Origin of the sequence: Xanthobacter sp. AM11 (assembly GCF_047444035.1) — a bacterium.
Classification (GTDB): domain Bacteria; phylum Pseudomonadota; class Alphaproteobacteria; order Rhizobiales; family Xanthobacteraceae; genus Xanthobacter.
On sequence record NZ_JBLAOA010000001.1, the window covers coordinates 945,763 to 1,057,935 of the forward strand.

Sequence of the window (112,173 nt, forward strand, 5' to 3'; positions counted from 1 at the left end):
GGTATAGGGCGCGGGCGGCGGGGGTGCCGGGGGGGTGACCGGCTGGGCGAGCGCCGGGCCGGCCAGAAGCGCAAGGCCGGCGGCGGAGACGAGGGCAAGGCGGCGGAACGGGGACATGACGGAAATCTCCCTTCTGCGATACTGCCATTCCGGCAGGTCCGATGAAGGACGGGGCCCTTGCGGGACAGGTCCTCGGCGGGACTGGCCTTTTGCGGGGCAGACCTTTTGCGCGGCAGCGACGCCGCTTCGGGCGCGACGCCGCGCGAATCGAAACTACCACCACGGCGCGGGCGGCGTCGCGGGGTATCGGTAAGCCGGCATCATTTTCAAAGATGCCGCAGCACCCGGGCCGGCGCCTCGCTCAGCGCCCGCAAGGTGCCCAGAAGGCCGAAGCCGAGGGTCACCACCAGCGCCCCGCCCACCGCGCCCAGCGCCGCCAGCGGGGAGAAGCTGAAGGGAACCTCCATCACCTGCGTCACCACCGCAAAGGCGGCAAGGGTGCCCGCCCCCACCGCCACCACGGCGGTGGCCAGGCCGAGGCCGGCATATTCCAGCCCATAAGCAAAAGCGAGGCGGCCGCGGGTGGCCCCCAGCGTCTTCAGGATCACCGCGTCATAGATGCGGCCCTCCCGCCCGGCGGCCAGCGCCCCCGCCAGCACCAGCACCGAGGTGACGAGGGTGACGAGGCTGGCCGCGCGGATGCCGAGGGAAAGGTTGTCCAGCATCCGCCGCGCATCCTCCAGCGTCTCCTTCACCCGCACCGTGGTGACGGCGGGAAAGCGTGCCGCCGCCGCCTTCAGCAGCGCCACCTCCCGTTCCAGGCTGCCACCATCGGGAAAGGTAAGGGTGGACAGCACCGTGTGCGGGGCGCCGGCGAAGGTGGCGGGGGAGAACACCATGACGAAATTGATGCCCAGGCGCTCCCATTTCACCTCGCGCAGATTGGCGATGCGCGCGGTGATGGAGCGGCCCAGCACGTTCACCGTCACCGTGTCTCCCAGCTTCAGGCCGAGGCCGGCGGCCAGCTCCGCATCGAAGGAGACGAGGGGCTCGGCATCGTCCGGCGTCCACCAGCGGCCCGCCACCAGCCGCGAGCCCTCGGGCACGGCATCGGCGGTGGAGATGCCGCGGTCGCTCTGCAGCACCCAGGCGGCATCGGCGCGGGGCTTTGCGCTCTCCGCCGGGGCGCCGTTGAGGGCGGTGATGCGCCCGCGCAGCATGGGCACCGATTTCACCACGGCGCCCGGCGCCTCGGCGGCAAGGAAGGCGTCGAACTGCGCCGCCTCGCCGCTGGGCACGTCCACGAAGAAGAAGCTGGGCGCGCTCTCCCGCATGGGGCCGGCCAGCTCGCGGTTCAGGCTGGTGTCGATGAGGGCGATGCCCACCATCAGCGACAGGCCGAGCCCCAAGGAGAGCACCACCGAAGGGGTGAGGGCCCCGGGCCGGTGGATGTTGCCGAGGGCCAGGCGCACCATGGCGTCACGCGGCCGGGGCGCCCGCCGCGCCAGGGCCATGAGGCCGAGGGCGACGGCGCGCAGCAGCACGAACACCGCCGCCGCCGCGGCCAGGAAGATGCCGGCGGCCCGCAGGTCGTCGGAGGTGGCGAGCGCCAGCCCGGCGAGCCCGGCGCCGGTGGCGCCTGCAACCATCCAGGCGGCCGGGCCGGCCCGGGCCGGCGCCTCGCCGATGCCGTCGCGGAACAGATGGGACACCCGCGCCGCCTGCGCCCGGGCCAGGGGCAGCACAGTGAACAGCCCCGCCACCAGCACCCCGTAGAGGGCGGCCCGCGCCAGCGCCGCGAGGTCGATGGCCGGCTCCAGCGGAAACGGCACCAGCGCGCCGATGGCCGCCGTGGCCGCGAACGGCAGCGCCGCCCCCAGGGCGAGGCCGAGGGCGATCCCCGCCAGCGCCATGAGGCCGATCTCCAGCCCGTAGACGCGGAAGATGTCGGCCCGGGTGGCGCCCACCGCCTTCAGGGTGGCGATCACCTCCTGCTTGGCGGCAAGATGGCTCGACACCGCATTGGCCACCCCCACCCCGCCCACCAGAAGGGCGGTGAGGGCCACCAGGGTGAGGAACTGGCTGATGCGGGTGACGTTGCGGGCCAGCTGGGGGGTGGCGCCATCGCGGGTGCGCACCTCGAACCCCTCGGCGCCGAACCGCTCGCGCACCCCGGCCATGAAGGCGGCAAGCCCCGCGGGGGATGCATCGTCCAGCCGCACGCGATAGCTCCAGCGCACCAGGCTCCCGGGCTGGATGAGGCCGGTGGCCTGAAGCGCCGCCTGCGAGATGAGCAGGCGCGCGCCCAGGCCGATGCCGGAGGAAAGCTTGTCCGGCTCGCCGTCCAGCCGGGCGCGGACCTGGAATTGGGTGTCGCCCAGCAGCAGGCGGTCGCCCACCTTCAGCCCCAGCCGGCCCAGCAGCACCGGGTCCGCCGCCGCGCCGAACACGCCGTCCACGGCGCCGAGCACGCCGGCGAGCGGCGCGGGGGGCGAAAGGGTCACCTCCCCCACCAGGGGATAGGGCCCGTCCACCGCCTTCACTTCGGCCAGCGCCACATCCCCGCCCGGGGTGCGGGCCATGGCGCGCAGCAGCGCCACGGTGGAGAGCGTGCCGCCCGCGGCAAGGGACTGGAACTCCTGCGCCGTCGCTTGCCGCTGCACCACCGCGAAGGCGGCATCCCCGCCGAGGATGGCGCGGCCCTCCCGCTCCAGCCCCCGGGTGAGGGCACCGGCGAACGAGCCGATGCCGGCAATGGCCATCACCCCCAAAGCCAGGCAGGCGAGGAACACGCCGAAGCCGCGCCGCGCGCCGCGCAGCTCGCGCAAGGCGAAGGCGAGGCTGCGCGGCAGCAGGCGTACCGGCAGCGGACGGGGATCGGCCCCGCGCAGGAGGGAACCGCTCATGCCTGCGCCGCCACGCGGTCGCCGGCGGCGTCGCGCTCCACCCGGCCGGACCGCAGGTGCAGCACCCGGCCGCAGCGCAGGGCGAGGCCGGCATCGTGGGTCACCAGCACCAGCGTGGCGCCGCGGGCGCGGTGGGCGGCGAACAGCAGGTCCATGATCTGCCGGCCGGTGGCCTCGTCCAGGTTTCCGGTGGGCTCGTCCGCCACCAGGATGGGCGGCCGGGGGGCCAGCGCCCGTGCCACCGCCACGCGCTGCTGCTCGCCGCCGGACAATTGCCCGGGATAATGGGCGGCACGGCCGGCAAGGCCCACCAGCTCCAGCTCCTCCGCCGCACGGGCGAAGGCATCCCCCTGGCCGGCCAGCTCCAGCGGCACCGCCACATTCTCCAGCGCTGTCATGGTGGGGATGAGGTGGAAGGACTGGAACACGATGCCGATGTGCCGGCCGCGGAACCGCGCCAGCGCATCTTCGGACAGGCCGCCGAGGGCGGTACCCGCCACCTCCACCTGCCCCTTGTCCACCCGCTCCAGACCGGCCATCACCATCAGCAGGGTGGACTTGCCCGAGCCGGATGGCCCCACCAGCCCCACCGTCTCCCCCGCCCCGATCTCGACAGAGATGTCCTTCAGGACATGGACGCGGGCCGCTCCGCTGCCGAGCGACAGGTCCACGTGTGAAAGCCGGATGGTGCGAACCGCAGAGGAAAGATCGTCCATGCCTGAATATGCCGCGCGCGTTGGGAGGACCGGAGGAAGCCGGAGGTATCGCTCATGGGAAACGGCATTTAAGGCGCTGGCAGGGCTGATGGCGCTTCTGGCCGGCTTCACGTTCGCGTCAGCGGCGTCCGCGCGCGCCGTGCGGATCGTGGCCTTCGGCGACAGCCTCACCGCCGGCTACGGCATCCCCGCCGCCGCCGCCTTCCCGGCCCAGCTGGAAGCGGCGCTCAAGGCGCGGGGCCTCGACGTGGTGGTGGTGAATGCCGGCGTCTCCGGCGAGACCGCGCCCCAGGGCCTCGCCCGGCTCGACTGGTCGGTGCCGCCGGGCACCGATGCGGTCATCGTGGAGCTGGGCGCGAACGACATGCTGCGCGGCCTCGATCCGGCCACCACGCGCAAGGCCCTTTCCAGCATCGTGGCGCGGCTGAAGGCGCGCGGGGTGGGGGTGCTGCTGGCCGGCATGCGCGCCGCCCCCAATCTCGGCCGGGCCTTCCAGGAGCAATACGACGCCATCTTCCCGGAGCTGGCGGCGGCGGAAGGGGTGCTGCTCTATCCCTTCTTCCTGGAGGGCGTCGCCGCCGACCGGAGCCTCAACCAGCCGGACGGGCTGCACCCCACCGCCGCCGGGGTGAAGCGCATCGTGGAAGGCATCCTGCCCAAGGCCGAGGAGCTGGTGGCGCGGGCGAAGGCGGCGCAGGGGCGCGAGTGACAGATTAATAATTAGGCATCATATGCCGAGGCTGCGCGGCACTTGACCATTCCATAGCCACCATTCTAAATTCCGCCGCTTTTACGCGGGCAAGCGCCCGGACTTTGTTGGTAGCGTTGCGTTTGTGTCTTTCATCACGTCAGCAGTGAGAATGAAAAATGGTTCGGGAATTTGAATATCAGGGAGAGACGTTCCGCGTCACCGCCCACGGCATCCACGGCCACGAAGAGATCTTCATCGTCCATATCGAGGAAGACGGCGTGGAAGGCGCGGAAATCTCCATCGACCGCATGACGGAAGAGAACGACACCAGCGCCCCCATCGAGGACATCCTGGTGATGCTTTGCGACAAGCTGATTCCGCAGAGCGAGATCAAGGTTCAAAATCCTGCCGCCCCGTTCGCCTGGCGCGCCGGCAACGTGGTGTTCGAGGTGCATGACGGGCTGCAGAACCGCGATCACGACTGATCCCGCCGCCCCGTTCCAGGACCAGAAGACCCAAACGGCCGCCCCTTGAGGCGGCCGTTTCACATGAAACATGGTTAGCGAAAGGTTGACGCTGCGGCGCCAACCCGCACCGGGACGCTGCGGCGCCCGGCCTATTTCCGGCCGGCCGGCACCGCCGCCGGAGCGGGGGGCGCGGGGGGCACGGCCTTGGCCGGCGCCTCCACCACCACCTTGCGCGGCGGCAGCAGCTGCAGGGTCTGCACCGCCTGGGCGGCGAAGCCGTTCAGCAGCGCGTTCTGCTCCGCCACCGAGGTGGCCGGCAGCGCCGCCACCACCCGGCAATAAGCAGCGATGAGCGCGTTGGCCACATCCGCCGGCCGCGCCTTCGGGTTCTGCTGGTAGAGCGTGGTGGCGAGGGTGGCGATGTCGGCCCCGGCCAGGGGCGGCTTCGGCGCGCCCAGAAGCTTCGCCCCGGCCGCAGCCAAGTCCGCCGGCACCGCCTTGCCGTCGTCCGCCGGGCAGGCGAGCTTCGCCGCAAGGCTCGCGGGCTCCTTCAGCACCAGCCCGGGACCCACCGGCAGCGCCCAGGCGATGGGCTGGGAATCCACCGGGCCGGACACCGTGCGGCGGGACACATCCATGGCCGCCTGCAGGGTGAAGCGCCGCAGTTCGGCATATTTCTGCCAGTCGGGCGCATCGCTCCTGGCCACCACCGGGCAGTAGGCGGCGGTCAGGGCATCCACCACCGTGCCCGGGCCGGCATTGCCGGAGGCGGCATTGTAGGCGTCCACCATCATGGGAATGGAGCGCTGGCCGCCGGCCATCATGGCCGAGAGCGCCGCCACCGCCTTCGGGTCCGGCCCATCGGCGCCCGGCGCGCCGCCCACATCGGGGCAGGTGAAGGCGGAGGCCGCCTGGGTGCCATAGTCCGGCACATGGGCGGTGGCGCGCCATGCGGCCACCATGGCCGCCGTCACGTTCGGCGCGGCCGCATTGCCCCAGGAGGTGCGCACGTAATTGGCGATGTCCGCCACCTGCCGGTCATCGAGCCGGCCGGCGAAGGAGGGCATGGCGCCATAGGTGCCGCCCGGCGGCAGGCCGCCGAGAATGGCCATGACCACATTGTAGGGCTCGGCCGCCACCACGGCGGGGTTGCCGGCCAGGGACGGGATGGCGTCGCCGCGTCCCGCGCCCTTGTCCATGTGGCAGGCGGCGCAATTGTCCACATAGAGCGCGGCGGCGCGGGCATGGACGTCCGCGGCCAAAGGCGAGGCCGCCTGCGGGGCCGGCTTGTCCTTCGGCGGGGGCGCGTCGAACAGATAGGTGACGATGGCGGCGCGGTCCTGCTCGGTGAGGAAGCCGAGGGAATCATGCACCACCTCGGCCATGGGGCCGAACACCGAGGTCTTGCCGGTGGCCGAGCCGCTCTTGAGGAAGGCGGCGAGACTGTCCGGCGTCCAGCCGTTCTTCTTCAGCGCGGCGGAGGCGATGTCGGGGGCCCAGAAGCCATCCACCTCGGCGCCGAGGAAATGCGCCTTCCCGCGGGTGGCGCCCATGATGTTGCGCGGCGTGTGGCAGTCCGAGCAATGGCCCAGCGCCTCCACCAGATAGGCCCCGCGGTTCCATTGCGCACTCTTGCCCGCGGTGGGGGTGAAGCGTGCCTCGGTGAAGAACAGCTCGCGCCACGCCAGCATGCCGAGGCGCACATTGAAGGGAAAGGCCAGCTGGTTGGCCGGCGGGGTGTTGGGAATGGGCGGAATGCGCCGCACATAGGCCCACAGGGCCTTCATGTCGTCGTCGGAAATGCCGGTGTAGGCGTCGAACGGCATGGCCGGGTAGAGATAGGCGCCGTCGGCGCGGATGCCGTTGCGCACCGCATCCACGAACTGCGCATAGGTCCAAAGGCCGATGCCGGTGGAGCGGTCGGAGGTGATGTTCGGCGAGAAGATGGCGCCGAAGGGGGTGTTGAGGCCGAGCCCGCCGGCAAAGGGCCGGGCCTTGTCGCCGGTGTGGCAGGGCATGCAGTCGGCAGCCTTGGCGAGATATTCGCCCCGCGCCACCAGCGCCGCGTCGTCCGCCGGCTGGGCGAGGGCGGGGCCCCCGGCGCAAAGGAAGGTGGCTGCCGCCAGCGCGGCGATCCTGCGGGAAAGTCCCTTGACCCTGACCATTCTGCCCCCCGGTCGCGTGTTGTTCTGATGCGCTACCTTATACATCTTACAAAAGCGCGACGATCCTCCCGCCCGGTCTTTCCCGGATGGCCCGGCGCGCGGGTGGGGCGAGTTGCCGGCGGGGGCCGGCTTTGCCAAAAAGGGCCGCAGGAGCGCGCGCGGCGGGGGGAGAGACGGCTTCACCCGTGCGGCTGGCTCCCGAGGGAAACCATGACCGCGCCCCAGATGCCCGCCGCCCTGCGCCATGTCCCGGTGGCCGACCTGTCCGCCGCCGATGCCGGCGCGGAGCATGCCGCCCTCGGCGCCGAGATCGCCGCGCATGACGCCGCTTATTACCGCGAGGATGCCCCGCTGGTCTCCGACGCGGAATACGACGCCCTGCGCCAGCGCTACGAGGCCATAGAGGCGCGCTTTCCCGAGCTGAAAAGCGAGGACAGCCTGTCGCAGAAGGTGGGGGCGGCGCCGTCCGAGAAGTTCGGCAAGGTGGTGCATGGCGTGCCCATGCTGTCCCTCGCCAACGCCTTTGCCGATGCGGAGGTGGAGGAGTTCGTGGCGCGGGTGAAGCGCTTCCTCAATCTGGCCGCCGAGGACGAGGTGGCCTTCACCAGCGAGCCCAAGATCGACGGACTGTCCTGCTCGCTGCGCTATGTGGACGGCCGCCTGACCGTGGCGGCGACGCGGGGCGACGGATCGCAGGGGGAGGATGTGACCGCCAATGTGCGCACCATCGCCGATATTCCCCATCAGCTCGCCGGCAGGGGCGTGCCGGACATCATCGACGTGCGCGGCGAGGTCTATATGGCCAAGGCCGATTTCGAGGCGCTGAACGCGCGCCAGGAGGCGGCGCAGGAGAAGGTGTTCGCCAATCCGCGCAATGCGGCGGCCGGCTCCCTGCGCCAGCTGGACCCTTCCATCACCGCCGCGCGGCCGCTGAAATTCTTCGCTTATGCCTGGGGCGAGGCCTCCTCCCATCCGGCCGAGACCCAGCTCGGCATGGTGGAGGCCTTCGCCGGCTGGGGCTTTGCCACCAATCCTTTGATGATCCGCGCCGCCAGCGCCGCCGAACTCCTCGCCCATTACCGCAAGATCGAGGCGCAGCGCGCCACCCTGCCCTATGACATCGACGGCGTGGTCTACAAGGTGGACCGCCTGGACCTGCAACGCCGCCTCGGCTTCGTCTCCCGCTCGCCGCGCTGGGCCATCGCCCACAAGTTCCCCGCCGAGCAGGCCACCACCGTGCTGGAGGATATCGAGATCCAGGTGGGCCGCACCGGCGCCCTCACCCCGGTGGCCCGGCTGCTGCCGGTCACCGTGGGCGGGGTGGTGGTGTCCTCCGCCACCCTGCACAATGAGGACGAGATCGCCCGCAAGGACGTGCGCATCGGCGACACGGTGGTGGTGCAGCGCGCCGGCGACGTGATCCCGCAGGTGGTGCGGGTGATCCTGGAGAAGCGGCCGGACGCCGCCGCGCCCTATGACTTTCCCCATCTGTGCCCCGCCTGCGGCTCCCATGCGGTGCGCGAAGCGGATATCAAGACCGGCAAGGTGGACGCGGTGCGCCGCTGCACCGGCGGCCTCATCTGCCCCGCCCAGATGGTGGAGCGCCTGCGCCATTTCGTTTCCCGCAACGCCTTCGACATCGAGGGGCTGGGGGAAAAGCAGGTGCGCGCCTTCTACGACTGGGGGCTCATCGCCTCCCCGGCCGACATCTTCACCCTGGAAGAACGCAACGCCCGCTCGCTGCAGCGGCTGGAGAACCGCGACGGCTGGGGCAAGACCTCCGCCGCCAACCTGTTCGCCGCCATCGCCGGGCGGCGCACGGTGGCGGTGGACCGCTTCGTCTTCGCCCTCGGCATCCGCCATGTGGGCGAGACCAACGCCAAGCGCCTGATGCGCCATTACGGCACGGTGGAGGCGCTGGAGGCGGGGGCGATGGCCGCCGTGATCCCCGGGGAGGACCACCCCAAGGGCAATGAGGCGTGGCAGGAGATGCTGGCCATCGACGGCATCGGCGACGTGGTGGCGGAAGCGGTCATCGAATTCTTCCACGAGCCGCGCAACCGCGAGGTGGTGGCCGCCCTGCTCGCGCAGGTGCGCCCCGCGCCCATGGAGCAGGTGGCCGCCGAGAGCCCGGTGGCGGGCCAGACCATCGTCTTCACCGGATCGCTGGAGAAGATGACCCGCGACGAGGCGAAAGCCATGGCCGAGCGGCTGGGGGCGAAGGTTGCCGGCTCGGTGTCGGCCAAGACCGGCCTGGTGGTGGCCGGCCCGGGCGCCGGCTCCAAGCTGGAGAAGGCGCAGGCGCTGGGGGTGAAGGTGATCACCGAGGACGAATGGTTCGAGCTGGTGGGGTGAGCGTCCCCGCCCCTTGACGTGCCGGCCGCGAGCGCCCATTGCTGCCGGGACCAGCCGGCCGGGCGGCCGCGGCATTTCGGTGTCGAGGAAAGTCCGGGCTCCACGGAGACACGGTGCCGGATAACGTCCGGCGGGGGCGACCCCAGGGAAAGTGCCACAGAAATCAAACCACCCGTGCATGCACGGGCCAGGGTGAAACGGTGGGGTAAGAGCCCACCGCGCGACCGGCAACGGAAGCGGCACGGCAAACCCCACCGGGAGCAAAGTCGAATAGGGACGACACGGGAAACCACCCCGTCTTCGGGGCGTCGTCCGGGTTGACTGCTAGAGGCGCCGGGCAACCGGCGTCCCAGAGGAATGGTCGCCACGCGGGCGCAAGCCCGCCGTACAGAACCCGGCTTACAGGCCGGCTGGTGCTTTCATCGTGAAGGATGACGACGGTCCCCGGCCGCGCTCATCGGCGCACGAGATAGCCGACAATGCTGTCGGCCGCGGCCGACAGCACGGACATGGCCCATTTCTTCTCCTCCGCCGTGGCGGCCGCAGACCCGACCAGGGTGTGGAAGCACAGCCCGGCGATGAGGATCACGAAGCCCACGGCCACAAGGAACAGCACCACGTCCTTGAACAGCCGGACGCGGCGCTCGCCTGCCGTCTCCTCTTTCTCCACCTTCACCGAAAACGTGTGGTTCGGTGGCGGGGAATTGAGGTCGATGGCACTCACAGGCCGATGATCTCGGTCTGCAGCTTTTCGGTCTTCGGCTCCACGAGGCCCAGCTTGAGCCCGCGCAGCTTGCCGTCCCGCGCGGCAAGATAGAGTTGCAGCGCCTTGCGCAGGATCTCGCTCTTGTTGGTTTCACTCTCGGCGGCGGCCTTGTCGATCTCGCGATTGAGGTCGTCGGAGAGGACGAGGTTGAGACGCACGCTCATGGCATCCTCCTTGATGCGCAGTTCATGCGCATAATATGCGCATCATCCGCTCATCGCGCCAGCCCGACCCGCCCTCTCACTTAAGGATAGAGAACGCGCGGCGGCTCCAGGCGGACGAAGCGGGCGCGGAACCAGTCCTCAAGCATCGCCTTCTCGAAGGAAAAGCGGTCGGACCCGCGCCCGGAGGGGTTCATCAGATAATTGATGTCGGTGACCGTCTCGGTGGCGGCGACGACCACCTTGCCCTTCTGGCACAGGGTGTAGCGCAGCTTGAAACGGGGCGGGGTGATGTCCCGCAGGATGCGCACGTCGCCCCAGCCGGAGCGGCGCCAGGGCTCGTATTCGCCGGCAAGCTCCATGTCGAGGACCTCCAGGCGCAGGTCCTGGCCCGGCTTGAGGTCGCGCGCGCCCAGGCGGGCGAAGAAGGCGGTGAAATCGGCGACGATGCCGGCGCGCACGGCGGGGCTGCGGAAATCCGTGTCGCTGTAATGCTCGGGATCGACGAAGCGCAGCTGGATGCCTGCCGCCGCCGGGCCGGCGAAAAGCATGGCCAGCACCAGCACGAGGGGAGGCAGCGGGACGGCGGCGCCCGGCCGGCGCAGGACGCCGGCATCACACGTCCACGCTCGCGCGCAGCGCATTCTCCTGGATGAACTCGCGCCGCGGCTCCACCGTGTCGCCCATGAGGCGGTTGAAGAGGTCGTCGGCGGCGTCCACCTCCTTCACCCGCACCTGCAGCAGGGAGCGGGCGTTGCGGTCCAGGGTGGTTTCCCACAATTGTTCCGGGTTCATCTCGCCGAGGCCTTTGTAGCGCTGCAGCGAGAGGCCCTTGCGGCCGGCGTCGGTGACGGCGTCGAACAGGTCCACCGCGCCGAACAGCTCCTGCTCGTCACTCTTGCGCTTCAGCGTGGCGGCGGTGGCGAACACGCCGTCGAGGTCGCGCGCCAGCGCATCCAGGCGGCGCGCCTCGGGGGCGGCGACGAAGGCGTGGTCGATCCGCGCCACCTCGGCAACGCCGCGCACGGTGCGCGAGAAAGTGTAGCCGGCCTCGTCATGCAGCCCCACCCAGCCGCGCTCGGTCTCGTCCGCCAGGGCATCGAGGCGCCGGGCGGTCTCGGCGGCGGCGGCAACGGCGGCGGCCGCGTTCTGCAGCGCTGGTGCGGCGAAGGCGCCGGCCAGGGCCGCCTGCTCGACCACGGCGCGGTTGTAGCGCGGATGCAGCGCGCCCAGCGCCGCCCGCAGCTGGCGCGAAACCTCCACCACATGGGCAAGGTCGGCGCCGGTGCGCACCTCGCCGGAGGTCAGCGTGAGGGCGGCCTCGTCGAGCCCGGCGGTGATGAGGTAATCCTCCAGCGCCTTCTCGTCCTTCAGGTAGGTCTCGGACTTGCCGCGCGTCACCTTGTAGAGCGGCGGCTGGGCGATGAAGAGGTGGCCGGCATCCACCAGCTCCGGCATCTGGCGGAAGAAGAAGGTGAGCAGCAGGGTGCGGATATGGGCGCCGTCCACGTCGGCGTCCGTCATGATGATGATCTTGTGGTAGCGCAGCTTGCCGAGGTCGAAATCGTCGCGGCCGATGCCGGTTCCCAGCGCGGTGATGAGGGTACCGATCTGCTCGGACGACAGCATCTTGTCGAAGCGGGCGCGCTCCACGTTCAGGATCTTGCCGCGCAGCGGCAGCACCGCCTGGAAGGCGCGGTCGCGGCCCTGCTTGGCGGAGCCGCCGGCCGAGTCACCCTCGACGATGAAGATTTCCGACTTGGCCGGGTCCTTCTCCTGGCAGTCGGCGAGCTTGCCGGGCAGGGAGGCCACATCCAGCGGGCTCTTGCGGCGGGTGAGGTCGCGGGCCTTGCGGGCGGCCTCGCGGGCGGCGGCGGCTTCCACCACCTTGCCGATCACCGCCCGGGCCTCGGCCGGGTTTTCCTCGAACCAGGTGGACAGCGCCTCGCCCACCAGGTTCTCCACCACCGGGCGGACCTCTGAGGACACCAGCTTGTCCTTGGTCTGGGAGGAGAATTTCGGGTCCGGCACCTTCACCGAGAGCACGCAGGTGAGCCCCTCGCGGCAATCCTCGCCGGTGGGGTCCACCTTCTCCTTCTTGGCGATGCCGGAGGCATTGGCATAGGCCAGCACCTGCCGCGTCAGCGCGGCGGCAAAGCCGGTGAAGTGGGTGCCGCGGTCCCGCTGCGGAATGTTGTTGGTGAAGCACAGGACATTTTCGTGGTAGCCGTCGTTCCAGGCGAGGGCGGCCTCCACGCTGATGCCGTCCTTCTCGGCGCGGATCACCACGGGCTTCTGCAGCAAGGCGCTCTTGGAGCGGTCGAGATATTTCACGAATGCCTCGACGCCGCCTTCATAGTGCAGCTCCTCGCGCTTCACCTCCGGGGTGCGCGCGTCGGTGAGCACGATGAGCACGCCGGAATTCAGGAAGGCCAGCTCGCGCAGCCGGTGCTCCAGCGTGGCATAGTCGAATGCGATGTGGGTGAAGGTCTCGGGGCTGGGGGTGAAGGTCACCTTGGTGCCGCGCTTGCCGGCCGGAGCGGGGCCCACCACCTTGAGGGGGGCTTCCGCGTCGCCGTGGCGGAAGCGCATGAAATGTTCCTTGCCGTCGCGCCAGACGGTGAGGTCGAGGGTGGTGGACAAAGCGTTCACCACCGAGACGCCGACCCCGTGCAGGCCGCCGGAGACCTTGTAGGAATTCTGGTTGAACTTACCGCCCGCATGCAGCTGGGTCATGATGACCTCGGCGGCGGAAACCCCCTCCTCCGTATGGATGTCGGTGGGGATGCCGCGGCCGTCGTCGGTCACCGTCACCGAGCCGTCGGCGTTGAGGGTTACGGTCACCTCCTTGGCCCAGCCCGCCAGGGCCTCGTCGATGGCATTGTCCACCACCTCATAGACCATGTGGTGGAGGCCCGAGCCGTCGTCCGTGTCGCCGATATACATTCCGGGGCGCTTGCGGACGGCATCGAGGCCCTTCAGCACCTGGATGGATTGGGCGCCGTAATCGTCGGGGGACGCGGCGGGCACGGGTTCGGCCATGGTTTTTCTCGAATCGTTGGACGTCTTAACGCAAATCTAGCGCAAAGCGGCGGTTATTTGGTGGCGGCGGCGCGCGGTGGTGCCGCGTGGTCCACACGGTAGCGGGCGAAGCCATCGGCGCGCAGGCGGCAGGCCGGGCACTGGCCGCAGCCATAGCCCCAGTCATGGCGCAGGCCGCGCTCGCCCAGGTAGCAGGTGTGGGTCTCCTCCACGATGAGATCCACCAGCGCCGGCCCGCCGAGCTGTTCCGCCAGGCGCCAGGTCTGCGCCTTGTCGATCCACATCAGCGGCGTGTGGAGGACGAAGCGCCGTTCCATGCCGAGGTTCAGCGCCACCTGCATGGCCTTGATGGTGTCGTCCCGGCAGTCGGGATAGCCGGAGAAGTCCGTCTCGCACATGCCGCCGACAATATGCCTCAGGCCCCGCCGGTAGGCCAGCGCCGCGGCGAAGGTGAGGAACACCAGATTTCGCCCGGGCACGAAGGTGTTGGGCAGGCCGTCCGCCGCCATCTCCACCGCCACCTCGCGGGTGAGGGCGGTGTCGGAGATCTGGCCCAGCACCGGCATCTGCAGCAGGTGGTCGTCGCCGAGCCGCGCGGCCCAGGCCGGATCGAGGCGGGCGAAGGCCTCCCGCAGCACCGGGCGCCGGTCCAGCTCCACCGCGTGGCGCTGGCCGTAATGGAAGCCCAGCGTCTCCACCCGGCCGAAGCGTTCCAGGGCATAAGCGAGGCAGGTGGCGGAATCCTGTCCGCCGGAGAACAGCACGAGCGCGCCCGCGCCGGCCATGGCGTCGGCCTCAGCCATGGCGGGAGCGCCCTCCGGCAAAGCGTGCGCCAGCCTTCATTCGCCGGGGGCCTTGGCCTCGATGGCGATGGCGTGCAGCCCCTTGGCGATCTCGCCTTCCAGCAGCGCATTGACGATGCGGTGGCGCTCGATGCGGCTCTTGCCGGCAAAGCCGGGGGCGATCACCCGCACCCGCAGATGGGTCACGCCGCCGTCGGCGCGGTGGTCGGCGCCCTTGTGGGCGTGGTGGGCGCCCATGTGGCCGGCATGCTTGTGGCTCTCGTCCTCCAGTTCGAGGGCGAGGGGCGCAAGGCCGGCCTCCAGGGTGTGGCGGATGCTGGAAAGGGAGGTCTGGGACATGATGAAACCGAAGCCTGAAATGGAATGGAACCGGAATGCGGCGCAAACGATGGCGCCCGCGTTGCCGGCGCATTATATGTGGGATGTCGCCGCACGCCTATCCTCGCGGCGGCAGCGGGGCTTGGCTCAGCCGATGCCCGATCGCCTTTCCGGGCCACCTCGTTTCTTGCCGCGCCGCAGTACGGCGCTCATAATCGTTGCGCCATGAAACTCGACTCCCCCTTCTTCGACCGCATCCGGGTGAAGCCCGGCGACGACCGGCAGCGCCGCCGGACGGCGCTGAACGGCTGCCAATGGCCCGGCTGCACGGCGGAAGGCACCCACAAGGCGCCCAAGGGGCGGCACCAGGAAGGCCAGTACTGGCAGTATTGCCTCGACCATGTGAAGGCCTACAACCAGTCCTACAATTATTTTGCAGGCATGAGCGACGATGCCGTCTACGCCTATCAGAAGGACGCGCTGACCGGCCATCGCCCCACCTGGCGCATGGGCACCAAGAGCGACCAGCCGGACGAGCGGCGCCAGGCCTTCGCCGAGACGGCGCGCGACCAGGGGATGCGGGACCCCTTCGGCTTCACCGCCGAGATGGGCGGCAGCTTCCGCGCCGACCGGCCGGAGCCGGACGGGCGCATCGTGCGCACCCTTGAGCGCCGGGCGCTGGAGGTGATGGGGCTCGAAATGTCCGCCGGCGCGGCCGAGATCAAGGCGCGCTACAAGGAGCTGGTGAAGCTGCACCACCCGGATGCGAACGGGGGGGACCGCTCCTCCGAGGACCGGTTGCGCAGCGTCATCCAGGCCTACAACAATCTGAAGCAGGCGGGTTTCTGCTGACCCGTCCGCAGGACGGTCGCATTCCAGCGGCTGCGGATGCCCCATGCGGGGGCCGCACCGGATCGCAGACAGGAGAGGGCGCGCGCGGCGTGCCGACGGAGGACAGATGAGCGTCACGGAGACCATTGCCCCGACCCCGGACATGAAGGTGTCGGTTCGCCAGACGTTCGGCATCGACATCGACATGGAGGTCCCGGCCTTCTCCGAGAGCGACCCGCACGTGCCCGAGCTGGACCCGGACTATCTGTTCGACCGGCCCACCACCCTGGCTATCCTTGCCGGCTTCGCCCGCAATCGCCGGGTGATGGTTACCGGATACCATGGAACCGGCAAGTCCACCCATATCGAGCAGGTGGCGGCGCGCCTCAACTGGCCGTGCGTGCGCATCAATCTCGACAGCCACATCTCCCGCATCGACCTCATCGGCAAGGATGCGATCGTGGTGAAGGACGGGCTGCAGGTGACCGAATTCCGCGACGGCATCCTGCCCTGGGCCTACCAGAACAACGTCGCCCTCGTGTTCGACGAATATGACGCCGGCCGGCCGGACGTGATGTTCGTGATCCAGCGCGTGCTGGAATCCTCCGGCCGCCTCACCCTTCTGGACCAGAGCCGGGTGATCCGCCCCCACCCCGCCTTCCGGCTGTTCGCCACCGCCAACACCATCGGCCTCGGCGACACCACCGGCCTTTATCACGGCACCCAGCAGATCAACCAGGCGCAGATGGACCGCTGGTCCATCGTCACCGCCCTCAACTATCTGGCCCACGACAAGGAAGTGGAGATCGTGCTGGCCAAGGCCAAGCACTTCCAGACCCCCGAGGGGCGCGACACGGTGAACCGCATGGTGCGCCTCGCCGATCTCACCCGCCAGGCCTTCATCAACGGCGACCTCTCCACCGTCATGAGCCCGCGCACGGTCATCACCTGGGCGGAGAATGCGGACATCTTCCGCGACATCGCCTTCGCCCTGCGGGTCACCTTCCTCAACAAGTGCGACGAGCTGGAACGGCCGCTGGTGGCCGAGTTCTACCAGCGCTGCTTCGGCCAGGAACTGACCGAGAGCACGGTGAACGTCGCCCTCTCGTGAGGCCGGGGCGGCCCCGGCCGCCCTGCCCCCGCCACGAGCCGCCGTCACCGCGAGCCGCCGCACGGTGAGACGCTGAACCCCGCGAGACGCTGACGAGACGCTGACATGGCCCCCACCAACCGCACCCCCGGAAAGACGCCGAAGGAGGCGCCGGCCGAGCCCTTCAAGCGTGCCGTGGCCGGCTGCTTCAAGGCCATTGCCGGCGTCGCCGACATGGAGGTGACCTTCGCCTCCGAGCGTCCCGCCCTCGCCCCCGACCGGGTGCGGCTGCCCGAGCCGCCGCGCCGCTTCACCCTGCAGGATGCCGCCATCGTGCGCGGCCACGCGGATTCGCTGGCCCTGCGCCGCGCCTGCCACGACCCCGCCGTGCACCGCAGGATGCTGCCCCAGGGCGAGACCGCGCGGGCGGTGTTCGAGGCGGTGGAGCAGGCGCGGGTGGAGGCCATCGGCGGCATGCGCATGCCCGGCACGCGGCGCAATCTCGCCGCCATGCTGCAGGACCGCTACCACCGCGGCAATTTCGCCGACATCACCGAGCGCTCCGACGCCCCCATCGCGGACGCCATCGCCCTCATGGTGCGCGAGCGCCTCACCGGCGACGCCCCGCCCGCGGACGCGCGCAAGATCGTGGACCTGTGGCGCTCCTATATCGAGGAGCGCGCGTCCGGCGACCTCGCCCGCCTCGCCGACAGCCTGGAGAACCAGAAGCGGTTCGGAGAGATCGCCCGCGACCTGCTCGCCTCCCTCGACATGGGCGAGGAAAGCGGCCTCGACAGCGAGAACGAGCCGGAGGATTCCGACAGCGAGGGCGGCGCCGAGGAGCAGGGCGGCGAGACCGGCGAAACCAAGGAGGACGAGAGCCAGGACGGCGCCACCGACGTGGAGGCGGAACTGTCCGAGGAGGACATGCCCGACAGCGCCGCGGACAGCCAGTCCGGCCCGCCCGCCGAGGTTCCCGACGGCACCGAGCTGGGCGACAGTGAGGAACCGGCCGAGCCGTGGCAGCCTCGCCCGCCGGTGACCCACGACAATCGCGGGCCGGAATATCACGCCTTCACCCTCAAGTTCGACGAGGAGGTGGCGGCCGAGGACCTCTGCGACCCCGAGGAGCTGACGCGCCTGCGCTCCTATCTCGACAAGCAGCTGGCCCATCTGCAGGGGGTGGTGGCGCGCCTCGCCAACCGGCTGCAGCGCCGGCTGATGGCGCAGCAGAACCGGGCCTGGGAATTCGACCTGGAGGAAGGCGTCCTCGACCCCGCCCGCCTTGCCCGCGTCATCATGGACCCCACCGCCGCCCTGTCCTTCAAGCGCGAGCGCGACACCGACTTCCGCGACACGGTGGTGACGCTGCTCATCGACAATTCCGGCTCCATGCGCGGCCGGCCCATCACGGTGGCAGCCACCTGCGCCGACATCCTCGCCCGCACGCTGGAGCGCTGCGGCGTCAAGGTGGAGGTGCTGGGCTTCACCACCAAGGCGTGGAAGGGCGGCCAGTCCCGCGAGGCATGGCTGGCCGCCGGCAAGCCGGCCGGCCCCGGCCGCCTCAACGATTTGCGCCACATCATCTACAAGTCGGCCGATGCGCCGTGGCGCCGCGCCCGGCGCAATCTCGGCCTGATGATGCGCGAGGGGCTCTTGAAGGAGAATATCGACGGCGAGGCGCTGGACTGGGCGCACAAGCGCCTGCTCGGCCGCACCGAAGCCCGCCGCATCCTGATGATGATCTCCGACGGCGCGCCGGTGGACGATTCCACCTTGTCGGTGAACGCCGGCAATTATCTGGAACGGCACCTGCGGCACATCATCTCCGAAATCGAGACCCGCTCGCCGGTGGAGCTGATCGCCATCGGCATCGGCCATGACGTGACCCGCTATTACCGCCGCGCCGTCACCATCGTGGACGCCGAGGAACTGGGCGGGGTGATGACGGAGAAGCTCGCCGAGCTGTTCGAGGAAAAGGCCCGCGGGCCGGCGGGCGGTGCTCCGGCCAAGGGCGGGGCAGGGGCGCGGGGCCGGCTCCATTGAGCTGGGCGTCGATCCTTCGCCTGCGGGTGGTGCGGGCCGGGCTGGGCCTCGCCTTCGCCGGCGTCGCCATAGTGGGCCTCGCCGCCGCGCTCCTCGCCAAGCCCCTGGCCCTGCCGCAGGCGCCGGAGGCCATCGCCGTTGCGGCGGCGCCCATCGCCACCTTCCGGCTGCGCGGCGAGGAGACCCGCTTCGGCGCCCTCGCCTTCCGCGGCGGGCTGGTGCTCACCTCCCCCTTCCCCGGCTTCGGCGGCATCTCCGGCTTCGCCCTTTCCGCCGACCAGCGCTTCCTGGCGGTCACCGATGCCGGGCTGCTGCTGTCCGGCCGCCTCGACCTCGACGGTGACCGCCCCACCGGCCTTTCGGACGTGCGGGCGGCGGCGCTGCTGGACACCGCGGGCCGCATCCAGGCCCGGCGCGGCCGCGACGATGCGGAGGCCGTCGCCCTCGCGCCGGACGCCACCTATGTGGCGCTGGAAGACGTGAACGAGATCTGGCGCTACCCCCGCGATCCCCTCGGCAAGACGGGAACGCAGGTGCCGGCCCCCGCCGTGCGCGACCTGCGCAACAATCTCGGCCTCGAAAGCCTCGCCTTCGTGCCCGCCGGCCCGCTGAAGGGGGCGCTCATCGGCATCGGCGAGGAGGGCGCGAGCAAGGAGGCCGACCTGCCGGGCTTCATCATCGGCGGGCGCTCGCCCGGCACCTTCACCATTGCCAGGAGCACGGTGTTCAACGCCACCGACCTCGCCATCGCCCCCTCCGGCCACATGTATCTGCTGGAGCGGCATTATGCCCCCATGAGCGGGGTGCGCCTGCAGATCCGCCGCTTCGCCCTCGCCGAGGTGAAGCCGGGCGCCCGCCTTGCGGGCGAGGTGCTGGGCACGTTCGACATGGCCTATGAGATCGACAATATGGAAGCCATCGCCGTGACCACCAATGCGGCGGGCGAAACCCTCCTCACCCTCGTCTCCGACGACAATTTCAACCCGCTCCAGCGCACCATCCTCCTGCGCTTCGCGGTGGTGGGGGAGTGAAGGCGAGCTTATCCACATTATTTTCTTTTTGTTTCTCTTTTGTTCAACATACAAATGCCGCAAATCGGGGCACATTAGCTACCCATAAACTAGGAGGCTATCCATGACTTATGATGCCCCTTGGTGGGATAAATAGAAAATGCTAACAAAGCCCCCCAGAATAAGCTGGGGGGCTTTTTTATGGAACCTACTGCCTTCAACCGAATTGGGGAGGTTTTTGGCCTTTCCGATATCACGGAAGTTGGAGAAGGGTACGCAATTTTATTAACTTCTATATTTGTAATTATTGGATGGCATATAAATAATTTAATATCAACAAGTACAGAAATGAATAAAAACACATACGCACTTGGCGAAATTACTTCTGGAACGAGCTTAAAGGAAAAGCTTGGCGTACTATCGAATTACATTAATAACAGATCCGCAATTCCACTCAGAAAAGACATGGACGAGACGACACGGAAGGCGGTTTCTGATGTACTTAACCATTTGGAATATGTGGCATCAGCGGTGAATGTTGGATATTTATCGGAGAGATACTTATTTGTTACAAGCGGATCAATGGTGTGTCTGATTTATATTGTATCTTTACGCTACATATTGGAGATGAGGTCCCTGAGAAAGGTCAAGACTTTCTATAGAAATTTTGAGATGCTTTATATTAGATACTTCTTCAACAGCAAAAGCTTATTTATCAAAATTCCAGAATTGATAATTGGTAAGAAGCTTTTTTTGGCGTCATATTTTGAGTTTAGGATACATTATATTTTTATAAGATTGATGCTTGACCTACCTCACAAGTATACTGACAATGATCAATACGTTCTCAAGCGAATATATTTCTATTATAAATGGGGAATGAGAGGATTCATAGTTTATATTATTATTTTATATTATCTCGCCTATTTCAGCTAGTATTGCAACCTTGCGGCCAGTCACAGTCCGCAAATTGTAATTATGAACTGCTAAAGTGATTTGCCATCTTCTCACCGCCGCCCCTTGCCGCACAACCGCCCCCGTGCCCATATGCGGCGCCGGCCGCAGGGGGCCGGAACACGGGGTGCGCAATGATCCAGATCGGCCCGAACCTGTTCGTTCTCGTCCTGCTCCTGCTTGCAGTGGCCATGGTCTTCGCCGGGGTGAAGACGGTGCCGCAGGGCTACCAGTTCACCGTGGAACGGTTCCGCCGCTACACCACGACCTTGCAGCCGGGCCTCAACCTCATCGTCCCGTTCATCGACCGCATCGGCCACAAGGTGAACGTGATGGAGCAGGTGCTGGACGTGCCCACCCAGGAGGTGATCACCAAGGACAACGCCACCGTCTCGGTGGACTGCGTCGCCTTCTTCCAGGTGTTCGACGCAGCCCGCGCCTCCTATGAGGTGGCCCGCCTCGACATGGCCATCCTCGCCCTCACCATGACCAACATCCGCACCGTCATGGGCGCCATGGACCTCGACCAGCTCCTGTCCCACCGCGACGAGATCAACGAGCGCCTGCTGCGGGTGGTGGATGCGGCGGCCTCCCCCTGGGGCATCAAGATCACCCGCATCGAGATCAAGGACATCGTGCCGCCCCAGGACCTGGTGCGGGCCATGGGGCGCCAGATGAAGGCCGAGCGCGAGAAGCGGGCCATCATCCTGGAGGCCGAGGGTCAGCGCCAGTCGGAGATCCTCAAGGCGGAAGGCCAGAAGCAGGGCCAGATCCTGCAGGCCGAAGGCCGCCGGGAAGCCGCCTTCCGCGATGCCGAAGCCCGCGAGCGCCTCGCCGAGGCCGATGCGAAGGCCACCCAGATGCTGTCCGCCGCCGTGGCCACCGGCGATCCCGCGGCACTCAATTATTATATCGCCGAGAAATATGTGAAGGCGTTCGAGACCATGGGCGCGGCGCCCAACCAGAAGGTGGTGCTGATGCCCTATGAGGGCACGGCGCTGCTCTCCTCGCTGGCCGGCATCGGCGAGATTGCCCGCAGCGCCTTCGGCGGCCCGGGTGCCGCCCCGCCCCCTCCCGCCGTCCGCCGCCCCACCGGCCCGGCCGCCATGCCGCCGCGGGAAGGCTGAGGCCATGCCGCTCCTGACTGATCTCGGCCCCTGGGCCTGGTTCGTCCTCGGCGGCCTGCTGCTGGTGGCGGAGATCGCCGCGCCCGGCGCCTTCCTGCTGTGGCTCGGCATCGCCGCCCTCGCCACCGGCGCCCTGGCCTATGGCGTCGATCTGTCGTGGCAGACGGAAGTGCTGGCCTTCGCCGCCTTGGCGGTGGCCGCGGTGCTGGTGGGCCGCAGGGTCAGCCCGGCGCCGGGCCGTGCCTCCGACCGCCCGTTTCTGAACCGCCGCGCGGAGGGCTTCGTCGGCCGCATCTTCACCCTGGATGCCCCCATCCAGGATGGTGTGGGCCGGGTGCGCATCGACGACACGGTATGGCGGATCGAGGGGCCGGACCTGGCCGCCGGACACGATGTGCGGGTGGTGGCCAGCGATGGCGCCACCCTCAAGGTGGCGCCGGCCGAGGCGCCTTCCGCCTGACCGGGGCCGGATGGCCCCGCGACGGGCTGGAGCCTTCCAGCAGCGCACCCCTCAGATCACCCCCCACCGCAGCGGCCGGTCCACGGTGCACGGCCCGGGGCGGCCGAACAGGTAGCCCTGGGCCTCGGTGTAGCCGCTGGCGATCACGGCGGAAAACTGCTCCTCGGTCTCCACCCCTTCCGCGGTCACATGCATGCTGAAGGCGCGGCACAATTCGTTGAGCGCCCGCAGCACCGGCGGATTGTCGCGCGAGAGGGAATGGATGAAGCTGCGATCCACCTTCACCTTGTCGAACGGGAAGCGGCGCAGATAATCCAGCGATGAGAAGCCGGTACCGAAATCGTCCATGACGATGCGCACCCCCCGCGCCTTCAGGGCGTGCAGGATGGAAATCACCGCGGAGGTGTCGCGCAGCAGGGTGGTTTCCGTGATTTCCAGCTCCAGCCGGTGCGGCGGCAGGCCGGTGCGCGCCAGGGTGCGGCCGATGACCTGGACGAGATCGGTGCGCCGGCTGGAGAATTGCATTGCGGACAGGTTCACCGCGATCCGCCCCTCCCCGTTCCAGCTCGCCGCCTCGCTGCAGGCGCGATGGAGCACCTGCTCGCTGATGGGCTCGATGACGCCGATCTCCTCGGCCAGGGGAATGAAGCGGTCCGGCGAGACCAGCCCATGCTCCGGGTGGCGCCAGCGCAGCAGCGCCTCATAGCCCAGCACCTCCCGCGTCGGCACGCTCACCACCGGCTGGTAGAACACCTCGAACTCGCCGGCGGTGGTGGCCCGGCGCAGCTCCACCTCCAGGTTGCGGCGGCGCAGCATGGCCGATTTCATCTCCGGCTCGAACAGCCGGTAGTGCCCGCGCCCTTCGTCCTTGCTGCGGTAGAGGGCAAGGTCGGCGCACTTGAACAGGTCGTCGGGGTCGCTGCAGTCCGCGCGCAGCATGGCGATGCCGATGGTGACGCCGACCACCACGTCCTGCCGGTCCACCTCCAGCGGCCGGTCCATGGCGGCGATGAGGCGCTGGGCCAGCGCCTCGGCATCCGCCGGCTGCTCGCCACCGGCCTGGAGGATGCCGAACTCGTCTCCCCCCACCCGGGCGATGACGTCGTCCGGTCCCAATGCGCCCTTGAGGCGACGCCCCACCCGCTGCAGCAGCCGGTCGCCGGCGGGGTGGCCCAGGGTGTCGTTGATGGTCTTGAAATGGTCGAGGTCGAGCAGCAGCAGCGCATGGGCCGGCCCGCTGCCCACCTGCAGCGCCGCCTGCTCCATGCGCTCGCGGAACAGGATGCGGTTCGGCAGGTCGGTCAGGGGATCGTGCAGCGCCAGATGGGCGAGCTGGGCGGCGGTGCGGCGCTGCTCGGTCACGTCCTCATGGGTGGCCACCCAGCCCCCGCCGGGCAGGTTCTGGTGCTTGATGACGAAGGTGCGGCCATCGGTGGTGTCCACGGTGGTCTCGCTGCGGCTGCTGCCGTCGGCGACGCGGACCCGCCAGTCCAGATAGTCCTCGGTGGACATCTCGGGGGAGACGCCGGCCGCCTCGCGCAGCGCCAGAATCTCCGCCAGGGTCATGCCGGGGCGGATGGCGTCGGGCGCGATACCGTAGAGCAGGGCATAACGGTCGTTGGAAACCACCAGCCGGCGGTCGCTGTCGAAGCAGCACAGCCCCTGCGGCATGGCGTGGATGGCCGCGGAGAAGCGCATCTGCTCCAGCGCGCGCTCGCCATTCAGCCGCTCCTGCTCCTCCGCCAGGGAGAGCCGGGCCTGAGCCAGCCGCTCCGCCTCCCGGGCGCGGCGCAGGGAATCCAGGCTCTGCACATAGCGCGCGGCCAGCGCCGCCAGCGCCAGCACCGCCGCCACCAGCAGCGCCGCGCCGCCGACGAACAGGCGCGCCTGGAAGCGCCACGTCGCGAGCGCGCGGTTCACATCGATGGTGACGGCCACATAGGCGGGCACCGATTGCAGCGGCCGCGCCGCGATCAGGCGGTCCACATCGTCCAGCCGGCCGAGCATGCGCACATAATCCTGGTTGGCCTGCGCCGTGAGGGAGTCGCGCGGCAGCACCCTGCCGATGGCGTCGGGCAGGTGGGGATAGCGCGTCAACACCACCCGCTCCCGGGTGATGAGGGCCACGGTCCCGGTCACGTCGAAGGCGAAGAGCGGATAGCTGCGCTCCAGGGCGTCCACGTCCACGAGGGTGACCACCGCGCCCAGGAGGGCGCCCTGCGCATTGCGCGCCGGCTGCACCAGGCCGAACTGCCAGCGGCCGTCGGCCTCATCCTGCCAGGGACGGGTGAACACCGGCTCGCTTCCGGCAAGGGCGAGCATGGAGTCCCGCAGGAGGCCGCCTTCGGGCAGGCGGGATGCGATGTCAGGCCCGGCGGCGGCCAGGATCTTGCCGTCGCGGTCGATGACAAGGATGCCGTTGGCCATCGCCAAGGCGGTGACGGCGCCGGCGAGATATTCGCCCTTCAGCGCCATGGCCCGGGCGTCGAAGGCCTCCGTCGTGGCGGCGTCGATCTCGCGGATCACCGCCGCCTGCAGGGTCTTGATGGGGGCGAAGATGCTGTCGGTGAAGCGGGCCAGCAGATTGGCCACCTGCCCGAGGTCCCGGCCGGTGCTGGCCAGCGCGTGGTCGTGCAGGCGACCGATGGCGAGGGCGGCAAAGGCGATGATGGCGAGACTGATGGCCACGGCGCCGACGAGCAGCCATTGCCGAACCCGCCCCATCTCGGACGACGGCGCTTCCTTCGATGTGGGCAAAGCGACGCCGCCCTCCGAAACAAGCACGTCTTCGGACATGTCGCCCCCAACCACATCCCGATCACAACAGCTTAACCTATGCCGTACGGTGAAGCGACGGCACAGTTCAAGCTTGGAGGTGCAATCCTGCCGCCGGCCATTGCAGGCGGCGGATCAGAGCCCCTTGAGAAGCCGCTCCAGATAATCGAGCTCCAGCTGGGGCCGGTCCGGCTGCTCCAGCCGCCGGCGCAGCTCTTCGAGCACGCGGCGGGCGCGCTGGGCGTCCACCTCGTCTGGAACCTTCACGGTGAAATCGTCGCCATAATCCTGGCTGCGCAGGGGGCGGCCGAGAGGATCGGTGCGCTGGGCGCTCTCCTCCCCGGGGCCCCCGGGGCCGGAGCCGTCGGAATTGCCGCGCTGCGCTTCGGCAAGGGACTGGGCGCCCTGGCGCATGGATTGCAGCGCCCGGCCTTCCGCGTCGAGAGCGCCCTGGCCGTCGCCGCGGCCCAGCGCCTCCTCGGCGTCGCGCATGGCCTGCTCAGCCCGCCCAAGGGCGTCGCCGGCGCGGCCCATGGCCTCGCCTTCCCCGCCTTCGCCCGGCTCGCCCTGCCCCTGACCTTGTCCTTGTCCCTGTCCTTGCCCGGGCTGGCCCTGCTGCATCCGGCGCATCTCGTCGAGCATACGGCCGAGGCGGCGGCGCAGCTCCTGCTGGCCCTGCTGCAGCTCACCGAAGCCGTTCTCGCCGGGCTGCTGTCCCTGGCCCTGCTGACCCTGCTGGCCCTGACCCTGCTGGCCCTGGCGGCCCTGGCGATAGGTGCGGTCGCGCAGGCGCTGCTGCTCCTGGATCATCTTTCCCAGCTCGCCCTGCTGCTGGCCCTGCTGGCGCCCGGCCTGCCGACCGCCGGGCCGCATGTTCTCCATCATGGCCTGAAGCTCGTCGAGCAGCTGGCGCGCGGCGTCGCGGTTGCCGGAGCGGGCGAGGTTCTCGATGCGGTCGAGCATCCGCTGCAGGTCCTGCGGGCGCACGATGCGGTCGGCCCGGTCGAGGGGGCGCGCATCGGTGCCGCTGTCGCGCCGCGCCTGCTCGGCCAGCTGGCGCATCATCTTCTCCATGGCGGCGCGCAGGTCCTGGGTGAGGCGCTTGATCTCCTCGTCGCTGGCACCGCGTTCCAGCGCCTCGCGCAGCGCCTCCTGGGCGGCGCGCAGCTCCCGCTCCGCCTCGCTGAGGGTGCCGTCCTCGATCAGGACCGCCACCTCCCATAGATAGTCCACCAGCGCCCGCAGGTCGTCGTCGGTGCGCGCGTTGCGGGCGCGGGCGAGGGCGGTGCGCAGCCCGAGATATTCCCCGGCGGAGGGGGAGAAACGGTCCGGCACGGCGCTCAGCGCATCCAGCACCAGGATCACGCGCTGCCGGCTGGCGCTGTCGAGGGCGAGGCGCCGGCGCTCGTCGATGAGCGCCCGGGCCAGGGGCTTGGTGAAGGCGCGGGCCGGCAGCCGCACGGTCTTGGTTTCGCTGGCGGCGGTGTTGCCGGCCTCGTCGCGGGCCTTGAGGGTGACGGCCACCCGCGCCCCGGCCCACGGATGGGTCACCAGGTCCTTGCTGGTCTGGGCCGCCCCCGTGCGCCCGCCCGGCGGCAGGGTGAGCTTGAAGTCGGGCGGCGGCACCAGGGGCTGCGCCGCCTTGGGCGCGGCGGCGCCGGGCCGCGGGAACAGAGGCGGCTCCGCCGGCACGGCGGCGAAGCTGGCCTCGGCTTCCTTCACCCCGTAATCATCCTCCATCCGGTAGGCGAGCACGAAGGCGTTGCGCAGCCCGGTCTGGGGCTCCTTGGCGAAGGCGATGCTGGGCTTCTGGTCCGGCAGCGCCTTGAAATGCCACATCAGCCGCCGCTGGTCGGGTCCGAGGAAGGACACGTCCGCATCCTCGCGGATCACATAGCGCCGCTCGCCGCCGGCGGGGGCCTCGCCTTCTGGCGCCTGCTCGGCAATGCCGCCCTCCAGCTTCAGGGCGGCGGCATCGAGCCCCGCCCCGCGCACCACCAGCACGCTGCCGGCGGGCACCTGCAACGCCGCCGCATTGAGGGAGGAAGGGTCGTCGGAGCGCAGCCCCGGCAGCACCACGGGTGGGCGCCCGGTATAGGCCGGCGGGTCCACCCAGGCGTCGAGCCGGTAGGGCACTGGAGGCGTCAGGGCGCGCCAGTCGAAGGCGGCGCGCACCCGGGCCAGATGCTCGCCCGGCGCCATGAAGAAGGCGGCGAACAGCGCCAGAAGCGCCAGCGCGCGCCAGGCGCGGGGATCGATCCGGGCGAGGCCGGGCTCGGGAGCGCCGGCCTTCAGGCCGCGGGCGCCGCCGAGGGCACGGACGAGATGGGCCCGCCACAGGGCCGCGCCGACGGGATCATCCGGGCGGGTGGCGAGGGTGTCGGACACCGCCGTGGCCGGCCGGTGCGCCTGCGCGCTGCGCCGGTCGAGCCGCGCCACCGCCGCCTCGCGGCTGGGCCAGCGCAGGGCCATGAGCGGCCGCGCCGCCAGCGCGAACAGCACGGCGAACACCGCCACGCCGGCCATGCGCGCAAAAACGGGCACCGCCAGCCAGAAGCCGGCGAAGGAAATGGCGAGAAAAGCGGCAGCCACCACCCCGGCGCGCACCAGGCCCGGCCAGGCCTGTTCCCAGAACAGGACCATGCGGGCGCGGCGGACCGCACGGGAAAGAAGAAGGCGCGCATCGTCTTCCGGCGGGCGCGGCGGCTTCCTGTCGTGAGATGCGCTCACACCGTCTCCCTCTCTCCTCGCCCGCAGGCAGCGGCACGCGCCGGACCTTCAGAGTAACACGCAGCAAGGAGCGGGCCAGACCCCATCCGCCCGATCGCTTCACATCAAGGTCAGGCCCTGCCTCAGCCCCGCCGCCCCGGGAGCGATGCGGGCTCCGGCAGGCCGCCGAATGCATCGGCCGCGCGGCCCACCGCCTCCGGCGAAAGCCCGAGGGAGGAAAGCGTCTCGCACATATGCGGCGGCAAAGGGGCGCTCACGTCCACCGGCGGCCCGCTCCGGGCCAGGGGCACCACGATGCGGCGGGAATGCAGGTGCAGCTTCGGCCCGCCCGGCAGGCGGGAGGCGCCGCCATAGATGGTGTCGCCGAGGATGGGATGGCCCAGATGGGCCAGGTGGGCGCGCAGCTGGTGGGTGCGCCCGGTGAGCGGCGACAGGGCCAGCACCGCCAGGCTGCCGCTGCGGGCGATCACCCGGTAGTCGGTGACCGCCTCCTGCGCGCCCGGGGTGCCCTTGGGCACCGCCTGCATCCACCAGCCGCGATGGGGCGAGCGCTTGGCCAGAGGCTGGTCGATGCGCCCTTCGTCCGCCGCCGGCGCCCCCAAAGCAAGCGCCACATAGGTCTTGCCCACGCCGCCGCCGGCAAACAGCTTTCCCAGCAACGCCAAAGCCTTGGCATGCCGGCCCAGCACCAGGCAGCCGGAGGTGTCCTTGTCCAGCCGGTGGGCCAGCTCCGGCGCCCGGGGCAGGCCGAAGCGCAAGGCGTCGAGATGGTCCGCCAGCGTCTCCCCACCCTTGGGACCGGCATGGACCGGCAGGCCGAAGGGCTTGTCGATGATCAGCATCATGCCGTCGCGGTGGAGAATGGGGAGCACCGGCGCCGCGGGCGCGGCGCTTGCGGGGAGCGTGCCGGGCCCCGGCATCAGGTGCTGCGTCATCCTGCTTCCTCCCTCCGCCCCTGGCGCGCCCGTCGCCGATCCGGCGCGCTGCACGCGCTGTCGTGGAACTTTAATCTGTGGCGTCGTACTCCCATCTTCACCCGAGACCAATGCGCAGAGGCGGATGCAATGGCCCACACCCGAAAGACCGAGCAGCGCCTGCTCACCGAATCCGAGATGGAGTTCGTCGCGAAGGCCCGTCATCCCGCCCTGGGGATGCTGGAGGACGCGGACCTTGCCGCCCTCGTCGCCCATCTGCGCGAGCGGCGCGACCGGGCCCAGACCATCGCCAACAACCAGCGCCGGGCCCTGCGCGGCAAGGGCGGGCGGGGCGAGGTGACGTTCGAGAAGGCCGATTCCGGCAATCGCCAGAAGGCCGCCGTGCTCACCGACGCCCTCACCCGCGCCCGCCGCGAGCTGACCCGCCGCAAGGCCGAGGCGGCCCGCGAGGCGCTGATGGCCAATGCCCATCGCGCTTTGGAGCTGAAGCGCGATTCCAAGCGGGCGACCCGCCCGGAAAACCTGCCGCGGGGCAATGACGGCATGCGCGCCAAGGCCCGCACGCGCCTCGACCGCATCGGCTCGGCGGCGGGCGAGGCCGGCCGCGTCACCAAATTCGTGGCGGTGGCGCAGGCGAAGAAGGATTCGCGCTGATCCGGCCGGCGGTGGGGTGGCGCACGCGCCGCCCCGCGGGCCTCAGTCGGCCAGCTCCAGCCTGAGATCCAAGGTGGAGCGCCGGCCCAGATCGTCGAAATGGGTTTCCAGGAACGCCTCCGCCGCCACCCGGCCGAGGTCGCGCAGGTGCTGGAGAAAGGTCCACTCCGCATTCATCTTGGAGGTGGCGTCCAGCGCCGTGAGCTGGTCCGCCCCGCCGATGCGATGCAGCCGCACCCGTCGGAAGCTGGAGCCGCCAAGGGTCCAGCGGGTCAGAAGCCCCTGGTCGATGAGCTTGGCCGCATGGTCGATGGCGCGCAGCTGCGCCAGGAGCGAGGCGTTGAAGGTGATCTCGTTGATGCGGTTCTGGATCTCGGAGGCGGTGCGCGGCGTGGTCTCGCGGATCACCGGGTTGATCTGCACCAGGATGATGTCGTCCGCTTCCGCCTTCTCATAGAGCGGAAACAAGGGCGGATTGCCCATATAGCCGCCATCCCAATAGGGCACCCCGTCGATCTCCACCGCCTGGAACAGGAACGGCAGGCAGGCGGAGGCCATCACCGCGTCGGCGCTCATCTCCTCATGGCCGAAGATGCGGGCGCGCCCGGTGTGCACATTGGTGGCAGAGATGAAGATCTTCACCTGCGACCGGCGCAGCTCCTCGAAATCCACGTGCGCTTCCAGAATCTCGCGCAGGGGATTGATGTTGAGCGGGTTGAAGTCGTAGGGCGAGAAGAAGCGCGAGGCCACCTCGAAGGCGAGATAGGCCGGGTTGCGCGCCAGCGACCAATTGCCCATCACCCGGTCGAAGGCGGTGCGCTGGAGGGGCGACATGCGCCCGTCCCGCGACACGTCCTTCCAGAACTGGGTGAGGGCGAGGCGCGCCTCCTCCGGGTCGCCCTTGGCGAGGCCGGAGGCCAGCACCACCGCGTTCATGGCGCCGGCGCTGGTGCCCGAGATGCCCGAGATGACCAGGCGGTCGTCCTGCAGCAGGCGGTCGAGCACACCCCAGGTGAAGGCGCCATGGGCGCCTCCCCCCTGCAGCGCAAGGCTGACCGGCTTCAGGCCTTCGCGCCGGGTCACGGCGCGCGCCTCGGGCCCGGCTGCCTCACTCGGCCACCCATCCGCCGTCGATCTGCTGCATGGAGCCGGTGATGGAGCGGGCGTTGTCGGACGCCAGGAACACCGCCAGAGCGGCCACTTCCTCCACCGTCACGAATTCCTTCGTGGGCTGGGCGGCGAGCAGCACGTTCTTCTTCACCTCTTCCTCGGTCATGCCGCGGGCCTTGGCGGTGTCCGGGATCTGCTTCTCCACCAGCGGGGTCCACACATAGCCGGGGCAGATGGCGTTCACGGTGATGCCGAAGGTGGCGGTCTCCAGCGCCGCGGTCTTGGTGAGGCCGGCGATGCCGTGCTTGGCCGAGACGTAGGCCGACTTGAAGGGCGAGGCCACCAGCGCATGGGCCGAGGCGGTGTTGATGATGCGGCCCCACTTCTTCGCCTTCATGCCGGGGATGGCCGCGCGCATGGCGAAGAAGGCCGCCGACAGGTTGATGGCGATGATCATGTTCCAGGTATCGACCGGGAACTCCTCGATGGGCGCCACATGCTGGATGCCGGCGTTGTTGACGAGGATGTCGCAGGCGCCCAGCTCGGTCTCGGCGAGCTTCACCATGCCCTCGATCTCGTCCGCCTTCAGCATGTTGGCGGCCGAATACAGGCACTTCACGCCGAAGTCGCTCTCGATGGCGGCGCGCTCCTTCTCGATGGCGGCGGCGTCCCCGAGGCCGTTGATCACGATGTTGGCACCTTCCTTGGCGAAGCCGCGGGCATAGGCAAGCCCGATTCCGCTGGTGGACCCGGTGACGACGGCGACCTTCCCCTTGAGCATGGCTGTTCCTCGACAAGGTGCGGGGTTTCCCGGCACAGGGCCGGAGATGACGGTTTAGCGGAGCGGTGTGACGGTGCTGTCACGCGTGCAGGGGCGAACCCTGCGTCGGCCACATTGCAACGCCCCAGGCAACGAAGCAACGCGGCCATGGGGCGAACCCCGCACCCGCGCGGATGGCAGGACGCATCCTTCTGTATTAAATAGGGGACGTGAGCACGCCCGAGCCCAGCCTTCTCGACCATGATCACGGCCAATGCGTGGCCGGGGCCATGGCGCGCGTGGAGCAATGCTGCGCCAGGAAGGGCCTGCGGCTGACCCCCCTGCGGCGCAGCGTGATGCGGGCGCTGGCCGAGAGCCACGTTCCCCTCGGCGCCTACGAGATCGTCGAGCGCCTCGCCGCGGCCGGGGAGCCGACGCCGCCCATGTCGGTCTACCGGGTGCTCGACTTCCTGGTGGCCGAGGGCCTCGCCCACCGCATCGAGAGCCGCAACGCCTTCCTCGCCTGCGCCCATCCCCACGAGGGGGACGAGGTGGTGGTTTTCCTCATCTGCGACCGGTGCGGGCTGACGCGGGAAGTGTCCTCCCATGCGGTGGGGCGCGACCTGGCGTGGGCGGCGCGGGCGGTGGGGTTCGAGCCGCGCCAGCGGGTGCTGGAGGTGGCCGGCACCTGCGGCCCGTGCCGGGAGGCCGAGCGGGGCCCGGAGCCCGCGCCCGCCCCGGCGGACGATTGACGCTCGCCCCGCGCCGGCCTACTCGAAGCCCGCGCGCACCTGAAATCTGATGGCGCCTGCCAAGGACGGACCCCAGATGACCACGCCCCTGCCCCAGCCCGTGGTACCCGCCGAACTGACCCAGGCCGGCCCCACCACGCGGCGCCCCACCGTGGGTGTCATGGTGGGCCGGGTGAGGGTGGGCGGCGGCGCGCCGGTGGTGGTCCAATCCATGACCAACACCGACACCGCGGACATCGCCGGCACGGTGCGCCAGGTGGCGGCGCTGGCGCGCGCCGGCTCAGAGATCGTGCGCATCACGGTGGACCGCGACGAGGCCGCCGCCGCCGTGCCGCACATCAAGGAGAAGCTGCTGGCGCAGGGCATCGACGCCCCGCTGGTAGGCGATTTCCATTATATCGGCCACAAGCTGCTGGCCGACCATCCGGCCTGCGCGCAGGCGTTGGACAAATACCGCATCAATCCCGGCAACGTGGGCTTCGGCGACAAGAAGGACCGGCAGTTCGCCGCCATCGTCGAAACCGCCATCCGCCACGACAAGCCGGTGCGCATCGGCGCCAACTGGGGCTCGCTGGACGGCGAGCTGCTCACCCGCCTGATGGACGAGAACGCCCTGCTGCCGAACCCGGCCGAGGCGCGGGTGGTGACGCGCGAGGCGCTGGTCCGCTCCGCCCTGCTCTCCGCCGCTCTGGCAGAGGAGATCGGCCTTGGGCGCGACCGCATCATCCTCTCGGCCAAGGTTTCGGCGGTGCAGGACCTCGTTGCGGTCTATTCCGAGCTGTCCCGCCGCGCCGATTACGCCCTGCATCTCGGCCTCACCGAGGCGGGCATGGGCTCCAAGGGCATCGTCGCCTCCACCGCCGCCATGGGGGTGGTGCTGCAGCAGGGCATCGGCGACACCATCCGCGTGTCGCTGACGCCCGAGCCCAACGGCGACCGCACCCGCGAGGTGCAGGTGGCGCAGGAGATCCTGCAGACCATGGGGCTCAGAACCTTCGTTCCGCTGGTGGCCGCCTGCCCCGGCTGCGGTCGCACCACCTCCACCGTGTTCCAGGAGCTGGCGCAGAGCGTGCAGGACATGATCCGCACCCGCATGCCGGTGTGGAAGGCGCAGTATCCCGGCGTCGAGACCCTCAACGTGGCGGTCATGGGCTGCATCGTGAACGGGCCGGGAGAGAGCAAGCATGCCGACATCGGCATCTCCCTGCCCGGCACCGGCGAAACCCCGTCCGCGCCCGTCTTCATCGACGGCAAGAAGGTGGCGACCCTGCGCGGCGCCAATATCCAGGACGAATTCCGCCAGATGGTGGAGGCCTATGTGGCCCGCCGCTTCGGCGTCGGCGCCCCGGCCGGCGATGCCGCCTCCCCCGCCAGCGCCGCCGAATAGCCGGCAAGGGATCTGCGACTTTACGCAACGTTACGAAAATTTCATCTGCCCCGCCCTTCCGGCGCCGTTCTCGCCTGCTCATATCCAGCCCGTCTAACCACCGGAGACGGAAATGACCCCCGAGGAACGTGCCCTGATCGACGGCTTGTTCGACCGCATGCGCGGTGTGGCGAGCCAGCCGCGCGACGCTGAAGCGGAGGCGTTGATCGCGCGCCGCGTCGCCGAGGCACCCTTTGCGACCTATGCCCTTGCCCAGAGCGTGATCGTGCAGGAGCACGCGCTCCAGCAGGCCTACGCCCGGGTCCAGGAGCTGGAATACCAGCTGCAGGATGCCGAGGCGCGCGCGGCGGACGCCCAGTCCCGCCAGGGTGGCGGCGGCTTCCTGGGTGGCCTCTTCGGCGGCTCGCGCCCCTCCGTGCCCTCGGCCGGAGCGCGGACGGCCGGTGCTCCCATGGGCGTGCCGCAGGGTTACGCTCAGCCCGGTTATGCCCAGCAGGGCTATGCCCAGCCCGGCGCGCCCCAGCAGGGCGGTTACCCCCAGCAGGGTGGCCCCTGGGGCCAGCAGCCGATGCAGCAGCGCGGCGGGTTCGGCGGCGGCGGCTTCCTGCAGGGCGCCCTTGCCACTGCGGCTGGCGTGGCCGGCGGCGCGCTGCTCTATGACGGCATCAAGAACATGATGGCCGGCGGCGACGGCGCCATCGCCCAGCAGGCGGCGGCGGATATCGGCAAGCCCGCGGGCGATGCCGGCTCCACTGGCGATCTCGGCAGCGACGCGCAGGCGGCGCTGGGCGGGAACGAGGCCCAGCCGGACAATTTCTGGAACGCCGACACCCAAGGCGAGACCCAGGAAGCCAGCTATGACGACGGCGGCGACTGGGGCGGCGGCGACGACAGCTCCTGGGCCTGATGCCATCGGCACCGGCCGGCGGCGCACCCGCGCCGCGGATGCCGGCTTCATGAATGCGAACGGCGGCGCCCTGCGCCGCCGTTCTTTTGCCTGCCCGGTCCCGGCCGCAACGCCTTCTCCAGCGTGAAAGGCGAGGGCGATTCACCGATCAAATTAATTCAATTTGACCGGATCGCGCTCTAGCCTCCGGCGGCAATCCCCATCGAGGAGCCGGCCGGACCCGCCATGACCCCCTTTGGACGCCGGGTGCGCGACCTGCGCGCCGCCCGCGGCGTGACCCTCAGCGAGATGGCGCGCGCCATCGGCGTCACCCCCACCTATCTCTCGGCGCTGGAGACAGGCAAGCGGGGCAAGCCCACCTGGGCGCTGGTGCAGCGGGTGATCGCCTATTTCAACGTGATCTGGGACGAGGCGGAAGATCTCCAGCGCCTCGCCGAAGTCTCGCGGCCGCGGGTGGTGGTGGATACCGCCGGCCTCAGCCCGCAGGCCACCGAGCTGGCCAACCTGCTGGCCCGGGAAATCGGCCACCTGCCCCCGGAGGCGGTGGCCGAACTGCTGGGGCGCCTCAAGATCCTGCGCAAGCGCGCCTGATCCCGGCGGCTCCGCGCCGGACCGGACCGGCTGGCACGAAGGCCCGTGAGCTCGGCTCACGGGCCTTCCGCGGGTCGCAAACGTCAGGGCTTCAGGCAGACCGCCACGATCTGCTTCACCGGATGCAGACACTCCACCTCGGTCTTGTCGGCGCGGGCCGAGATGACGGCGATGTGCTGCAGGCCCCGGTCCTGGTTCACGCAATAGCCGCCGATCAGGCTCTCGCCGGCTTCGCAGCTCGCAAGGCAGCCGGCCGCCGGGCAGGCGGCGGCGCGCACGGTGATGTTGGCGGAACCCGGCGCGCCGGCCACGCCCTGCGCCCCCTGCGGACCGGCCGGACCCACGGGACCCTGCGCACCGGTGGGGCCGGCGGGACCTGCCGGTCCAGCCACGCCGGCGGCACCGGCAGCCCCCTGCGGACCGGCCACGCCGGCCGGGCCCTGCGGACCCGCGGGGCCGGGCGCCCCCTCGAAACATGCGGCGAGAGACAGGGCCAGAATCAGCCCGATCACAACCTTGACGACTCGCATCCCGATACCCCCAGTAAAGAATGGCGCGGCATGGTGGAGTGTGCCGCAACGGGATGCAAGCGGGCCAGCCGGGCAATAGATGCGCCGGCTCATCATCTCCCGGAAAAGGCCCCGGGCGGGGCCCGCAGAGCCTGGCCCAGGCGCTCAGCCCCGCGCCTTCACCAGCGCCCGCGTGGTCTCCTGGAGCCGGAAGGCGAGGTCGCGCAGCACCGCGCGGGCGAGGGACGGCGTGCGGTCCAGAAGGGCGAGGAACAGGTCGGTCTCCATGCGCAGCACGCTCATGGGTTCGCCCGCCCGCACCGTGGCGCTGCGCGGCTCGCCGGTGAGCACCCCCATTTCCCCCACCACCGTATCGCGGCCCAGCCGCGCCACCTCGTGCGCCGCCCCGCCGGCCGTCACCTCGATGATGGCCACCCCCTCCAGCACCACATAGGCGGCGTCCGGCGCCTCCCCCTGCTGGAACAGGATGTCCCCCGCGGCCACGTCCAGCCGCGCGGCGGAAAAGGCCAGCAGGCGCAGCTGGCTGGGCTCCAGTTCGCGGAACATGGGAATGCGGGCCAGGGTGCGGGCCTCGTCGTCGATGCTCATGACATGTCGCTTTCGGAACTGGCGGGGTGGGCCTGCGCCACGTCGATGCGCTCGACCTGCCCATGGGCCATGACCACCACCTGGGAAAAGAGGTGCAGGGGCTCGCCCGCATCCAGCACCACGAGGCTGGTGCGCCCGGCGCGCTGGGCCAGCACCTGCTCCAGCAGCCGGCTCTGCTCGGCGGGGGAGAGCGGCACCAGCGCATCGTCGATGATGAGCACGCTGGGGTCGGCCACCAGGCACCGCGCGAGGGTGAGCTTGCCCCGCTCGGCGGCGGACAGGGGCAATCCCCCCTCACCCACCGCCACATCGAGGCACAGCCCTTCCACCGCGCCGATGAGCCCGTCCAGCACCAGGCAGTCGCGCACCAGCTCGTCCACCACCGCCGCCGCCCCCGCCCGATCGGCGGCGATGCGGCCGAACAGCAGGTTCTCGCGCACCGACAAGGCCGCGCAATAGGCCGCCGGTTGGTAGCGGGCGAGGGGAATTGCGGCAATCTCCTTCAGATGCGCCAGCTGCGCCCGGCCGTGCAGCGCCCGTTCCTGCCACGCCGCATCGATGAGGCCGAAGCGGTGGCGCGGCTCGCAATAGCGCCCGGCGATGCGCAGGAGCAGGGCGCGGTCCTCGCCCTCCGCCGCCGCCGCCGTCCCGCTTTCATGGGTGGCGAGGCGGCTCGCCTGCGCCACCTCCTCGGCCCGCAGCAGGCCCTTGGTGTCGATGCCCGCCAGTTCCTCCGGCCCGCCGGCAAGGTCGGCCAGCAGGCGCAGCACGCCATGGCCGAAAGCGGGCAGGTCGTCGGCCAGGCCCGCCTTGCGCAGCAGCGGCGCCAGCGCCGGCTCGCCCAGCAGCGAGGCGGAGCCGCGCCGGTCATGGAGCGGGGTGGCGAACAGGATGTTCTCGGCCAGCGTCATCCAGCGGTTGAAGCTAGCGAAGCGGAACGGCTCCATCAGCACCCGGCCGGTGTCCGCCTCCCGCCGCGCCACCGCGTCGGTGACCGCGGCGCGCAGGGTGACGAGGCGCTCCGCCAGCGCCGGCGCCTGTTCCGGGTCGAGCCGGCGCTCCAGGCCGAGCCGCACCACCAGGTCACCGAGCCCGGCCTGCCCCAGCGCCGCCAGCACCCGCCGGTCGAGGGCGGCAGCATCGGCCAGGCCGTAGGCGGCAAGGTCGATGGCCTGCGACGGATCGCGCCCGGGCCGCCGCCGCAGGGCGCACACCAGGTTTTCCCGCAACGACCCGGTGAGCACGATGGGATCGCCCCCGGCATAGGCCACATGCCGGCCGAGCAGCGCTTCCGAAGCGCTGGCCAGATCGTGCCCGCCCATGCGCACCGAGCCGCTGTAGAGGGAGATGGCGCGCCCGCACACCCGGGCCACCGCGTGCTTGCCGCCGGCATCGGGGCCGGTGAGGGCGGTGGCGGTGCCGGCCTTCACCTCGAAGCTCACCTCCTCCAGCAGCACGCTGCCGGCGGGGTCCACCACGCCGAGGTCGGCGATCTTCACGCTGGCGTCGAACGCCGGCTGCGGCCCCTCCTGGTCGGCCTGGGAGCCGGCGGGCCACACCTCCCGCGTTTCCAGGTAATAGCGGGCGAAATCATAGCGCACCTGGGCGATCACCCGCTTCTCGTCCCAGTCGATCAGCTCCTTCAGCGGCTCGGGGATCTGGCCATAGGCCGCCACCACCGCCACCAGCTGGCCGATGTTGATGGCCCCCGACAGGGCCAGCCAGCCGCCGACGAAATAGAACACCAGGGTGGGCACGTCCGACATGAGCAGGTTCAGCACCCGGTCGGTGGCGTTCTGGCGCTTCATGTCCAGGTTCGCCTCGGAGACGGCGCCGAGGCGCTCGTCCACCTCCGCGCGCTCCCACGGGCTGGTGGCGAAGCCGTGCACCAGCGGCAGGCGCTCGATGCCGGACATCACCCGCTTGCCCAGCGCCACCGCCTCGCGCTGCAGCACCTTCAGCTTGCCCGCATTGTCCCGCCGCTGCACGCCCAGCAGCCCGTAGTTCAGCACCAGGATGCCCACGGCGCAGGAGCCGAGCAAGGCGTTCTGGGTGAAGATGAGCAGCACCGCCGAACCGATGAGGCCGGCCGATTTCAGCGGCTGCGCGAAGGCCATGCCGGCGAAGGGGGAGATGGGCCCCACCTCGAAGCGCAGCATGTTGCCCACTTCCAGCGCCTTGCTCTTCATCGGCGCTTCCGGCCGCAGGCGCTGGATCACGTCGAACAGCTCGCGGCGCAGGCCGACGATGATGCGCTCGCCCAGCCGCGCCTTGGCCATGTCGATGAGCCGGCCAATGTGCTGCTGGATGAGCTGGAGCGCGAACAGCACCGCCGCAAGGCCCGCCAGCAGGCCGAAGCCGGTCACCTCGAAGCCGGGAAACGACACCAGCACGGCGCCACCGAGGACCTCGGGCAGCGCCAGATCCACATCCAGCAGCCGGGGCACGGTGCCGCCGATGGCGTCGGTCACGCCGTTGACGATGAGGCGCGGCAGCTCCAGCGAGGCATAATTGAAGGGCAGCAGCAGCAGCACCAGCGCGAACAGGCGGATGTGGCTCATGGGCGAGGCCCGCCACAGGTAGCCCAGAACCGTGCGCGGCAGCGCATCGCCCGGTGCCGGCGCGCCCGGCGGCGGTCGCTCGGGTCCGGTGGGCAAAGGCGTGGGTCGTTCGCCGCTCATCGGTTCCTTCTTGCGTGTCCCGTCGTGGCTTGGCAAGAGTGCCCGGCGCCTCAGGTGCCGCCGGGCGCGGCCGGTGCCAGCGCCGCGCGGCAGCGCTCCCCGTAAAGGGCATAGAAGCGGTGCAGCCGGGCCGGCGCCGCCTCGGCCAGCCCCTCGGCGAAGGGGGCGGCGACGGCGAATTCCCCCGCCCCGTAGGCGGCCATCAGCGCCGCATGGCGCCGCGCCAGCACCTCGAAGCCGGACGAGGCGGCAAAGGCGGCATCGCCGGCCAGCAGATAGAGCTGGCTCGCCCGCGACTTGCCCTTCAGCATCAGAAGGTCGGCCTCCAGGAAGGCGAGGCCCGGCGCCGCCGCCCGCGTCACCTCCGAGACAAGGATGTCCACGCGCATGCCCTTGGTGGCCCCCTCGATGCGCGAGGCGAGGTTCACATCGTCGCCGAGGCAGGAATATTCGAGCCGCTGGTCGGACCCCAGGTTGCCCACGCAGCACGGCCCGGTGGCAAGGCCGATGCCGCAGCGCACGGGGGCGAAGGGCCGGCCCGCCGCCTGCGCCTCGCGCGCCCACACCTCGTTCAGGCCATCCAGCCGCCGCGACATGGCCAAAGCGCACAAGGCGGCGTTGCGGGCGTGGTGGGGGTCGTCCACCGGCGCGTTCCAGAAGGCCATGATGGCGTCGCCGATATATTTGTCGATGGTGCCGCCATGGGCCAGCACCACCTCGGTCATGGGGGTGAGGTAGGAATTCATGAAGCGGGTGAGGGCCTGCGCATCCATGGTTTCCGACAGCGAGGTGAAATCGCGCAGGTCGCAGAACAGGATGGTGATCTCCCGCGTCTCCCCGCCGAGGACCAGGCGCTCGGGATGGGCGGCGAGGCGGTCCACCACCTGGGGCGAGACGAAGCGGCCGAACACCGAGCGCACCCATTTCTTCTGCCGCTGCTCGTCGCGATACAGGGCGAGGACGCCGAGGATATAGACCCCCAGCACCGCCGCCCCCGGCCCCATGGGGTCCAGCAGCAGGTCCGCCCGGGTGAAGGCCAGCCACGCCCCCGCCCCCAGCATCGACAGCGCCGCCACGCCGGCAAGCCCCGCCGCCACCGCCGAAACCCGCGGCAGCACCAGGGCCAGCACCAGGCCGAGCAGCGCCGCCAGCACCATTTCCGCCCCGCGCGCCCAGTCCGGCCGCACCAGGTTCGCCCCGCTGGCCACATGCTCGATGAGCTGGGCCTGCACCTCCACGCCGGCCACCGCGGCATCGAGTGGCGTGGCGCGGGTGTCCTTCAGCCCGGCCGCGCTGGTGCCCACCAGCACGATGCGGCCGTCCACCTCCGCGGCCGGGACGGCGCCCTCCAGCACCGCTGCAGCGGAGAGGAAGCGGCGCGGATCGGTGGGGGTGAAGCGCACCCGCACTTCCCCCTGGGCATCGGTGGGCACGTCGAGGGCGCCGATCTTGATCGCGGTGATGCCGGATCGGGTGCCGAAGCCCTCGTCGCCGCTGGCGTTGGAGGCCCGCACCACATAGGTGCTCGCCCCCTGCGCCACCCGCAGCGCCTCGGCGCCGAGGCCGGGTACGAGGCGGCCGTCGAGGGCCAGCAGCAGCGGCACCCGGCGCACCACCTGGTCGCGATCCGGCAGCCAGTTGAGCGCGCCGATGCCCCTGGCCGCCTGCGCCAGCAGCGGCAACGGCGCCACCGCGCCGGAGAAGTGCGGGACGAAGCCGAGGGGATCGTCGCCGGCGCTGGCGAGGCCCCATTTGGCGGGATAGGCGGCCCCCGGCCGCTCCACGGTGAGCACCGCCCCCAGCACTGAGGGCGCGGCGGCGAGGGCGCGGGCGAGCTTTTCGTCATTGCCCTCGCGCCCGGCCAGCGCCGCCGCCACCGGCCCGCGCACATCCTCCGGCAGCAGGCCGGCCACCGCGGCGGGATCGAGCCGGTCGGGCTCGGCGAACACCATGTCGAAGGCGATGGCGGCCGCGCCCATGCCGGCGAGCCGCTCCACCAGCGCCGCCACGGTGGCGCGGGGCCACGGCCATTGGCCGAGACGGGCCAGGGAGGCCTCGTCCACATCCACGATGCGCACCGGCAGTTCGGGATCGTAGGGGCGCGGCGCGGCGCGCTGGTAGAGATCGAACAGGCCGTTGCGCAGGTCGGCCAGCGGCGCGGGATCGGCACCCATCAGGAGGAGGCCGGCGGCGAGCGGGCCGCCCACGGCGAGCCAGTAGAGGCGGGACCACATGCGGGACTTGGGCCTTCATGCCGGTGAACCGCGCGAGCCTAGCCCGGGCCGCCGCCGGGAGAAAGCCGGCCGGCCCACCTGCCGGGGGCGGCAACGGCGCCACCCCCGGCATCGGCGGGGCGGGGCGGGAATTGAGCGCGTCCTCCGGTCAAATGGACCCCGGACGCCCATGCCAATCCGTTGACGACCCATGCTCACCCATGTTAGCCCATTGTTACCCATGAACAGGATGGACGGCTTTCGCCGTCGGGCGGACGGCCTCCATCAGCCAGCCGCCGCAGGAAGGGGCACCCGGGCGCCATGGACCGCTTCGTGTCCACCTACACGATGCGCCTCGACGCCAAGGGCCGGGTTTCCATCCCCGCGCCCTACCGCACGGTGCTGGCCAAGGACGGCGCGGAGGGCCTCTATTGCCACCCGAGCCTTGCCGAACCCGCGCTGGATGCGGGCGGAAACCGGCTCATCGGCGAGATCGACGCCCTGATCGAGCGCTACCCGCCCTATTCCGAAGCGCGCGAGGAGCTGGCCGCCGCCCTCTACGGCACCAGCGAAACCCTGCGCATCGACCCGGAAGGCCGGGTGGTGCTGACCGAAAGCCTGAAGGCCCACGCCGCGATCACCGACCAGGTGTCGTTCGTGGGGCTGGGGCACAAATTCCGCATCTGGGAACCGGAGCGGCTGAAGGCGCATCTCGCGGAGGCCACCCAAAAGGTGCGCGAGCTGCGCCGGGCCATCGGCTCCCGAGCGCAGAACCCGGGGAGCGTCACACCATGACGACGGGCCACGGCGACGGCCCCGCCGACGCCGCTGGCGGACCGGCCCGTCATCTGCCCGTGATGCTCGCCGAGGTTCTCGCGCATCTCGCGCCGAAGGAGGCCGGCCGTTACGTGGACGGCACCTTCGGCGCGGGAGGCTACACGCGGGCCATCCTCGCCGCCGCCGACTGCCGCGTGCTGGCCATCGACCGCGACCCCACCGCCATCGCCGCCGGCCAGGCCCTTGTCGCGCAAAGCGCGGGCCGCCTGGTGCTGGTGCACGATCGCTTCTCCCGCCTGGACGAGGACGCCGCAGATCACGGCTTCGCCCCCCTCGACGGGGTGGTGCTGGACATCGGCGTCTCCTCCATGCAACTGGACGAGGCCGAGCGCGGCTTCTCCTTCCGCCGCGACGGGCCGCTGGACATGCGCATGGGCGACACCGGGCGCTCGGCGGCGGACCTCGTGGCCGAGCTGGATGAGACCACCCTCGCCCATGTCATCTGGTCGCTGGGGGAGGAACGCCAGTCGCGCGCCATCGCCAAGGCCATCGTCAAGGCCCGCGCCGAGGCGCCCATCACCCGCACCACACAGCTGGCCGAGATCGTCGCCCGGGTGGTGTGGGCCAAGCCCGGCGAGATCCACCCCGCCACCCGCACCTTCCAGGCCCTGCGCATCGCCGTGAACGAGGAGCTGGACGAGCTGGTGCGGGCGCTGGCCGCCGCCGAGCGGGCGCTGGCCCCGGGCGGGCGCCTGGTGGTGGTCACCTTCCATTCCCTTGAGGACAGGATCGTTAAGACTTTTCTGTCAAACCGGGCAAAGGCACCGTCCGCCTCGCGCCACCTGCCGCAAGCGGAAGGGCCGGAGCCCTCCTTCCGCCTGCTGGCGAAGGGTGTGGTGGAAGCCGGCCCCGAGGAAGTGGCAGGAAATCCGCGTGCAAGGTCCGCGAAACTTCGCGCGGCCGAGCGCACGGAGGCCCCGGCGCATCCGGGCGGTGACCTGATGGGGCTGCTTCCCGCCCCACCACCGCAACGCCACGGGCGGAGACGCTAGGACAGATGTTTCGTGTCGCCAACGTCGTGATGATCGTCGCGCTGCTGGTGACCGCAGCGGTGGTCTACCAGCTCAAATATGCCTCGACGGCCGAAGCCGAGCGCCTCGCCTCTTTGCGTGTCCAGATCCGCAAGGAGCGCGACGCCATCTCCCTGATGAAGGCGGAATGGGCGCGGCGCACCTCGCCCATCTACATCCAGGGCCTGGTGGAACGGCACCTGGACATGAAGCGGCTGGACGTGGAATCCATCTCCAGCCTCGACGACCTGCCGGAGAAGCCGGCGGGCTCCACCGACGGCATCGGCGACATTCTCGAAGCCCTGGTGGACGCGCCGCTCGTCACCGCCTCCACCGGCTCCGCCAGCACCAGATCCACCGGCGGCGGCGCCGCGCCTGCCGGCACGGGCGGGGCAAGCGTGCCCGCCACCTCGGCGCTGCGGCCCGCAAACCCGCCGCCCAAGCCGGCTGCCGCCCCGTCCCGTCCGCCCGCGCCGCGACCCGCCCCGGTGGCGCAGCAGGCCCCCGCCGAGCCGCCGCCCCCGGCCCCGGCATCCCCGCCCGCCCCGGAAAATCCGCTGGAACGCCTGCTGCCGCCCGGCTTCATGTCCGGCTGGCGCTGACGAGGTCGCCATGGTCGATTTCACCGCCCTCACCGCCCGCCTGTCCCGCATCGCGAGCGCCGCCGCGGCCGCCGCCGGCCCGGCCGTGAAGCGCGCCGACGACGCCTGCGCCGTGCTGCTCGACACCCTGTCCCGCCAGGCCGGCGCCGGCGGGCGCGCCGCCCTGCGCGGCCTGCGCCGCGGCGCCATCGCCAGCTGGGCGGTGCTGTGGCCGCTCTCCCTGCGCCTCGCCCATCTCGCCTACCGGGGCGGCCGCCACATGGTGCGGGGCCTGTTCGGCATCGGCCGCGGCGATGCGGAAACCGTCGCCCGCGGCCGCATCAAGCTGGTGATGGTGGCCTTCTGCGCGGTGTTCGCGGCCATCGCGGTGCAGCTTGCCCACCTTGCCGTCACCGCCGAGCCCGGCGCCAGCCGCGGCCGCGGCTCCGATGCGGTGGCCTCGGCCCGGCCCGACGTGATCGACCGCAACGGCGACATCGTCGCCATCGACGTGAAGTCCCCCTCCCTGTTCGCCGAGCCGCGCCGCCTCATCGACCCCGACGAGGCGCTGGAAGGCCTGCTCAAGGTGCTGCCCGACCTGGACGTGGAGGAAACCCGCAAGCGCCTGAATTCCGGCAAGGGCTTCGCCTGGCTGAAGCGGGAGATCACCCCGGCGCAGATGCGCGCCATCCACCGCCTCGGCCTGCCCGGCATCGGCTTCCTGAAGGAAAACCGCCGCATCTATCCCGATGGCCCCATCCTCTCCCACGTCATCGGCGGGGTGAATGTGGACAACCAGGGCATTTCCGGGCTGGAGAAATATATCGACGGCCGCGGCCTCGCCGAGCTGCACATGGCCGGCTTCGCCACCGACCTCCAGCAGGAGCCGGTGCAGCTCTCCATGGACATGCGGGTACAGCACGCGGTCCGCGACGAGCTGCTGAAGGCGAAGAACAAGTTTTCCGCCCTGCACGCCATGGCCGTGGTGACCGACGTCAATACCGGCGAGATCGTCTCCATGGTCTCGCTGCCGGACTTCGACCCCAACGCCCCGGGCAATCCGAAGGATGACGCCTATCTCAACCGCCTCACCACCGGCGTGTTCGAGATGGGCTCCACCTTCAAGGCCCTGTCGTTCGCCATGGCGCTCGATTCCGGCAGGATCGGCCTCAATTCGTCGTTCGACGCGCGCGGCGCCATGCATTTCGGCCGCTTCAAGATTTCCGACTACCACGCCGAAAACCGCGTGCTCAGCGTGCCGGAGATCTTCCTCGTCTCCTCCAACGTGGGCACGGCGAAGATGGTGCTCTCCCTCGGGGTGGAGGCGCACAAGGCGTTCCTGAAGAAGATGGGCCAGCTCGACCGGCTGCGCACCGAGCTGCCGGAAAGCGCCGAGCCCATCGTCCCGCGCCGCTGGGGCGAGCTGAACTCGGCCACCATCGCCTTCGGCCACGGCCTTTCGGTGGCGCCGCTGCAGGCGGTGATGGCGGTGAATTCCATGGTGAACGGCGGCTATCTCATCCCGCCCACCTTCCTCAAGCGCTCCGAGGCGGAGGCCCAGAAGGTGGCGGTGCGGGTGCTGAAGCCCGAGACCTCGGACAAGATGCGCTACCTCATGCGCCTGAATGCCGAGAAGGGCACCGCCGGCAAGGCCGAGGTTCCCGGCTACCTGGTGGGCGGCAAGACCGGCACCGCCGAGAAGGTGGTGAACGGGCGCTATGCCAAGAACAAGCTGCTCACCTCCTTCACTGCCGTGTTCCCCATGGATCGCCCGCGCTACCTGGTGCTGGTGATGCTGGACGAGCCCAAGGCCACCGCGGAAACCTACGGCTTCGCCACCTCGGGCTGGAACGCCGCGCCCACAGCGGGCAAGATCGTGGAGCGCGTCGCGCCCCTGCTGAACATCGCGCCGCGGCAGAACCTGCCCAATGCGGAACAGCTCCTGCGCGGGTCGCAGAAGGTCGCCGAGCGGCATTGAGGTGGCGCCGGCAGCCCCGGCCGGCGTTTCCCTTTACGGCAAGGTGACAACCCAGGGGCGCAAATGCCAGAAGGGGCGCAATGACCCACCTTACGCTCGGACAGCTGCTGGACGGCCACGCCCGCATCCTCTCCGCCTCCGGCGCGGCGCGGCCGGTGGGCGGCATCACCGCCGACAGCCGCAAGGTCAAGCCGGGCGACCTGTTCGTCGCCGTTCCCGGCACAAGGGACGACGGCGCGCGCTTCGTGCGCGACGCCCTCGCCCGGGGGGCGCAATCGGTGCTGATGGAGCCCACCGCCGGCCTGCACGAGGCCCCGCGGGACATCACCTTCGCCTTCTCCCTGGACGTGCGGCTCTCCCTCGCCATCGCGGCGTCGCGCTTCTATCCCCGCCAGCCGAAAACCATCGCCGCCGTCACCGGCACCGCGGGCAAGACCTCGGTGGCCTATTTCCTGCGGCAGATCTGGGCGCATCTGGGCCACCGCGCCGCCTATCTCGGCACCATCGGCCTGGTGGCGCCCGACGGCGCCACCTATGGCAGCCTGACCACGCCGGACCCGGTGGAGCTGCATGCCACCCTCGACCGGCTGGCGGGCAGCGGCGTCACCCACATGGCGCTGGAAGCCTCATCCCACGGGCTCGACCAGAAGCGCCTGGACGGCGTGCGCCTCACCGCCGGGGGCTTCACCAATCTCGGCCGCGACCATCTCGACTACCACCCGAGCATGGACGCCTATTTCAAGGCCAAGCTGCGCCTGTTCACCCAGGTGATGCCGGTCTCCGGCACCGCCGTGGGCGTCCTGTCCGCGCCCTATGCCGCCACCGCCCTCGCCTGGGCCCGCACCCGCGGCCTTACCACCGTGTCCATCGGCGCGGACCCCTTCGACGCCCCAACCATCGAGATCCTCGCCGTCACCGGCGCGCCGGGCGGGCAGAGGGTGCGGCTCGATGCGGCCACCGGCGCCGGGCTTGAAGTGACCGTGCCCCTGGTGGGGCGCTTCCAGCTGGACAATGCGCTGCTGGCGGCGGGCCTCGCCATCGCCTGCGGGGCGCCCCGACGCGAGGCGATCGAGGCCATGGGCATCCTGAAGGGCGTGCCCGGGCGCCTCGAACGCATCGGCGAGGACCCCGGCCGCCTGGTGTTCGTGGACTACGCCCACAAGCCGGAGGCGCTGGCCACCGTGCTCGACACCCTGCGGGCCGCCGTGCCCGGCCGGCTGCTGGTGGTGTTCGGCTGCGGCGGCGACCGCGACCGCGGCAAGCGCCCGCTGATGGGCGCCATCGCCGCCAACAAGGCGGACCTGGTGATCGTCACCGACGACAACCCCCGCAGCGAGGACCCTGCGACAATTCGCGCAGAGATCCTGGCCGGGGCGCATGGTGCGCAGGAGATCGGCGAGCGGGCGGACGCCATCCGCGCGGCCATCGCCCTGCTTCAGCCCGGGGATGCGCTGGTGATTGCCGGCAAGGGTCACGAAACCGGCCAAATCATCGGCGACCGGACATATCCGTTTTCGGACGCGGGGGAGGTCCTCGCGGCCCTCAGGGAGCTGTCGGCATGAGCATGAGCGGTCGCCTCCTCCACACCCTCGCTGAAATGGAACAGGCCATGGGCGCCGGCGTGCGCGGCGCGCCCGGCGCCGTCACCGGCGTGTCCATCGACAGCCGCACCCTCCAGCCTGGCGACGCCTTCTTCGCCATCACCGGCGAGAACAGCGACGGCCACGCGCATGTGGGCAAGGCGCTGGACGCCGGCGCGGCGGTGGCCGTGGTGGCGCGGGAGAAGGCGGACGCCTTCCCGCCCGATGCCCCGCTGCTGCTGGTGGACGACGTGCTCGGCGCCCTCGCCGACCTCGGCCGCGCCGCCCGCGCCCGCTCCACCGCGGGCATCGTGGCCGTCACCGGATCGGTGGGCAAGACCACCACCAAGGAGGCCCTGCGCATGGCGCTGGGCGCCGACGGGGAGACCCACGCCTCCGCCGCCTCCTACAACAATCACTGGGGCGTGCCCCTCTCCCTCGCCCGCTTCCCGCGGGAGGCGCGCTACGGCGTGTTCGAGATCGGCATGAACCATCCCGGCGAGATCACGCCGCTGGTGCGGATGGTGCGCCCGCAGGTGGCCATCATCACCACCGTGGAGCCGGTGCACATCGCCCAGTTCTCCGGCATCGCGGAGATCGCCGACGCCAAGGCGGAAATCTTCGACGGGCTGGAGCCGGGCGGCACGGCGGTGCTGAACCTGGACAATCCCATGTTCGGCCGGCTGAAGGCGGCCGCCGAGGCCCGCGGCGTGGCGCGCATCGTCACCTTCGGCGCCACCCCCGGCGCCGACGTGTGGCTGAAGGAGGCGGCGCTGCAATCCTATTGCTCGGTGGCTGTGGCGGACGTGATGGGCGTTCCGGTCACCTTCAAGGTGGGCATGCCCGGCCGCCACATCGTGCAGAATGTGCTGGCGGTGCTCGCCACGGCGCGGCTGCTGGGCGCCGACCTCGCGCTGGCCGCCCTGGCCCTGTCGCGGCTGAAGCCGCCGCCGGGGCGCGGCGTTCCGCTGCGGCTCGCCGTCAAGGGCGGGCCGGCGACCCTGCTGGACGAAAGCTACAACGCCAATCCCGCCTCCATGCGCGCCGCCCTCGACGTGCTGAGCCGCACCCCGGTGGGTCCGCGTGGCCGGCGCATCGCCGTGCTGGGCGACATGCTGGAGCTGGGACCGGACGGGGAGACGCACCATGCCGACCTCGCCCCCGCCATCGTCGCGGCCAAGATCGACCAGGTATTCTGCTGCGGCCCGCAGATGCACGCTTTGTGGCAGGCATTGCCTTCCGAGCGGCGCGGCGGCTATGCCATGCACGCAACCCATCTCGAACCCATGGTGGCCTCCGCCCTGCGGGGCGGCGACACGCTCATGGTGAAGGGGTCCAACGGCAGCCGCATGGGGCCGCTGGTGAAGGGCCTTGCCGAACGCTTCCGCACGGGCGAGGACGCGCTCCTCGAAGGATGAGGCCTCATGCTCCAGTGGCTTGCCGAGTTCCACCAGTCGTTTCCCGCCTTCAACGTGTTCCGCTACATCACCTTCCGCACCGGCGGGGCGGTGGTGACGGCGCTTTTGTTCGTGTTCCTGTTCGGCCCGGCCATGATTTCCATGCTGCGGCTGAAGCAGGGCAAGGGCCAGCCGATCCGCACCGACGGGCCGCAATCCCATCTGCTCACCAAGAAGGGCACGCCCACCATGGGCGGGCTGATGATCCTGTCCGGCATCGTGGTGGCCACCCTTTTGTGGGCCAACCTCTCCAACCCCTATGTCTGGGTGGTGCTGGGGGTGACGCTGGGCTTCGGCATGATCGGCTTCTACGACGACTTCCTGAAGGTGACGAAGCAGACCCATAATGGCCTGTCCGGCAAGGCGCGCCTTGGCATCGAGGCGGTGATGGCGGGCATCGCGGTGGCGGTCATCATGCAGGTGGGCAAGCCCGGCCTTGCCACCTCGGTGGCCTTCCCCTTCTTCAAGGACCTGCTGCTGGACCTCGGCCTGTTCTTCGCCGTGTTCGGCCTGTTCGTCATCGTGGCGGCGGGCAATGCGGTGAACCTCACCGACGGGCTCGACGGCCTGGCCATCGTGCCGGTGATGATCGCCGCCGGCTCGTTCGGCTTCATCGCCTATCTCGCCGGCAACGTGCTGTTCGCCGACTATCTGCAGATCCATTATGTGGCGGGCGCCGGCGAGCTGGCGGTGATCTGCGGCGCGGTGATGGGGGCGGGCCTCGGCTTCCTGTGGTTCAACGCGCCCCCGGCCCAGGTGTTCATGGGCGACACCGGCTCGCTGGCGCTGGGCGGGCTGCTCGGCACCGTGGCGGTGGCCACCAAGCACGAGATCGTGCTCGCCGTCATCGGCGGCCTGTTCGTGCTGGAGGCGGTGTCGGTGATCGTGCAGGTGGCCTCGTTCAAGCTCACCGGCAAGCGCGTGTTCAAGATGGCCCCCATCCACCACCATTTCGAACAGCTCGGCTGGACCGAGCCGCAGGTGGTGATCCGCTTCTGGATCATCGCCGTGGTGCTGGCGCTGGCGGGGCTGGCGACGCTGAAGCTCAGGTGAGCGGATCGCCATCGCCGGCAAACGAAAAAGGGCCCGCGAGGCATTCCCCGCGGGCCCTTTTTCGTACGTGGCCGCTTATTTCCGCCCGCAGGTGCTGATGCCCAGCAGCGGATAGGCCGGGCAGAAGCGGAAGGCGGCGGTGAGCAGCATCACCACGCCCACGGCACCGATCAGCCACGCCCAGTTGCCAAGCCCCGCCAGAGCCGAAACGGAAGGTGCGACGAACGGCACCAGGATCAGCACGATACCGACGACGAACCGCAGCACGCGGTCGATCCCACCCACATTGGCCATGCCCTGCTCCTTTTGAAGTCCTGAACATTCAATGTTCTTAATGTTGCCTTGGGTCAAGGGCGGAGTTTCCCGGAGGCAGGGGGTGCGACGCACCGGCACCGGAGGGCGGCGCACAAAAGCGGTTCGCACTTTGCGCGATCATGCACTAGAGCAGTAACGTCACGCGTTGCCCCTTGAGATTTTTGAGCTGCCGATGATCCCCGTCACCGTCTTCAAGGACCAGACCGTCGCCCTTTTCGGGCTCGGCGGCTCGGGTCTCGCCACCGCCGAGGCGCTCAAAGCCGGCGGCGCCCAAGTCGTCGCCTATGACGATTCCGAGACCTCCCGCCGCAAGGCCGGCGAGGCCGGCATCCTGGTGCAGGACCTCCATGACATCGACTGGACCATCGTCCAGGCCCTCATCCTCGCCCCCGGCGTGCCGCTGACCCACCCGGAGCCGCACTGGTCGGTGAAGCTGGCGCAGGCGGCGGGCGTCGAGATCATCGGCGACATCGAATTGTTCTGCCGCGAGCGGCACGCCATCGCCCGGCGCTCACCCTTCATCGCCATCACCGGCACCAACGGCAAGTCCACCACCACGGCGCTCATCACCCACATCCTGCGGGTGGCCGGGCGCGACGTGCAGATGGGCGGCAACATCGGCACCGCCATTCTCTCCCTGGCTCCGCCCAAGGCGGGGCGGGTGCATGTGGTGGAATGCTCCTCCTACCAGATCGACCTTGCCCCCTCCCTCGACCCCTCCGTGGGGGTGATGCTGAACATCACGCCCGACCACCTCGATCGCCACGGCAGCATCGGGAATTATGCGGCGGTGAAGGAGCGCCTGGTCACCGGCGTCGAGGGCACCGGCACGGCGGTGGTGGGGGTGGACGACGACTTCTCCGCCGCCATGGCCGATCGCGCCGAGCGCGCCGGCACCCATGTGGTGCGCATCTCGGTGAAGCGGCCCCTGCCGGACGGCATCTGGCGCGAGGGCGAGACGCTGGTGGCGTCCGAGGGCGGGGCCGAGCGCTTCCGCCTGCCCCTGGGCGGCATCGGCGCCCTGCGCGGCGCCCACAATGCCCAGAACGCCGCCGCCGCTTATGCCGCCTGCCGCGCCGTGGGGGTCGCCCCCGAGGTGATCGCGGTGGCCATGAAGCGCTTCCCCGGCCTCGCCCACCGCATGGAAGAGGTGGGCAACAAGGGGTCCGTGCTGTTCGTCAACGACAGCAAGGCCACCAATGCGGATGCCGCCGAGCGGGCCCTGTCCAGCTTCGAGGACATCTTCTGGATCGCCGGCGGCAAGCCGAAGGCGGGGGGCATCACCCCCCTCGCCCCGTGGTTCGCGCGGGTGCGCAAGGCCTATCTCATCGGCGAGGCGGCGCAGGATTTCGCCCGCACCCTGGGCGACGGCGTAGCCCACGAGCTGGTGGGAACCCTCGACAAGGCGGTGGCGGCGGCCACGCGCGATGCGGAAGCCTCCGGCCTGCCCGCACCGGTGGTGCTGCTCTCCCCGGCCTGCGCCAGCTTCGACCAGTATCCCAATTTCGAGGTGCGCGGCGACGCCTTCCGCGCTCTGGTGCGCGAGGTTCCCGGCGTGGAGGCGCGCACCCGCTCCACCGTGCCCCTGGCTCAGAAGGAGCCGCCGAGAAGCGGGCACCCGGGTGGGCACCCCCACGGCATGGGCAACCCCCATGGTGGCAACCCCCATGGCGGCGGACATCCCCATGGGGCGGGACATGCCCACGGTGGCGGGCACCCCGGCAAGGCGCATCCCTGACGCGCCGGTGCAGCTCCGCCCTGCACGCTGCACCCTTGTGGTTCGCCGCCCGCCGTGGCACCTGTGCGCCGCACAAGAGCCGGACCTGCCCCCCGGGCTGTGATGCCATGGGACCGGCCCGGGCTCGAACGCGCGGTCCGCTGCGGCGGGCGGCGCATCCCATGTGGCGCCGGAGACGATTTCATGGCCGAGGGCACCCCGCCGAACGGGCACGCAGAACACCCCCACCACGCACCGCCCGTGGTGCCCGGCCTCTCCGCCTTTGCCGGCGAATACGACCTGATCCTGTGCGACGTGTGGGGCGTGGTGCATAACGGCGTCGCCGCCTTCCCCGCCGCCTGCGCGGCGCTGGGCCGGGCGAGGGCCGGCGGGGCCAGCGTGATTCTCGTCTCCAACGCGCCGCGGCCCAACGGCTTCGTGCGCGACATGCTGGACCGCTTCGGCGTGCCGCGTTCCGCCTATGACGCCATCGTCACCTCCGGCGACGTGACGCGGGACGTGCTGGCGGCCCGCCCGGGCGCGCGCATGTTCCATCTCGGCCCGCCCCGCGACGTGGGCACCTTCGAGGGGCTCGACCTCACCCTCGCCCCCCTTGCCGAAGCGGACGTGGTGGTGTGCACTGGCCTTCTCGACGACGACACCGAGACGCCGGACGATTACCGCGGTCAATTGAATGAGATGAAGGCCCGCGCGGTGCCCCTCATCTGCGCCAATCCCGACCTGGTGGTGGAGAAGGGCGACAAGCTCATTTATTGCGCCGGCGCCATTGCCGAGGCTTATGAGAAGATCGGCGGCGAGGCCATCTGGTGCGGCAAGCCCTATCCGGCCATCTATGCCACCGCCCTGACGCGGGGCGAGGCCCTGCGCGGCGGCCCCATCGACCGCAGCAAGGTGCTCGGCATCGGCGATGCCCTGCGCACCGACATCGCCGGCGCCAACGATGCGGGCTTCGACAGCCTGTTCATCTCCAGCGGCATTCATGCCCACGAGCTGAAATCCATCGACGGCGCCGTGCCGGACACCGCCTCGCTGGCGGCGCTGTTCACCGGCCATGCCCACCCGCGCGGCGTCATGCCCCGCCTGGCCTGGTGAGAGGCGCCCCGGCGCGCCGCCCTTGACGCCCGGCGGCGCCAGAGCCTAGAGCCGGAGCACCTGTCCCGCCCGACCCTGAGGCAAGGCCCGCGCCCGTCGATGAACGCTCCGTCCTCCCCTGATTTCGTCCTGGTGCGCGGCGCCGAGCCCCTGCCGGCGGCTCTTGCGCGGCCGGTGGTGGCCATCGGCAATTTCGACGGCGTGCATCGCGGGCACCGGGCGGTGTTCGATACCGCCAGCGCCATGGCGCGCGATGCCGGCGTGCCCGCCGTGGCGCTCACCTTCGAGCCCCATCCGCGCACCTTCTTCAATCCCGCTGCCGCTCCCTACCGGCTCACCCCGGAGCCGCGCAAGCTGCGCCATATCGCCGAGAGCGGCCTTGCCGGGGCCATCGTGCTGCCGTTCGACGCCGCCCTGGCCGCCATGGAGGCGGAAGCCTTCGTGCGCGACATCCTGGTGGAGCGCTACCATGTCAGCGGGGTGGCGGTGGGTTTCGATTTCCATTTCGGCCGCGCCCGCGCCGGCTCCCCCGCCTTCCTGGAGGAAGCCGGCCGGCGCCACGGCTTCTCGGTGCGCGTGGTGGAGCCCATGCGCGACGAGGGGGACGCCATCTCCTCCACCGCCGTGCGCGAGGCGCTGGCGTCCGGTCAGGTGGGGCACGCCGCCCACATGCTGGGGCGCCCCTTCGCCGTCGCCGCGCAGGTGATCCACGGCGACAAGCGCGGCCGCACCCTGGGCTTTCCCACCGCCAACCTCGCCCTCGACGACGATCTGCGGCTTGCCTTCGGCATCTATGCGGTGCGCGTCCTCACCCCGGCCGGGTGCTTCGACGGCGTGGCCAATTATGGCCGCCGGCCCACCTTCGACAATGGCCGGGCGCTCCTGGAAGTGCATGTGTTCGACTTTTCCGGCGATCTCTACGGCGCCACCCTGGAGGTGGAGTTCCACGCCTATCTGCGGCCGGAGCTGAAGTTCGACGGCATCGACGCCCTCGTCGCCCAGATGCATGCCGACGCCCGCCAGGCCCGCGCCGTGCTCGCCGGGATGTGAGGCGCCGCCCGCGTTTTGAGTTAGCCGCACCTTAACCGGGCGGGTGCATGGTGGCGGGAACATGACCGCCAGAAAAGCTCCACGCACCGTGCCCGCGACCCCATCCACCGCCGAGGACCTGCGTTCGCCCTTCATCCGCCTGGCCGATCTGCTGGCCGGCCTGGAGCCCGGCCGCGCGCCGCTCAGCGCCGCGGTGGGCGAGCCCCAGCACGCCATGCCGGATTTCGTCGGCCCGGTGCTGGCCGGTGCCCTGCCCGGCTTCGGCCGCTATCCCCGCGCCGAGGGCACCCAGAGCTTCCGCGCCGCCGCCGCTCACTGGCTCGGCCGGCGCTATGCCCTCGCCCGGCCGCTCGACCCGGACCGGGAGGTGCTGGCGCTCAACGGCTCCCGCGAGGGCCTGTTCTCCGCCGCCATCGTGGCCCGCCGCCTCGCCGACCCGGCCAAGGCGGCGAACGGCCGCCCGGCCATGCTGCTGCCCAACCCCTTCTATGCCGCTTATGCGGCGGGGGCAGAGGCGGCCGGCTGCGAGCCGGTGGTGATGCCGACCACCAAGGCAAGCGGCTGGCTGCCCGACCTCGACGCCCTCGACCCCGCCCTGCTGGCGCGCACCGTGGCCATCTTCATCGCCTCTCCCGCCAACCCACAGGGGTCGGTGGCATCGGCGGCCTATCTCGCCCGCGCGCTGGAGATCGCCCGCCGCCACGGCGCCTTCCTGTTCTCGGACGAGTGCTATTCGGAAATCTATCTCGGCGCACAGAAGCCGCCGGGCATCCTTGAGGTGGCCGATGGCGACCTTAACCGGGTGGTGGCGTTCAATTCCCTGTCCAAGCGCTCTTCCCTGCCCGGCCTGCGCTGCGGCTTCTGCGCCGGCGATGCGGCTTTCCTGAAGGACTTCCTCGCCTTCCGCTGGGTCGCGGCGCCGCAGGTGCCCGAGCCGCTGCAGGCGGTGGCGGTGGCGGCGCTGGAGGACGAGGCCCATGTATCCGCCTCCCGCGATCTCTACCGTGCCAAGTTCGATCTGGCCGACCGCATCCTTGCCGGCCGCTTCGGCCATGTGCGGCCCGACGGCGGCTTCTTCCTGTGGCTGGACGCCTCCCACCTCGCCACCCCGGGCCAGTCCGGCGGCGAGGCGGCGGCGGTGAAGCTGTGGCGAGACCAGGGGCTGCGCACCGTGCCCGGCGGCTATCTCGCCCGGCGCGACCTTTCGGGCGCCAATCCCTGTGCCGACTACCTGCGCGTCGCGCTGGTCCAGGACCTTCCCACCTGCGAGGAGGTGCTCCACCGCCTCGTCGCCGCCCTCGCCTGAAGGAGAGCCGCGCCGATGCCCAAGGCCCGCCGTCGCCCCGCCGCCGATGCGGTGCTGCACACTGCGATGCCCGCCCCCGCTCCGCGCCTCGACCTCATCCCCGAGGGCATCAAGCTCGCGGTGCGGCGCCGCGGGCGGGAGATCGTGGGCGCGGCGCTCCTCGTCGCGTCGCTGACCGCCTTCCTGGCCCTCGGCTCGTGGTCGGCGAGCGACCCCAGCCTGTCCAACGCCACCCATGCCGAGGTGGCGAACCTCCTGGGTCGGCCGGGGGCGGTGGTGGCCGACCTTCTGGTGCAATTGTTCGGCCTCGCGGCGCTGGCGGTGGTGCTGCCGCCCTTCTATTGCGGCTGGCGGCTTTTGACCCATCGCCCGTTCAGCCGCGAGCGGATGCGCACCGTCATGTGGATCTTCGGCGTGCTGGGCGCCACCGCCTTCCTCGGCGCCATGCCCCCGCCGCAGGGCTGGCCCGGCCTGACCGGCCTCGGCGGGGCGCTGGGCGATCTCTTCCCGCGCGCGGCCGGCGCCCTGCGGGGGGCGGCGCCTTCCGCCCTCGACGCCATGGTGGTGGGTGCGCTCGGCCTCGTCATCGGTGCCGGCGGCCTGTTCCTCGCCTTGAGCGGCGGCCGCCGCACGCCCCTGAAGGCAGCCCTCTGCGATGCCCCCGGCGAGGTGGGCGACGAGGACGAGGACGACGACGGCACCTCCATTTCCCTCGGCGCCCTCACCCACACCTTCCTGTCGTGGAAGGCGCGGATCTTCGCCGGCGGGCGGCCCGGCCGGCACGACACGCCCCTGCGTGCGCCCGGCGCCGCCGCGGCGCGGGCCGCCGGAGCCATCGGCCCGGCCAGCCGCGTGGAACCCCGCATGGACGGCGCCGACCCGCACCCGGGCGACACCGCCGTGGCGGAGGAGGCCGAGGCCGCCCGCGGCGACGGGCGCAGGCCCCGCGGCACGGCCGGCAAGCGCGGCGGCGGCCGGCGCGCCGGCTACATGCATCCCTCCCTCGACCTTCTGACCCCGCCCGCGCCCGCCAAGGCGCCCGGCACCAACCCCGCCCTCACGCCCGAGATCCTGGCCCAGACCGCCAAGGAGCTGGAAGGCACGCTGCAGGATTTCGGCGTGCGCGGCGAAATCGTCCAGATGCGGCCCGGGCCGGTGGTGACCCTCTACGAGCTGGAGCCGGCGCCGGGCATCAAATCGTCCCGCGTCATCGGCCTTGCCGACGACATCGCCCGCTCCATGAGCGCGGTTTCCGCCCGCGTGGCCGTGGTGCCGGGGCGCAACGCCATCGGCATCGAGCTGCCCAACCAGAGGCGCGACAAGGTGCTGCTGCGCGAGCTGCTGGCCACCCGCGACTTCGGCGACAGCGGCCACAAGCTGGCCATCGCCCTCGGCAAGACCATTGGCGGCGACCCGGTGATCGTGGACCTTGCCCGCATGCCGCATCTTCTGGTCGCCGGCACCACCGGATCGGGCAAGTCGGTGGCCATCAACACCATGATCCTAAGCCTGCTCTACCGGCTGAAGCCGGAGCAGTGCCGGCTCATCATGGTGGACCCGAAGATGCTGGAGCTTTCCGTCTATGACGGCATCCCCCACCTCCTCGCCCCCGTCGTCACCGACCCCAAGAAGGCGGTGGTGGCCCTGAAATGGGCGGTGAAGGAGATGGAGGACCGCTACAAGAAGATGTCGAAGCTGGGCGTGCGCAATATCGACGGCTTCAATGCACGGGTAAAGGATTCCGCCGAGCGGGGCGAGACGCTGGCCCGCACCGTGCAGACCGGCTTCGACCACGAGACCGGCGACGCCATCTACGAGCGCGAGGAGATGAACCTCGAGCCCCTGCCCTACATCGTCGTCATCGTGGACGAGATGGCCGACCTCATGCTGGTGGCGGGCAAGGACATTGAAGGCGCCATCCAGCGCCTCGCCCAGATGGCGCGCGCCGCCGGCATCCATCTGGTGATGGCCACCCAGCGCCCGTCGGTGGATGTCATCACCGGCACCATCAAGGCCAATTTTCCCACCCGCATCTCGTTCCAGGTGACCTCGAAGATCGACAGCCGCACCATCCTCGGCGAAATGGGCGCCGAGCAGCTGCTGGGACAGGGCGACATGCTCTACATGGCCGGCGGCGGGCGCATCTCCCGCGTGCACGGGCCGTTCGTCTCCGACGAGGAGGTGGAGAGCGTGGTGAAGCACCTGAAGGCCCAGGGCGCCCCCTCCTATGTGGAGGCGGTGACCGCCGACGACGACAGCGAGGGCGAGGACGGCGCCGTGTTCGACAAGGGCGGCATGGGCGACGAGGGGCAGGACCTTTATTCCCAGGCCGTGGCCGTGGTGACGCGCGACCGCAAATGCTCCACCTCCTATATCCAGCGCCGGCTGCAGATCGGCTACAACCGCGCCGCCTCCCTGGTGGAGCGCATGGAGAAGGAGGGGCTGGTGGGCGCCCCCAACCATGCCGGCAAGAGGGAAATTCTGGTGACCGACGAAGCGGCCGAATAGCCGCCCGGTTCCCGCAGACCGGGCCCGCCAGGCGCTTGCGCCGGGATGCGCCGGGCCACAGGATCGCCATAGGGCAGCTGTAGCAAGCCCTGACTGCCCGCCCCTTTCGAACGCCTCGCGCCAGAGACCTTGATGATGCCGAGCCGCCTCCTCTCCCTTTCCGCCTTCTTCCGGGCCACGGCGCCCGTGCCGCGCGGCGGTGGGGCGACCGCTGCCCTCGCGGGCATGGGCCTTGCTTTGGCGCTGATACTGCCGGGCGGGAGCGCCGGCGCCCAGGCCCTCCAGCCCCCGGGCGACCTGATGCGGCCCCAAGGCAGCGCGCCGGGCGGCCAGACCGCCGCGCCCCAGACCGCCGCGCCACTGCCGCCGCAGAAACCGGGCGGCGCTTCCGCCCAGTCCGGCAGCCAGGCTGCCGGCAATCAGGCGGCCGCCAAGCCCGGTGCCCCCGCGGCGCCGACCGCGGACGGGCGCGCCACCCGCGCCACCATTGACCGCGTGACCGCTTATTACAATTCGGTGCAGGCGCTCTCCGGCACCTTCACCCAGACCGACCCGGACGGCACCCGCCGCGGCGGCAATTTCTACATGCAGAAGCCCGGCCGCGTGCGCTTCGAATATGATGCGCCCAGCCCGGTGGAGCTGATTTCCAACGGCCAGTCGGTGGCGGTGCGCGACCGCAAGCTGAACACCCAGGACATCACGCCCCTGTCGCAGACGCCGTTGCGCTTTCTGCTTGCCGAGCATGTGGACCTCGGCGCCGACCCGCATGTGAGCGGGGTGTTCCAGGACGACACCTTCGTGACCGTGGTGATGCAGGAGCAGGTGCCCATGATGGGCACCTACCGTCTGCTGATCCTGTTCGATACCAAGACCGCGGCGCTGAAGCAGTGGATCGTCACCGACCCGCAGGGCTACGACACCCAGGTCACCCTTTCCAACCTGCAGGTGAACAAGCGGCCCGACCCCAAGCTGTTCGTGATCAATTTCGACCGGATGCTGCAGTAGAGGCCCGGGATCGCGGCCGGATCACGCAATCGTGTTCCGGTTGATCCGGCGGCATCTTCCATCCTCGCATCTTTCCTTGCCGAGCGGGCCGCCTGTGATGCCCTACATGGGCGTGCGTGCGCGAATGGCGGCCGACAAGGTGCCCTCGTCGAGATAATCAAGCTCCCCGCCCACCGGCACACCCTGGGCCAGGCGGGAGACGCGCACATCGAGGCCCCGCAGGAGGTCGGTGATGTAATGGGCGGTGGTCTGCCCGTCCACGGTGGCGCCCAGGGCCAGGATCACCTCGGACACCGCATCCTCGTGCACCCGGGCCACCAGCTTTCCCAGGTTCAAATCGTCCGGCCCCACTCCGTCGAGGGGCGACAGCACCCCGCCGAGCACATGGTAGCGTGCATTGAGCGCCCCGGCCCGCTCCAGGGCCCACAGGTCGCCCACATCGGCCACCACCACCAGCGTGCGGCCATCGCGGGTGAGGTCGGAACACACCGTGCAGGGATCGCAGACATCGATATTCCCGCAGCGGCGGCATTCCACGATCTTGCCGAGGGCGTCCCCAAGGGCCGCGGACAAAGGCGCCATGAGCGCCTCCCGCTTGCGGATGAGATGCAGGGCCACCCGGCGGGCCGAGCGCGGGCCGAGCCCGGGCAGGCGCGCGAGCAGCTGGATGAGGCGCTCGATCTCTGGACCGGCGACGGCACGGGACATGAAGGCGGCGGCTCCCTCGGCCACGGGGCGGTGCCCCCGGCCCCGCCCCTGAAAGAAAAGCAAGAACAACCTTTTGACGCTGCAAACCAGAAGCGCCGCCCGGCCCGCGAAGACAGCTCCCGCCGCCGGCGGGCCGGTGAATCGCGCTTCTAAACTCAAGAAAGAGCGCGATCCGCTCAGATGGAGCCGCGCCGCGGCTTCATCTGAGCGGTGGATCGCCCTCTAAACTCAAGAAAGAGAACGCGGTGTCCGATCAGCTTGCGGTGCAAGCTGATCGGCGCGTGCTCTAAGTACTGCGCGTTCAGGGCCTGTACCAGCACATTCCCGCAGCACAGCGGCGGTGTCCTCATGTCACGGTACGTCTCCCGGGTATTGCCATTCATTTCTGAACAACAGCGGGCGATCGCGGGCGCAAGCACGACCTCAACCATGCGCCTGCGCACCTTTCGATGCAAAAGCCTCAAGCGCGACCGGCAGTTGAGCCGCCGCAGCCCTGTACTTCCGGGCCCGTGCACCAGAGAAATTCTTTCACAAACAGGGGCAGGTGCCGGGCGACCGCTGCGGCGCCAAAGCGCACCGGCATCGCGCCCGGGGAACACCTCGCCGCACCGATGACTTCAACTGTCACCGCGCCGAATCGCGGTTGTCGGAATGATCAAATCCCCCCTCAGCGCTTGCGTCCCGGCCGTGCTGAGCACTGCTCAAACCCGCATTATTGCTCACTTTCCAAGAGTTTTTAGAGAGCGGATTGTATTTGTCTTCACAGGTGCTATAGACTATTTGGGAAAGTTGAGATGCCGATTAGGCGTCGGCCGGCGGCAGTGATCGTGCTCCGGTCATTGAAGCCCATAAGCAGAAAGGGACTCCCGTGAGCGAAACTGCCTCCAATTCCCCGTCGCCGAGCCACATTGACTGCACCGCGGACATCGTCGCGGCCTATGTGAGCAACAACAGCGTCGCGGCGGCTGAGCTTCCGGCCCTGATCGAGGCCGTTTATCGCGCGCTCGGGCAACTTGGCACGCCCGCCGCCCCGCAGGTGGAAGAACAGAAGCCCGCAGTTCCGGTGAAGAAGTCGGTGACGCCCGAATACATCATCTGCCTGGAAGACGGGAAGAAGTTCAAGTCGCTGAAGCGTCACCTGCGCACCAGCTACGGCATGACCCCGGAAGTCTACCGCGAGAAGTGGGGCCTGCCGAAGGATTACCCCATGGTGGCCCCGGCCTATGCGGCCGCGCGCTCCGAGCTGGCCAAGAACATGGGCCTCGGCCAGACCCGCAAGAAGGCTCCGGCCGCCCCGGTCAAGAAGCCCACCCGCCGCAAGGCTGCGGCCTGAGGGCAGGACCACCGCGGACGCCCGTTTCCCGCGCACACCGCGCAGGCGCAAACGGGGTTTCCGCTGACGACGGATGCAGAAATGCCCGGCCTTGGCCGGGCATTTTGCTGTGCGTGGAAGCGATTTCGCGCCCGGGGGTAGCGGCTCAGTCCAGGCCGAGGCGCCGGCACACCTCGTCGAGCTGCTCCAGGCTCGCATAACGGATGCGCAGCTCGCCCGCCTCGCCCTTGCCTTCGATGCTCACCGCAAGCCCGAGAGCATCGCACAGGCGCTTTTCCAGTGCGCGGCTGTCGGCACTCTTGCGCTCCGGCGCGGGTGCAGGCCGGCTGCCCTTGCCGGGCTGCGTGCCGCGCGTCTGCGTCATGCCGGCAATGGCCATGCGCGCCTTGGAGAGGGCTTCCACGTCGCGAACGGTCAGCCCCTTCTCCACCACATCCTTCGCCATCCGCTCGGGATCGTCGCAGGCCAGCAGCGCCCGCGCATGCCCGGCGGAAAGCCGCCCGTCCGCCAGATAGGCCTTCACGCTCTGCGGCAGCTTGAGCAGGCGCAAGGTGTTGGCGATATGGCTGCGGCTCTTGCCGATGACCTTGGCGAGGTCATTCTGATTGTACGAGAATTCCGCCATGAGGGCTTCGTAGCCCTGCGCCTCCTCCACCGCGTTGAGGTCGGCGCGCTGCACGTTCTCGATGATGGCGATCTCAAGCGCCTCACGATCGGTGAGGTCGAGCACCACCACCGGCACGTCGTGCAGCGCCGCCCGCTGGGCCGCGCGCCAGCGGCGCTCGCCGGCCACGATCTCGAACGTATCGGGCGTGGTGAGCGGGCGCACCACGATGGGCTGGATGATGCCCTTCTCGCGGATGGAGGCGGTAAGGTCCTCCAGCCCCTCCTCCAGGAAGGCCCGCCGCGGATTGCGCGGATTGGGGCGCACATGCTCGATGGGCACGCGGCGCGGTCCGCCCCGGGCCGGCTGCGCCCGCGCGCCCGGCGCCGCCTGCGGCTCTCCCATTTCCCCGATCAGCGCGGCAAGGCCGCGGCCGAGCCGGGAGCGCTGTTCATCGGCCATCGTCTCGTCTTTCCGTTTCTCGTGTGCGCCGGTGCGGGAACGCTCAGGCGGCGGCCACGGCACGCGCCGCACGCTCGCGCGCGATCACTTCCGATGCGAGCCGCAGATAGGCCTGCGAGCCCACGCATTTCAGATCATAAAGCAGCACCGGCTTGCCATAGGACGGGGCCTCCGACACCCGCACATTGCGCGGGATCACGGTTTCATAGACCTTGTCGCCCATGAACTGGCGCACGTCCTGAACCACCTGCTCGGACAGGTTGTTGCGCCCGTCATACATGGTGAGGACGATGCCGTGGATGACGAGATCGGGGTTGAGGCCCACCCGCACCTGCTCCACCGTCTTCATCAGCTGCGACAGCCCCTCCAGGGCGAAGAACTCGCACTGCAGCGGCACCAGGATGGCATCCGCCGCCGCCATGGCATTCACCGTGAGCAGAGACAGGGACGGCGGGCAGTCCACCAGCACATAAGAGAAGCGCGGGCCGGTGGGGTCGGCCGCCAGGGCTTTCAGCGCACTGCGCAGGCGGAAGGCACGGTCGCGCTCGGCGGCGATCTCCAGCTCCAGGCCCGAAAGATCGAGGGTGGAGGGTGCCACATAGAGCTGCGGAACGCCGGTCTCCATCACCGTCTCGCGCAGGGAGGCCTCGCCGATCAGCACGTCATAGGTGGAAAGCTTGCGCGAGCGCCGGTCGATGCCGAGGCCTGTGGAGGCGTTGCCCTGGGGGTCGAGGTCCACCACCAGCACGGTCTCGCCGATGGCGGCAAGGGCGGTGCCGAGATTGATGGCGGTGGTGGTCTTGCCCACGCCGCCCTTCTGGTTGGCGAGGGCGAGCACGCGGGGGGCGGCCGGGCCACCGGCGGAAAGGGCAGGGGGATGCGTTTCGGTCATGGCGCTTTGGTCCTCGACGCGTCGGTTTCTGGCGGCCCGCCGGCGTTGCCCGGTTCCGCCGTAAGGGAAGGCCCGGCGGGCGGGGCTGCCTTCGCCACGCGCCTCGCGCCCTTGACCAGGAGCACCCGCCCGTGCGGATCGCTCACGCTGGGACGCAGGTCAAAGTCGAGTGTCCAGCCTTTGCGGGCATCGGTCAATTCTCGCTCCGCATCGCGCCCCTTGGGAAAGATGCCGAGGGCACCCGCCGCGAGGAACGGCTCGGCAAGATCCAGCAGTTTCGGCAGCGGCGCGAGGGCGCGGGCGGACACCACCTGCGTGCCCGGCGCCAGCGCTGCGGCCACCGCCTCGATGCGTTCCGCATGAACGGTTACGGGCAGGCCGGCGAGGCGCGCGGCCTCCCGCAGGAAGGCGGCCTTGCGGGTGTCGCTCTCCACCAGATGCACATTCGCCCCGGCACGCTCGGCCAGCGCCGCCGCCACCACCAGGCCGGGAAATCCGCCGCCGGAGCCCAGGTCCACCCAGCGGCGCACATCTTGCGGAACATGGTTAATCAATTGCAGCGAATCGGCCATGTGCCGCTCCCACAGCTGGGGCAGGCTGGCGGGGGCCACCAGGTTGATGGCCTTCTGCCATTTCACCAGCAGCTCGGCGATAATCATAAGCCGGCTGAGTGTTTCACGTGAAACGCTGCGGGCCACGCCTTCGCGCCCCGCGTCCGCCTCCACCTGCCTCATGCCGCGCCCCCTGCCGCAAACCAGCGGTCCGTCCCCATGTTCCACAGCCCCGGCATCAACCCTGGGCTCCCGCCCGCCGAGCGTGCGTGGCCAGAAGGGCCAGAGCCGCTGGGGTCATGCCCTCCATGCGCCCGGCCTGGCCTACCGTGCCCGGGCGCACCCGCGCGAGCTTCTGCTTCAGCTCGTTGGAAAGCCCCGGCAGGTCCCCATAGGAAAGGTCTTCCGGCAGGGCCAGCGCCTCGTCCCGGCGCAGCATGCGGATGTCCGCCGCCTGCCGCTCCAGATAGACCGCATATTTCGCGTCGATCTCCACCTGCTCGGCAATGGATGCCGGCAAGGCGGAAAGCTCGGGCCAGATGGCCGAGAGCCGCGCCATGTCCAGATCGGGATAGGCCAGAAGATCGAACGCACTGCGCCGCTGGCCATCCTGGTTCACGCAGAGCCCATGGCGCGCGCCCTCGGTGGGGGTCAGGGTGAGCCCCCGCGCCAGCGCCCGGGCACCGTCCAGCGCAGCTTGCCGGCCGGCGAAGTGGGCCGCACGCTCCGCCCCCACCAGGCCCAGCTCCGTGCCACGGGCGGTGAGCCGCTGGTCGGCATTGTCGGCGCGAAGGGTCAGCCGGTATTCCGCCCGCGAGGTGAACATGCGGTAGGGCTCGCTGACGCCGCGGGTCACGAGGTCGTCCACCATCACGCCCAGATAGGCCTCGGCCCGGTCGAACACCACGCCATCGCCGCCGCCGGCCCGCCGCGCGGCGTTCAGGCCGGCCAGAAGCCCCTGAGCCGCGGCCTCCTCATAGCCGGTGGTGCCGTTGATCTGCCCAGCGAGGAACAGGCCGCCCACCCGCCTTGCCTCCAGGGTGGAGGTCAATTCGCGCGGGTCCACATGGTCATATTCGATGGCATAGCCCGGCCGCAGCACCGCCACCCGCTCCAGCCCCGGAATGGTGCGCAGGAAAGCGTGCTGCACCTCCTCCGGCAAAGAGGTGGACAGGCCGTTGGGATAGACCGTGTGGTCGTCCAGCCCCTCGGGTTCCAGGAAGACCTGATGTCCGTCCCGGTCGCCGAAGCGGACGATCTTGTCCTCGATGGAGGGGCAATAGCGCGGCCCACTGCTCTCGATGCGGCCGGAATACATGGCCGAGCGTGAGAGGTTGGCCCGGATCAGCGCGTGCGTGGCCGGCAGGGTGCGGGAGATGCCGCATTCCACCTGCGGGTTGGGCAGCCGCGTGGTGAGGGCGGAAAACGGCTCGGGCGGGTCGTCGCCGGCCTGCATCTCCAGGCTCGCCCAATCAATGCTGCGGCCGTCGAGCCGCGCCGGGGTTCCGGTCTTCAGCCGGCCGAGGGAGAAACCGAGGCGAGAGAGGGCAGGGGAGAGGCCCAGGGCCGGCTTCTCGCCCATGCGCCCGGCGGGGAAGCTCACCTCGCCCATATGGATCAAGCCGTTGAGAAAGGTGCCGGTGGTGAGCACCACGGCGCCGCAGGACAAGACCCGCCCGTCGGCGAGAGCAACGCCGGTGATGTGGCCGGCGACCACGTGAAGATCGTCCGCCTCCCCTTCGATGATGGAGAGATTGTCCTGCGCCGCCAGCGCCTGCTGCATGGCCCGGGCATAGAGCTTGCGGTCCGCCTGGGCCCGGGGCCCGCGCACTGCCGGCCCCTTGCGCCGGTTGAGAAGGCGGAACTGGATTCCGCCGGCATCCGCCACCCGGCCCATGAGGCCGTCCAGGGCGTCGATCTCCCGCACCAGATGGCCCTTGCCGAGCCCGCCGATGGCGGGATTGCAGGACATGGCGCCGATGGTGGCGCGCGAATGGGTGAGAAGCGCCGTGCGCGCGCCGAGCCGTGCCGCAGCCGCGGCGGCTTCGCATCCGGCATGGCCGCCGCCCACAACGATCACGTCGAAGGCTGCGGGAGAGGGGGCTTGGGTCATGGCGTTCCGGGCAGAGATGGCGCGGCCGGCGCCGCCCCTTCTGGAAACGCCCACTTTCGGGCGGCGTCAAGGCCGCAGGGGGTATTGGGCGCACCCGCCACGCCATTGGCCACACCGGCGCGGTGTTTCACGTGAAACATCGGAGCGGCGGGCCACCCCGCGCCCCTTCACTTGCCGATGCAGAAGGTGCGGAACAGGGCGTCCAGCACATCCTCCACATCCACCCGGCCGATGGTCTGGTCCAGCGCACGCACGGCGAGGCGCACCTCCTCGGCGCGCAATTCCTCCCGGCCACCGAAATCCGCCAATGCCCGTTCCAGGTGAAGGGCCGCCGCCTCCAGCGCCAGCCGCTGGCGCTCGCGGGTGATGAGGGCCGGCTCGCCGCCACCCAGCGCTGCCACCCGTTCCTCCACATGGGCCATGAGCGCCTCAAGACCCGTGCCGTCCTGCGCGGAGATGGCGAACCAGCCGGGCGGGGCCGCGCCGCCGCCATCCCGCTTGGTGCGCACCATCACCGCCGCAGAAAGGCCGGGGGGCGGGGCGGCCCCATCCTCCGCCAGCCACAGCACCAGGTCCGCAGCCTCGGCCCGCGCCAGCGCCCGGCGCACCCCTTCCGCCTCCACCACATCGCTGGTTTCGCGCAGGCCGGCGGTGTCCAGCACCGTCACCGCCTGGCCCGCCAGTTCCAGATGCACCTCCAGCACGTCGCGCGTGGTGCCCGGAAGGGGCGAGACGATGGCCGCCTCCCGGCCGGCGAGGCGATTGAGCAAGGTGGATTTTCCCGCATTGGGCGGGCCGGCGATGGCCACCACCAGCCCGTCCCGCACCCGCTCGCCCCGTCCGGCATCGGCCAGTGCCGCCACCAGCTCCCCGCGCAGCCGGGAGATGACCGCCGCCGCTTCGCCGGAAAGATCCGCCGGCACATCCCCTTCGTCGGAGAAATCGATGGCGGCTTCCAGCAGCGCCAGGGCGGCAATGGCCCCCTCGCGCCAGCCCTCCACCCGGCGGGAGAGGGCGCCGGAGGCCAGCGCCAGGGCCTGCCGCCGTTGCGCCTCGCTCTCCGCCGCCACCAGGTCCGCAAGGCCTTCCACCTCCGCCAGATCGAGCTTGCCGCTGGCATGGGCGCGACGGGTGAATTCTCCCGCCTGCGCCGGCCGCAGCCCCGGCAGGCGGGACAGGGCCCCCAGCACCGCCGCCACCACCGCGCGCCCGCCGTGCAGATGCAGTTCCACCACATCCTCCCCCGTCGCGCTGGCAGGGCCGGGGAAGAACAGCAGCAGGGCGCGGTCCAGCACCTCCCCGCTGGCGGGGTCCTGCAGCGCGCCGAAGCGGGCATGCCGCGGCGGCGGCAGCACCCCGGCCAATGCCAAAGCGGCGGCGACGGCGGCGGGACCCGACACCCGCACCACGGCGACACCCGCCGGCAGCCGCCCGGAGGAGAGGGCGAAGATGGTGTCTGAAGACGACATGAGAGCACCTTCTCACAGGAGGGTTTGCGCCCGGCGCCGGAATGGCCGACCATGGCCCGTATTTTCCAGGAAGCATTAGCCCCGAACCGCATTGCCAGCAAAACCGGCCCTTCGCCGAAGGATTTGAAAGCCATGAGCGAGAACCGTCTCTCGTCCGAGACCAGCCCCTATCTGCTCCAGCACAAGGACAATCCGGTCCATTGGTGGCCCTGGGGCGAGGCCGCATTCGCCGAAGCGAAGACCAGCGGAAAGCCCATCCTGCTCTCAGTGGGCTATGCCGCCTGCCACTGGTGCCATGTGATGGCCCACGAAAGCTTCGAGGACCCGCAGGTGGCGGGGCTCATGAATGCGCTGTTCGTGAACATCAAGGTGGACCGCGAGGAACGGCCGGACGTGGACCAGATCTACATGTCCGCCCTCCAGCAGCTCGGCCAGAGCGGCGGCTGGCCCCTCACCATGTTCCTGGACCCGGACGGACGGCCGTTCTGGGGCGGCACCTATTTTCCCCCCGTGGCCAGCTATGGCCGGGCCGGCTTCAGCGATGTGCTGCAGCAGGTCTCCACGGTGTTTGCCGAGAACCCCGACAAGATCGAGAAGAACGCCAGCGCCATCCTCGCCCGGCTGGAGAAGGCCGGCCGCCCCGTGGATGCCGTCGCCATCGGGCGCCAGGAGCTCGCCGACGCCGCCGACCGCCTCGCCGAACGGTTTGATCCGGTGCAGGGCGGCCTGAAGGGCGCCCCCAAATTTCCCCAGTGCGGGCTTCTGGAACTCCTGTGGCGGCAGGGCACCCGGCGGAGCGACGGGCGGCTGAAGGCGCTGGTGGCCCTCACCCTCAACCGCATGAGCGAGGGCGGCATCTATGATCATCTCGGCGGCGGCTTCGCGCGCTATTCGGTGGATGAGATCTGGTTCGTCCCCCATTTCGAGAAGATGCTGTACGACAACGCCCAGCTCCTGGAACTGCTCGCCCTCGCTTATCACGACACCGGCGACAGCCTGTTCCTGCGCCGGGCACGGGAGACCGTGGGCTGGCTGGAACGCGAAATGCTGACCGCGGCGGGCGCCTTCGCCGCCAGCCTCGATGCCGACACCGAGGGCCATGAAGGCCGCTTCTATATCTGGACCACCCGCGAGGTGGAGGCGGTGCTCGGCGCCGAGGACGCCGCCTGGTTCAACCGCTTGTATGATGTGTCCCCGGCCGGAAATTGGGAGGCCGGCAACATCCTCAACCGCACCGATGCGGGCGTGGTGAGCGCCGAGGACGAGGCCCGGCTCGCACCCATGAGGGCGAAGCTGCTGGCCGCGCGGGCCACCCGTGTGCGCCCGGGCCGCGACGACAAGGTTCTGGCGGACTGGAACGGGCTGATGATCGCGGCCCTCGCCCGCGCCGGCGCCTTCCTGGACGAAGGCCAATGGGTGGCACTGGCGGAGCGCGCCTTCCACGCCATCTGCACCCACATGGTGACGGACGGGCGGCTCGCCCATTCCTGGTGCGGCGACAAGCTGGTGACCCCCGGCCTCGCCTCGGATCTTGCCGCCATGGCCCGCGCCGGCCTGGCGCTGCATGAAGCCACCGGCGCCCGCGCCCCGCTCGACCAGGCCGCCGCCTTCCTGGAGGCGCTGGAAACGCACCATCTGGATACCGCCACCGGCACCTATTTCTTCACGGCAGACGATGGCGGCGGCCTCATCCTGCGTCCGCTGGCCACCCATGACGAAGCCCTGCCCAATTACAATGCGGTGGCGGCGGACGCCCTGCTGCGCCTCGCCGCCCTTGCCGGCGACGACCGGCTGCGGGCGCGAGCGGACCGGATTCTGGCGGGACTTTCGGGGCCGGCGGCCAGGAATGTGCTCGCCCACGGTGCGGTCCTCAACGCCATCGACACCCGGCTCGGCCTTGCGGAGATCGTCGCCATGGGTCCGCGCGCGCCGGCCTTCACCGCTGCCGCGCTGGCCGTGCCCTTTCCCCTGCGGGTGGTGGTTCATGCCGGCGCCATCGCGCCCGGGGATGACGGCGGGCCGGACGTCATGGCCGCCCGCCTTGCCTCCGCGCCGGCCGATGGCGCCGCTTTTGTCTGCGTGGGGGAGCGCTGCTCCCTCCCGGTGACCGATCCGGCCATGATCGCCGCGACGGTCAGCGAAATGGCCGGATAGAGCCCCTCGGCCACCGGCGGCGTAAGGCCACCCCGCGTCAGATCGCGTCAGGCGTCCGCTGGCGCGGGGTTTTATCTGAACGATCTCTGGTTCGGACAAGCACAGGAAACGCCGCCAGCGGCTTTCCTATTCGATCAACTTTTAGTTGAACTCTGGTTGAAATACGGCTGATACCTGCAGCCCTGCCACAGGGCAGCCACGCTCAGGCCGGCGCCTTATCCGCGGGGGCGTCGTCCGCATATTTCAGCCAGATGGCCTTTTCCCCCAGCGCCGCGACGAAGGCCCCATGGGCCTGCGCCTCCGCATCGGAAACGCGGGAGGCCAGCGGAACTGGCCGGGGATGGGCCGCCTGCGCCGCGACCACGAGACGCGGCGCCTCGCTCGCATCCTCCACCAGGCCGATCAGGCTTGCCTGCCGCCCGCCGAGAAGTTCGCTATAGACCTCCGCCAGCAGTTCCGCGTCCAGCAGCGCCCCGTGCTTCACCCGGCGCGAGGAATCGATGCCGTACCGGTTCATCAGGTCGTCAAGGCGGTTGCCGCCGCCGGGATGCTTGCGGCGGGCCAGGGCCAGGGTGTCCACCACCCGGTCGCGGGCGATGGTGGGCCGCCCGGCCCGTTCCAGCTCCGCATTCAGGAAGCCGATGTCGAACGCCGCATTGTGGATGACGAGGGTGTCCTGCGCAATGAATTCCAGGAATTCATCGGCAACCTTCAGAAATACCGGCTTGTCCGAAAGAAATTCCGACGACAGTCCGTGAACATTGAAGGCCTCGAGCGGCATGTCTCGCTCGGGGTTGATATAGACGTGGAAGACGTTGCCGGTGAGGATGCGGTTGACCATCTCGACGCAGCCGATCTCCACCAGCCGGTCGCCGCCATGGGCCTCAAGGCCGGTGGTTTCGGTGTCGAGCACGATTTCGCGCATGTCTTTGCCTCAACCCTTCCTCACCGCGGGGCGCTGCGCCCCGGCCCCGCCAGCGCCCGCACGATGCCTTCCACCTGATGGCGGGCGGCGTCCAGCCCACGGGCAGTGTCGATGACGAAATGGGCGCGCCGGCGCTTCTCGGCATCCGGCATCTGCTTGGCCACAATGGCCTCGAATTTCTCTTCCGTCATGCCGGCCCGCCCCAGCACACGGGCACGCTGCACAGCTTTCGGCGCGCTGACCACAGCCACCGCATGGGTGCGGGCGCTGCCGCCGGTTTCGAACAGCAGCGGAATGTCCAGCACCACCAGCCGCGCCCCTGCCGCACGTGCCCGCGCCAGGAAAGCGTCCTCCTCGCCCCGCACCAGCGGATGCACTATGGCTTCGAGCCGGCGCATGGCCTGCGAATCATTCAGCACCCGGGCAGACAGGGCCGCGCGATCAATGGCGCCGTCCCGGACGACCCCGGGAAAGGCCGCCGCCACCGGCGCCACCGCGGCCCCACGATAAAGGGCATGCACGGCCGCATCGGCGTCATGCACCGGCACCCCCAGGGCGCGGAACATGGCGGCCGTGGCCGATTTACCCATGCCGATGGAGCCGGTGAGGCCGAGAATCCACATGGTGCGATCAGGCCTCCAGCTGGCCCTTGGCGGCAAGGTCGGCGATGAGATGCGCGCGCAGCTCCTCCGTCACCTGCGGCCGCACGCCGAACCAGCGCTCGAACCCCGGCACCCCCTGGTGCAGCAGCATGCCAAGCCCATCCACCGTGGGCAGCCCCAGCGCCGAAGCCGCCTTGAGGAAGGGGGTCTTGAGCGGCACATAGACGATATCGCTCACCACCGTACCCGGCCGGAGCCGCGACAGGTCCAGCTGCAGCGGTTCCGAGCCCTTCATGCCGGCGGACGTGCAATTCACCAGCACATCCGCATCCGCCATCATGCCGGCGGCCCGTTCAAGGGTGACAGGCACCACGGCAGGACCGAACAGCGCGGCCACCGCCTGCGCCCGCTCCAGCGTGCGATTGGCCAGCACCACCCGGCCGAAGCCCCGGGCAACCAGGGCATGAACGATGGCGCGGGACGCTCCACCGGCGCCGAGCACCAGGGCCAGGCGCCGCTCCCTGTCCCAGCCGGGCGCGCCGGCATCGAGATTGGCGATGAAGCCGTAGCCATCCGTGCTGGCGCCGAACAGCCGGCCGTCCTCCAGCCACAGCGTGTTCGCCGCGCCCAATGCCGCCGCGCTCTCATCCGCCTCATCGAGCACCGAAAAGGCGATTTCCTTGTTCGGGGCGGTGACGTTGCAGCCCACATAGCCGCGCCGGGCGAGGGAGCGATAGAAATCCGCAGCGCCCTCCGGCGGCACCTCCTCGCGCGCGTATGCGCCGTCGATGCCATAGGCCTTCAGCCAGAAGCCATGGAGCAAGGGCGAGCGTGAATAGATGACCGGCTGCCCGGTGATGCAGACGCGGATGGTCACGGCAGAAGACCCTGGGCGCGGAAGAAGGGCAGAAGCTGCAGCAAGGGCAGGCCCAGAATGGTGAAATGATCCCCGTCCACCCGCGTGAACAGATGCACCCCCACCGATTCGAGCTGATAGGCCCCCACCGAGGTGAGCACCCGCTGGCCGGCGGCGGCAAGGTAGGTCGCCAGCGCATCCTCGCTCAGGGGCCGCATGGTGAGGAAGGCGCTGACCACGGTGTCGAACATCACCGTTCCGTCCATCGCCACCGCCACCGCCGAATGCAGGGCATGGGTGTGCCCGGCCAGCTCCATCAGCTGCAGCCGTGCCGCCTCCACCGTCTCCGGCTTGTGGTAGATCTTCGGCCCCAGCGCCAGCGTCTGGTCGGCGCCGAGAACCAGCCGGCCGGGCGCCGCCCGCGAGCCGGCCAGCGCCTTCGCCCGCGCCAGCAACAAGGCGATATGGGCCGGGTCCACATCCTCGCCGGCCTGGGCCTGAAGGCTGCGCTCGTCCACCTCGGCCGCCACCGTTTCAACCGGCACCCCGGCATGGACCAGGAGGGTCAGGCGCGTGGCACTTTTCGATGCGAGCACGAGCGGCTGTTCACCACGCCACACGGTGGCTTCTCCTTCTCATGTTTCTGCGATGGCCCGCCGGCGGCGCTCGCTGTGGAGCGCATAGATGGTGGCCGCCGTCTCCTCAATGGACCTTCGGGTCACGTCGATGAGGGGCCATCCGTTGCGCGCGCAGAGGCGGCGGGAGAAGGCGATCTCCTCGGTCACCGCCTCGCGGTCCGTATAGGATGTGCCCGCCTCTCCGGCGTTCAGGCTGAGCAGGCGGTTCTGGCGGATTTCCACGATGCGCTCGGGGCTTGCCACCAGCCCCACCACCAGCGGCTTCTTCAGCCGCTCCAGCCCGCCGGGAAGGGGCACATTGGGCACCAGCGGAATGTTGGCGGTCTTGATGCCGCGATTGGCAAGATAGATGGAGGTGGGGGTCTTGGAGGTGCGCGAGACGCCCAGGAGCACCACGTCGGCGTTCTCCAGATCCTCGGTCATGTGCCCGTCATCGTGCATGACGGTGAAGTTCAGCGCGTCTATGCGCTTGAAATAGCTTGCATCCAGCGAATGCTGACCGCCGATCCGCGGGGTCGGCTCACCACCGAGATAAGATTGGAACAGCTGGATCACCGGCGCCAGCACCGACATGAAGGGCACGCCGAGTTCCCGGCAGCGCCCCTTCAGCCGCTCGCGGATCTCCTTGTCCACCAGGGTGTAGAGCACGATGCCGGGATTGCTCTCCACCTCGCTCAGCACCCGCTCCAGCTGCTTCATGGAGCGCACGAGGGGGTAGACGTGCTCGATGGGCAGCACGTTCGCATATTGCGCGCACGCCGCCCGCCCCACGTTGATGAGGGTTTCGCCGGTGGCATCCGAGACAAGGTGCAGGTGAAAGTAGCTCTCGGCCGGCGACTTCGAGGATGACACGATTATCCACCGCTCCTGTGGAACACTGTGGAGGAAGGCACGGCATCGGGCATCGCGCAAGAGCGGCCTTTGGACAGCGGTGACAGTCATCCACATTCCAACCCGACGGGACAGATTCCCTCCACCCCCTGTGCGTCCATGTGGACAGGCCCGCAGGCCCCCGGCATTAACCCTTCATTAACCTGCCTTTCGCCGGCTTCGCATCTGCGGCAAGTGCGCCGGTTTCGAAGAGCCAATCTGTGGATCGGTTGTCGAGCGCCCGGCGAATGGTTAATCAACTCCTAAGACTCCAAAGACTCTCTCTTTAAATAATATCTCTTTGATTGAAGGACCGGGATGGACCGCACCCAGGCGACGCGATCGCCCTTCCTCGCCGTGCTCGACGGAACCCCGCTTGATCCGCCGCCGTTCTGGATGATGCGGCAGGCAGGGCGCTATCTGCCCGAGTATCGGCAGGTTCGAGCCGAGGCCGGCGATTTCCTCACCCTGTGCTACACGCCGAAGCTCGCGGCTGAAGTGACGCTGCAGCCCATCCGCCGCTACGGCTTCGATGCGGCCATCATCTTTTCCGATATCCTGGTGGTGCCCCATGCGCTGGGGGTCGATCTGACCTTCGAGGCGGGGGAAGGCCCGCGCCTGGCGCCCCTCACCGATGCCGCCGGGCTGGCGATGCTGCGGGGCGAGCTCGATCCGGCACGCACCCATCCGGTCTACGAGGCCATCGCCAGCGTGCGGGCCAGCCTGCCCGCCGAGGTGGCGCTGATCGGCTTCTGCGGCGCGCCATGGACGGTGGCGACCTACATGGTGGCGGGCTGCGGCACCGACGATCAGGCCCCGGCCCGGCTTCTCGCCCTTCGGGAGGAAAAGCTGTTCCAGAGCCTGATCGACCGGCTGGTGGAGGCCTCCATCATCCATCTGTCGGGCCAGGTGGCGGCGGGTGCCGATGCGGTGCAGGTGTTCGACACATGGTCGGGCGTGCTCGATCCCCTGTCGTTCGAGCGCTGGTGCGCCGAGCCCCTGCGCCGGATCGTCTCGGGGCTGCGGGCGCTGCATCCCGGCGTGCCGGTCATCGCCTTTCCGAAAGGCGCCTCGCTGGAGGCGCTGGAGCGGCTGGCGGACACCGGCATCAATGCCATCGGCCTCGACTGGACGGCGGATCGCACGGCGGCGCGGGCCCGCCTTTCCGGCAAGGTGGCGCTGCAGGGCAATCTGGACCCCCTGCGGCTTATTGCCGGAGGGGACGCGCTGGAGGAGGAGGTGGCTCGCATCCGGGCGGATTTCGCCGGGGCACCGCATATCTTCAACCTTGGCCACGGCATCCGGCCGGAGACGCCCCTTGCGCATGTGGAGCGGCTGGTGGAAGCGGTGCGGCGGGCGCGCTGAGCGGCTCGCCCGGCAGGAGACGAACGCGCGATGCTCTACGACTGGATCAAGGCCCTGCACGTCCTCGCGGTGATCTCGTGGATGGCGGGAATGCTCTATCTGCCACGGCTGATGGTCTACCATGCCACTGCGCCGGCGGGCGGCGAGGCGTCCGAGACGTTCAAGGTCATGGAGCGGCGGCTTCTGAAGGCCATCATCAACCCGGCCATGATCGTCGCCTGGCTGGCGGGCCTGTGGATCGCCTATGAGGGCGGCTGGTATCTTGCGCCGTGGTTCCATGCCAAGCTGGCGTTGGTGCTCGCCATGTCGGGCATGCACGGATTTCTGGCTCGCTGGGTGCGCGACTTCGCGCAGGACAAAAATGTCCGGCCCGCCCGGTTCTACCGGGTGGCCAATGAAATCCCGACCCTGCTGATGATCGGTATTGTCATTCTTGTGGTGGTCAAACCGTTTTGATCCGGCCTTGACCGCAAGGAGGGCTTGCGCCGGGCCGCCAGCCTGCCTATCTTGCGGCTGCTTTCCTGAACGCAGGCGAACGCGCTTCATTAAGTCCGGATCCGTCATTGGACCGGCCGGCGCGTCAGGCGGGACCATTGTGCCCCGGCTCGTCCTGAAGACCTGCGGTTCCCGTCCCTCCCCCCATGCCCCGGCAGCGATCCTTCAGCGATCGGCACCGGTGCACTCAAGACCCATCGAGGCTTTCCCTTATGCGGGAAGTGAAACTTCAAGACCTTAAGTCCAAGACTCCAGTGGAGCTCCTCGCCTTTGCCGAGGAGAACGAGGTGGAGAACGCCAGTACCCTGCGCAAGCAGGAACTCATGTTCGCCATCCTCAAGCAGCTCGCCGCAACCGAGACGGAAATCATCGGCGAGGGCGTCGTCGAGGTGCTCCAGGACGGCTTCGGCTTCCTGCGTTCGCCGGAGGCGAATTATCTCCCGGGCCCGGACGACATCTATGTCTCGCCCTCCCAGATCCGTCGCTTCGGGCTTCGCACCGGCGACACGGTGGAAGGGCAGATCCGCTCCCCCAAGGAGGGCGAGCGCTATTTTGCGCTTCTCAAGGTCAACACCATCAATTTCGAAGATCCTGAGAAGACGCGGCACAAGATCAATTTCGACAACCTGACCCCGCTCTATCCCGATGAACGTCTCAAGCTTGAGCATGAAGAGACGCAGGGAAAGAAGGACTTCTCGGCGCGAATCATCGATATCGTCGCCCCCATCGGCAAGGGCCAGCGCGGTCTCATCGTCGCCCCGCCGCGCACCGGCAAGACGGTGCTGTTGCAGAACATCGCCAAGTCCATCACCGCCAACCACCCGGAATGCTTCCTTATCGTGCTGCTCATCGACGAGCGGCCGGAGGAAGTCACCGACATGCAGCGCTCGGTGAAGGGCGAGGTGGTTTCCTCCACCTTCGACGAGCCGGCCTCGCGCCATGTGCAGGTGGCCGAGATGGTGATCGAGAAGGCCAAGCGCCTGGTGGAGCACGGCCGCGACGTGGTGATCCTGCTGGATTCCATCACCCGCTTGGGCCGGGCCTACAACACGGTGGTGCCGTCCTCCGGCAAGGTGCTGACCGGCGGTGTGGACGCCAACGCCCTGCAGCGCCCCAAGCGCTTCTTCGGCGCGGCGCGCAACATCGAGGAAGGCGGCTCGCTGACCATCATCGCCACCGCGCTGATCGACACCGGCTCGCGCATGGACGAAGTGATCTTCGAGGAGTTCAAGGGCACCGGCAATTCGGAGATCATTCTCGACCGCAAGGTCTCTGACAAGCGGGTGTTCCCGGCCCTCGACATCACCCGCTCCGGCACCCGCAAGGAAGAGCTGCTGGTTCCCGCCGACACCCTGAAGAAGATGTATGTGCTTCGGCGCATCCTCAATCCCATGGGCACGGTGGACGCCATCGAGTTCCTGCTCGACAAGCTGCGCCAGACCAAGACCAACGGCGATTTCTTCGATTCCATGAACACCTGAGGCGTTTGCGCCGCGACGGAATGGAGATGGCCGGGCATGTCCCGGCCATCTGCGCATTGGGCGCCTTGCCAGGGGGACGGACAAAGCCGCAACCCGGTGCCGCCCGCGATTCGCGCACCTTCCGTTCGCCCAGTGTTCCGCAGAGGGGATGCGGGCCGTGTCAATTCAGGACATCTGCTTAGGCCGGCCTTCCCGTTTGGGGTCGAAGCTCCTATCTTCAGGAAAACGCGCGGCCGTGGGTCCCCATTACGGGATGCCGCCGCATGATTTCTTTTGAGGATTGGCCATGTTCATCCAGACCGAAGCCACGCCGAACCCGGCGACCCTGAAATTCCTGCCCGGCCGCTCCGTGCTGGGGGAAGGGACCCTTGATCTGCGCTCCGCCGAAGATGCGGATCTGTCTCCCCTCGCCCAGCGCCTGTTCGATGTCCGCGGCGTCTGCGGCGTGTTCCTGGGGTCGGATTTCGTCACCGTCACCAAGGCGGATTCGGAATGGCCGCAGCTCAAGCCCGCGATCCTCGGCGCCATCATGGAACATTTCATGTCCGGCGCGCCCATGCTCTCGGAGGGGGTGAAGCCGGATGCCTCCGATCTCGACGAATTCTTCGAGGAGAAGGACGCGGAAATCGTCTCCACCATCAAGGAACTGCTGGACACCCGCGTGCGCCCGGCGGTGGCCAATGACGGCGGCGACATCACCTTCCGCGGCTTCAAGGACGGCATTGTCTTCCTCAACATGAAGGGCTCGTGCTCGGGCTGCCCGTCCTCCACCGCCACGCTGAAGAACGGTATCGAAAACCTGCTGCGCCACTTCGTGCCCGAGGTCACCGAGGTCCAGGCGGTATAAGGGAACGGCAGCATTAACCTTTCTGTCAGGTGAGCGGGCCGGGTTGCTTCCCCTCGCCACGGTTTCGGTTGATCGTGGCGGCGATTGGGGCACCCGCGTTCATGTATGTACTGGCCATAGACACGGCGCTCGCCGCTTGTTCCGTCGCGGTGCTCGACACCGAGACGGACAGCATCGTCGCGGGCGATTCCCTGCTCATGGAGCGTGGGCACGCCGAGAGCCTGATTCCCCTGGTGGAGCAGGTGATGGGGGAGGCCGGGCTTGATTTCGAGCATCTGTCGCGCATCGCCGTCACCATCGGCCCGGGCAGCTTCACCGGCCTGCGGGTGGGCCTGTCCGCCGCCCGGGGCTTCGGCCTCACCGCCAATCGCCCGGTGCTGGGAGTGACGACCCTTGCCGCACTTGCCGCGCCCTACCTCGCCCATGACGATGCGGTGCCGGTGGTGAGCGCCATAGATGCCCGGCATGGCCATGTCTTCCTGCAGATGTTCGGGGTTGGCGCGCGAACCCTCATCGCCCCGCGGGTGACCAGCGTGCGGGAGGCGGCGCGCTCCGTGGCCATCGGCGCGGTGCGGCTCGTGGGTTCTGGCGCGACGCTGGTGGCGGAGGCCTGGCCGCCGGCCGAGCAGCCGCCGGTTTCGGTGGACGACGTGCCGGCGCCGGACGTGGCATGGGTGGCGCGGCTCGGTGCGGTGGCGGACCCCGATGCGGCGGAACCGCGCCCCCTCTACCTGCGCGCCCCGGACGCCAAGCCCCAGGACAAGGCCCGCGTCGCCCGCCGATGATCAGCCTCCTCGACCGCTTCTTCCCGGCCCGCCCGCCGCATCTGCGTGATGCGGCGGCACGGGACATCCCCCACCTTGCGGCCATCCATGCCCGTGCCTTTGCCCGCGGCTGGGGCGCCGACGAATTCGAGCGCCTCCTGTCCGAACGCCATGTGCGCGCCCATGTGGCCTGCGAAGGCCCGCGCCGTCCGCCTTCCGGCTTCATCCTCTCCCATGTGGTGGTGCCCGAAGCGGAGGTGCTGACCATCGCCGTGGTGACCGACCGGCGCCGCCGGGGCCTTGGCCGGGCGCTGCTGGCGCATCATCTCGCCCGGCTGGCGGCGGAGGGCGTTTCCACCTCCTTCCTGGAAGTGGAGGAGGGCAACGCGCCCGCTCTCAGCCTCTACCGCTCCCTCGGCTACCGCGAAAGCGGGCGCCGGCGGGGCTATTACGGGGCCGGCAGCACCGATGCCCTGATGCTGCGTCGTGACTTTTGAGCCCGGCCGCCCCCTTGCGGCGGATCGAACGGGGGGCGATAAGGCGTCGAGTTCCCCGCGCTCCGTCGGAGGTCCCGCTTGAGCGGAAAGATCAGCTTCATCGAGGAGGCCTGCCTCGCCAAGGGCATGAGGATGACCGAGCAGCGGCGCGTCATCGCCCGCGTGCTGTCGGGCGCGCAGGACCACCCGGATGTGGAGGAACTGCACCGCCGCGCCGTGGCCATCGACGACAACATCTCCATCTCCACCGTCTACCGCACCGTGAAGATGCTGGAGGATGCCGGCATCATCGAGCGGCACGATTTCGGCGATGGCCGCGCCCGCTACGAGCAGATGCCCGACGAGCATCACGACCACCTCATCGACCTGCGCTCGGGCCGGGTCATCGAGTTCCGCTCGGAGGAGATCGAGGCCCTGCAGGAGGCTGTCGCCCGCCGGCTCGGCTTCAAGCTGTGCGGCCACCGCCTTGAACTCTATGCCGTGCCCCTCGACGAGGACGACGCCCCGTGACATCCCCCGGCGGGGATGGCGCCAAGGTCCCGCCTGACGCCAAGGAACCGCTGCGCGCGCCCGGCGAAAGCGCCGGGGTGGGTCCCCTGGGGCCGGAGCGGCCGGGCCTGTCGCGTCTTCTCGACCGGCTGCGGCTGGCGGCCGTGCTCACCGCCGTGGCGGCGGTGACGCTCATCGGCATTCCTGCGCAATGGATCTGCCTGCGCCTGCGGCTTCCCGCCCGGCGCACCATTCCCGCTTTCTATCATCGCATCCTGTTGCGGCTCCTCGGCGTGCGGGTGCGGGTGCGCGGCGCCCCGGCGGCCGGCCGGCCGCTGCTGATTCTCTCCAACCACGTCTCCTGGCTGGACATTTCTGTGGTGGGCTCTCTCACCCCCTTGTTCTTCGTGGCCAAGAGCGAGGTGGAGGGCTGGCCGGTCATCGGCCTTCTGGCGAAGTTCCAGCGCACCGTGTTCGTGGACCGGCAGCGGCGCCATGCCACCGGCGCGGTGAACCGGGAGATTGCCGGCCGCCTGCAGGAGGGCGACCCGGTGGTGTTGTTCGCCGAGGGTACATCCAGCGACGGCAACCGTGTCCTTCCCTTCCGCACGGCGCTGGTGGGGGCGGTGCGGGAGGCGTTCGCCACCGCCGGCGAAGTGGTGGTGCAGCCCCTCGCGGTGTCCTATGTGGGCCTGCAGGGCGTGCCCATGGGCCGGCGGCATCGGGCGCTGGCGGCCTGGTATGGCGACATGGACCTCGCCCCGCACCTGATGGAGGTGCTGCGCCACGGTGCCATCGACGTGGAGGTGGCCTTCGGCGCGCCCCTGCTGCTGGACGCGGCCCACGATCGCAAGAGCGTCACCCGCCAATGCGAAGAGGCCGTGCGGACCCTGAGCGCGCGCGCCCTCGCCGGCCGGGCGGAGTGAGACGCACGCGCCCCTTGCCTCCGGCGGCCGCCTCCGGCATCACCGCTCCATGACCACCCTTGCCGCTCTCGGCTTCGGCTATTGCGCCCGCCACCTTGTCGCGTCGCATCCGCAGGCCTTCACCCGAACCATCGGCACCGCCCGCACACCGGAGCGGCTGGGGGCGCTTTCCCCCGGCATCGAGCCGCACCTGTTCGATGGGGAAAGCCTTCCCGATGGGTTGGCCGTCGCCCTTGGCGATACCGACGTGCTGCTGGTGTCGGCCCCGCCGGACGGGCGGGGCGATCCGGTGTTGCGCTGCGCGGCGCCGGTGCTGGAGCGGGGCCGCCTGGCGCAGGTGGTCTATCTCACCACCCTTGGCGTCTATGGCGATCATGACGGCGCCTGGGTGGACGAGGCCACCACCCCGCGCGCCGGCTCCCCGCGCCTGGAACGGCGCCTTGCGGCGGAAGCCCAGTGGCGCGCCTTCGGCCAGCGGCGCGGCGTGGCCGTGAGCGTGCTGCGCCTTGCGGGCATCTACGGGCCGGGGCGCAATGCCCTGGTGCAACTGCGGGCCGGGGAGGCCCGGCGCATCGAAAAGCCGGAGCAGGTGTTTAACCGCATCCATGTGGACGACATTTCCAGCGCCATCCTGGCCGCAGTGGCGCGCCGGTTCGACGGCATCGTCAACGTGACCGACGATTTGCCGGCTTCCCCCGCCGACCCCATCGCCTTTGCGGCGGAGCTGCTGGGGCTGCCGGTGCCGCCGGCCATCGCCTTCGCCGACGCGGCGCGGGAGATGAGCCCCATGGCCCTCACCTTCTGGGCGGCCAACAAGCGCGTCGCCAATCGCCGCATGAAGGAGGAGCTGGGGGTTGCCCCGGCCTATCCCACCTATCGCGAAGGGCTGCGGGCACTGTTCGCGGCGGGGGATTAGAGCGCGATCCGCTCGAACGCGAGATAGGTGGGAACGCGCCCGTCCTCCAGGGCCTTGGCCTCGTAGCGCGTGCCGGGCCAGTGGGGATAGGGCCGGCGCCAGTCGTCGGCCCGTTCGGCGGTCCAGCGGAAGCTGCCGTGGGCGTGCACCGCGGCCAGCGTCCAGCCGACGTAATGGGGCACGTCGGACGCGAAGCGGAAGGTGCCGCCCGGGCGGATGGCGCGGGCGAGGCGGTCCAGATTGTCCGGCCGGACGAACCGGCGCTTCCAGTGGCGCCGCTTGGGCCAGGGGTCGGGATAGAACAGGTCGGCGCCTTCCAGGCACGCCGCCGGCAGGCGGTCGAGCAGCAGGGCGGCGTCCTGGTCGAACAGGCGGATGTTGCCGAGGCCGCTCTTTTCCAGGTCCACCAGCATGCGGGCCATGCCGTTGATGAAGGGCTCCACCCCGATGAAGCCGAAGTGCGGGCGCAAGGCGGCATGGGCGAGGAGATGCTCGCCGCCGCCGAAGCCGATTTCCAGCCACAGGCCGTCGCGCGGGGTGGGGAACAGGGCCTGCGGGTTTTCCGCCGCATCGAGGGCGAAGCGATGGACCGGCAGCAGGCGCGCCATGGCGTCCTGCTGGGTGCCGCGCAGGGATTTGCCGATGCGCCGCCCGTAGAAGGCGCCGCGCCGTTCGGGATCGTCGGTCATGGGTTCCAATGGACAAGCAAGCGCGCCGGCCGCCCACGCGATGGGGGCCGGCGGCGTGAATTCGGCCGCCGCGGCCTCAGGCCATCGCCGCCTTGAGGGCATCGACAAGGTCGGTGCGCTCCCAGGAGAAGCCACCGTCCGCTTCCGGCGCGCGGCCGAAATGGCCATAGGCGGCGGTGCGGGCGAAGATGGGGCGGGTAAGGCCGAGATGCTCGCGGATGCCGCGCGGGCGCAGGTTCATCACCTGGCGCAGCACGTCCTCCAGCTTGGCCTCGTCGACATTGCCGGTGCCATGCAGGTCCACATAGACCGCCAGCGGGTCGGACACGCCGATGGCATAGGCCAGCTGGATGGTGGCACGATCGGCGAGGCCGGCGGCCACCACGTTCTTCGCCAGGTAGCGCGCGGCATAGGCCGCCGAGCGATCCACCTTGGTGGGGTCCTTGCCGGAGAAGGCGCCGCCGCCGTGGGGCGCCGCGCCGCCGTAGGTGTCCACGATGATCTTGCGGCCGGTGAGGCCGCAATCGCCGTCCGGGCCGCCGATGACGAACTTGCCCGTGGGGTTCACGTGCCAGACCGTATCCTTGGAGATCCAGCCCTCGGGCAGGGTGCCGCGGATATAGGGCTCGACGATGGATTTCACGTCGTGGGACGAGAGGTTCTCGTCCAGGTGCTGGGTGGACAGCACGATCTGGGTGACGCCCACCGGCTTGCCGTCCTCGTAGCGGACGGTCACCTGGCTCTTGGCATCGGGGCCGAGGGCGTGGGTCTCGCCGGAATGGCGGGCCTCGGCCAGCGTCTTCAGGATCTTGTGAGCGTAGAAGATGGGCGCGGGCATCAGCTCCGGGGTCTCGCGCACGGCATAGCCGAACATGATGCCCTGGTCGCCCGCGCCCTCATCCTTGTTGCCGGCAATGTCCACGCCCTGGGCGATGTCGGCCGACTGGGCGTGCAGCAGCACGTCGATGTCGGCGGTTTCCCAGTGGAAGCCGTCCTGCTCGTATCCGATGTCCTTGATGGCCAGGCGGGCCACGTGGGACAAAAGGTCACGGGTGATGGAGGAAGGCCCCCGCGTCTCGCCGGCGATGACCACCTTGTTGGTGGTGGCCAGCGTCTCGCAGGCGCAGCGAATCTGGCTCGGGTCCCACCCTTCCACTTCGGCCGTGCGGAAGAAGGTGTCCACCACCTCGTCGGAGATGCGGTCGCACACCTTGTCCGGATGGCCTTCGGAAACGGATTCACTCGTGAACAAGTAGGACTGGCGGGCCATGTCTTCACCCTGATTGCGTCCGCACCGCGTTGCGGCTTGTCGCTCTTGTGGCAACGCGGCTGCGAACGGTCAAGGTCGCGGCAGGAAAAACGTTCGACAAAACGAACGCTTCAGGTTTCCGCTTCTCCGGCGATGGCGATGACGAGATCAACGATCTTCCGCCGGACCTTGGGGTCGGAAATGCGCATGAAATTGCGGGTGAGGGTCAACCCGTCGGACGTGGCAAGGAAATCCGACACGTAGGCGGGGGACTGCTCTTCCGAGAAGCCGACGCCTTCGGGTCCCACGGTGGGTGCGCCTTCGAAGAAGAAGGCCACGGGCACGCCCAGGACAGTAGAAATCTGCTGCAGGCGGCTCGCGCCGATGCGATTGGTTCCCTTCTCGTATTTCTGGATCTGTTGGAAGGTGATGCCAAGATGCTCTCCGAGCTTCTCCTGGCTCATGCCTACCATCATCCGGCGCATGCGCACCCGCGAACCAACGTGCTTATCAATAGGGTTCGGCGCCTTCTTGACCATGTTCTCTCCGGCGGTGTCGGAAAAGATTACTCGTTACTTCGCAATGCGAAGGCTGCCCTGAGTGCGGCGAACATAGGCATACAATCGGCGAGCGTCGATCAACTTCCACGTGTACTGCAACCGCAAATGGGTATCCGGGAAAGGGCAAGGGCGAGGACGAGCAGTGCCGTGAGGATGAAACCAGCATAACGCCCCGCTATGGGAACCGTTTCCAGCGAAAGGGGAAGCGGGCCATCCACGAGCGATTCCTCGCCCAGTGGGGAATATGCGACGATACGTCCCAGGGGGTCGATGATGGCGGAGATGCCGGAATTGGCGGCACGCACCAGCGGAAGGCCCTCCTCCACCGCGCGAATCCTTGCCTGCGCGAAGTGCTGGTAGGGGCCGGGGGTCGTTCCGAACCAGGCGTCGTTGGTCAGGTTGAGGAGGAAGGCCGGCCGCGGGCCATCGGGAATCACCTTTCCTGGAAAGATAATTTCATAACATACCAGGGGTGCCGCAGGGGGAAGGCCGGGGATGCGCAGGGGTGTCAGCACCGCCCCCGACGAGAAACCACCGCGTACGCGTGTAAGTTGTTCCAGGCCAAGGGCCTCCAGCGTCGCCTGGAACGGCAGATACTCGCCGAACGGCACGAGATGCACCTTGTCCGTATTCTGCAGCACCTGCCCGTTTGCGTCGATGACGCGCACGGAATTGAAGAAGGGCGAGACCTGCCCCTTGGGCGGACTGTCATAGCGCACCGCGCCGGTCACCAGGGTCACGTTGGCCGGCAGGGCGGCGGCGATGGCCTCCGCCGCCCAGGGCTCGCGCTCGTAGATGAAGGGGAAGGCCGATTCCGGCCACACCAGCACGCTCACGTCGGCAAGGCCGCGCGGATAGATCGCGCTCGGCCGCGCGCTGAGGGCGAGATAGCCGTCGAGAATGTCGCGCCGGCGGCCGTAGGCGAACTTCTTGTCCTGCGCCAGATTGGGCTGCATCACCCTGAGCGCCACGCCGGGCCGGGTCTTGATGGGCGTCGCGGCAAGGCGCAGGTGGCCCCACAGCGCGCTTGCGGCCAGGACCAGGGCGGCGGCGAGCACCGCCGCCGGCCCCATCCTTCCCGGCGCCAGCAGCAGCACCGGCGTGGACAGCAGGAGGAGCGCAAGGAAGGTGAGGCCGTACACCCCCACCACCGCGGCGCCCTGCATCAGCAGGATCTGCTCCGAGAAGGCATAGCCGAAGGTGTTCCACGGAAAGCCCGTGAGCACATGGCCCCGCAGCCATTCGCAAAGGGTGAAGGCGAAGGCGAAGGCGAACAGCCGCGCCGCCCCCCGCGACCACAGGAGCCGGGCCAGGGCGGCGCCCAGCGCCGTGAACAGGGCAAGCCCCGCCGGCATGATGAGCACGGCCACCGGCAGCAGCCAGCCGAACACATCGGCTTCCACCAGGAAGGCCGCGCCGATCCACCACAGGGTGGCGAGAAAATAGCCGAAGCCGAACCACCAGCCGGCACCGGCGGCGGCGGCAAGGCGGGTGCGTAGCGGCCCGCGGCAGCCGTCGATGAGCAGCACCAGGATGGGGAAGCTGACCGCCAGGGCCGGCCAAAGGCCCAGCGGCGGCATGGCGAGGCCGGCGAAGGCGCCCGCCGCCGCGGCCACCAGCCGGCGCCGCCAGCCGCTGAGGAAGCGCAGCATCAGCAGCCGTCCGCGCAGGGTGGGTAGGCGCGCGCCGATGGATGCCGGGCGCGGCGGAACAGGCTTGCGGGGAACGGGCTTGCGGGGAACGCTCACGCCCGGCCGCTAGCCTTCGGCGGCGAAGGAGGCGCCGGCCCGTGCCGGATCAAGCTCCCGCGGCGGGATGATGCGCACCTTCTTCACCCGGCGCGGGTCCGCCTCCAGAACCTCCACCTCGAAGCCGCCGGGCAGGGCGATCACCTCTCCGGCCTTCGGCACGCGGGAGGCCACCATCACCAAGAGCCCGCCGAGGCTGTCCACTTCCTCCACCGCCTCCTCGGATGCGAATTGCGGTCCGAGCACCTCCACCGCCGCTTCCAGCGGCGTGCGGGCATCGGCGAGGAAGGAACCGTCCGGCTGCTTGAACAGAAGGGTCTCGGGGGCCTCGTCGTGCTCGTCCTCGATCTCGCCGACGATCTCCTCCACCACGTCCTCGATGGAGACGAGCCCGTCGGTGCCGCCATATTCGTCGATGACCAGGGCGAGATGGGTGCGGGCGGCCTGCATGGAAACCAGAAGGTCCACCGCCGGCATGGAGGGCGGCACATAGAGCAGGCGGCGCACCAAGCCGGCATCTTCCAGGGTGCGGTCGAAATCCATGGCGGCGATGTCGAGCTTGCCGCCCGGCTGGTTGGCAAGGCCGCTCGCCATCACGGCGATGAGATCGCGGATATGGACCATGCCCACCGGATCGTCGAGGGTATCGTCATAGACCACCAGGCGCGAATGGGCGGCGCTCACGAACACCTTCAGCAGCTCGCCGAGGGTGACATCCTTGCGCACGGCCACGATCTCGGCCCGCGGCACCATGATGTCGCCGATACCCACATCCTTCAGGTGGAGGATGTTGCGGAGCATCTTGCGCTCGGAGGGCGTGAACTCGCCTTCCTCCTCGGGTGCGTCCGCAGCGTCCAGCACCTCCACCAGATCGGTGCGGAGGGAGCCATGCGGGCGGAACGTGCCGAGGAGGGCACGCAATCGATCGAGAAAACTCTGGGGCTCGGAAGAGCTGGTCTCGGTCGGCTGGTCGATGTTGGCCATGGTCATTCTTCGCTTCGGCCCGTCAGTCCTGCGGCAGGGCGTAGGGATCGTCGATCCCGAGCCCTGCGAGGATCCGGCGTTCCAGCGCCTCCATTTCCTCTGCTTCGTCGTCGTTCATGTGATCATAGCCCATCAGATGCAGCGTGCCGTGCACCACGAGATGGGAGAGATGATGCGCCGCCGCCTTGGCTTCGGCGGCGGCTTCCGCGCGCACCGTCTCCAGGGCGACGATGATGTCGCCGAGCGGCTGCGGCGCGTCGCTGTCGTCCGGCAGGTCCGGCAAGGGGAAGGACAGCACGTTGGTCGGCTTGTCCAGGCTGCGCCACTCGCGGTTGAGCACGCGGATGCGGGCGTCGTCGGTGAGGGTGACGCTGACCTCGCACGGCGCGGGCACATCCGCGCCCAGGGCGTCGAGGGCGGCGCGCACCGCGGTGATCGCGATCGCCTCGGCGCCGGGCAGCTCGGCCCAGCCGTCGGCCTCGATCAGTACATCGACCGCCACGGGCTCCGGCGTGTCGGGAAGGGCGGCGGGCTGGGGCACGGCTCAGGCCCCCGCCTTGCCGGCCCGGGCGGCGGCCTCGAGCTTCTCATAGGCGGCGACGATGCGCCCGACCAACTCATGGCGCACCACGTCTTCGGCCTTGAAATAGCACACGCCGACCCCCTCCACGCCCTCCAGCAGGCGCACCGCCTCGGCAAGGCCCGACACCTGCCCGTGCGGCAGGTCGGTCTGGCTCGGGTCGCCGGTGACGATCATGTGGGAATTCTCGCCAAGACGGGTGAGGAACATCTTCATCTGCATGGAGGTGGCGTTCTGCGCCTCGTCCAGGATCACCGCCGCATTGGTGAGGGTGCGCCCGCGCATGAAGGCGAGGGGCGCGATCTCGATCTCGCCGGACTGGATGGCCCGCTCCACGAACGGCCGGTCCATCAAATCGTACAAAGCGTCGTAGATGGGGCGCAGATAGGGGTCCACCTTGTCCTTCATGTCGCCGGGCAGGAAGCCGAGGCGCTCGCCCGCCTCCACCGCCGGGCGCGAGAGGATGATGCGGTCCACCATGCGCCGTTCCAGCATGTGCACCGCATAGGCCACCGCCAGCCAGGTCTTGCCGGTGCCGGCGGGGCCGTTGCCGAACACCAGGGTATGGCGCTTGAGGGCGCGGATATAGGCATCCTGCGCCGCCGTGCGGGCGCGCACCGGGCGGCGGCGCAAATGGATCTCGTCGAACGACTGGCGCTGCTCGGCGGGGTCGAAGTCGAACAGGGAGCCCTGCGAGGTGACCTCGCGGATGGCGCCATCCACGTCGCCCTGGCCGATGTCGCGGCCCTTGCGCAGGGCCTCGTAGAGGTGCTCCAGAACCGCACGCGCCTGCTCGCAGGCATCACGTGCACCTTCCAGCGTCACGTGGTTGCCACGTGAATCGGCCTTCACGCCGAGCTTGCGCTCGATCAGGGAAAGGTTGCGCCCATAATGGCCGAAGAGCTGGGTGGCAAGGCGGTTGTCGTCGAAGGCGAGCACCACATGGGTGGGCGCCTCCTCCTCGTCATGCGCCCAGGGCGCGGTGACCGCCGCGCGGGCGGGCCCCGGGGAGGGAACGACGGGACGGTCGCGGTCGCTGCCGGATCTGCGCAAGCTCAGGCCTCCATGGCCGCAAGCGGCCGGGATCGGGCGGGGGAAGCAGGGTCGCTCGCCACCGGGACGCCGGCGAGGCTGTTGGGCCCCACGTCCGTGATGGTGACCGTGAGAAGATCGCCGATGGCGGCGGGCGGATCGTTCACCACCACGCTCTGCAGGTAGGGCGAGCGGCCGATGAGCTGGCCGACCTGGCGGCCGGGCTTTTCCAGCAGGATGTCGAAGGTGCGGCCGCGGCAGCTGGCGTCGAAGGCGGCCTTGGAGGCTTCCAGCAGGCGCTGCAGCTCGGCGAGGCGCTCGGTCTTCACGGCCTCGGGCACCTGGTCGTCATGCTCCGCCGCCGGAGTGCCGGGGCGGGGGCTGTATTTGAAGGAATAGGCGCTGGCGAAGCCGGTGCGGCGCACCAGCTCCAGCGTGTCCTCGAAATCGGCGTCGGTCTCGCCCGGGAAGCCGACGATGAAATCGGAGGACAGGGCCATGTCGGGGCGCGCCGCGCGCATCCGCTCGATGATGGCGAAGAAATCCTCCCGCCGGTGCCGGCGGTTCATGGCGGCGAGGATGCGGTCGGAGCCCGACTGCACCGGCAGGTGCAGATAGGGCATGAGCTGGGGCAGGTCGCGGTGGGCGGCGATGAGGTCGTCGCCCATGTCGCGGGGGTGGGAGGTGGTGTAGCGCAGCCGCGCCAGCCCGTTCACCTGCGCCAGGCGCTGCATGAGGCGGGCGAGGCTCCAGTCCTGCCCGTCCGGCCCCTCGCCGTGGAAGGCGTTCACATTCTGGCCGATGAGGGTGATCTCGCGCACCCCCTGGTCCACCAGGCGCGTGGCTTCGTCCAGGATCTTGGCCACCGGCCGGGAGACTTCGGCGCCGCGGGTGTAGGGCACCACGCAGAAGGTGCAGAACTTGTCGCAGCCTTCCTGCACAGTGACGAAGGCCGCCGGCCCGCGGGCGCGGGTGGCCGCCCGGCTCGGGGCGGGCAGGTGGTCGAACTTGTCCTCGACGGGAAATTCAGTGTCCACCACCCTTTTGCCGGCGCGGGCCTGGGCCAGCAGCTCGGGCAGGCGGTGGTAGCTCTGGGGGCCCACCACCAGGTCCACCACGGGTGCGCGGCGCATGATCTCGGCGCCCTCGGCCTGGGCGACGCAGCCGGCCACCGCGATCATGGTGTCGCTCCCCGCCTCCTGCTTGGCCTTCCGCAGGCGGCCCAGCTCCGAATAGACCTTCTCGGCGGCCTTCTCGCGGATATGGCAGGTGTTGAGGATCACAAGGTCGGCCTGCGCCGGGTCCTGCGTTTCCACGAAGCCCTCGCGCGCCAAGGTATCCGCCATACGATGGGAATCGTAGACGTTCATCTGGCACCCGAAGGATTTCACATAAAGCTTGCGGGGCTCGTGCATGTCGCCGTTTCTGCCGTCCTGAATCATCGCGCGTGGGCGCGACGCGATCGTGACGCCAGCTCTGTCGCCCCCCTCATGGTTCGTGAGCTTTTGATCCTACCGGCAAATGCGCCGGTTGGAAACAGCGGGCGGGCTCGGGGAGAGGCAACGGCCGTGCTCCCGGCGAGCTCCCGCTGGGGCAGGGGGCGCCTGTCCGCCTCACGCCGGCCCCGGTGCTCCGGCTGCGGTTACATCGCCGCGCAGCGCCCGGACCCATTCCTCTTGGACTTGAGCGTCGGCTTCCGCTTCGATCCTGCCGGCGGCATGGGCGGCGAGGACCTCCGCTCCCGCCAGCCGCCCCAGCGCCCACACCGCCGCCCCGCGCACCAGCGGGGCTTCGTCGCCAAGCCGCGCCTCCACCAGGGGCAGGAACGCGGCATCTCCTGAATTGCCGATGGCGATCAGCACGTTGCGCACGAAGCGCGCGCGCCCCGCCCGTTTGATGGGGCTTTTGGGGAAGCGGGCGCGGAAGGCGGCATCGTCCAGCCCCGCCAGCTCGGCCAGCGGCGGCGCGTCGTTCTCCGCCCGGGCGGCAAGCCGGGCCTCGCGGCCGTCCTGGGCAAACTTGTTCCAGGGGCAGGCGGCAAGGCAGTCGTCGCAGCCATAGATGCGGTTGCCCATCAGCGGGCGCAGGTCCCGCGGGATCGGCCCGTTGTGCTCGATGGTGAGGTAGGAGATGCAGCGCCGCGCGTCGATGACATAAGGCGCGGGAAACGCCGCCGTGGGGCAGGCATCCAGGCAGGCCCGGCAGCTGCCGCAATGGTCCTCTTCCGGTGTGCCGGGCACAAGCTCCAGCGTGGTGGCGATGGCGCCGAGGAACAGCCAGGAGCCGAATTCGCGCGAAACAAGGTTGGTGTGCCGGCCCTGCCAGCCCAGCCCGGCCGCCGCCGCCAGCGGCTTCTCCATGAGCGGGGCGGTATCCACGAACACCTTCACGTCGCCAGCGAGGCCGCGCCGGCCCGCCTCGGCCAGGAGGGCGCGGGCCACGCGCTTGAGCCTGGGCTTGATGATGTCGTGATAATCCTCCGCCCGGGCATAGACGGAGATGGCGCCGGCCGCCGGGCGCGCCAGCGCCGCGCGGGGATCTTCAGCCGGGCCGTAGTTCAGCCCCAGCATGATGATGGAGCGGACGTCGGGCCACAGCACGGCCGGGTCGGCGCGGCGGTCCAGGGTCTGTTCCATCCATCCCATGTCGCCATGGGCGCCCTCGGCCACCCAGCGGCGCAGCCGCGCACCCGCCTCGGGAATGGCGCCGGGCCGCGCGATGGCCATGGCGTCGAAGCCTTCCGCCGCAACGATCCGGGCGAGGTGCGCCTCCAGGGCGGGGGCATCCCCCGCGCCGGCCGGCGTCAGAAGTCGAGGTCCGCGTAGGTCTTGGAGGGCGGCATCCCCGGGATGCTCTCGGTCAGCAGGGCGCGGAAGGTCGGGCGCGACTTGATCCGCGCATACCAGTCCCGTGCATGTTCGTCCTCGTCCCACGGCACATCGCCCAGATAGTCGGCCACCGAAAGATGGGCGGCAGCGGCAAGGTCGGCCTGGCTCAGGCGCTCGCCCGCAAGCCATTTGCGGGCCTTGGCCAGCCAGCCGATATATTTGAGATGATAGCGCAGATTGGCCCGCGCCATGCGCAGCGCGGTGGCATCCGGCGGGCCGCCGCCCTGCTCGCGGTTCATGTAGCGCTTGTGGATGCGCTCGCGCACCAGCGGTTCGGTGGACTCCACATACATCTTCTCGTTGAACCAGGCGGAGAGCCGGCGCACCTCCACCCGCCCCGCCGGGTCTTCCGGCAGAAGCCGGTGGTTGCCCAGGGCGAGGCCACGGGTTTCGTCGAGATATTCCGAGATGATGGCGGCGCCGGGCACCGACGCGGCCATCGCCTCGACGATCACCGGCGTCTCGCCGGCCGGGTTGAGCGCCAGGAAGCCGGGCCGGCGTTCCCAGACCCGCTCCTCCACGAGCTCCGGTTCGAGCCCGTACTCCGAGAGCAGCAGGCGGACAAAGCGCGAATGCGGGCAGAAGGGATGATGATGCAGGTACATGAGCCGATTTCGCCGGGGGTGAAGGAAGGGGGGCCAGTCACCCGGCGTGTCCATCATTAGAGCCGGATTCTTTCCGATTGGTTCTCCCGCAGTGCACCGCGGCGGATTGCGCGGCCGGGGGCAGGGGCAAGTCGGCAAATATCGTGAACGGATTGAAAAGGCGCGGAGGACCGGTCTTGCTTGAGTAATTCATGAGCATTTTCAAACCGTCGCGCCCTGTCCCTGCGGCAGTGCGTCCTGTGGCGATCCGGCCACAGGGCCGGCAGAAACCGCCATGTGCCGCGCCCGCGGCCACGCTGCTTTCGGGTCCTGTCATTGCACCTGCGAAGGCGAGGGAACAGGATGGCGCGCCCACACGACCCTCCCTTCGGATCCGCGCTCCATGACCCTCGGCGACATGCTCGAAGCCCTCGTCCTCGGCCTGCTGGAAGGACTGACGGAGTTCATTCCCGTCTCCTCCACCGCCCACATCCTGCTTGCCGGCCACTTCCTCGGCTTCGAGAGCACGGGCCACACCTTCGAGGTGCTGATCCAGCTGGGCGCGGTTCTGGCCATCCTCACCGTCTATTTCCAGCGCTTCCTGAACGTGGCGCAGCAGCTGCCCTCCAATCCGGGGGCGCGACGCTTTGTCCTCGGCATCATCATCGCCTTCCTGCCGGCGGCGGTCATCGGCGCGCTCGCCCACGGCTTCATCAAGAGCGTGCTGTTCGAGACGCCGGCGCTGATCTGCGGCACGCTGATCCTGGGCGGCATCGTGCTTCTGTTCATCGACAAGGTGGTGCCGGAGCCGCGCTACAACAATGCCATGGGCCTGCCGCTGCTGCTGGCGCTCAAGATCGGCTTCTTCCAGTGCCTTGCCATGATTCCCGGCATGTCGCGCTCGGGCTCCACCATCGTCGGCGCCATGCTCATGGGCGTGGACAAAAGGGCGGCGGCGGAATTCTCCTTCTTCCTCGCCTTGCCCACCATGTTCGGCGCCTTCGCCTACGATTTGTACAAGAACCGCAATGCGCTCTCGCTTGACGACGGAATCCTCATCCTCATCGGCTTCGTGGCGGCCTTCTGCGCGGCGGTGGTGGTGATCCGCACGCTTCTGGATTTCGTGGCCAAGCACGGCTATGCGCCGTTCGGCTGGTGGCGCATCGGCGTGGGCGTGGCCGGGCTGATCGGCCTCGCCCTGGTGGGCTGAGGCGCGCCGCGGCGTCTTCCGCCTCAGAAGTCGCTGGCGATCCCGCCCACTTCCCAATCGCCGTAGCGCACCGGTTCAGGACCGTCGCGGCCGTTGATCTCCCGCGGCCGGTCCCTGACCGCGGCGTCGATGGCGGCCCGGCGGGCCTCGGCCTCGGCGAGCGCGCGCTTGGCCGCCTCCGACAGGGGCTTGCGCGGTTGCTTTGCCGTCTCCTCTTCCATGTCTTCGCTCCTGATGGCCGCAAAGCGGTGCGACGGGTGCACCGCCAGCCGGTTGCGATCCTTGCACGGGCGCCGCAAAGCATGCTAGCTGCGCCGCGCCTTCAAAGGCTCGATACCGATCCGCGGCACGATCCGCCACCCTGAATATGGAGATGCGCATGGCCACGCAGAATGGCGGCCCCAACACGAATGCTGCGCCGTCGCTGAACGTGCTCGCGCAATACACCAAGGACTTCTCGTTCGAGAATCCCAACGCGCCCCGTTCCCTCGCCGCGCCGCAGGGCCAGCCGGACGTGAACATCCAGATCCACGTCAACGCCAAGCCCGGCGGCAATGGCGAGTTCGAGGTGGAGCTGAAGATCGACGGCGGCGCGACCGTCGGCGAGGACACCCTGTTTGCCTTCGAGCTCGTCTATGCGGGCATCTTCCGCATCCTCAACATCCCGGAGCAGAGCCTGCAGCCGGTGGTGCTCATCGAGTGCCCGCGCATCCTCTTCCCGTTCGCCCGGCAGATCATCGCCGATGCGGTGCGCAACGGCGGCTTCCCGCCCCTCATGATCGACCCGGTGGACTTCGCCGCGCTCTACCAGCAGCGCATGCAGGCCGAGGCCCAGCGGCTGCAGCCCGGTCTCGCCTGAGCCTTTTCCGGCTCCATCGCGCACACCACCCGCCGCCGGAGCGCCCGCCGCTTCCGGCGGCGCTCTTTTTTCGGCCCGGCGCCTGTGGCACCTTCCCGGACCCCTGCGGCGCGATCACCGCGCAGCGGGGCGGAACCTGCCGCCGGCGATGAGATCCATCCGCTTCAAGCTCGCCGCGCTCACGGGCGCCGCGGCCAGCTTCGCCATTCTCGCCGCCCTGGCCGTGCTGCTGGCGGTGGGCGCCGCGGAGCGTGCGCTTGAAGCCACGGTGACGGCGCAGCAGCGCCTGGACCTGCTCACCGAAATCTCCGCCCGGCTGGCCGATTTCGGCCTTGCGGCGGTGGCGGATTCCGAGCACCCGAACGCCGACCGCGCCCGCATGGAGGATGCCCGCTCCCGCGTCTCCGCTCTGCTGGAGGCCGCATCGGTGCGCGCTGCAGGCAGCGGGGCGGCGTCGGGCGGCGATGTGCGCGCCCAGGCCCGCGTGCGCATGTTTGCGCACCTGCGCGCTGATTTCATCGTGCTCGACCGGCAGATTTCCAGCTCCCGCGCCGACCGGGATGCGGCGCGCCGCGGCGACCGGGTGCGCGGGGCGCTCAACAGCTTCGCCGCCTCGGCCGGCCCCACCCTCTCCCTGCTGGTGGAGAGCGAGCGGCGGGCGGTGGTGAGCGCGCGGGAGGAGGCGGACGCCCTGTCGCGCCGGCTGCGGGTGGGGGCGGTGACGCTGGCCGGGCTGGTGCTGGCGGCGGCGCTGGTGCTCCACCGCGCCCTTGCCCGCCCGCTGCTCGGCCGCCTCGCCGAGATCGACCGCGCCGCCGCCGCCATCGGCCGGGGGGATCTGGCCGCCCGGCTCGCCATCGGCCCGCGCGACGAGCTGGGGGTCCTGATGGCGCGCTTCAACCGCATGGCCACCCGCCTTGCCCGGCGGGAGGCCCGCGTGGTGGAGGATCGCGCTCTGCTGGAGCGCACCGTGGCCGAGCGCACCGCCGACCTCACCGCCGCCAATGCCCGCCTCGCCGACATCGACGCCTCGCGCCGGCGCTTCTTTGCCGATGTGAGTCACGAGTTGCGCACCCCGCTCACCGTCATCATCGGCGAATGCGACGTGACCCAGCGGGCGGCGGCGATTCCCGAATCGCTGTCCCGTTCGGTGCTTGCCACCATCCGCAAGCGCGCCGGCGGGCTCCACCGGCGGGTGGAGGACCTTTTGCGCGTCGCCCGCTCCGAAAGCGGCGAGATCGAGCTGGTGTTCCAGGACGTTGTGCTGGCGCCCCTGCTGGCGGAGGCGCTTTCCGCCTTCGAAGGCGTGGCGCGTCGCAGCGGGGTACGCCTCGTGCTCGAAGCGTCGCCGCCGGGTGTGGTGGTGCATGCCGATCGCGAATGGCTGCGGCAGGTGATCGAGGGGCTCATCGACAACGCCCTGCGCCACGGTGGCCCGCCCGGGCGGATCGTGCTCGCTTATGCCACCGTCGTCATGGACGGCGCGCGCATGGAGCTGATCACCGTCACCGACGACGGCCGCGGCATTGCACCGGAGGCGCGCGCCGGCCTGTTCGCGCGGTTTGCCCGTGCTGCCGCGCCCGGCGCGGCGAGCGGCTTCGGCCTCGGCCTTGCGCTTGCCGAATGGGTGGTGACGCGGCACGGCGGACGTATCACACTGGAAGACGGGGAGGGCAGCGGGACCCGCGTCGTGATCGCGCTACCGTCCGCCCTCGATGAACCGGATGCGGCGCAGCCGCGCGATGATGCGCAAGAGGCGGCTGAACCGCCCGCGGCGGATGCCGGGATACCTCGGCAGGAGGAGACATGAACATCCTTGTGGTCGAAGACGACGCCGACATCGGCGCGATGCTGAGCCGCGGCCTTTCCGCCGAGGGGTTCGACGTGACGGTGGTGGGGCGGGCGGACGAGGCCCTCGATACGGCGCGCCAGTACAATCCCTGCGCCGTGCTGCTCGACATCATGCTGCCGGACGGCTCCGGCATCGAGGTCTGCCGCGCCCTGCGCGATGCGGGCCATTCCGGCCCCATCCTGTTCCTGTCGGCCAAGGACGACGTGCGCGACCGGGCCGAGGGGCTCGGCGCCGGCGCCGACGATTATGTGGTGAAGCCGTTCGCGTTCGGCGAGCTGGTGGCGCGCCTGCGCGCCCACCTGCTGCACCGGCTGGGGGATGCCCACGCCGGCCGCCTGCTCGCCGGCCGCCTGGTGCTGGACCTGCCCACGCGAACCGTGCTGTTCGGGGATATCCATGTGCGGCTCACCGAGCGCGAGGCAGAGCTGCTCGCCCTGCTGATGGCCAATCCCAACCGCCCCTTGCCGCGCGGCGAGATCTTCGACCGCCTGTGGGCGAGCCAGGGCGGCGCCTCGCTGAACGTGGTGGATGTCTATGTGGGCTACCTGCGCACCAAGCTCGCCCCGGTGGGACGGGCCGGCGGCCCGCAGGTGGCCACCGTGCGCGGGCGCGGCTTCATGCTGGACCTTGCCGGGGCCGGGCCGGCCCACTGAGGGGCCGCTTTGAGTCCCTCGCCGCACCCGCTCCCCGTCCGCACGCATTCTGAACCGATTCCGGCGGCAGGCGGTGTCGTCGGCGCGGTGCACCGCCCCTTATCCTGAGGAACAAGATCCGGCTCCGCGGGCGTCGGTGTCGCGCGCCCGCAGGCTGGCTTCGCCCCTGGGTGCACCGCAGCATCAGATTTCTCTTGCGGGATCGCTGATGAACGACAATATTTGAAACGACTGTAGTGATGAACAACATTACAGTCCGTTCTTATGATCTTCTTATAAAGATCAGGGACGCAAACCAGGAGGAAGCATCATGCGTTGGAACAAGCCTCAGGTCTGCGAAGTCTGCGTCGGCATGGAAGTCACCGCGTATCTGCCGGCCGATTTCTGATCCAGTGAGGTCGGCAACCGGGTGCGGGCCGGCAGGAGCGTCAGTCGCATCATGCAGGTGATTGTTCTCGGTTCAGCGGCCGGCGGCGGCGTTCCACAGTGGAACTGCCGCTGTCCGGTGTGCCGCCTCGCCTGGTCGGGAGATCCGCGCGTCGAACCGCGCACCCAGTCGAGCATCGCCGTCTCGGCCGGGGAGCACGCGTGGGTTCTCCTGAACGCCTCGCCCGACCTGCGGGCGCAGATTGCCGCCACGCCGGCGCTGCAGCCGAAATTCGGCGAGCGGGACAGCCCCATCCGGGCCGTGGTCCTCACCAACGGAGATGTGGACCATATCGCCGGGCTGCTTTCGCTTCGGGAAAGCCAGCCGTTCGACATCTACGGCACGCAGGACACCCTTGGCCTCATCCGCGAGAACCAGGTGTTCGACGTGGTGGCGCCCACGCTGGCGCCGCGCCGCCCGGCGGCGTTCGGGGTGCCGTTCCATCCGGCGCCGGGGCTTGAGATGGAATTCTTCACCGTGCCCGGCAAGGTGCCGCTGTGGCGCGAGGACGCCGGCCTCGTCATCGGCGAGGAAACCGGCTCCACGGTGGGGGTCACCATCACCGCCAACGGCCGGCGCCTGGTGTATGTGCCGGGCTGTGCCGCGGTGACGCCCGCGCTGCGCGAGCGCATCGCCGGGGCGGACCTCCTGTTCTTCGACGGCACGCTCTATCGCGACGACGAGATGATCGCGGCGGGGGTGGGCACCAAGACCGGAGCGCGCATGGGCCACCTTTCCATGTCCGGCATGGAGGGCACCATGGCCCTCTTGAAGGACGTGCCGGTGGCGCGGCGGGTCTTCATCCACATCAACAATACCAATCCCGCCCTCATCGACGGGTCCGACGAACGCCGCGCCGTCGAGGCGGCCGGCTGGGCCGTCGCCCGCGACGGAATGGAGTTTTCCCTGTGATCGCGCTTTCCGTCGTCGAAGCCGAGCCGCTGGCACCCGCCGTCTTCCCGCCCCTGCCCTGCCCGTCCGAGCCCCTTTCGCCGGAAGGGCTGGAGGCGGCGCTGCGCGAGGTGGGGGCCACCCGCTACCACAATCTGCACCCGTTCCATAAGCTGCTGCACGGTGGCAAGCTCGACCGCGACCAGGTGCGCGCCTGGGCGCTGAACCGCTATTGCTACCAGTCCGCCATTCCCCGCAAGGATGCGGCCCTCATGAGCCGCTGCGACGACCGCGAGCTGCGCCGCGAATGGCTTCACCGCATCACCGACCATGACGGCTTCGGCGCGGATGGCGGCGGCATCGAGCGCTGGCTCGTCCTCACCGACGGCCTCGGCCTCGACCGCGACTATGTGATCTCCAAGGAAGGCGCGCTGCCGGCGACGAAGTTCGCGGTGGAAGCCTATGTGCACTTCGTGAGCGAGTATTCTCTGCTTGAGGCGGTGGCGTCTTCTCTCACCGAATTGTTTGCGCCGGGCATCCATGCGGAACGTATTTCCGGCATGCTGGCCAATTATGACTTCATCACCGAAACCGTCGTCGCCTATTTCCGCCGCCGCCTCGACCAGGCGCCCCGGGATGCGGACTTCGCGCTCGAATATGTCAAGCGCCATGCCGTGAGCGTGGAGCAGCAGCGCGCCGTGATCCGCGCCCTCACCTTCAAGACGCAGGTGCTGTGGGCGCAGCTCGATGCGCTGCACTTCGCTTATGTGACGCCGGCTCTGCCAGCCCCCGGCGCATGGCGCGCGGGCATCGCCGTCACCGAGGCGGGCTGAGCCATGATGGCCGAGGAGAGCGATGTTCCGCGCCTGCCGCGCGGGGTGAAACTGAAGTATGATCAGGTGCGCGCACGCCACGTGCTGCTGGCCCCCGAGCGGGCGTTCGACATCGACGAGACCGCCGCTGCGGTGCTGGAGCTGATGGACGGCCAGCGCACCTGCGGCGAGATCGTGGATGCGCTGGCCGCCCGCTATGACGAGCAGCGCGAGGTGATCGCCGATGATGTGCGCGCCATGATCGGCGACCTGATCGCGCGCCGGGTGATCGAGCGATGAGCGACACCGCAACCCAATCGACTGCCGAATCGCGCGCCCTTGCCGCCCCGGTGGGCTACCCCATCGGCATCCTGGCGGAGCTGACCCACCGCTGCCCCCTGCGCTGCCCCTATTGCTCCAACCCCCTGGAGCTGGAGCGCCGCGAGGCGGAGCTGGACACCGCCACCTGGAAGCGGGTGCTGAGCGAGGCGGCGGCACTGGGCATTCTCCATGTGCACCTTTCCGGCGGCGAGCCCACCGCCCGGCCGGACCTGGTGCAGCTGACCGCCCATTGCGCCGCCGAGGGGCTCTACACCAACCTCATCACCTCCGGCATCGGCCGCGCCTCCGGCATGATCGGTGCCCTCGCCGAGGCGGGGCTGGACCATGTGCAGCTCTCGGTTCAGGGGGCGAGCGCGGAAACCGGCGACCTTATCGGCGGCTACCGGGGCGGGCACGAGGCCAAGCTCGCCTTCGCCCGGCAGGTCACGGACATCGGCCTGCCGCTCACCCTGAATGCCGTCATCCACCGCGGCAACATCCATGAGGTGGAGGCCATCATCGACCTTGCGCTGGCGCTGAAGGCGCGGCGGCTGGAGGTGGCGCACACCCAGTATTACGGCTGGGCCTATGCCAACCGCGCGGCGCTGATGCCCGCCCGGCCGGACGTGGACCGCTCCGTCGCTCTGGTGGAGGAGGCGCGCCGCCGGCTGGAGGGTGTCCTCGTCATCGACATGGTGATCCCGGATTATTACGCCCGCTTTCCCAAGCCCTGCTCCGGCGGCTGGGGCCGGCGCACGCTGAATGTGACGCCCACCGGGCGGGTGCTGCCCTGCCATGCGGCGGAAAGCATTCCGGGCCTCGATTTCTGGTCGGTGCGCGCGCATGCGCTCGGCGATATCTGGCGCGCATCGCCCGCCTTCAACGCCTTCCGCGGGACGGACTGGATGCCCGAGCCGTGCCGCAGCTGCGAGCGCAAGGAAATGGATTTCGGCGGCTGCCGCTGCCAGGCCATGGCGCTGCTGGGGGATGCCTCGGCCACGGACCCCGCCTGCTCGCGCTCGCCCTTCCATGCCCGCATCGAGGCGCTGGCCACGGCGGAAGCCGGCGCGCGCGCGCCAGATTATGTCTATCGCGCCATCGGCGGCCCGCCGCGGCCTGCCCCGGAAGGAACCGCGCCATGATCGTGCATCGCCTCGCGCTGGTGGCTGCCGCACTTCTCACCGCGGGCCTTCCTGCTGCGCCCGTGCTGGCGCAGGCAGAAAGCCCGACGGCTGCGAGCCCGGCGCCTGCCACGCCTGGTTCCGCGCCGTCCGCTCCCGCCCCCGCCAAGCCGGCTCCCGCCAGGCCGGTGGCGGCCGACCTCTTGTTCGAGGACCCGCACTTCGCCCATGCGGCGCCGGGCACCCCCCTGATCTATCGCTACAATCGCATGGTGAGCGATCCCGAGCTCGGCCCCACCTTCAGCGATCGCATCGGCCTTCTCGTGGAGGCGAGCGCCTCCGGCGACGCGGCGCGGGACGTGAAGGTGGATTTCTTCAGCGCCGAGCGCCACCGGGCGGCCGGCCCGTTCGAGGGGGTTTCCACCAATCCGGTGCTGATGATCTTCCTTGAGAACCATGTGGCTGACCTCGCCGGCCGGCTGAAGGGCAATCCGCGCTATTTCAAGAACGCCATCCGCGCCGCCCTGATGGATTCGACCACCGTCGCCGCGGCCGAGCTGACGGTGGACGGCCGGACCTATGCCGGCTGGCGCATCACCGCACGTCCCTTCATGAACGACGCCAATGCGAGCCGGATGCGCGGGCTCGACGCCCTCACCTACACCTTCGATCTGGCCCCCGACCTGCCGGGCGGCATCGCGCGGGTGGAGATCGCGGCGCAGGCCCCCGGCGGCCGCCTGTGGGAGGAGAGCATCGCCTATGATCCGAAAGGCATTTGAAGCGGCGCTCGCGCTGCTCCTGTCCGCGCCCGTCGCGCTGGCGGGGGCGGCCGAAAGCGATTATCCCACCACCGCCCGGGTCGATTACGTGATCGGCTGCATGGCGGCGAACGGGCAGTCGCGGGAGGCCATGTCGCGTTGCGCCTGCTCGGTGGACACCCTCGCCTCCGTCCTGCCCTACGATCGCTACGTGGCGGCGGAGACCATTCTTTCCATGCGCCAGGGGGTGGGGCAGGGGGCCAGCATCTTCCGCAACGTGCCCATGTATGAAGACGTGATCGCCGACCTGCGCCGGGCGCAGGCGGAAGCCGAGGTGCGGTGCTTCAAATAGGTGCCTGCCAAGTAGAATCGTTGCCGCGACGCACAATGAATAATCGCATATGCCGCATGAATGACGGGTTTTCTGTCCCGCCGGCCTATGTTAGCTTCACATTCAAGAACAGACGCATGGCGCACGGGATTTTCCCGAAGCGCACTGCAACGACAAGCGGGCAACCGCCGCGGCGTCTTGATCGGGCAGTTCAACCCCACCAAGGCTATGCCATGGCAAGTGACCGCTATTATTCCCCCCATTTGCACTCTCCCGGCATCGCCGGGGCCGGACCGTGCGCCGCACCGGCGCCGTGTCGGTCCCGTTCCTGCGCGCCTGCACGGCGGTGACGCGATGACATCGGGGGAAAAGACCACCAGCGATGCCCCGCGCATCGTCAGCGATGTGGTGTGCGCATTCTGCGGCCTCGGCTGCGACGATCTGGAGGTGGCCGTCGCCGGCCGCCGCGTCACGCCGCGCAAGGCCTGCGCCGAAGCCGCCCGGCTGCTGGCCCGCGGCGAGGCTGCGCCACCCGGGCCGCGCATCGGCGGTGCGCCGGCCGACCTGCCGCAGGCTGCGGCGGCTGCGGCCGGCCTGCTGTCGGCGGCGCGCGCCACCGCCATCACCGGCCTCGGGGCGGACCTGGAAGGGCTGCGGCGTCTCTACGACCTGGCCATGACCGGCGGCGCGAGCTTCGACCATGCGGCGTCGCCCGGCCTGTTCGCCAATCTGGAGCGGCTGGCGCGGCGCGGCTGGATCGCCGCCACCCTGGCCGAGGTGCGCAACCGCTGCGATGTGCTGGTGGTGCTGGGGGATGACCCAGCGCCCGCTTTCTCCCGCTTCTTCGAACGGGCGGTGCCGCATGCGGCCATGGGGGCCGGCGCCGATGCCGCGCCGCTGTTTGTCGCCCGCAGCCTGAAGCGGCGGATCGTCATCGTCGGCGGGGCGCTGGGGGAGGCCTCACGCCGGGCCCTGGCCGGCCATGAGGTGGCGCAAATTCCTGTACCGGCAGACGGAATCGCCACGGCGGCAGCGGCGCTGGCGGCCTTCCTCGCCGGCCGCGACGTGGACGGGCTTGCCGGCATGGACGGCGCCACCGCCGCCGCCTTGGCCGAGCTGGCGGGTCTGCTGAAGGCGGCTCGCTATGGCGTGCTGACCTGGAATGCGGCCAGCCTCCCGCCGGCCGATGCCGCCGCAGTTGCCGGGGCGGCGGCGGATGCGGTGGATCTGCTGAACGTCGCCACTCGTGCCGCGGTGTTCCCGCTGGGCGGGCGGGACAATGTGACCGGTGCGCACCAGCTGGCCTTGTGGCGCTTCGGCTATCCCCTGCGCACGGTGGTGGGTGCCGGCACCGCCCGCCATGTGCCCGACCTCTACGCCACGGAGGCGGCCCTGGCCGATGCCGACCTCGTGCTGCACGCCTGTGCCTTCCGTCCTGATCCGCCGCCGGATTTCGCCGGCGGGCCGGTGATCGCCCTTGCCCATCCCGACACGGTGTTCGTGCGGGAGCCCGACGTGTTCATCCCGGTGGGCACGCCGGGGGTGGACCATGCGGGGCATGTCTTCCGCATGGATTCGGTGGTGTGCCTGCCGCTTCAGGCGTTGCGGCCGCAGGATCTGCCGAGCATGGCGGATGCGGCCCGCGCCATCCTTGCGGCCATGGGGGGGAGGGCGGCATGAGAACGCGCATCACCGGCGGGCGCGTGTACGACCCCGCCAACGGCATTGTCGATGTGGTCCGCGACATCCTCGTCGAGGACGGGCGGATCGTTGCCGATGCGCCGCCGGCGCCGGGGGAGGAGCGCATCGACGCTTCCGGCTGCATCGTGCTGGCGGGGGGCATCGACCTGCACAGCCATATTGCCGGCGGCAAGGTCAATCTGGGCCGGCTCCTGATGAATGAGGACCGGGCCATGTTCCCGGAACCGTTCGGCGATTTCTGCGGCTGCGGGGGCGGGCGGGCGGCGCCCACCACCCATGCAACCGGTTGCCGCTACTCGCAAATGGGCTACACGGCGGTGTTCGAGCCGGCGGTGGTGGGGGCCAATGCCCGCCATGCCCATCTGGAGATGGCGGACATCCCCAACATCGACACCGGCGGTTTCCTGGTCCTGGGCAACGACGATTTCCTGTTGCGCCTCATCGCCGAAGGCGAGGGCCAGGGGGCGGTGAACGACTATGTGGCCTGGATGCTCAAGGCCACCCAGTGCTGCGCCATCAAGATCGTGAACCCCGGCGGCATCAACGCCTTCAAGTTCAACGGCCGGGCGCTGGATCTGGACGAGGCGGGGCCGTTTTACGGCCTCACCCCGCGGCGAATCCTCAACACCCTCCAGCGCGCGGTTTCAGAACTGGGGGTGCCGCACCCCATCCACCTGCATGGCTGCAACCTGGGCGTGCCGGGGAATGTGAAGACGACCCTTGCCACCATCGGCGCCACCGAGGGCTTCCCCCTCCACCTCACCCACATCCAGTTCCACTCCTACGGCACCGAGGGGGACCGGCGCTTCTCCTCCGGCGCGGCGGAGATCGCCGAGGCGGTGAACGCCAACCCGCACATCTCGGTGGACGTGGGGCAGATCATGTTCGGCCAGACGGTGACCGCCTCGGCCGACCTCATGTCGCAATACCGCAACCATGACATCGCCGACCCCAGGAAATGGATCGGCATGGACATCGAGATGGATGCGGCCTGCGGGGTGGTGCCGTTCAACTATCGCGACACCTCCTTCGTGAACGCGCTGCAATGGGCCATCGGGCTGGAGCTGTTCCTTTTGGTGGAGGACCCCTGGCGGGTCTACCTCACCACCGATCATCCCAACGGCGGGCCGTTCACCTCCTATCCCCACCTCATCCGCCTGCTGATGGACAAGCCGTTCCGCGACGAGCATCTCGGCCGCATCCACAAGGCGGCCCGTGCCCACACCCGGCTGGCGGAGATTTCCCGCGAATACACGCTGGAGGAAATTGCCGTCGTCACCCGCGCCGCCCCGGCCCGCACCCTGGGCCTGAAGGACCGCGGCCACCTCGGCCCCGGCGCCCGCGCCGACGTGGCGCTTTATGTGGAGGGGGCGGACCGGGAAGCCATGTTCCAGGTGCCCCGCATGGTGATGAAGGATGGCACGGTGGTGGTCACCAATGGCGCTGTGGTGGCGCTGGTGGAGGGGCGGACCTTCGCGGTCCATCCGCCTTCGGACCCGCTCATGGACAAGCGGCTGGACCGCTGGTTCGACCAGGCGGTGGGCCTGAAGGCCGCCCATTACCAGATCGCCGACGGCGAGATCCGCGGCGGGCAGGGCCCCGAGATCGTGGAGCTGGTGCCATGACCGCGGCCACTGCCCCGGTGGCCCCGGCCCTCGTCCTCAATGGGGTGGAGATCCGCGACAGCTTCGCGGAAGCCTTCCCCATGGCCGGCACCCGGCTTCTCATCACCGCCGATACCCCGCGCTGGGCCCATACGGCGGCGGCCAGCATGACCGGCTTTGCCACCTCGGTCATCGGCTGCGGCTGCGAAGCCGCCATCGAGCGGGAGCTGGCGCCGGAGGAGACGCCGGACGGGCGCCCCGGCTACAGCGTGCTCGTCTTCGCCATGTCGCTCAAGGACCTGAAGAAGGTGGTGCCGCTGCGGGTGGGCCAGTGCGTGCTCACCTCGCCCACCTCCGCCTGCTATGCGGGGCTGGAGGGGGGCGCGGCCATCGCCATCGGCAAGGCGCTGCGCTATTTCGGCGACGGCCACCAGATCGCCAAGACCATCGGCGGCCGGCGCTTCTGGCGGGTGCCGGTGATGGAGGGTGAATTCGTCTGCGACGAGGTGGCGGGCTCCACCACCGGTGCGGTGGGCGGCGGCAATTTCCTCATTCTCGCCCGCTCCCGCAGCGCCGCGCTGCAGGCGGCCGAGGTGGCGGTGGCGGCCATGGGGACAGTGCGCGGCGCCATCCTGCCGTTTCCCGGCGGGGTGGTGCGCTCCGGCTCCAAGGTGGGCGCCAAATATGCTGGCATGATCGCCTCCACCAACGATGCCTATTGCCCCACCCTGCGCGGGGTGGGGCGCAGCGCCCTGCCGCAGGAGGTGGAAAGCGTGCTGGAAATCGTCATCGACGGGCTCACCGAGGCCGATGTGGCGGCGAGCATGCAGGCGGGCATCGCCGCCATCTGCGCGCGCGGCGCCGCGGCCGGCGTGGTGGCCATCGACGCCGGCAATTATGGCGGCAATCTCGGGCCGTTCCATTTCAGGTTGCATGCGCTGATGGCAAGCGGCGCCACGGCGGCGAAGGAAACCGGCGCATGAGCGGATATCGCCTTTCCCTGCGGGCGCCCCTGCCGGTCCGGGTGGATTTTTCCGGCATCACGCCGACGGCTCTTGCCGCCCTTTCCGCCGGCGAGGCGGCGCGGCGCCGGGTGCCGTTCGGCGCCGGCACGGCCGCGCTGGGGGATTTGTTCCACATGGCGGCGGGGGAGGCCGGAACCCTCGTGGTGAGCGGCGATGCGCGGCTGGATTTCATCGGCGCCGGCCTCGATGCCGGGGAGATCCGGGTGGAGGGGCCGGCGGGCGCCTTCGCCGGCTCCGGCATGGCCGGCGGGCGGCTGGTGATCGCGGGCGATGCCGGCGACGGCCTCGCCGCCGGCCTTGTGGACGGGCATGTCCGGGTGGCCGGCTCCGCCGGGGCGCTTCTGGGCTGTGCGCTGCCCGGCGAACGGGCGGGCATGAAGGGTGGGCTGGTGGAGGTGGCGGGCGCGGTGGGGCCGCGCCTCGGCGCGCGGCTGCGCGGCGGCCTGGTGCTGGTGGGTGGCGACGCCGGACCGGGCGCGGCGGAGGGCCTGGTGGCCGGCACGCTGGCGGTGGCCGGGCGCGTGGCCGCCGGGGCCGGCCGTGGCATGAAGCGCGGCACCCTGCTTCTGGCCCATGCGGCCGAGGCCCCCGCCACGGGCTTCGTGGAGACCGGACCCCAGGATTTCGTGATGCTCCGTCTTCTTGCGCGCCGCGTGCCGGCCCTTGCCGCCTTGTTCGGCGGGTCGGTCTCCGGCCGGGCCGGGCGCTGGGTGGGCGATCGCCTCGCCGGCGGCGAGGGGGAGATGATTCTCCTCGCCTGACCGCCCGGCGGGGCCGCGGCGCCCAGGTTTCCGGCCCCATCTTCAATGGGCGCCGGGTTGCGGGGCCGGCAGAAATTTGAAACGGATGGAGGCCTCCCGCATCGTCTGCAGGAGGGCCGCCCGGAAACACGCCCGCTGGATCAACCAGCCTTTTGGAGAGGAATGCCTGATGCGCCTGCTGCTTGTCTCCGCCCTTCTTGTCGCCGCCACGGCACCGGCCCTGGCCGACCCGGACGTGGCCAAGGGTGAAGCGTCGTTCAAGAAATGCATGGCCTGCCATGCCATCGGCCCGGATGCGAAGGCCAAGGTGGGCCCGCCCCTGAACGGCATCGTGGGGGCCAAGTGGGCCCATTTCGAAGGCTATGCCTATTCCAACGACATCAAGGACGGCGCCGCCGCCGGCAAGGTGTGGGACGAAGCCACCCTGGACAATTACCTCACCAATCCCAAGGTGCTCGCGCCCAAGGGCAAGATGGCCTTTGCCGGCATCAAGACCGAGGACGAGCGCAAGGACCTGATTGCCTTCCTTGCCCAGTTCAAGGCTGACGGCAGCAAGAAATAAGCCGGCTATATTATTTCCATCCGGCCGAGACGCGCCACCGCCACCGCGGGGGCGCAGTCTGCGGCCTCTGCCGCCAGGCGGCGGGAGCCGGCGAGCAACAACCCCGCATCGCGATAGGGCCGGCCCACCCGCTCAGCCAGCCGCTGGACCATGAAGCGGCCGACGCCGGCCCCCAGCAGCGGCGCGTGGCGGGGCGCATTCCGCGCCGAAAGCACCTGTGCCAGAGACTGGTGGAGGCGGAAGAGCTGCGCTTCCGCGGCCGCGGCCGCCAGCGCCTCCGCCTCGGCCAGCGTGCCGGCTGCCCGGCAAGCCTCGCCGGCAAGGTCGCGCCCCACCATGCGCAGCAGCCGGCGGGCGCTGGCGTCCCGGGTCTTGGGGCCACCATCGGCCGCGGGGTGGAGGTCGGCCTCCTCCGGCAGATCCCCGGTGAGGCGATGGATGTCGGCGGTGGTGGCGAAATGCTCCGCCATGAGCGGCACCATCCGCCCGCGGAAGGGCAAGGCGGGGGCCAGCGCCATCACCGGCGTGCGCGCCGCGCCGCTATAGACCAGCTCGCCGCTCTCCAGCCGCTCGGCATCCGAATAGCCGGAGAAGGAAAGTTTATTGCCGGCAAAATAAATCATGTCGGTGGTGGTGGAGCCCATGTCCACCAGCACGCCGTCGCCGCACAAGGCGGCGAGGGCGGCAGCGGTGGCGTGCCAATTGGCGGATGCCACTGCGGCCGCATGGTCCGGGGCCTGGGCGGCGGAAACGAAGCCGGCCGGCCCGGCATAGACCCGCATTGCGGGGCCGAGCCGCTCCGCCAGCGCCCGCGACAGGCCGGCCACGCCGGAAGGGCGGTCCGGCCACAAATCCGTCAGTTCCCCGGTCATGGTCACGAAGGCGCGTGCGGCCCCGGCATCCGGCAGGGCGGCCAGGGCCGAATCCAGCCGGTCGAGGCCCTGCCACAGGGGGCAGGCCACCATATGGACGCTGGCGAGGGTGCCGTCCGCTTCCAGCACCGCCTGCTTCAGGTGGGCGCCGCCCACGTCCCAGCCGGTGATGCGCCCGCTCATGCCAGCCCCATCTCGACGGTGCGGGCGCGCGGCGCCGGGCCGCTGCCGGCGGCGCCGAACTCGGGCAGGAGGCCGGCGGGGTTGATGCCCAGCGCCGCCGCCAGCCCCGCATAGGCGGTGGTGAGGCGCGGATTGACCTCCACCACCACCGGCCCGGCCGCGGTGAGGATGACATCCATGCCGACGATGCCGGCAAGGCCGGGAATGGCATTGGCCACCTGCTGCGCCAGCCGGGCGAGGCGGCCGTCGTCATCGGCAATGGCGCCCACGCCGAGGCCGGCGAGAAACAGGCGCCCCTCCACCTCGCGGATGTGCTGGCGGTTGGCGCACAGAAGCTGCGCTTCGCCCCCGCGCATCAGCACGGTGAGGCTGGCGGCCTCGCCCGCCACATAAGGCTGGATGACATGGCCCGGTCCCGGCTCGGCCCGGCGCCCGGCCGGCCAGCGGCGGGTATCCTCGCAGCCGGCGCCGTCGTCGGGCTTGGTGATGCGGTCGGCGCCCAGCGCCTCCTCGGCCTCCCCGGGGGCAAAGGTGGGAATGTGCGGCACTCCGGCGGCGGCGAGGCGGGCGGCGGTGGCGTGCTTGCTGGCGGCGATCTCCACCGCGGCGGGGGTTGAGGCGGCCACCCGCGCGCCGCTGGCGGCGAGTTCGCGCACCAGGCGCGCGAGCACGCCGCCGGTTTCCGGCGCCACCGGCCACGCCACATGGGCGGTGCACGCCAGGGCGCTCCACAGGGCGAAGGGGTCGTCGCCGGGACCGATGGGCCGCGATCCGGGCGCGGGAGCGGCGAGCCGGTCGTCATGGGTCAGCAGCAGCTCCACCGGCTGCGGCAAAGCGGAAAGGTCGCGCACCATGGCATCGCGCATCAGCCGTGCCTCGGCGACGAGTGAGGCCGGCAGGTCCGCGCCGCGCAGGCCGCCGCCGGTGACATATTCGCAGACGAGGACGCGCAGGGGGGAGGGGCTCATGTTCGACGGATTCATGCCGCCACCGTTTCGGCCATGAGGTGGGCCGCCAGCGGATCGGCCATGTTGCGGCCGGTGGCGTCGAACAGGCCGCGCCAGGCGGGCATGGAATTCACCTCCAGCACCCGCAGCTGGCCGTCGGCGCCGGCAATGAGGTCCACCCCCGCATAGGCCGCCCCCACCGCCGCCGCCGCCCGCACCGCAAGGTCGGCCAGCGCCCCCACCGCCGCCGTGGCGATGCCGGTGGCGCCCTGGTGGATGTTGGTGATCCAGGACGAACCCCGCCGCACCATGGCGGCTTCGGCCCGGCCGCCCACCACGAACACGCGGAAATCCTCATGGCTGCCGTCCGCGGGGGCGCAGGGCGGGGCGGCGACGAAATCCTGCAGGTAATAGACGCCGCCCGTGTCCGCCTCGCCCGGCAGGGCGTCCTTCGGCGCCAGCCGGGCGAGGCCGCGGCCCTGGGCGCCGAACAGGGGCTTGAGCACGGTGTCGCCGGGGGCGGCATCCACCAGCATCTGGGCGGCGGCGCGGTCCTCCATCACCAGGGTGCGCGGAGTGGGCAGGCCGGCGCGGGCCAGCAGGAAGGTGGTGGCGCTCTTGTCCACGCAGCGCTCGATGGCGCGGGCGTCGTTCATCACCCGCACCCCCAGCGCGCTCAGGGCATGCAGCACGCCCAGCCGGGCGGTCACCTGCTCCAGCGTGCCGGCGGGCACCGAGCGTACGAAGCAGGCGGCGGGCAGGTCGTCGCCGAAGCCGGGCAGCAGCAGGCCGTGGGCGGTCTCCCCCACGGCGAAGCCGCAGGCGGTGAGGGAGATGACCCGGGCCTTGCCGCCATGGCGGGCCACGGCGGCGAGCAGCGAGCGCGTGTGCCAGTCCACCCGCTCGGCGAAGATGACGGGCCCGGCCACCCTCAGCCCCCGAACGAGCGGGCGATGAGCGCGCCGTCGAAGCCGCCGGCGGTGAAGCTGACGCCGTGGTCGAGGGCGCTCACGGTGACGCGGGCGGGGGAGAACAGCAGCGGGTCCACCTTGTAGAAGTCGCACTCATAGCCCGCGAAGATCTCCGCGAACGGCCGCCCATGGTCGCGCGAGGCGCCCGAGGGCAGGCGCCGGGCCAGGTCCTGCGCCGCCGCAGCCGTGCCGCGCACGAACAGGTGCACGTCGCCGCCATAGAGGGTGGCGTCGTTGGTGCGGCCCATGGCGGTGAGGAAATCCGGCGAGGGCGGGGGAATGGGCGCCGCGCCCACCCCGTCCACGATATGGGCCAGCGGAAAATGCAAGGCGTGGGCCTTGTGCAGCGCCACTTCCAGCACCCGGGCGACGATCTGCACCGTGCCGGCCAGCGAGCTGGTGGGGGTGAGGATGAGGGTGATGTCCCGGCCCGCCACGCCGCAGCGTGCGGCGATCTCCTCCACCACCGCGGCCGGCGGCACGGATGCGGTTTCCAGCACCAGGGCGACGCGCTCGCCCCGCTCCCGGTAGCCCAGGTCCTCGAACAGGGGTTCCACCGCCGCGGTGGCCCGGCCGGGGCCGGAGCCGAGGGCGAAGAAATCGCCGGCCGCCAGGCTCCAGCCGGCATATTGGCTGCCGAGGCAGGCCAGCACCGGATCGCAGGTGGAAACGCTCGCCAGCGTTCCCCAGGGCGCGAAGCGCTCGCTGGGCGCCAGCGCCACGCGGCCGAGCCCGCCGAGGCAGATCTCGGCGATGCGGCGGCCGGCCTCCAGCCCGCCCGGGGCGGTGATGCCGGCATCCACCATGCGGGCGCCGTTCGGGCCGGTGAACACCGTGAGGCGCAGGGCCTCGGCATCGGCCACCAGCGCCTCCACCAGCGGCGCGGCGGCACGCGCGAGGCTGGGCCGCCGGGGAAAGGCGCCGTCCGGCGGGGCCGTGTCCGGGTGTGGGGCGGGGGTGGGCCCGGCGTCGGCGGGCGCGGGGTCGGGCTGGGATGTTGGCAAGCTCATGGCCGTGCCTTTCAAAATGCGCTGCGGCCCGCCCGTGGAGCGCCGGGGGCGCAGCGGGCGGGGACCGGCGGCGAGGATGGCATCGCGGATGCCTTAGGCGTCCAGCTCGCGGGCGAGCGCGAACACCGCGGGCAGATCGATGAACAGGGCCGTGTCGGTCTCGCACATGCGCTTCAGCAGCGTGTGCTGGACCGCATATTTGAGGTTGCCGATGGCAAGGGCGCCGATGCCCACCCCGTGGGGCAGCGCCACCGCCTGGTCGTGGGCGCCGATGCCGGCGATGCCGGCGGGCGGCACGGCGTTCACGTCCGCCGCCACCAGAAGCTGCCCGGCGGCTTCCAGATGGGCCTTCGTGAGGATTTCCACCCCCGCCTTGCCGGCGGCGAGCAGCACCTGCGCCTGCGGCACCAATTGCGCCTTCTCCGCCTCGGTGACGGCGGCGGCGCAGGCGAGGTCGAGGCCGAAGCGGGCCTTGATGTCCTTCGCCTTCTCCTCCACCGCGGCGATCTCGCGATGGCTGACGAGGGTGACGTTCGCGCCCGCCTGCGCGGCGATGACGGCGGCGATGGAGCCCACCACGCCGGTGGCGCCATAGATCTGCACGGCGGCGCCCTGCAGCCCCTCGGGCCGGCTCTTCACGAGCACCCGCTCCACCTTGGCGATCATGGCGGCGGCGGTGGTGAAGGAGCCGGCGGGATCGGGGAAGATGGAAATCTCGAACGGCGGAAACAGGGCGGCTCTGGCCTGCGCCGCCATGTCGAGGGCGAGCGCGGCGTCCTTGCCGCCGATGAACAGGCCGGTGCGCGGGGCGGCCTGGGGCGGGCGGGAGAACATCATGTCCTGGGTAAGGTCGCGCATTTCGGCGAGGGAGACGCGCGAATAGGGGGCGATGGCCTGGTAGCCGGCATCCACCGCCATGTTCACGTCGAACGGGCTTACCTGGGCAAGCGGGGAAACCATGTGGAGAATGGGGGCGTAGACCGCCATGGGCTGACTCCGTGTCGAGGGAAACAATTAGCGGGTGGCCGCGCCCTTCCTTGGAAGATGGACGCGGCGGTTGTTTCCCCGCACGCAGCTGGTGCCGGGATTTTTTAGTCATCGCGCAGGCTTGCGCAAGTCCCGCGCAGGCGGCGGCCGGGCTTAATCGTCGCTGCGCTGCGAAATTGCGCACCGTCCGGCCGGCCGCGCGGGGCCGCAGCCGCAGGCCCGCGCGATACCGGGCGGCGACACGGCGTCGCGCCCGTCGCACCCTGTGTGTCGGGGCGGCTACAGTGTTCGTGAATTGCATCCAAGATATTGCACTAAAAGAATAATAAGAGCCCGTTGCGTTGACTGCCCCGAATCGGCCCGATAGCTTCGGGCAAAATGAATTCGGGGGGTTTCGTTCCATGTTCGCGCGCAACAGGCTGTTGATGGCATCGCTTCTGGCCGGCGCGGTGATGATGGGCGGAACGCTCGCCCGCGCGGACGACGATGACGACGACAAGGGGCCGGGCGGACTGCCGGAAATCGAGAGCATCGAGACCGAGAACATCTTCGGCTACACGCTGGGCACCGACACCGGCGAGAAGGGCGAGAAGGAGTTCAGCTTCACCCTTGACGGCCGCTTCGGGAAGTTCGCCGGCAATTACGCGGCCTATCTGGGCGAGGCGGAATTCGAATATGCGCTCACCGACAATCTGAAGGTGGCGGTGGGCGCGGCCCTGGCCGGCTTCGACATCTCCCGCGTCCCGGGCTTCGATGATGTGAGCGGCGGCGGCTTCGGCGGCGCTTTCTTCGAGGTGAAATACCGCTTCCTCGACCGGCGCACCGCCCCGTTCGGCCTCTCCTTGTCCATCGAGCCGGAATGGGCGCGCATCGATGAGGCCTCGGGGGAGACCGGCACCGCCTATGGGGTCGAGTTCCGGCTGGCGGCGGACATGGAGATCGCCAAGGACTTCATCTTCGGCGCCATCAACATCGTCTATGCCCCCGAATGGGAGCGCGAGCACGAGGACGGGCTGAGCTTCTGGTCCGCCGGCTCGGGCCTTGAAATCTCCGGCGCGGTGACGGCCCAGGTGGTCAAGGACATCTTCCTCGGCGGCGAGGTGCGCTATCTGGCGGCCTATGAGGGCGCCACCTTCGGCGACCGCTCCGGCTGGGGCGTGTTCATCGGGCCGAGCCTTTATGCCCAGGTGACGGAGAGCTTCTTCGTCAAGGCCGCATGGTCGGTGCAGATCGCCGGCGCCACCGAGGGCCTGTGGACCAATTCCGCCCTCAACCTGCTGGATTTCGAGCGCCAGCAGGGCCGCCTGCAGATGGGCTTCAGCTTCTAGTGGATCAAGGCGTTGTGGTTCGACCTAGAGCGCGATCCGGGCAAATGGACTCAATTTGATCGGTGAATCGCGCTCTCACTTAAGGATAGAGAACGCGTGATCCGACCAGCTTGCGTTGCAAGCTGGTCGGCGCGTGCTCTAGAGCGCGATCCGGGCAAATTGACTCAATCTGCTGGGTGAATCGCGCTCCGAACTCAGGAGCGAGCACGCGCCGAAGCGTGAGGGCGCGTCGCCGGAGCGACAGCCGCGGTCGTCCATGCGGGCGCCGGGGCGGAAGGGGGCCGGATGCGGGTGCGGGACTTCATGCGGCTGGTTGCCGCATTCCTGTGCGTCACCGGCGCCGCCGCCGCGGCTGAGGATGCTGCATCGCACGCGCCGGCCGCGCCCCTTCCCGTGGTGGAGGTGGCGCCGGGCATCTTCGTTCATCAGGCGCCCTATGCTCTTGCCCTGCCTGGCAATCTCGGCTTCGTGGGCAATGCCGGCTTCATCATCGGCGGCGATGGCGTGGCGGTGATCGACACCGGCGGCAGCGCTCTTGCCGGGGCGCGCCTTGCCGCCGCCATCCGTCAGCGCACGGCGCTGCCGGTGCGCTATGTGATCAACACCCACATGCACCCCGACCACGTGCTGGGCAACGCGGCCTTTGCCGCGCCGGGGGTGATCTTCGTCGGCCACCGCAATCTGC

The 112,173-nt window shown here is 69.9% G+C and carries 105 protein-coding genes and 1 other RNA gene (2 of these 106 cut by a window edge); 58 read left to right on the top strand and 48 right to left on the bottom strand.

Annotated elements, in window-relative coordinates; translation table 11 throughout:
- From ACI7BZ_RS04470 to ACI7BZ_RS04480, 3 genes are all read right to left on the bottom strand, one after another.
- Positions 1-117, bottom strand: the 5' portion of a protein-coding gene (locus tag ACI7BZ_RS04470) for a Spy/CpxP family protein refolding chaperone (protein WP_414115994.1). 375 nt of this gene lie to the left of the window's left edge; 117 of the gene's 492 nt are visible here — the first part of the coding sequence; it begins with the start codon at positions 115-117; its stop codon lies off the left edge, out of view.
- A 209-nt stretch (positions 118-326) separates the two neighbouring features.
- Positions 327-2,906 (bottom strand): ABC transporter permease, encoded by a 2,580-nt coding sequence (locus ACI7BZ_RS04475; protein ID WP_414115995.1) that lies wholly within the window; start codon positions 2,904-2,906, stop codon positions 327-329.
- Positions 2,903-3,622, bottom strand: coding sequence for an ABC transporter ATP-binding protein (locus ACI7BZ_RS04480; RefSeq protein WP_414115996.1), 720 nt, complete (start codon positions 3,620-3,622; stop codon positions 2,903-2,905). Before ACI7BZ_RS04480 ends, ACI7BZ_RS04475 begins: the two co-directional genes overlap by 4 nt.
- Before the next feature lie 88 nt (positions 3,623-3,710).
- Between ACI7BZ_RS04480 and ACI7BZ_RS04485 the strand changes: the two genes are divergently transcribed.
- Positions 3,711-4,331 (top strand): arylesterase, encoded by a 621-nt coding sequence (locus ACI7BZ_RS04485; protein WP_414115997.1) that lies wholly within the window; start codon positions 3,711-3,713, stop codon positions 4,329-4,331.
- A gap of 158 nt (positions 4,332-4,489) precedes the next feature.
- On the top strand, positions 4,490-4,798 hold the full coding sequence (locus ACI7BZ_RS04490; RefSeq protein ID WP_414115998.1) for a hypothetical protein: 309 nt from the start codon (positions 4,490-4,492) through the stop codon (positions 4,796-4,798).
- Positions 4,799-4,929: 131 nt separating this feature from the next.
- Here the strand turns inward: ACI7BZ_RS04490 and ACI7BZ_RS04495 are convergent, their stop codons facing one another.
- Positions 4,930-6,945, bottom strand: coding sequence for a c-type cytochrome (locus ACI7BZ_RS04495; protein ID WP_414115999.1), 2,016 nt, complete (start codon positions 6,943-6,945; stop codon positions 4,930-4,932).
- 210 nt (positions 6,946-7,155) lie between these two features.
- Here ACI7BZ_RS04495 and ligA point away from each other — a divergent pair, with 210 nt between their 5' ends.
- Positions 7,156-9,300, top strand: coding sequence for an NAD-dependent DNA ligase LigA (gene ligA / locus ACI7BZ_RS04500; RefSeq protein WP_414116000.1), 2,145 nt, complete (start codon positions 7,156-7,158; stop codon positions 9,298-9,300).
- A gap of 50 nt (positions 9,301-9,350) precedes the next feature.
- An RNA gene (rnpB, locus tag ACI7BZ_RS04505) (RNase P RNA component class A) lies at positions 9,351-9,718 on the top strand.
- Between the two features lie 36 nt (positions 9,719-9,754).
- Here rnpB and ACI7BZ_RS04510 read toward each other — a convergent pair.
- The 6 genes from ACI7BZ_RS04510 to ACI7BZ_RS04535 form a co-directional block, all read right to left on the bottom strand.
- Positions 9,755-10,024, bottom strand: coding sequence for a hypothetical protein (locus tag ACI7BZ_RS04510; protein WP_414116001.1), 270 nt, complete (start codon positions 10,022-10,024; stop codon positions 9,755-9,757).
- Positions 10,021-10,230: a ribbon-helix-helix domain-containing protein gene (locus tag ACI7BZ_RS04515; RefSeq protein ID WP_414116002.1), complete on the bottom strand. Its 210-nt coding sequence runs from the start codon at positions 10,228-10,230 to the stop codon at positions 10,021-10,023. Before ACI7BZ_RS04515 ends, ACI7BZ_RS04510 begins: the two co-directional genes overlap by 4 nt.
- Positions 10,231-10,310: 80 nt before the next feature.
- The gene (locus ACI7BZ_RS04520) at positions 10,311-10,871 is read right to left on the bottom strand and encodes a DUF3016 domain-containing protein (RefSeq protein ID WP_414116003.1); all 561 of its coding nucleotides are present in this window, start codon (positions 10,869-10,871) and stop codon (positions 10,311-10,313) included.
- Positions 10,843-13,269: a DNA topoisomerase (ATP-hydrolyzing) subunit B gene (gene gyrB / locus ACI7BZ_RS04525; protein WP_414116004.1), complete on the bottom strand. Its 2,427-nt coding sequence runs from the start codon at positions 13,267-13,269 to the stop codon at positions 10,843-10,845. Before gyrB ends, ACI7BZ_RS04520 begins: the two co-directional genes overlap by 29 nt.
- A gap of 53 nt (positions 13,270-13,322) precedes the next feature.
- A complete protein-coding gene (queC, locus tag ACI7BZ_RS04530) occupies positions 13,323-14,072 on the bottom strand; it encodes a 7-cyano-7-deazaguanine synthase QueC (protein ID WP_414116005.1) in 750 nt (249 codons plus the stop codon).
- A gap of 36 nt (positions 14,073-14,108) precedes the next feature.
- Complete coding sequence (locus ACI7BZ_RS04535; RefSeq protein ID WP_414116006.1) at positions 14,109-14,411, bottom strand: BolA family protein; 303 nt, start codon at positions 14,409-14,411, stop codon at positions 14,109-14,111.
- 204 nt (positions 14,412-14,615) lie between these two features.
- Here ACI7BZ_RS04535 and ACI7BZ_RS04540 point away from each other — a divergent pair, with 204 nt between their 5' ends.
- The 7 genes from ACI7BZ_RS04540 (at position 14,616) to ACI7BZ_RS04570 (ending at position 21,908) form a co-directional block, all read left to right on the top strand.
- Complete coding sequence (locus ACI7BZ_RS04540) at positions 14,616-15,242, top strand: J domain-containing protein (RefSeq protein WP_414116007.1); 627 nt, start codon at positions 14,616-14,618, stop codon at positions 15,240-15,242.
- Between the two features lie 106 nt (positions 15,243-15,348).
- Complete coding sequence (gene cobS, locus ACI7BZ_RS04545; protein ID WP_414116008.1) at positions 15,349-16,332, top strand: cobaltochelatase subunit CobS; 984 nt, start codon at positions 15,349-15,351, stop codon at positions 16,330-16,332.
- 105 nt (positions 16,333-16,437) lie between these two features.
- Complete coding sequence (gene cobT / locus ACI7BZ_RS04550; protein ID WP_414116009.1) at positions 16,438-18,357, top strand: cobaltochelatase subunit CobT; 1,920 nt, start codon at positions 16,438-16,440, stop codon at positions 18,355-18,357.
- A complete protein-coding gene (locus tag ACI7BZ_RS04555) occupies positions 18,354-19,388 on the top strand; it encodes an esterase-like activity of phytase family protein (protein WP_414116010.1) in 1,035 nt (344 codons plus the stop codon). Before cobT ends, ACI7BZ_RS04555 begins: the two co-directional genes overlap by 4 nt.
- Positions 19,389-19,568: 180 nt before the next feature.
- Complete coding sequence (locus ACI7BZ_RS04560; protein WP_414116011.1) at positions 19,569-20,303, top strand: DUF4760 domain-containing protein; 735 nt, start codon at positions 19,569-19,571, stop codon at positions 20,301-20,303.
- A gap of 152 nt (positions 20,304-20,455) precedes the next feature.
- The gene (locus ACI7BZ_RS04565) at positions 20,456-21,448 is read left to right on the top strand and encodes an SPFH domain-containing protein (RefSeq protein WP_414116012.1); all 993 of its coding nucleotides are present in this window, start codon (positions 20,456-20,458) and stop codon (positions 21,446-21,448) included.
- Positions 21,449-21,452: 4 nt separating this feature from the next.
- On the top strand, positions 21,453-21,908 hold the full coding sequence (locus ACI7BZ_RS04570) for an NfeD family protein (protein WP_414116013.1): 456 nt from the start codon (positions 21,453-21,455) through the stop codon (positions 21,906-21,908).
- A gap of 51 nt (positions 21,909-21,959) precedes the next feature.
- On the opposite strand, the gene ACI7BZ_RS04575 is transcribed toward ACI7BZ_RS04570, so the two are convergent.
- From ACI7BZ_RS04575 to ACI7BZ_RS04585, 3 genes are all read right to left on the bottom strand, one after another.
- A complete protein-coding gene (locus tag ACI7BZ_RS04575) occupies positions 21,960-24,704 on the bottom strand; it encodes a bifunctional diguanylate cyclase/phosphodiesterase (RefSeq protein WP_414116014.1) in 2,745 nt (914 codons plus the stop codon).
- A 114-nt stretch (positions 24,705-24,818) separates the two neighbouring features.
- Complete coding sequence (locus ACI7BZ_RS04580; protein ID WP_414116015.1) at positions 24,819-27,413, bottom strand: TIGR02302 family protein; 2,595 nt, start codon at positions 27,411-27,413, stop codon at positions 24,819-24,821.
- A gap of 122 nt (positions 27,414-27,535) precedes the next feature.
- On the bottom strand, positions 27,536-28,333 hold the full coding sequence (locus tag ACI7BZ_RS04585) for an RluA family pseudouridine synthase (protein ID WP_414119084.1): 798 nt from the start codon (positions 28,331-28,333) through the stop codon (positions 27,536-27,538).
- A 144-nt stretch (positions 28,334-28,477) separates the two neighbouring features.
- On the opposite strand from ACI7BZ_RS04585, the gene ACI7BZ_RS04590 reads away from it, so the two are divergent.
- Positions 28,478-29,002 (top strand): hypothetical protein, encoded by a 525-nt coding sequence (locus tag ACI7BZ_RS04590; RefSeq protein WP_414116016.1) that lies wholly within the window; start codon positions 28,478-28,480, stop codon positions 29,000-29,002.
- A 42-nt stretch (positions 29,003-29,044) separates the two neighbouring features.
- On the opposite strand, the gene ACI7BZ_RS04595 is transcribed toward ACI7BZ_RS04590, so the two are convergent.
- Together ACI7BZ_RS04595 and ACI7BZ_RS04600 are read right to left on the bottom strand one after the other, a co-directional pair.
- On the bottom strand, positions 29,045-30,085 hold the full coding sequence (locus tag ACI7BZ_RS04595) for a patatin-like phospholipase family protein (RefSeq protein ID WP_414116017.1): 1,041 nt from the start codon (positions 30,083-30,085) through the stop codon (positions 29,045-29,047).
- A gap of 25 nt (positions 30,086-30,110) precedes the next feature.
- Complete coding sequence (locus ACI7BZ_RS04600; RefSeq protein ID WP_414116018.1) at positions 30,111-30,893, bottom strand: 3-hydroxybutyrate dehydrogenase; 783 nt, start codon at positions 30,891-30,893, stop codon at positions 30,111-30,113.
- A 269-nt stretch (positions 30,894-31,162) separates the two neighbouring features.
- On the opposite strand from ACI7BZ_RS04600, the gene ACI7BZ_RS04605 reads away from it, so the two are divergent.
- From ACI7BZ_RS04605 to ACI7BZ_RS04620, 4 genes are all read left to right on the top strand, one after another.
- Positions 31,163-31,624: a Fur family transcriptional regulator gene (locus ACI7BZ_RS04605; protein WP_414119085.1), complete on the top strand. Its 462-nt coding sequence runs from the start codon at positions 31,163-31,165 to the stop codon at positions 31,622-31,624.
- Positions 31,625-31,700: 76 nt separating this feature from the next.
- Entirely contained in the window at positions 31,701-33,011 is a 1,311-nt protein-coding gene (ispG, locus tag ACI7BZ_RS04610; RefSeq protein ID WP_414116019.1) for a flavodoxin-dependent (E)-4-hydroxy-3-methylbut-2-enyl-diphosphate synthase, read from the top strand.
- A 112-nt stretch (positions 33,012-33,123) separates the two neighbouring features.
- Positions 33,124-33,918: a DUF2076 domain-containing protein gene (locus tag ACI7BZ_RS04615; RefSeq protein ID WP_414116020.1), complete on the top strand. Its 795-nt coding sequence runs from the start codon at positions 33,124-33,126 to the stop codon at positions 33,916-33,918.
- A gap of 225 nt (positions 33,919-34,143) precedes the next feature.
- Positions 34,144-34,509, top strand: coding sequence for a helix-turn-helix domain-containing protein (locus ACI7BZ_RS04620; RefSeq protein ID WP_414116021.1), 366 nt, complete (start codon positions 34,144-34,146; stop codon positions 34,507-34,509).
- Between the two features lie 83 nt (positions 34,510-34,592).
- Here the strand turns inward: ACI7BZ_RS04620 and ACI7BZ_RS04625 are convergent, their stop codons facing one another.
- The 4 genes from ACI7BZ_RS04625 to ACI7BZ_RS04640 form a co-directional block, all read right to left on the bottom strand.
- Positions 34,593-35,039, bottom strand: a complete 447-nt coding sequence (locus tag ACI7BZ_RS04625; protein WP_414116022.1) for a hypothetical protein — start codon at positions 35,037-35,039, stop codon at positions 34,593-34,595.
- A gap of 144 nt (positions 35,040-35,183) precedes the next feature.
- The gene (locus tag ACI7BZ_RS04630) at positions 35,184-35,627 is read right to left on the bottom strand and encodes a Crp/Fnr family transcriptional regulator (protein WP_414116023.1); all 444 of its coding nucleotides are present in this window, start codon (positions 35,625-35,627) and stop codon (positions 35,184-35,186) included.
- The gene (locus tag ACI7BZ_RS04635) at positions 35,624-38,308 is read right to left on the bottom strand and encodes an ABC transporter transmembrane domain-containing protein (protein ID WP_414116024.1); all 2,685 of its coding nucleotides are present in this window, start codon (positions 38,306-38,308) and stop codon (positions 35,624-35,626) included. Before ACI7BZ_RS04635 ends, ACI7BZ_RS04630 begins: the two co-directional genes overlap by 4 nt.
- Before the next feature lie 50 nt (positions 38,309-38,358).
- Positions 38,359-40,542 carry a CHASE2 domain-containing protein gene (locus ACI7BZ_RS04640; protein ID WP_414116025.1) on the bottom strand — a complete coding sequence of 728 codons (2,184 nt, stop codon included), beginning with the start codon at positions 40,540-40,542 and terminating at the stop codon, positions 38,359-38,361.
- A gap of 300 nt (positions 40,543-40,842) precedes the next feature.
- On the opposite strand from ACI7BZ_RS04640, the gene ACI7BZ_RS04645 reads away from it, so the two are divergent.
- From ACI7BZ_RS04645 to mraY, 7 genes are all read left to right on the top strand, one after another.
- Positions 40,843-41,316 (top strand): division/cell wall cluster transcriptional repressor MraZ, encoded by a 474-nt coding sequence (locus tag ACI7BZ_RS04645; protein ID WP_414116026.1) that lies wholly within the window; start codon positions 40,843-40,845, stop codon positions 41,314-41,316.
- Entirely contained in the window at positions 41,313-42,350 is a 1,038-nt protein-coding gene (gene rsmH / locus ACI7BZ_RS04650) for a 16S rRNA (cytosine(1402)-N(4))-methyltransferase RsmH (protein WP_414116027.1), read from the top strand. Before ACI7BZ_RS04645 ends, rsmH begins: the two co-directional genes overlap by 4 nt.
- A gap of 5 nt (positions 42,351-42,355) precedes the next feature.
- Entirely contained in the window at positions 42,356-42,970 is a 615-nt protein-coding gene (gene ftsL / locus ACI7BZ_RS04655; RefSeq protein ID WP_414116028.1) for a cell division protein FtsL, read from the top strand.
- A 259-nt stretch (positions 42,971-43,229) separates the two neighbouring features.
- Positions 43,230-44,927 (top strand): peptidoglycan D,D-transpeptidase FtsI family protein, encoded by a 1,698-nt coding sequence (locus ACI7BZ_RS04660; RefSeq protein ID WP_414119086.1) that lies wholly within the window; start codon positions 43,230-43,232, stop codon positions 44,925-44,927.
- 80 nt (positions 44,928-45,007) lie between these two features.
- Entirely contained in the window at positions 45,008-46,489 is a 1,482-nt protein-coding gene (locus ACI7BZ_RS04665; RefSeq protein WP_414116029.1) for a UDP-N-acetylmuramoyl-L-alanyl-D-glutamate--2,6-diaminopimelate ligase, read from the top strand.
- A 2-nt stretch (positions 46,490-46,491) separates the two neighbouring features.
- A complete protein-coding gene (locus ACI7BZ_RS04670; RefSeq protein WP_414119087.1) occupies positions 46,492-47,925 on the top strand; it encodes a UDP-N-acetylmuramoylalanyl-D-glutamyl-2,6-diaminopimelate--D-alanyl-D-alanine ligase in 1,434 nt (477 codons plus the stop codon).
- A gap of 6 nt (positions 47,926-47,931) precedes the next feature.
- Positions 47,932-49,017, top strand: a complete 1,086-nt coding sequence (mraY, locus tag ACI7BZ_RS04675) for a phospho-N-acetylmuramoyl-pentapeptide-transferase (protein ID WP_414116030.1) — start codon at positions 47,932-47,934, stop codon at positions 49,015-49,017.
- Positions 49,018-49,092: 75 nt separating this feature from the next.
- On the opposite strand, the gene ACI7BZ_RS04680 is transcribed toward mraY, so the two are convergent.
- Positions 49,093-49,311: a YgaP family membrane protein gene (locus ACI7BZ_RS04680; protein ID WP_414116031.1), complete on the bottom strand. Its 219-nt coding sequence runs from the start codon at positions 49,309-49,311 to the stop codon at positions 49,093-49,095.
- A 193-nt stretch (positions 49,312-49,504) separates the two neighbouring features.
- Between ACI7BZ_RS04680 and murD the strand changes: the two genes are divergently transcribed.
- From murD to ACI7BZ_RS04710, 6 genes are all read left to right on the top strand, one after another.
- A complete protein-coding gene (murD, locus tag ACI7BZ_RS04685) occupies positions 49,505-51,070 on the top strand; it encodes a UDP-N-acetylmuramoyl-L-alanine--D-glutamate ligase (RefSeq protein ID WP_414116032.1) in 1,566 nt (521 codons plus the stop codon).
- Between the two features lie 183 nt (positions 51,071-51,253).
- A complete protein-coding gene (locus ACI7BZ_RS04690) occupies positions 51,254-52,162 on the top strand; it encodes a TIGR01459 family HAD-type hydrolase (protein ID WP_414116033.1) in 909 nt (302 codons plus the stop codon).
- A gap of 99 nt (positions 52,163-52,261) precedes the next feature.
- The gene (locus tag ACI7BZ_RS04695; protein ID WP_414116034.1) at positions 52,262-53,212 is read left to right on the top strand and encodes a bifunctional riboflavin kinase/FAD synthetase; all 951 of its coding nucleotides are present in this window, start codon (positions 52,262-52,264) and stop codon (positions 53,210-53,212) included.
- Positions 53,213-53,273: 61 nt separating this feature from the next.
- Complete coding sequence (locus ACI7BZ_RS04700; protein ID WP_414116035.1) at positions 53,274-54,518, top strand: aminotransferase class I/II-fold pyridoxal phosphate-dependent enzyme; 1,245 nt, start codon at positions 53,274-53,276, stop codon at positions 54,516-54,518.
- A 15-nt stretch (positions 54,519-54,533) separates the two neighbouring features.
- Complete coding sequence (locus tag ACI7BZ_RS04705; protein WP_414116036.1) at positions 54,534-57,026, top strand: DNA translocase FtsK; 2,493 nt, start codon at positions 54,534-54,536, stop codon at positions 57,024-57,026.
- 132 nt (positions 57,027-57,158) lie between these two features.
- Positions 57,159-58,031 carry an outer-membrane lipoprotein carrier protein LolA gene (locus ACI7BZ_RS04710; RefSeq protein ID WP_414116037.1) on the top strand — a complete coding sequence of 291 codons (873 nt, stop codon included), beginning with the start codon at positions 57,159-57,161 and terminating at the stop codon, positions 58,029-58,031.
- A gap of 102 nt (positions 58,032-58,133) precedes the next feature.
- On the opposite strand, the gene recR is transcribed toward ACI7BZ_RS04710, so the two are convergent.
- The gene (gene recR, locus ACI7BZ_RS04715; RefSeq protein ID WP_414116038.1) at positions 58,134-58,739 is read right to left on the bottom strand and encodes a recombination mediator RecR; all 606 of its coding nucleotides are present in this window, start codon (positions 58,737-58,739) and stop codon (positions 58,134-58,136) included.
- Positions 58,740-58,915: 176 nt separating this feature from the next.
- Positions 58,916-59,170 carry a hypothetical protein gene (locus ACI7BZ_RS04720; protein WP_414116039.1) on the bottom strand — a complete coding sequence of 85 codons (255 nt, stop codon included), beginning with the start codon at positions 59,168-59,170 and terminating at the stop codon, positions 58,916-58,918.
- Between the two features lie 437 nt (positions 59,171-59,607).
- Between ACI7BZ_RS04720 and ACI7BZ_RS04725 the strand changes: the two genes are divergently transcribed.
- Entirely contained in the window at positions 59,608-60,072 is a 465-nt protein-coding gene (locus ACI7BZ_RS04725; RefSeq protein WP_414116040.1) for a Ros/MucR family transcriptional regulator, read from the top strand.
- A 145-nt stretch (positions 60,073-60,217) separates the two neighbouring features.
- Here ACI7BZ_RS04725 and ACI7BZ_RS04730 read toward each other — a convergent pair whose 3' ends face one another.
- From ACI7BZ_RS04730 to mnmE, 5 genes are all read right to left on the bottom strand, one after another.
- Entirely contained in the window at positions 60,218-61,138 is a 921-nt protein-coding gene (locus ACI7BZ_RS04730; RefSeq protein WP_414116041.1) for a ParB/RepB/Spo0J family partition protein, read from the bottom strand.
- A gap of 43 nt (positions 61,139-61,181) precedes the next feature.
- The gene (locus ACI7BZ_RS04735; RefSeq protein WP_414116042.1) at positions 61,182-62,030 is read right to left on the bottom strand and encodes a ParA family protein; all 849 of its coding nucleotides are present in this window, start codon (positions 62,028-62,030) and stop codon (positions 61,182-61,184) included.
- Positions 62,027-62,764: a 16S rRNA (guanine(527)-N(7))-methyltransferase RsmG gene (gene rsmG / locus ACI7BZ_RS04740; protein ID WP_414116043.1), complete on the bottom strand. Its 738-nt coding sequence runs from the start codon at positions 62,762-62,764 to the stop codon at positions 62,027-62,029. The genes ACI7BZ_RS04735 and rsmG overlap by 4 nt, the downstream gene beginning before the upstream one ends.
- Positions 62,765-62,819: 55 nt before the next feature.
- Positions 62,820-64,694, bottom strand: a complete 1,875-nt coding sequence (gene mnmG, locus ACI7BZ_RS04745; protein ID WP_414116044.1) for a tRNA uridine-5-carboxymethylaminomethyl(34) synthesis enzyme MnmG — start codon at positions 64,692-64,694, stop codon at positions 62,820-62,822.
- 167 nt (positions 64,695-64,861) lie between these two features.
- A complete protein-coding gene (mnmE, locus tag ACI7BZ_RS04750; RefSeq protein WP_414116045.1) occupies positions 64,862-66,163 on the bottom strand; it encodes a tRNA uridine-5-carboxymethylaminomethyl(34) synthesis GTPase MnmE in 1,302 nt (433 codons plus the stop codon).
- Positions 66,164-66,295: 132 nt separating this feature from the next.
- Between mnmE and ACI7BZ_RS04755 the strand changes: the two genes are divergently transcribed.
- Positions 66,296-68,317, top strand: coding sequence for a thioredoxin domain-containing protein (locus tag ACI7BZ_RS04755; protein ID WP_414116046.1), 2,022 nt, complete (start codon positions 66,296-66,298; stop codon positions 68,315-68,317).
- Positions 68,318-68,519: 202 nt separating this feature from the next.
- Here the strand turns inward: ACI7BZ_RS04755 and dnaQ are convergent, their stop codons facing one another.
- Genes dnaQ through ACI7BZ_RS04780 form a run of 5 tightly spaced genes read right to left on the bottom strand, consistent with a single transcriptional unit; the run spans position 68,520 to position 72,190 of the window.
- Positions 68,520-69,242: a DNA polymerase III subunit epsilon gene (gene dnaQ / locus ACI7BZ_RS04760; RefSeq protein WP_414116047.1), complete on the bottom strand. Its 723-nt coding sequence runs from the start codon at positions 69,240-69,242 to the stop codon at positions 68,520-68,522.
- Positions 69,243-69,262: 20 nt separating this feature from the next.
- Complete coding sequence (gene coaE, locus ACI7BZ_RS04765) at positions 69,263-69,865, bottom strand: dephospho-CoA kinase (protein ID WP_414116048.1); 603 nt, start codon at positions 69,863-69,865, stop codon at positions 69,263-69,265.
- A 7-nt stretch (positions 69,866-69,872) separates the two neighbouring features.
- Positions 69,873-70,721, bottom strand: a complete 849-nt coding sequence (locus tag ACI7BZ_RS04770) for a shikimate dehydrogenase (protein WP_414116049.1) — start codon at positions 70,719-70,721, stop codon at positions 69,873-69,875.
- Positions 70,718-71,320 (bottom strand): Maf family protein, encoded by a 603-nt coding sequence (locus tag ACI7BZ_RS04775; protein ID WP_414116050.1) that lies wholly within the window; start codon positions 71,318-71,320, stop codon positions 70,718-70,720. The genes ACI7BZ_RS04770 and ACI7BZ_RS04775 overlap by 4 nt, the downstream gene beginning before the upstream one ends.
- Positions 71,321-71,335: 15 nt before the next feature.
- Positions 71,336-72,190 carry a pyruvate, water dikinase regulatory protein gene (locus ACI7BZ_RS04780; RefSeq protein ID WP_414116051.1) on the bottom strand — a complete coding sequence of 285 codons (855 nt, stop codon included), beginning with the start codon at positions 72,188-72,190 and terminating at the stop codon, positions 71,336-71,338.
- A gap of 336 nt (positions 72,191-72,526) precedes the next feature.
- Between ACI7BZ_RS04780 and hemE the strand changes: the two genes are divergently transcribed.
- From hemE to ACI7BZ_RS04825, 9 genes are all read left to right on the top strand, one after another.
- Positions 72,527-73,573 (top strand): uroporphyrinogen decarboxylase, encoded by a 1,047-nt coding sequence (gene hemE, locus ACI7BZ_RS04785; RefSeq protein WP_414116052.1) that lies wholly within the window; start codon positions 72,527-72,529, stop codon positions 73,571-73,573.
- Between the two features lie 30 nt (positions 73,574-73,603).
- Complete coding sequence (gene hemJ / locus ACI7BZ_RS04790; protein WP_414116053.1) at positions 73,604-74,029, top strand: protoporphyrinogen oxidase HemJ; 426 nt, start codon at positions 73,604-73,606, stop codon at positions 74,027-74,029.
- Between the two features lie 251 nt (positions 74,030-74,280).
- The gene (gene rho, locus ACI7BZ_RS04795; protein WP_414116054.1) at positions 74,281-75,549 is read left to right on the top strand and encodes a transcription termination factor Rho; all 1,269 of its coding nucleotides are present in this window, start codon (positions 74,281-74,283) and stop codon (positions 75,547-75,549) included.
- 286 nt (positions 75,550-75,835) lie between these two features.
- Positions 75,836-76,396 carry a NifU family protein gene (locus ACI7BZ_RS04800; protein WP_414116055.1) on the top strand — a complete coding sequence of 187 codons (561 nt, stop codon included), beginning with the start codon at positions 75,836-75,838 and terminating at the stop codon, positions 76,394-76,396.
- A gap of 101 nt (positions 76,397-76,497) precedes the next feature.
- A complete protein-coding gene (tsaB, locus tag ACI7BZ_RS04805) occupies positions 76,498-77,181 on the top strand; it encodes a tRNA (adenosine(37)-N6)-threonylcarbamoyltransferase complex dimerization subunit type 1 TsaB (RefSeq protein WP_414116056.1) in 684 nt (227 codons plus the stop codon).
- A complete protein-coding gene (locus tag ACI7BZ_RS04810; protein ID WP_414116057.1) occupies positions 77,178-77,657 on the top strand; it encodes a GNAT family N-acetyltransferase in 480 nt (159 codons plus the stop codon). Before tsaB ends, ACI7BZ_RS04810 begins: the two co-directional genes overlap by 4 nt.
- A 126-nt stretch (positions 77,658-77,783) precedes the next feature.
- Positions 77,784-78,167, top strand: a complete 384-nt coding sequence (locus ACI7BZ_RS04815; protein WP_414119088.1) for a Fur family transcriptional regulator — start codon at positions 77,784-77,786, stop codon at positions 78,165-78,167.
- On the top strand, positions 78,164-79,072 hold the full coding sequence (olsA, locus tag ACI7BZ_RS04820) for a lyso-ornithine lipid O-acyltransferase (protein ID WP_414116058.1): 909 nt from the start codon (positions 78,164-78,166) through the stop codon (positions 79,070-79,072). Before ACI7BZ_RS04815 ends, olsA begins: the two co-directional genes overlap by 4 nt.
- Positions 79,073-79,121: 49 nt before the next feature.
- On the top strand, positions 79,122-79,988 hold the full coding sequence (locus ACI7BZ_RS04825) for an SDR family oxidoreductase (protein WP_414116059.1): 867 nt from the start codon (positions 79,122-79,124) through the stop codon (positions 79,986-79,988).
- Here ACI7BZ_RS04825 and trmB read toward each other — a convergent pair.
- The 10 genes from trmB to ACI7BZ_RS04875 all read right to left on the bottom strand — a co-directional run bounded on the left by trmB (position 79,985) and on the right by ACI7BZ_RS04875 (position 90,323).
- Positions 79,985-80,677 carry a tRNA (guanine(46)-N(7))-methyltransferase TrmB gene (gene trmB / locus ACI7BZ_RS04830; protein WP_414116060.1) on the bottom strand — a complete coding sequence of 231 codons (693 nt, stop codon included), beginning with the start codon at positions 80,675-80,677 and terminating at the stop codon, positions 79,985-79,987. The genes ACI7BZ_RS04825 and trmB overlap by 4 nt on opposite strands.
- Before the next feature lie 76 nt (positions 80,678-80,753).
- The gene (metK, locus tag ACI7BZ_RS04835; RefSeq protein WP_414116061.1) at positions 80,754-81,947 is read right to left on the bottom strand and encodes a methionine adenosyltransferase; all 1,194 of its coding nucleotides are present in this window, start codon (positions 81,945-81,947) and stop codon (positions 80,754-80,756) included.
- Positions 81,948-82,057: 110 nt separating this feature from the next.
- Positions 82,058-82,465, bottom strand: coding sequence for a helix-turn-helix domain-containing protein (locus ACI7BZ_RS04840; RefSeq protein WP_414116062.1), 408 nt, complete (start codon positions 82,463-82,465; stop codon positions 82,058-82,060).
- Positions 82,466-82,563: 98 nt separating this feature from the next.
- On the bottom strand, positions 82,564-84,234 hold the full coding sequence (gene lnt / locus ACI7BZ_RS04845; RefSeq protein ID WP_414116063.1) for an apolipoprotein N-acyltransferase: 1,671 nt from the start codon (positions 84,232-84,234) through the stop codon (positions 82,564-82,566).
- 9 nt (positions 84,235-84,243) lie between these two features.
- On the bottom strand, positions 84,244-85,224 hold the full coding sequence (locus ACI7BZ_RS04850; RefSeq protein WP_414116064.1) for a hemolysin family protein: 981 nt from the start codon (positions 85,222-85,224) through the stop codon (positions 84,244-84,246).
- Between the two features lie 16 nt (positions 85,225-85,240).
- Positions 85,241-85,759 carry an rRNA maturation RNase YbeY gene (ybeY, locus tag ACI7BZ_RS04855; protein ID WP_414116065.1) on the bottom strand — a complete coding sequence of 173 codons (519 nt, stop codon included), beginning with the start codon at positions 85,757-85,759 and terminating at the stop codon, positions 85,241-85,243.
- A 3-nt stretch (positions 85,760-85,762) separates the two neighbouring features.
- Positions 85,763-86,851 carry a PhoH family protein gene (locus ACI7BZ_RS04860; RefSeq protein WP_414116066.1) on the bottom strand — a complete coding sequence of 363 codons (1,089 nt, stop codon included), beginning with the start codon at positions 86,849-86,851 and terminating at the stop codon, positions 85,763-85,765.
- A gap of 2 nt (positions 86,852-86,853) precedes the next feature.
- The gene (gene miaB / locus ACI7BZ_RS04865; protein WP_414116067.1) at positions 86,854-88,245 is read right to left on the bottom strand and encodes a tRNA (N6-isopentenyl adenosine(37)-C2)-methylthiotransferase MiaB; all 1,392 of its coding nucleotides are present in this window, start codon (positions 88,243-88,245) and stop codon (positions 86,854-86,856) included.
- Between the two features lie 198 nt (positions 88,246-88,443).
- On the bottom strand, positions 88,444-89,637 hold the full coding sequence (gene queG, locus ACI7BZ_RS04870; protein WP_414119089.1) for a tRNA epoxyqueuosine(34) reductase QueG: 1,194 nt from the start codon (positions 89,635-89,637) through the stop codon (positions 88,444-88,446).
- Positions 89,634-90,323, bottom strand: coding sequence for a glutathione S-transferase family protein (locus ACI7BZ_RS04875; RefSeq protein ID WP_414116068.1), 690 nt, complete (start codon positions 90,321-90,323; stop codon positions 89,634-89,636). The genes queG and ACI7BZ_RS04875 overlap by 4 nt, the downstream gene beginning before the upstream one ends.
- Before the next feature lie 382 nt (positions 90,324-90,705).
- Between ACI7BZ_RS04875 and ACI7BZ_RS04880 the strand changes: the two genes are divergently transcribed.
- Positions 90,706-91,512 carry an undecaprenyl-diphosphate phosphatase gene (locus ACI7BZ_RS04880; protein WP_414116069.1) on the top strand — a complete coding sequence of 269 codons (807 nt, stop codon included), beginning with the start codon at positions 90,706-90,708 and terminating at the stop codon, positions 91,510-91,512.
- Positions 91,513-91,535: 23 nt separating this feature from the next.
- On the opposite strand, the gene ACI7BZ_RS04885 is transcribed toward ACI7BZ_RS04880, so the two are convergent.
- Positions 91,536-91,733: a DUF1674 domain-containing protein gene (locus ACI7BZ_RS04885; RefSeq protein ID WP_414116070.1), complete on the bottom strand. Its 198-nt coding sequence runs from the start codon at positions 91,731-91,733 to the stop codon at positions 91,536-91,538.
- 158 nt (positions 91,734-91,891) lie between these two features.
- Between ACI7BZ_RS04885 and secB the strand changes: the two genes are divergently transcribed.
- The 15 genes from secB to ACI7BZ_RS04960 all read left to right on the top strand — a co-directional run bounded on the left by secB (position 91,892) and on the right by ACI7BZ_RS04960 (position 105,190).
- Positions 91,892-92,371 (top strand): protein-export chaperone SecB, encoded by a 480-nt coding sequence (gene secB / locus ACI7BZ_RS04890; RefSeq protein WP_414116071.1) that lies wholly within the window; start codon positions 91,892-91,894, stop codon positions 92,369-92,371.
- Between the two features lie 148 nt (positions 92,372-92,519).
- A complete protein-coding gene (locus ACI7BZ_RS04895) occupies positions 92,520-94,181 on the top strand; it encodes a sensor histidine kinase (protein WP_414116072.1) in 1,662 nt (553 codons plus the stop codon).
- A complete protein-coding gene (locus tag ACI7BZ_RS04900; RefSeq protein WP_414116073.1) occupies positions 94,178-94,876 on the top strand; it encodes a response regulator transcription factor in 699 nt (232 codons plus the stop codon). The genes ACI7BZ_RS04895 and ACI7BZ_RS04900 overlap by 4 nt, the downstream gene beginning before the upstream one ends.
- Positions 94,877-95,186: 310 nt before the next feature.
- Entirely contained in the window at positions 95,187-95,264 is a 78-nt protein-coding gene (gene pqqA / locus ACI7BZ_RS04905; RefSeq protein WP_081437156.1) for a pyrroloquinoline quinone precursor peptide PqqA, read from the top strand.
- A gap of 51 nt (positions 95,265-95,315) precedes the next feature.
- Positions 95,316-96,215 carry a pyrroloquinoline quinone biosynthesis protein PqqB gene (gene pqqB, locus ACI7BZ_RS04910; RefSeq protein WP_414116074.1) on the top strand — a complete coding sequence of 300 codons (900 nt, stop codon included), beginning with the start codon at positions 95,316-95,318 and terminating at the stop codon, positions 96,213-96,215.
- A gap of 29 nt (positions 96,216-96,244) precedes the next feature.
- Positions 96,245-97,027, top strand: a complete 783-nt coding sequence (pqqC, locus tag ACI7BZ_RS04915) for a pyrroloquinoline-quinone synthase PqqC (RefSeq protein WP_414119090.1) — start codon at positions 96,245-96,247, stop codon at positions 97,025-97,027.
- A gap of 3 nt (positions 97,028-97,030) precedes the next feature.
- Positions 97,031-97,306: a pyrroloquinoline quinone biosynthesis peptide chaperone PqqD gene (gene pqqD / locus ACI7BZ_RS04920; RefSeq protein ID WP_414116075.1), complete on the top strand. Its 276-nt coding sequence runs from the start codon at positions 97,031-97,033 to the stop codon at positions 97,304-97,306.
- The gene (gene pqqE / locus ACI7BZ_RS04925; protein ID WP_414116076.1) at positions 97,303-98,469 is read left to right on the top strand and encodes a pyrroloquinoline quinone biosynthesis protein PqqE; all 1,167 of its coding nucleotides are present in this window, start codon (positions 97,303-97,305) and stop codon (positions 98,467-98,469) included. The genes pqqD and pqqE overlap by 4 nt, the downstream gene beginning before the upstream one ends.
- Positions 98,466-99,227, top strand: coding sequence for a hypothetical protein (locus ACI7BZ_RS04930; RefSeq protein ID WP_414116077.1), 762 nt, complete (start codon positions 98,466-98,468; stop codon positions 99,225-99,227). Before pqqE ends, ACI7BZ_RS04930 begins: the two co-directional genes overlap by 4 nt.
- Positions 99,208-99,558 (top strand): hypothetical protein, encoded by a 351-nt coding sequence (locus tag ACI7BZ_RS04935; protein WP_414116078.1) that lies wholly within the window; start codon positions 99,208-99,210, stop codon positions 99,556-99,558. The genes ACI7BZ_RS04930 and ACI7BZ_RS04935 overlap by 20 nt, the downstream gene beginning before the upstream one ends.
- Positions 99,559-99,891: 333 nt before the next feature.
- Positions 99,892-101,217 (top strand): molybdopterin-binding domain-containing protein, encoded by a 1,326-nt coding sequence (locus ACI7BZ_RS04940; protein ID WP_414116079.1) that lies wholly within the window; start codon positions 99,892-99,894, stop codon positions 101,215-101,217.
- Complete coding sequence (locus ACI7BZ_RS04945) at positions 101,214-102,863, top strand: formylmethanofuran dehydrogenase subunit A (protein ID WP_414116080.1); 1,650 nt, start codon at positions 101,214-101,216, stop codon at positions 102,861-102,863. Before ACI7BZ_RS04940 ends, ACI7BZ_RS04945 begins: the two co-directional genes overlap by 4 nt.
- Positions 102,860-103,825 carry a formylmethanofuran--tetrahydromethanopterin N-formyltransferase gene (gene fhcD, locus ACI7BZ_RS04950; RefSeq protein WP_414116081.1) on the top strand — a complete coding sequence of 322 codons (966 nt, stop codon included), beginning with the start codon at positions 102,860-102,862 and terminating at the stop codon, positions 103,823-103,825. The genes ACI7BZ_RS04945 and fhcD overlap by 4 nt, the downstream gene beginning before the upstream one ends.
- Positions 103,822-104,628 (top strand): formylmethanofuran dehydrogenase subunit C, encoded by an 807-nt coding sequence (locus ACI7BZ_RS04955; RefSeq protein WP_414116082.1) that lies wholly within the window; start codon positions 103,822-103,824, stop codon positions 104,626-104,628. Before fhcD ends, ACI7BZ_RS04955 begins: the two co-directional genes overlap by 4 nt.
- A gap of 169 nt (positions 104,629-104,797) precedes the next feature.
- Entirely contained in the window at positions 104,798-105,190 is a 393-nt protein-coding gene (locus ACI7BZ_RS04960) for a c-type cytochrome (RefSeq protein ID WP_414116083.1), read from the top strand.
- Between the two features lie 5 nt (positions 105,191-105,195).
- Here the strand turns inward: ACI7BZ_RS04960 and ACI7BZ_RS04965 are convergent, their stop codons facing one another.
- The 5 genes from ACI7BZ_RS04965 to ACI7BZ_RS04985 form a co-directional block, all read right to left on the bottom strand.
- Entirely contained in the window at positions 105,196-106,245 is a 1,050-nt protein-coding gene (locus tag ACI7BZ_RS04965) for a hydantoinase/oxoprolinase family protein (protein WP_414116084.1), read from the bottom strand.
- The gene (locus ACI7BZ_RS04970) at positions 106,242-107,213 is read right to left on the bottom strand and encodes an ATP-grasp domain-containing protein (protein ID WP_414116085.1); all 972 of its coding nucleotides are present in this window, start codon (positions 107,211-107,213) and stop codon (positions 106,242-106,244) included. Before ACI7BZ_RS04970 ends, ACI7BZ_RS04965 begins: the two co-directional genes overlap by 4 nt.
- Positions 107,214-107,224: 11 nt before the next feature.
- Entirely contained in the window at positions 107,225-108,121 is an 897-nt protein-coding gene (locus tag ACI7BZ_RS04975; RefSeq protein ID WP_414116086.1) for a RimK family alpha-L-glutamate ligase, read from the bottom strand.
- Between the two features lie 2 nt (positions 108,122-108,123).
- Entirely contained in the window at positions 108,124-109,173 is a 1,050-nt protein-coding gene (mch, locus tag ACI7BZ_RS04980; RefSeq protein WP_414116087.1) for a methenyltetrahydromethanopterin cyclohydrolase, read from the bottom strand.
- A 93-nt stretch (positions 109,174-109,266) separates the two neighbouring features.
- Positions 109,267-110,160: a methylene-tetrahydromethanopterin dehydrogenase N-terminal domain-containing protein gene (locus ACI7BZ_RS04985; protein WP_414116088.1), complete on the bottom strand. Its 894-nt coding sequence runs from the start codon at positions 110,158-110,160 to the stop codon at positions 109,267-109,269.
- 425 nt (positions 110,161-110,585) lie between these two features.
- Here ACI7BZ_RS04985 and ACI7BZ_RS04990 point away from each other — a divergent pair, with 425 nt between their 5' ends.
- Both ACI7BZ_RS04990 and ACI7BZ_RS04995 read left to right on the top strand, forming a co-directional pair.
- Complete coding sequence (locus ACI7BZ_RS04990) at positions 110,586-111,488, top strand: DUF6662 family protein (protein ID WP_414116089.1); 903 nt, start codon at positions 110,586-110,588, stop codon at positions 111,486-111,488.
- Positions 111,489-111,773: 285 nt separating this feature from the next.
- Positions 111,774-112,173 carry the beginning of a quinoprotein relay system zinc metallohydrolase 2 gene (locus tag ACI7BZ_RS04995; protein ID WP_414116090.1) on the top strand. 551 nt of this gene lie beyond the right edge of the window, so the window shows 400 of its 951 coding nt (coding positions 1-400); the start codon lies at positions 111,774-111,776; the stop codon falls past the right edge of the window.

Bases quoted from the DNA above. Each gene is read 5' to 3' on its own strand.
- ACI7BZ_RS04475 (WP_414115995.1), bottom strand. From the start codon at position 2,906: ATGAGCGGTTCCCTCCTGCGCGGGGCCGATCCCCGTCCGCTGCCGGTA.
- ACI7BZ_RS04480 (WP_414115996.1), bottom strand. From the start codon at position 3,622: ATGGACGATCTTTCCTCTGCGGTTCGCACCATCCGGCTTTCACACGTG.
- ACI7BZ_RS04485 (WP_414115997.1), top strand. From the start codon at position 3,711: ATGGCGCTTCTGGCCGGCTTCACGTTCGCGTCAGCGGCGTCCGCGCGC.
- ACI7BZ_RS04490 (WP_414115998.1), top strand. From the start codon at position 4,490: ATGGTTCGGGAATTTGAATATCAGGGAGAGACGTTCCGCGTCACCGCC.
- ACI7BZ_RS04495 (WP_414115999.1), bottom strand. From the start codon at position 6,945: ATGGTCAGGGTCAAGGGACTTTCCCGCAGGATCGCCGCGCTGGCGGCA.
- ligA (WP_414116000.1), top strand. From the start codon at position 7,156: ATGACCGCGCCCCAGATGCCCGCCGCCCTGCGCCATGTCCCGGTGGCC.
- ACI7BZ_RS04515 (WP_414116002.1), bottom strand. From the start codon at position 10,230: ATGAGCGTGCGTCTCAACCTCGTCCTCTCCGACGACCTCAATCGCGAG.
- ACI7BZ_RS04520 (WP_414116003.1), bottom strand. From the start codon at position 10,871: ATGCGCTGCGCGCGAGCGTGGACGTGTGATGCCGGCGTCCTGCGCCGG.
- gyrB (WP_414116004.1), bottom strand. From the start codon at position 13,269: ATGGCCGAACCCGTGCCCGCCGCGTCCCCCGACGATTACGGCGCCCAA.
- queC (WP_414116005.1), bottom strand. From the start codon at position 14,072: ATGGCTGAGGCCGACGCCATGGCCGGCGCGGGCGCGCTCGTGCTGTTC.
- ACI7BZ_RS04535 (WP_414116006.1), bottom strand. From the start codon at position 14,411: ATGTCCCAGACCTCCCTTTCCAGCATCCGCCACACCCTGGAGGCCGGC.
- ACI7BZ_RS04540 (WP_414116007.1), top strand. From the start codon at position 14,616: ATGAAACTCGACTCCCCCTTCTTCGACCGCATCCGGGTGAAGCCCGGC.
- cobS (WP_414116008.1), top strand. From the start codon at position 15,349: ATGAGCGTCACGGAGACCATTGCCCCGACCCCGGACATGAAGGTGTCG.
- cobT (WP_414116009.1), top strand. From the start codon at position 16,438: ATGGCCCCCACCAACCGCACCCCCGGAAAGACGCCGAAGGAGGCGCCG.
- ACI7BZ_RS04560 (WP_414116011.1), top strand. From the start codon at position 19,569: ATGGAACCTACTGCCTTCAACCGAATTGGGGAGGTTTTTGGCCTTTCC.
- ACI7BZ_RS04565 (WP_414116012.1), top strand. From the start codon at position 20,456: ATGATCCAGATCGGCCCGAACCTGTTCGTTCTCGTCCTGCTCCTGCTT.
- ACI7BZ_RS04570 (WP_414116013.1), top strand. From the start codon at position 21,453: ATGCCGCTCCTGACTGATCTCGGCCCCTGGGCCTGGTTCGTCCTCGGC.
- ACI7BZ_RS04575 (WP_414116014.1), bottom strand. From the start codon at position 24,704: ATGTCCGAAGACGTGCTTGTTTCGGAGGGCGGCGTCGCTTTGCCCACA.
- ACI7BZ_RS04585 (WP_414119084.1), bottom strand. From the start codon at position 28,333: ATGCCGGGGCCCGGCACGCTCCCCGCAAGCGCCGCGCCCGCGGCGCCG.
- ACI7BZ_RS04590 (WP_414116016.1), top strand. From the start codon at position 28,478: ATGGCCCACACCCGAAAGACCGAGCAGCGCCTGCTCACCGAATCCGAG.
- ACI7BZ_RS04600 (WP_414116018.1), bottom strand. From the start codon at position 30,893: ATGCTCAAGGGGAAGGTCGCCGTCGTCACCGGGTCCACCAGCGGAATC.
- ACI7BZ_RS04605 (WP_414119085.1), top strand. From the start codon at position 31,163: ATGGCGCGCGTGGAGCAATGCTGCGCCAGGAAGGGCCTGCGGCTGACC.
- ispG (WP_414116019.1), top strand. From the start codon at position 31,701: ATGACCACGCCCCTGCCCCAGCCCGTGGTACCCGCCGAACTGACCCAG.
- ACI7BZ_RS04615 (WP_414116020.1), top strand. From the start codon at position 33,124: ATGACCCCCGAGGAACGTGCCCTGATCGACGGCTTGTTCGACCGCATG.
- ACI7BZ_RS04620 (WP_414116021.1), top strand. From the start codon at position 34,144: ATGACCCCCTTTGGACGCCGGGTGCGCGACCTGCGCGCCGCCCGCGGC.
- ACI7BZ_RS04625 (WP_414116022.1), bottom strand. From the start codon at position 35,039: ATGCGAGTCGTCAAGGTTGTGATCGGGCTGATTCTGGCCCTGTCTCTC.
- ACI7BZ_RS04630 (WP_414116023.1), bottom strand. From the start codon at position 35,627: ATGAGCATCGACGACGAGGCCCGCACCCTGGCCCGCATTCCCATGTTC.
- ACI7BZ_RS04635 (WP_414116024.1), bottom strand. From the start codon at position 38,308: ATGAGCGGCGAACGACCCACGCCTTTGCCCACCGGACCCGAGCGACCG.
- ACI7BZ_RS04640 (WP_414116025.1), bottom strand. From the start codon at position 40,542: ATGTGGTCCCGCCTCTACTGGCTCGCCGTGGGCGGCCCGCTCGCCGCC.
- ACI7BZ_RS04645 (WP_414116026.1), top strand. From the start codon at position 40,843: ATGGACCGCTTCGTGTCCACCTACACGATGCGCCTCGACGCCAAGGGC.
- rsmH (WP_414116027.1), top strand. From the start codon at position 41,313: ATGACGACGGGCCACGGCGACGGCCCCGCCGACGCCGCTGGCGGACCG.
- ftsL (WP_414116028.1), top strand. From the start codon at position 42,356: ATGTTTCGTGTCGCCAACGTCGTGATGATCGTCGCGCTGCTGGTGACC.
- ACI7BZ_RS04660 (WP_414119086.1), top strand. From the start codon at position 43,230: ATGGTGCGGGGCCTGTTCGGCATCGGCCGCGGCGATGCGGAAACCGTC.
- ACI7BZ_RS04665 (WP_414116029.1), top strand. From the start codon at position 45,008: ATGACCCACCTTACGCTCGGACAGCTGCTGGACGGCCACGCCCGCATC.
- ACI7BZ_RS04670 (WP_414119087.1), top strand. From the start codon at position 46,492: ATGAGCGGTCGCCTCCTCCACACCCTCGCTGAAATGGAACAGGCCATG.
- mraY (WP_414116030.1), top strand. From the start codon at position 47,932: ATGCTCCAGTGGCTTGCCGAGTTCCACCAGTCGTTTCCCGCCTTCAAC.
- ACI7BZ_RS04680 (WP_414116031.1), bottom strand. From the start codon at position 49,311: ATGGCCAATGTGGGTGGGATCGACCGCGTGCTGCGGTTCGTCGTCGGT.
- murD (WP_414116032.1), top strand. From the start codon at position 49,505: ATGATCCCCGTCACCGTCTTCAAGGACCAGACCGTCGCCCTTTTCGGG.
- ACI7BZ_RS04690 (WP_414116033.1), top strand. From the start codon at position 51,254: ATGGCCGAGGGCACCCCGCCGAACGGGCACGCAGAACACCCCCACCAC.
- ACI7BZ_RS04695 (WP_414116034.1), top strand. From the start codon at position 52,262: ATGAACGCTCCGTCCTCCCCTGATTTCGTCCTGGTGCGCGGCGCCGAG.
- ACI7BZ_RS04700 (WP_414116035.1), top strand. From the start codon at position 53,274: ATGACCGCCAGAAAAGCTCCACGCACCGTGCCCGCGACCCCATCCACC.
- ACI7BZ_RS04705 (WP_414116036.1), top strand. From the start codon at position 54,534: ATGCCCAAGGCCCGCCGTCGCCCCGCCGCCGATGCGGTGCTGCACACT.
- ACI7BZ_RS04710 (WP_414116037.1), top strand. From the start codon at position 57,159: ATGATGCCGAGCCGCCTCCTCTCCCTTTCCGCCTTCTTCCGGGCCACG.
- recR (WP_414116038.1), bottom strand. From the start codon at position 58,739: ATGTCCCGTGCCGTCGCCGGTCCAGAGATCGAGCGCCTCATCCAGCTG.
- ACI7BZ_RS04720 (WP_414116039.1), bottom strand. From the start codon at position 59,170: ATGGTTGAGGTCGTGCTTGCGCCCGCGATCGCCCGCTGTTGTTCAGAA.
- ACI7BZ_RS04730 (WP_414116041.1), bottom strand. From the start codon at position 61,138: ATGGCCGATGAACAGCGCTCCCGGCTCGGCCGCGGCCTTGCCGCGCTG.
- ACI7BZ_RS04735 (WP_414116042.1), bottom strand. From the start codon at position 62,030: ATGACCGAAACGCATCCCCCTGCCCTTTCCGCCGGTGGCCCGGCCGCC.
- rsmG (WP_414116043.1), bottom strand. From the start codon at position 62,764: ATGAGGCAGGTGGAGGCGGACGCGGGGCGCGAAGGCGTGGCCCGCAGC.
- mnmG (WP_414116044.1), bottom strand. From the start codon at position 64,694: ATGACCCAAGCCCCCTCTCCCGCAGCCTTCGACGTGATCGTTGTGGGC.
- mnmE (WP_414116045.1), bottom strand. From the start codon at position 66,163: ATGTCGTCTTCAGACACCATCTTCGCCCTCTCCTCCGGGCGGCTGCCG.
- ACI7BZ_RS04755 (WP_414116046.1), top strand. From the start codon at position 66,296: ATGAGCGAGAACCGTCTCTCGTCCGAGACCAGCCCCTATCTGCTCCAG.
- dnaQ (WP_414116047.1), bottom strand. From the start codon at position 69,242: ATGCGCGAAATCGTGCTCGACACCGAAACCACCGGCCTTGAGGCCCAT.
- coaE (WP_414116048.1), bottom strand. From the start codon at position 69,865: ATGTGGATTCTCGGCCTCACCGGCTCCATCGGCATGGGTAAATCGGCC.
- hemE (WP_414116052.1), top strand. From the start codon at position 72,527: ATGGACCGCACCCAGGCGACGCGATCGCCCTTCCTCGCCGTGCTCGAC.
- hemJ (WP_414116053.1), top strand. From the start codon at position 73,604: ATGCTCTACGACTGGATCAAGGCCCTGCACGTCCTCGCGGTGATCTCG.
- rho (WP_414116054.1), top strand. From the start codon at position 74,281: ATGCGGGAAGTGAAACTTCAAGACCTTAAGTCCAAGACTCCAGTGGAG.
- ACI7BZ_RS04800 (WP_414116055.1), top strand. From the start codon at position 75,836: ATGTTCATCCAGACCGAAGCCACGCCGAACCCGGCGACCCTGAAATTC.
- tsaB (WP_414116056.1), top strand. From the start codon at position 76,498: ATGTATGTACTGGCCATAGACACGGCGCTCGCCGCTTGTTCCGTCGCG.
- ACI7BZ_RS04810 (WP_414116057.1), top strand. From the start codon at position 77,178: ATGATCAGCCTCCTCGACCGCTTCTTCCCGGCCCGCCCGCCGCATCTG.
- ACI7BZ_RS04815 (WP_414119088.1), top strand. From the start codon at position 77,784: ATGAGGATGACCGAGCAGCGGCGCGTCATCGCCCGCGTGCTGTCGGGC.
- ACI7BZ_RS04825 (WP_414116059.1), top strand. From the start codon at position 79,122: ATGACCACCCTTGCCGCTCTCGGCTTCGGCTATTGCGCCCGCCACCTT.
- trmB (WP_414116060.1), bottom strand. From the start codon at position 80,677: ATGACCGACGATCCCGAACGGCGCGGCGCCTTCTACGGGCGGCGCATC.
- metK (WP_414116061.1), bottom strand. From the start codon at position 81,947: ATGGCCCGCCAGTCCTACTTGTTCACGAGTGAATCCGTTTCCGAAGGC.
- ACI7BZ_RS04840 (WP_414116062.1), bottom strand. From the start codon at position 82,465: ATGGTCAAGAAGGCGCCGAACCCTATTGATAAGCACGTTGGTTCGCGG.
- ACI7BZ_RS04850 (WP_414116064.1), bottom strand. From the start codon at position 85,224: ATGACCATGGCCAACATCGACCAGCCGACCGAGACCAGCTCTTCCGAG.
- miaB (WP_414116067.1), bottom strand. From the start codon at position 88,245: ATGCACGAGCCCCGCAAGCTTTATGTGAAATCCTTCGGGTGCCAGATG.
- ACI7BZ_RS04875 (WP_414116068.1), bottom strand. From the start codon at position 90,323: ATGTACCTGCATCATCATCCCTTCTGCCCGCATTCGCGCTTTGTCCGC.
- ACI7BZ_RS04880 (WP_414116069.1), top strand. From the start codon at position 90,706: ATGACCCTCGGCGACATGCTCGAAGCCCTCGTCCTCGGCCTGCTGGAA.
- ACI7BZ_RS04885 (WP_414116070.1), bottom strand. From the start codon at position 91,733: ATGGAAGAGGAGACGGCAAAGCAACCGCGCAAGCCCCTGTCGGAGGCG.
- secB (WP_414116071.1), top strand. From the start codon at position 91,892: ATGGCCACGCAGAATGGCGGCCCCAACACGAATGCTGCGCCGTCGCTG.
- ACI7BZ_RS04895 (WP_414116072.1), top strand. From the start codon at position 92,520: ATGAGATCCATCCGCTTCAAGCTCGCCGCGCTCACGGGCGCCGCGGCC.
- ACI7BZ_RS04900 (WP_414116073.1), top strand. From the start codon at position 94,178: ATGAACATCCTTGTGGTCGAAGACGACGCCGACATCGGCGCGATGCTG.
- pqqA (WP_081437156.1), top strand. From the start codon at position 95,187: ATGCGTTGGAACAAGCCTCAGGTCTGCGAAGTCTGCGTCGGCATGGAA.
- pqqB (WP_414116074.1), top strand. From the start codon at position 95,316: ATGCAGGTGATTGTTCTCGGTTCAGCGGCCGGCGGCGGCGTTCCACAG.
- pqqD (WP_414116075.1), top strand. From the start codon at position 97,031: ATGATGGCCGAGGAGAGCGATGTTCCGCGCCTGCCGCGCGGGGTGAAA.
- pqqE (WP_414116076.1), top strand. From the start codon at position 97,303: ATGAGCGACACCGCAACCCAATCGACTGCCGAATCGCGCGCCCTTGCC.
- ACI7BZ_RS04930 (WP_414116077.1), top strand. From the start codon at position 98,466: ATGATCGTGCATCGCCTCGCGCTGGTGGCTGCCGCACTTCTCACCGCG.
- ACI7BZ_RS04935 (WP_414116078.1), top strand. From the start codon at position 99,208: ATGATCCGAAAGGCATTTGAAGCGGCGCTCGCGCTGCTCCTGTCCGCG.
- ACI7BZ_RS04940 (WP_414116079.1), top strand. From the start codon at position 99,892: ATGACATCGGGGGAAAAGACCACCAGCGATGCCCCGCGCATCGTCAGC.
- ACI7BZ_RS04945 (WP_414116080.1), top strand. From the start codon at position 101,214: ATGAGAACGCGCATCACCGGCGGGCGCGTGTACGACCCCGCCAACGGC.
- fhcD (WP_414116081.1), top strand. From the start codon at position 102,860: ATGACCGCGGCCACTGCCCCGGTGGCCCCGGCCCTCGTCCTCAATGGG.
- ACI7BZ_RS04955 (WP_414116082.1), top strand. From the start codon at position 103,822: ATGAGCGGATATCGCCTTTCCCTGCGGGCGCCCCTGCCGGTCCGGGTG.
- ACI7BZ_RS04960 (WP_414116083.1), top strand. From the start codon at position 104,798: ATGCGCCTGCTGCTTGTCTCCGCCCTTCTTGTCGCCGCCACGGCACCG.
- ACI7BZ_RS04965 (WP_414116084.1), bottom strand. From the start codon at position 106,245: ATGAGCGGGCGCATCACCGGCTGGGACGTGGGCGGCGCCCACCTGAAG.
- ACI7BZ_RS04970 (WP_414116085.1), bottom strand. From the start codon at position 107,213: ATGAGCCCCTCCCCCCTGCGCGTCCTCGTCTGCGAATATGTCACCGGC.
- mch (WP_414116087.1), bottom strand. From the start codon at position 109,173: ATGAGCTTGCCAACATCCCAGCCCGACCCCGCGCCCGCCGACGCCGGG.
- ACI7BZ_RS04985 (WP_414116088.1), bottom strand. From the start codon at position 110,160: ATGGCGGTCTACGCCCCCATTCTCCACATGGTTTCCCCGCTTGCCCAG.
- ACI7BZ_RS04990 (WP_414116089.1), top strand. From the start codon at position 110,586: ATGGCATCGCTTCTGGCCGGCGCGGTGATGATGGGCGGAACGCTCGCC.